The 115,343-nt window shown below is 56.5% G+C and carries 99 protein-coding genes and 1 tRNA gene (2 of these 100 cut by a window edge); 19 read left to right on the plus strand and 81 right to left on the minus strand.

From position 1 onward, the window contains the following. From pyrF to G438_RS11670, 23 genes are all read right to left on the minus strand, one after another. A protein-coding gene (pyrF, locus tag G438_RS0109310) for an orotidine-5'-phosphate decarboxylase (RefSeq protein WP_026461081.1) crosses the window boundary here: on the minus strand, positions 1-496 show its 5' portion. It extends 347 nt beyond the left edge of the window; 496 of the gene's 843 nt are visible here — the first part of the coding sequence; the start codon lies at positions 494-496; the stop codon falls past the left edge of the window. Further along, complete coding sequence (carB, locus tag G438_RS0109315; protein ID WP_026461082.1) at positions 493-3,789, minus strand: carbamoyl-phosphate synthase large subunit; 3,297 nt, start codon at positions 3,787-3,789, stop codon at positions 493-495. Before carB ends, pyrF begins: the two co-directional genes overlap by 4 nt. Next, positions 3,789-4,970 (minus strand): glutamine-hydrolyzing carbamoyl-phosphate synthase small subunit, encoded by a 1,182-nt coding sequence (carA, locus tag G438_RS0109320; protein ID WP_026461083.1) that lies wholly within the window; start codon positions 4,968-4,970, stop codon positions 3,789-3,791. The genes carB and carA overlap by 1 nt, the downstream gene beginning before the upstream one ends. Continuing rightward, positions 4,967-6,289, minus strand: coding sequence for a dihydroorotase (locus tag G438_RS0109325; RefSeq protein WP_026461084.1), 1,323 nt, complete (start codon positions 6,287-6,289; stop codon positions 4,967-4,969). Before G438_RS0109325 ends, carA begins: the two co-directional genes overlap by 4 nt. Then, positions 6,282-7,274, minus strand: a complete 993-nt coding sequence (locus G438_RS0109330; protein ID WP_026461085.1) for an aspartate carbamoyltransferase catalytic subunit — start codon at positions 7,272-7,274, stop codon at positions 6,282-6,284. Before G438_RS0109330 ends, G438_RS0109325 begins: the two co-directional genes overlap by 8 nt. Positions 7,275-7,277: 3 nt before the next feature. After that, positions 7,278-7,844, minus strand: coding sequence for a bifunctional pyr operon transcriptional regulator/uracil phosphoribosyltransferase PyrR (pyrR, locus tag G438_RS0109335; protein ID WP_131245879.1), 567 nt, complete (start codon positions 7,842-7,844; stop codon positions 7,278-7,280). Positions 7,845-7,939: 95 nt separating this feature from the next. Continuing rightward, positions 7,940-10,057, minus strand: a complete 2,118-nt coding sequence (locus G438_RS11660; protein ID WP_240471052.1) for a DEAD/DEAH box helicase — start codon at positions 10,055-10,057, stop codon at positions 7,940-7,942. A 346-nt stretch (positions 10,058-10,403) separates the two neighbouring features. Then, positions 10,404-11,606, minus strand: a complete 1,203-nt coding sequence (locus G438_RS0109345; protein ID WP_034285770.1) for an MFS transporter — start codon at positions 11,604-11,606, stop codon at positions 10,404-10,406. A 171-nt stretch (positions 11,607-11,777) separates the two neighbouring features. Beyond that, the gene (gene hisS, locus G438_RS0109350) at positions 11,778-13,130 is read right to left on the minus strand and encodes a histidine--tRNA ligase (protein ID WP_026461088.1); all 1,353 of its coding nucleotides are present in this window, start codon (positions 13,128-13,130) and stop codon (positions 11,778-11,780) included. A gap of 78 nt (positions 13,131-13,208) precedes the next feature. Next, a complete protein-coding gene (locus tag G438_RS0109355) occupies positions 13,209-13,937 on the minus strand; it encodes an MBL fold metallo-hydrolase (RefSeq protein WP_026461089.1) in 729 nt (242 codons plus the stop codon). A gap of 3 nt (positions 13,938-13,940) precedes the next feature. Further along, positions 13,941-15,278 (minus strand): DUF349 domain-containing protein, encoded by a 1,338-nt coding sequence (locus G438_RS0109360; protein ID WP_034285772.1) that lies wholly within the window; start codon positions 15,276-15,278, stop codon positions 13,941-13,943. Positions 15,279-15,424: 146 nt separating this feature from the next. Beyond that, positions 15,425-17,761, minus strand: coding sequence for a RelA/SpoT family protein (locus tag G438_RS0109365; protein ID WP_026461091.1), 2,337 nt, complete (start codon positions 17,759-17,761; stop codon positions 15,425-15,427). Between the two features lie 54 nt (positions 17,762-17,815). Then, complete coding sequence (locus G438_RS0109370) at positions 17,816-18,355, minus strand: adenine phosphoribosyltransferase (protein ID WP_026461092.1); 540 nt, start codon at positions 18,353-18,355, stop codon at positions 17,816-17,818. After that, positions 18,352-19,452, minus strand: coding sequence for a protein translocase subunit SecF (gene secF / locus G438_RS0109375; protein WP_026461093.1), 1,101 nt, complete (start codon positions 19,450-19,452; stop codon positions 18,352-18,354). Before secF ends, G438_RS0109370 begins: the two co-directional genes overlap by 4 nt. After that, entirely contained in the window at positions 19,449-21,473 is a 2,025-nt protein-coding gene (secD, locus tag G438_RS11665; protein WP_034285773.1) for a protein translocase subunit SecD, read from the minus strand. The genes secF and secD overlap by 4 nt, the downstream gene beginning before the upstream one ends. A gap of 38 nt (positions 21,474-21,511) precedes the next feature. Further along, positions 21,512-21,895: a preprotein translocase subunit YajC gene (locus tag G438_RS0109385; protein ID WP_026461094.1), complete on the minus strand. Its 384-nt coding sequence runs from the start codon at positions 21,893-21,895 to the stop codon at positions 21,512-21,514. A gap of 220 nt (positions 21,896-22,115) precedes the next feature. Further along, positions 22,116-23,126 (minus strand): Holliday junction branch migration DNA helicase RuvB, encoded by a 1,011-nt coding sequence (gene ruvB, locus G438_RS0109390; RefSeq protein WP_051259499.1) that lies wholly within the window; start codon positions 23,124-23,126, stop codon positions 22,116-22,118. 7 nt (positions 23,127-23,133) lie between these two features. Continuing rightward, positions 23,134-23,739 (minus strand): Holliday junction branch migration protein RuvA, encoded by a 606-nt coding sequence (gene ruvA, locus G438_RS0109395; protein ID WP_026461096.1) that lies wholly within the window; start codon positions 23,737-23,739, stop codon positions 23,134-23,136. A 44-nt stretch (positions 23,740-23,783) separates the two neighbouring features. Then, complete coding sequence (ruvC, locus tag G438_RS0109400) at positions 23,784-24,413, minus strand: crossover junction endodeoxyribonuclease RuvC (RefSeq protein ID WP_026461097.1); 630 nt, start codon at positions 24,411-24,413, stop codon at positions 23,784-23,786. Beyond that, positions 24,404-25,018: a pyridoxal 5'-phosphate synthase glutaminase subunit PdxT gene (gene pdxT / locus G438_RS0109405; RefSeq protein WP_026461098.1), complete on the minus strand. Its 615-nt coding sequence runs from the start codon at positions 25,016-25,018 to the stop codon at positions 24,404-24,406. The genes ruvC and pdxT overlap by 10 nt, the downstream gene beginning before the upstream one ends. Continuing rightward, the gene (gene pdxS / locus G438_RS0109410) at positions 25,012-25,917 is read right to left on the minus strand and encodes a pyridoxal 5'-phosphate synthase lyase subunit PdxS (RefSeq protein ID WP_026461099.1); all 906 of its coding nucleotides are present in this window, start codon (positions 25,915-25,917) and stop codon (positions 25,012-25,014) included. Before pdxS ends, pdxT begins: the two co-directional genes overlap by 7 nt. A 2-nt stretch (positions 25,918-25,919) precedes the next feature. Further along, positions 25,920-26,684, minus strand: a complete 765-nt coding sequence (locus G438_RS0109415; protein ID WP_026461100.1) for a YebC/PmpR family DNA-binding transcriptional regulator — start codon at positions 26,682-26,684, stop codon at positions 25,920-25,922. A 50-nt stretch (positions 26,685-26,734) separates the two neighbouring features. Beyond that, positions 26,735-27,292 (minus strand): SixA phosphatase family protein, encoded by a 558-nt coding sequence (locus G438_RS11670; protein WP_051259466.1) that lies wholly within the window; start codon positions 27,290-27,292, stop codon positions 26,735-26,737. A gap of 92 nt (positions 27,293-27,384) precedes the next feature. Here G438_RS11670 and G438_RS0109425 point away from each other — a divergent pair, with 92 nt between their 5' ends. Further along, positions 27,385-27,594, plus strand: a complete 210-nt coding sequence (locus G438_RS0109425) for a hypothetical protein (RefSeq protein ID WP_026461101.1) — start codon at positions 27,385-27,387, stop codon at positions 27,592-27,594. 3 nt (positions 27,595-27,597) lie between these two features. On the opposite strand, the gene G438_RS11675 is transcribed toward G438_RS0109425, so the two are convergent. The 7 genes from G438_RS11675 to glgA form a co-directional block, all read right to left on the minus strand. Next, on the minus strand, positions 27,598-28,311 hold the full coding sequence (locus tag G438_RS11675; protein ID WP_051259467.1) for a histidine phosphatase family protein: 714 nt from the start codon (positions 28,309-28,311) through the stop codon (positions 27,598-27,600). An 18-nt stretch (positions 28,312-28,329) separates the two neighbouring features. Continuing rightward, positions 28,330-31,266: a bifunctional [glutamine synthetase] adenylyltransferase/[glutamine synthetase]-adenylyl-L-tyrosine phosphorylase gene (locus G438_RS0109435; protein WP_240471053.1), complete on the minus strand. Its 2,937-nt coding sequence runs from the start codon at positions 31,264-31,266 to the stop codon at positions 28,330-28,332. Beyond that, positions 31,266-32,603, minus strand: a complete 1,338-nt coding sequence (locus G438_RS0109440) for a glutamine synthetase family protein (protein ID WP_026461103.1) — start codon at positions 32,601-32,603, stop codon at positions 31,266-31,268. Before G438_RS0109440 ends, G438_RS0109435 begins: the two co-directional genes overlap by 1 nt. A 69-nt stretch (positions 32,604-32,672) precedes the next feature. Continuing rightward, complete coding sequence (locus G438_RS0109445; protein ID WP_034285774.1) at positions 32,673-33,572, minus strand: SPFH domain-containing protein; 900 nt, start codon at positions 33,570-33,572, stop codon at positions 32,673-32,675. Between the two features lie 19 nt (positions 33,573-33,591). Then, entirely contained in the window at positions 33,592-34,023 is a 432-nt protein-coding gene (locus G438_RS0109450) for an NfeD family protein (RefSeq protein ID WP_026461105.1), read from the minus strand. Between the two features lie 21 nt (positions 34,024-34,044). After that, a complete protein-coding gene (locus tag G438_RS0109455) occupies positions 34,045-34,842 on the minus strand; it encodes an ABC transporter ATP-binding protein (RefSeq protein WP_026461106.1) in 798 nt (265 codons plus the stop codon). Between the two features lie 28 nt (positions 34,843-34,870). After that, positions 34,871-36,100 (minus strand): glycogen synthase, encoded by a 1,230-nt coding sequence (gene glgA, locus G438_RS0109460; protein ID WP_026461107.1) that lies wholly within the window; start codon positions 36,098-36,100, stop codon positions 34,871-34,873. Between the two features lie 153 nt (positions 36,101-36,253). Here glgA and G438_RS0109465 point away from each other — a divergent pair, with 153 nt between their 5' ends. After that, complete coding sequence (locus G438_RS0109465) at positions 36,254-37,492, plus strand: glucose-1-phosphate adenylyltransferase (RefSeq protein WP_026461108.1); 1,239 nt, start codon at positions 36,254-36,256, stop codon at positions 37,490-37,492. A gap of 164 nt (positions 37,493-37,656) precedes the next feature. Further along, positions 37,657-38,349, plus strand: coding sequence for a phosphoserine phosphatase SerB (gene serB, locus G438_RS0109470; protein WP_026461109.1), 693 nt, complete (start codon positions 37,657-37,659; stop codon positions 38,347-38,349). Here serB and G438_RS12510 read toward each other — a convergent pair. The 8 genes from G438_RS12510 to G438_RS0109505 are packed head-to-tail and all read right to left on the minus strand — an operon-like array spanning position 38,346 to position 44,369. Further along, positions 38,346-38,507 carry a hypothetical protein gene (locus G438_RS12510; protein WP_165569250.1) on the minus strand — a complete coding sequence of 54 codons (162 nt, stop codon included), beginning with the start codon at positions 38,505-38,507 and terminating at the stop codon, positions 38,346-38,348. The two genes, serB and G438_RS12510, sit on opposite strands and share 4 nt — an antisense overlap. Then, positions 38,504-39,244, minus strand: coding sequence for a (d)CMP kinase (cmk, locus tag G438_RS0109475; RefSeq protein ID WP_026461110.1), 741 nt, complete (start codon positions 39,242-39,244; stop codon positions 38,504-38,506). The genes G438_RS12510 and cmk overlap by 4 nt, the downstream gene beginning before the upstream one ends. An 8-nt stretch (positions 39,245-39,252) precedes the next feature. Then, positions 39,253-40,395 carry a prephenate dehydrogenase gene (locus tag G438_RS0109480; RefSeq protein WP_034285775.1) on the minus strand — a complete coding sequence of 381 codons (1,143 nt, stop codon included), beginning with the start codon at positions 40,393-40,395 and terminating at the stop codon, positions 39,253-39,255. Between the two features lie 40 nt (positions 40,396-40,435). Beyond that, positions 40,436-41,185 (minus strand): pseudouridine synthase, encoded by a 750-nt coding sequence (locus G438_RS0109485; RefSeq protein ID WP_026461112.1) that lies wholly within the window; start codon positions 41,183-41,185, stop codon positions 40,436-40,438. Beyond that, positions 41,182-41,757, minus strand: coding sequence for an SMC-Scp complex subunit ScpB (gene scpB / locus G438_RS0109490; protein WP_026461113.1), 576 nt, complete (start codon positions 41,755-41,757; stop codon positions 41,182-41,184). The genes G438_RS0109485 and scpB overlap by 4 nt, the downstream gene beginning before the upstream one ends. Next, a complete protein-coding gene (locus G438_RS0109495) occupies positions 41,754-42,548 on the minus strand; it encodes a segregation and condensation protein A (RefSeq protein WP_026461114.1) in 795 nt (264 codons plus the stop codon). The genes scpB and G438_RS0109495 overlap by 4 nt, the downstream gene beginning before the upstream one ends. Continuing rightward, positions 42,538-43,401, minus strand: coding sequence for a ParA family protein (locus tag G438_RS0109500; protein ID WP_026461115.1), 864 nt, complete (start codon positions 43,399-43,401; stop codon positions 42,538-42,540). The genes G438_RS0109495 and G438_RS0109500 overlap by 11 nt, the downstream gene beginning before the upstream one ends. 50 nt (positions 43,402-43,451) lie before the next feature. After that, positions 43,452-44,369, minus strand: coding sequence for a tyrosine recombinase (locus G438_RS0109505; protein ID WP_026461116.1), 918 nt, complete (start codon positions 44,367-44,369; stop codon positions 43,452-43,454). A 122-nt stretch (positions 44,370-44,491) separates the two neighbouring features. Here G438_RS0109505 and tkt point away from each other — a divergent pair, with 122 nt between their 5' ends. The 5 genes from tkt (at position 44,492) to G438_RS11690 (ending at position 52,137) form a co-directional block, all read left to right on the plus strand. Continuing rightward, the gene (tkt, locus tag G438_RS0109510) at positions 44,492-46,570 is read left to right on the plus strand and encodes a transketolase (RefSeq protein WP_026461117.1); all 2,079 of its coding nucleotides are present in this window, start codon (positions 44,492-44,494) and stop codon (positions 46,568-46,570) included. A 144-nt stretch (positions 46,571-46,714) separates the two neighbouring features. After that, positions 46,715-48,244, plus strand: a complete 1,530-nt coding sequence (gene zwf / locus G438_RS0109515; RefSeq protein WP_026461118.1) for a glucose-6-phosphate dehydrogenase — start codon at positions 46,715-46,717, stop codon at positions 48,242-48,244. Beyond that, a complete protein-coding gene (locus tag G438_RS11680; RefSeq protein ID WP_051259469.1) occupies positions 48,241-49,203 on the plus strand; it encodes a glucose-6-phosphate dehydrogenase assembly protein OpcA in 963 nt (320 codons plus the stop codon). Before zwf ends, G438_RS11680 begins: the two co-directional genes overlap by 4 nt. Next, positions 49,200-50,018, plus strand: coding sequence for a 6-phosphogluconolactonase (pgl, locus tag G438_RS11685; protein WP_051259470.1), 819 nt, complete (start codon positions 49,200-49,202; stop codon positions 50,016-50,018). The genes G438_RS11680 and pgl overlap by 4 nt, the downstream gene beginning before the upstream one ends. Before the next feature lie 187 nt (positions 50,019-50,205). Continuing rightward, positions 50,206-52,137 carry a glycoside hydrolase family 2 protein gene (locus G438_RS11690; protein ID WP_084403235.1) on the plus strand — a complete coding sequence of 644 codons (1,932 nt, stop codon included), beginning with the start codon at positions 50,206-50,208 and terminating at the stop codon, positions 52,135-52,137. A gap of 75 nt (positions 52,138-52,212) precedes the next feature. Here the strand turns inward: G438_RS11690 and secG are convergent, their stop codons facing one another. The 9 genes from secG to uvrC form a co-directional block, all read right to left on the minus strand. Further along, positions 52,213-52,458: a preprotein translocase subunit SecG gene (gene secG, locus G438_RS0109535; protein WP_026461119.1), complete on the minus strand. Its 246-nt coding sequence runs from the start codon at positions 52,456-52,458 to the stop codon at positions 52,213-52,215. A gap of 107 nt (positions 52,459-52,565) precedes the next feature. Then, positions 52,566-53,342 carry a triose-phosphate isomerase gene (gene tpiA / locus G438_RS0109540; RefSeq protein WP_026461120.1) on the minus strand — a complete coding sequence of 259 codons (777 nt, stop codon included), beginning with the start codon at positions 53,340-53,342 and terminating at the stop codon, positions 52,566-52,568. A gap of 3 nt (positions 53,343-53,345) precedes the next feature. After that, positions 53,346-54,536 (minus strand): phosphoglycerate kinase, encoded by a 1,191-nt coding sequence (locus G438_RS0109545; RefSeq protein ID WP_026461121.1) that lies wholly within the window; start codon positions 54,534-54,536, stop codon positions 53,346-53,348. A gap of 140 nt (positions 54,537-54,676) precedes the next feature. Beyond that, on the minus strand, positions 54,677-55,681 hold the full coding sequence (gap, locus tag G438_RS0109550; protein ID WP_026461122.1) for a type I glyceraldehyde-3-phosphate dehydrogenase: 1,005 nt from the start codon (positions 55,679-55,681) through the stop codon (positions 54,677-54,679). A gap of 186 nt (positions 55,682-55,867) precedes the next feature. Then, positions 55,868-56,851 carry a DNA-binding protein WhiA gene (whiA, locus tag G438_RS0109555; RefSeq protein ID WP_026461123.1) on the minus strand — a complete coding sequence of 328 codons (984 nt, stop codon included), beginning with the start codon at positions 56,849-56,851 and terminating at the stop codon, positions 55,868-55,870. Positions 56,852-56,910: 59 nt separating this feature from the next. Next, complete coding sequence (locus G438_RS0109560; RefSeq protein WP_026461124.1) at positions 56,911-57,915, minus strand: gluconeogenesis factor YvcK family protein; 1,005 nt, start codon at positions 57,913-57,915, stop codon at positions 56,911-56,913. Continuing rightward, positions 57,916-58,860 carry an RNase adapter RapZ gene (rapZ, locus tag G438_RS0109565; RefSeq protein ID WP_131245881.1) on the minus strand — a complete coding sequence of 315 codons (945 nt, stop codon included), beginning with the start codon at positions 58,858-58,860 and terminating at the stop codon, positions 57,916-57,918. A gap of 5 nt (positions 58,861-58,865) precedes the next feature. Continuing rightward, a complete protein-coding gene (gene purT, locus G438_RS0109570) occupies positions 58,866-60,086 on the minus strand; it encodes a formate-dependent phosphoribosylglycinamide formyltransferase (protein WP_026461126.1) in 1,221 nt (406 codons plus the stop codon). Positions 60,087-60,094: 8 nt separating this feature from the next. After that, positions 60,095-62,107 carry an excinuclease ABC subunit UvrC gene (uvrC, locus tag G438_RS0109575; protein WP_026461127.1) on the minus strand — a complete coding sequence of 671 codons (2,013 nt, stop codon included), beginning with the start codon at positions 62,105-62,107 and terminating at the stop codon, positions 60,095-60,097. A 188-nt stretch (positions 62,108-62,295) separates the two neighbouring features. Here uvrC and glnA point away from each other — a divergent pair, with 188 nt between their 5' ends. The 4 genes from glnA (at position 62,296) to G438_RS0109595 (ending at position 68,439) form a co-directional block, all read left to right on the plus strand. Next, positions 62,296-63,720 (plus strand): type I glutamate--ammonia ligase, encoded by a 1,425-nt coding sequence (gene glnA / locus G438_RS0109580; protein WP_026461128.1) that lies wholly within the window; start codon positions 62,296-62,298, stop codon positions 63,718-63,720. Positions 63,721-63,929: 209 nt separating this feature from the next. Then, entirely contained in the window at positions 63,930-65,750 is a 1,821-nt protein-coding gene (locus G438_RS0109585) for an AMP-dependent synthetase/ligase (RefSeq protein WP_026461129.1), read from the plus strand. Positions 65,751-65,824: 74 nt separating this feature from the next. Then, on the plus strand, positions 65,825-67,732 hold the full coding sequence (locus tag G438_RS0109590; protein ID WP_026461130.1) for an AMP-dependent synthetase/ligase: 1,908 nt from the start codon (positions 65,825-65,827) through the stop codon (positions 67,730-67,732). Next, positions 67,729-68,439: an SDR family oxidoreductase gene (locus tag G438_RS0109595; RefSeq protein WP_026461131.1), complete on the plus strand. Its 711-nt coding sequence runs from the start codon at positions 67,729-67,731 to the stop codon at positions 68,437-68,439. The genes G438_RS0109590 and G438_RS0109595 overlap by 4 nt, the downstream gene beginning before the upstream one ends. A gap of 75 nt (positions 68,440-68,514) precedes the next feature. Here G438_RS0109595 and uvrA read toward each other — a convergent pair whose 3' ends face one another. After that, positions 68,515-71,367 carry an excinuclease ABC subunit UvrA gene (gene uvrA, locus G438_RS0109600; protein ID WP_026461132.1) on the minus strand — a complete coding sequence of 951 codons (2,853 nt, stop codon included), beginning with the start codon at positions 71,365-71,367 and terminating at the stop codon, positions 68,515-68,517. An 84-nt stretch (positions 71,368-71,451) separates the two neighbouring features. Between uvrA and G438_RS11695 the strand changes: the two genes are divergently transcribed. Further along, positions 71,452-71,775, plus strand: coding sequence for a YciI family protein (locus G438_RS11695; protein ID WP_051259471.1), 324 nt, complete (start codon positions 71,452-71,454; stop codon positions 71,773-71,775). A 106-nt stretch (positions 71,776-71,881) separates the two neighbouring features. Here the strand turns inward: G438_RS11695 and G438_RS0109610 are convergent, their stop codons facing one another. Continuing rightward, positions 71,882-72,691 carry an alpha/beta fold hydrolase gene (locus tag G438_RS0109610; protein ID WP_165569251.1) on the minus strand — a complete coding sequence of 270 codons (810 nt, stop codon included), beginning with the start codon at positions 72,689-72,691 and terminating at the stop codon, positions 71,882-71,884. 68 nt (positions 72,692-72,759) lie between these two features. Between G438_RS0109610 and G438_RS0109615 the strand changes: the two genes are divergently transcribed. Further along, positions 72,760-73,047, plus strand: coding sequence for a YciI family protein (locus G438_RS0109615; RefSeq protein ID WP_026461134.1), 288 nt, complete (start codon positions 72,760-72,762; stop codon positions 73,045-73,047). A 141-nt stretch (positions 73,048-73,188) separates the two neighbouring features. On the opposite strand, the gene G438_RS11700 is transcribed toward G438_RS0109615, so the two are convergent. Beyond that, on the minus strand, positions 73,189-75,531 hold the full coding sequence (locus G438_RS11700) for an HAD-IC family P-type ATPase (protein WP_034285779.1): 2,343 nt from the start codon (positions 75,529-75,531) through the stop codon (positions 73,189-73,191). Between the two features lie 55 nt (positions 75,532-75,586). Continuing rightward, positions 75,587-76,582, minus strand: a complete 996-nt coding sequence (locus G438_RS0109625; protein ID WP_026461135.1) for a TerC family protein — start codon at positions 76,580-76,582, stop codon at positions 75,587-75,589. 308 nt (positions 76,583-76,890) lie between these two features. Here G438_RS0109625 and G438_RS0109630 point away from each other — a divergent pair, with 308 nt between their 5' ends. Further along, a complete protein-coding gene (locus G438_RS0109630; protein WP_026461136.1) occupies positions 76,891-77,808 on the plus strand; it encodes a hypothetical protein in 918 nt (305 codons plus the stop codon). Here G438_RS0109630 and G438_RS11705 read toward each other — a convergent pair. Together G438_RS11705 and uvrB are read right to left on the minus strand one after the other, a co-directional pair. After that, a complete protein-coding gene (locus tag G438_RS11705; protein WP_240471055.1) occupies positions 77,738-78,508 on the minus strand; it encodes a CDP-alcohol phosphatidyltransferase family protein in 771 nt (256 codons plus the stop codon). The two genes, G438_RS0109630 and G438_RS11705, sit on opposite strands and share 71 nt — an antisense overlap. 88 nt (positions 78,509-78,596) lie before the next feature. Continuing rightward, complete coding sequence (gene uvrB, locus G438_RS0109640) at positions 78,597-80,666, minus strand: excinuclease ABC subunit UvrB (RefSeq protein WP_026461137.1); 2,070 nt, start codon at positions 80,664-80,666, stop codon at positions 78,597-78,599. A 375-nt stretch (positions 80,667-81,041) separates the two neighbouring features. Here uvrB and G438_RS11710 point away from each other — a divergent pair, with 375 nt between their 5' ends. Continuing rightward, positions 81,042-82,730: an alpha-glucosidase gene (locus tag G438_RS11710; protein ID WP_034285784.1), complete on the plus strand. Its 1,689-nt coding sequence runs from the start codon at positions 81,042-81,044 to the stop codon at positions 82,728-82,730. Here the strand turns inward: G438_RS11710 and coaE are convergent. The 3 genes from coaE to polA form a co-directional block, all read right to left on the minus strand. Further along, complete coding sequence (coaE, locus tag G438_RS0109650) at positions 82,717-83,376, minus strand: dephospho-CoA kinase (RefSeq protein ID WP_026461138.1); 660 nt, start codon at positions 83,374-83,376, stop codon at positions 82,717-82,719. The two genes, G438_RS11710 and coaE, sit on opposite strands and share 14 nt — an antisense overlap. 307 nt (positions 83,377-83,683) lie before the next feature. After that, positions 83,684-85,120 (minus strand): 30S ribosomal protein S1, encoded by a 1,437-nt coding sequence (gene rpsA / locus G438_RS0109655; RefSeq protein ID WP_026461139.1) that lies wholly within the window; start codon positions 85,118-85,120, stop codon positions 83,684-83,686. A gap of 323 nt (positions 85,121-85,443) precedes the next feature. Next, the gene (polA, locus tag G438_RS0109660; protein ID WP_034285788.1) at positions 85,444-88,158 is read right to left on the minus strand and encodes a DNA polymerase I; all 2,715 of its coding nucleotides are present in this window, start codon (positions 88,156-88,158) and stop codon (positions 85,444-85,446) included. Positions 88,159-88,195: 37 nt separating this feature from the next. Here polA and G438_RS0109665 point away from each other — a divergent pair, with 37 nt between their 5' ends. Further along, positions 88,196-88,633 (plus strand): PaaI family thioesterase, encoded by a 438-nt coding sequence (locus G438_RS0109665; protein ID WP_240471057.1) that lies wholly within the window; start codon positions 88,196-88,198, stop codon positions 88,631-88,633. Positions 88,634-88,881: 248 nt separating this feature from the next. On the opposite strand, the gene G438_RS0109670 is transcribed toward G438_RS0109665, so the two are convergent. Beyond that, positions 88,882-89,475 carry an ANTAR domain-containing response regulator gene (locus G438_RS0109670; protein WP_026461142.1) on the minus strand — a complete coding sequence of 198 codons (594 nt, stop codon included), beginning with the start codon at positions 89,473-89,475 and terminating at the stop codon, positions 88,882-88,884. 66 nt (positions 89,476-89,541) lie between these two features. On the opposite strand from G438_RS0109670, the gene G438_RS0109675 reads away from it, so the two are divergent. Continuing rightward, positions 89,542-89,615, plus strand: a tRNA-Leu gene (locus G438_RS0109675). Between the two features lie 177 nt (positions 89,616-89,792). Here the strand turns inward: G438_RS0109675 and G438_RS0109680 are convergent. The 20 genes from G438_RS0109680 to aspS all read right to left on the minus strand — a co-directional run bounded on the left by G438_RS0109680 (position 89,793) and on the right by aspS (position 112,292). Beyond that, positions 89,793-89,999, minus strand: a complete 207-nt coding sequence (locus tag G438_RS0109680; protein ID WP_026461143.1) for a hypothetical protein — start codon at positions 89,997-89,999, stop codon at positions 89,793-89,795. A 274-nt stretch (positions 90,000-90,273) separates the two neighbouring features. Then, complete coding sequence (gene pyk, locus G438_RS0109685) at positions 90,274-91,719, minus strand: pyruvate kinase (protein ID WP_026461144.1); 1,446 nt, start codon at positions 91,717-91,719, stop codon at positions 90,274-90,276. A gap of 88 nt (positions 91,720-91,807) precedes the next feature. Continuing rightward, positions 91,808-92,878, minus strand: a complete 1,071-nt coding sequence (gene lgt / locus G438_RS11715; RefSeq protein ID WP_084403238.1) for a prolipoprotein diacylglyceryl transferase — start codon at positions 92,876-92,878, stop codon at positions 91,808-91,810. Then, positions 92,875-93,684 carry a tryptophan synthase subunit alpha gene (gene trpA, locus G438_RS0109695; RefSeq protein ID WP_026461145.1) on the minus strand — a complete coding sequence of 270 codons (810 nt, stop codon included), beginning with the start codon at positions 93,682-93,684 and terminating at the stop codon, positions 92,875-92,877. Before trpA ends, lgt begins: the two co-directional genes overlap by 4 nt. After that, positions 93,684-94,955, minus strand: coding sequence for a tryptophan synthase subunit beta (gene trpB / locus G438_RS0109700; RefSeq protein ID WP_026461146.1), 1,272 nt, complete (start codon positions 94,953-94,955; stop codon positions 93,684-93,686). Before trpB ends, trpA begins: the two co-directional genes overlap by 1 nt. Beyond that, positions 94,952-95,803, minus strand: a complete 852-nt coding sequence (gene trpC, locus G438_RS0109705) for an indole-3-glycerol phosphate synthase TrpC (protein WP_026461147.1) — start codon at positions 95,801-95,803, stop codon at positions 94,952-94,954. Before trpC ends, trpB begins: the two co-directional genes overlap by 4 nt. Positions 95,804-95,839: 36 nt before the next feature. Further along, entirely contained in the window at positions 95,840-97,477 is a 1,638-nt protein-coding gene (locus G438_RS11720; RefSeq protein ID WP_051259472.1) for a chorismate-binding protein, read from the minus strand. Beyond that, on the minus strand, positions 97,474-97,833 hold the full coding sequence (gene hisI, locus G438_RS0109715; RefSeq protein ID WP_026461148.1) for a phosphoribosyl-AMP cyclohydrolase: 360 nt from the start codon (positions 97,831-97,833) through the stop codon (positions 97,474-97,476). Before hisI ends, G438_RS11720 begins: the two co-directional genes overlap by 4 nt. A gap of 94 nt (positions 97,834-97,927) precedes the next feature. Beyond that, positions 97,928-98,623: a prepilin peptidase gene (locus G438_RS0109720; protein WP_051259473.1), complete on the minus strand. Its 696-nt coding sequence runs from the start codon at positions 98,621-98,623 to the stop codon at positions 97,928-97,930. Further along, on the minus strand, positions 98,616-99,455 hold the full coding sequence (locus G438_RS0109725) for a shikimate dehydrogenase (protein ID WP_026461150.1): 840 nt from the start codon (positions 99,453-99,455) through the stop codon (positions 98,616-98,618). Before G438_RS0109725 ends, G438_RS0109720 begins: the two co-directional genes overlap by 8 nt. Next, positions 99,455-100,777, minus strand: coding sequence for an endolytic transglycosylase MltG (gene mltG, locus G438_RS0109730; protein WP_240471060.1), 1,323 nt, complete (start codon positions 100,775-100,777; stop codon positions 99,455-99,457). The genes G438_RS0109725 and mltG overlap by 1 nt, the downstream gene beginning before the upstream one ends. Next, complete coding sequence (gene ruvX, locus G438_RS0109735) at positions 100,774-101,259, minus strand: Holliday junction resolvase RuvX (RefSeq protein WP_026461152.1); 486 nt, start codon at positions 101,257-101,259, stop codon at positions 100,774-100,776. Before ruvX ends, mltG begins: the two co-directional genes overlap by 4 nt. After that, positions 101,256-103,958 (minus strand): alanine--tRNA ligase, encoded by a 2,703-nt coding sequence (alaS, locus tag G438_RS0109740; RefSeq protein ID WP_026461153.1) that lies wholly within the window; start codon positions 103,956-103,958, stop codon positions 101,256-101,258. The genes ruvX and alaS overlap by 4 nt, the downstream gene beginning before the upstream one ends. Before the next feature lie 128 nt (positions 103,959-104,086). Then, positions 104,087-104,710 carry a 30S ribosomal protein S4 gene (gene rpsD, locus G438_RS0109745; RefSeq protein WP_026461154.1) on the minus strand — a complete coding sequence of 208 codons (624 nt, stop codon included), beginning with the start codon at positions 104,708-104,710 and terminating at the stop codon, positions 104,087-104,089. Between the two features lie 129 nt (positions 104,711-104,839). Next, complete coding sequence (locus G438_RS0109750; RefSeq protein ID WP_026461155.1) at positions 104,840-106,183, minus strand: replication-associated recombination protein A; 1,344 nt, start codon at positions 106,181-106,183, stop codon at positions 104,840-104,842. Between the two features lie 11 nt (positions 106,184-106,194). Further along, positions 106,195-107,673, minus strand: coding sequence for a L,D-transpeptidase family protein (locus G438_RS0109755; RefSeq protein ID WP_084403239.1), 1,479 nt, complete (start codon positions 107,671-107,673; stop codon positions 106,195-106,197). Between the two features lie 28 nt (positions 107,674-107,701). Further along, positions 107,702-109,186, minus strand: coding sequence for a hypothetical protein (locus G438_RS11725; protein WP_034285795.1), 1,485 nt, complete (start codon positions 109,184-109,186; stop codon positions 107,702-107,704). A 32-nt stretch (positions 109,187-109,218) separates the two neighbouring features. Continuing rightward, positions 109,219-109,611: a PadR family transcriptional regulator gene (locus G438_RS11730; protein WP_084403240.1), complete on the minus strand. Its 393-nt coding sequence runs from the start codon at positions 109,609-109,611 to the stop codon at positions 109,219-109,221. A 94-nt stretch (positions 109,612-109,705) separates the two neighbouring features. Next, positions 109,706-110,323 carry an L-threonylcarbamoyladenylate synthase gene (locus tag G438_RS0109770; protein ID WP_026461157.1) on the minus strand — a complete coding sequence of 206 codons (618 nt, stop codon included), beginning with the start codon at positions 110,321-110,323 and terminating at the stop codon, positions 109,706-109,708. 169 nt (positions 110,324-110,492) lie between these two features. Next, positions 110,493-112,292 (minus strand): aspartate--tRNA ligase, encoded by a 1,800-nt coding sequence (gene aspS / locus G438_RS0109775; RefSeq protein ID WP_026461158.1) that lies wholly within the window; start codon positions 112,290-112,292, stop codon positions 110,493-110,495. Here aspS and G438_RS12405 point away from each other — a divergent pair. Further along, positions 112,282-112,569, plus strand: coding sequence for a hypothetical protein (locus G438_RS12405; protein WP_131245883.1), 288 nt, complete (start codon positions 112,282-112,284; stop codon positions 112,567-112,569). The two genes, aspS and G438_RS12405, sit on opposite strands and share 11 nt — an antisense overlap. Positions 112,570-112,666: 97 nt before the next feature. Here G438_RS12405 and nusB read toward each other — a convergent pair whose 3' ends face one another. The 4 genes in view from nusB to aroB are tightly spaced (at most 9 nt apart) and all read right to left on the minus strand, a layout consistent with a single transcriptional unit that may run on beyond the window. Then, a complete protein-coding gene (nusB, locus tag G438_RS0109785; RefSeq protein WP_026461159.1) occupies positions 112,667-113,422 on the minus strand; it encodes a transcription antitermination factor NusB in 756 nt (251 codons plus the stop codon). Beyond that, positions 113,422-113,985, minus strand: a complete 564-nt coding sequence (efp, locus tag G438_RS0109790; protein ID WP_026461160.1) for an elongation factor P — start codon at positions 113,983-113,985, stop codon at positions 113,422-113,424. The genes nusB and efp overlap by 1 nt, the downstream gene beginning before the upstream one ends. Before the next feature lie 9 nt (positions 113,986-113,994). Then, the gene (locus G438_RS0109795) at positions 113,995-114,543 is read right to left on the minus strand and encodes a shikimate kinase (RefSeq protein WP_026461161.1); all 549 of its coding nucleotides are present in this window, start codon (positions 114,541-114,543) and stop codon (positions 113,995-113,997) included. After that, positions 114,536-115,343, minus strand: partial view of a 3-dehydroquinate synthase gene (gene aroB, locus G438_RS0109800; protein WP_034285800.1) — the 3' portion only. 776 nt of this gene lie beyond the right edge of the window; 808 of the gene's 1,584 nt are visible here — the last part of the coding sequence; its start codon lies beyond the right edge, outside the window; its stop codon occupies positions 114,536-114,538. Before aroB ends, G438_RS0109795 begins: the two co-directional genes overlap by 8 nt.

Below are 115,343 nucleotides of genomic sequence, written 5' to 3' on the forward strand. Positions count from 1 at the left end.
CATGTTGGACACGTGCCCCTTCAGGATTCGACGTAAGAGCAAGGACAAAAATACCTTTACCGTTCGCTGCGGCAGCCTCAAATGCAGGCGCAAGCGATCCCACTCCCAGATACGGTGACAAAGTCACCGCATCCCCCGATAAAGCCGAGTCCGTATCAAGGTAGGCACGCGCGTAGCCTGCCATCGTCGAACCAATATCGCCGCGCTTAGCATCGACAATACACAGCGTGTCAGTCGCGCGACATGCTGCGATAACCTCTTCGAGGGCAGCCACTCCCCCGCTGCCGTATTCTTCAAAGAACGCCGCCTGCGGCTTACAGGCTCCAATCCGACCACCTAAAGCCTCAACGAGGCGCAGGCCAAAGCGCCGCACACCATCAGCACTACGCGGCAAATTCCACGCATCTAATAACGTGGGGTGCGGGTCAATACCGACACATACTGGACCGTGATCCGCCATTGCCTGCGCAAGCCGGTCACCAAAGGGCGTCGTCATCGTATTACCTTTCGGGCCGCATCCCACTCTTGCAGTGAACGCACACGGTAGGGACCTTTGAGGCGCACCTCAATTGCCTGCACCACCGCATTAAACGCCTGCAACGTCGTAATAATCGTTCGGTCATTCGATGTCGCGGCCGTACGAATCTGGTACCCATCATGACGATCAGACGACGTCTGCGGCGTATTGACAATGATGTCAATCACCCCGTCATTAATCAGATCCACAACGGTCCGCTCGCCATTAGGGCCACGGCCATCTGAGGATTTACGCACAACCTGCGCCTCGATCCCATTGCGCCGCAACACCGATGCCGTGCCCTGGGTCGCCATAATCGTGAAACCCAGTTCCTGCATCCGCATCACAGGAAATACGATTGCCCGTTTATCAGCATCCGCAATGGAAATAAAGACGTTACCTTCAGTTGGCAACTCAGAAAATGCTGCAGACTGCGATTTCGCAAATGCCGCCGGGAAGTGCTGGTCGATACCCATTACTTCACCAGTGGACCGCATTTCAGGTCCCAAAATCGTGTCCACCACCGACCCATCAGCGCGCCTAAAACGCCTAAAGGGCAGCACCGCTTCCTTCACTGCGATAGAGCCATCAAGGGGCAGATACCGCGCATCAGTCGCCGGAAGTACCCCCGCCTCGCGAAGCGACGCAATCGAATGACCCACCTGGATCAGTGACGCCGCCTTCGCCAACGGAACACCCGTTGCTTTTGACGCAAACGGCACGGTACGTGAGGCCCGCGGATTCGCCTCAATGACGTACAACGTGTCCGACAGCAAAGCGAACTGAATATTAATGAGGCCACGCACGCCAACACCGTGGGCAATCTCCTGCGTGGATTCAGTGATGCGCTGCATTTCGCGTTCTGACAGCGTCATCGGTGGCAAAACACACGCTGAGTCACCAGAGTGTACCCCGGCTTCTTCAATATGTTCCATCACCGCACCCATAAAGAGGTCGGTACCGTCATAAAGCGCATCAACGTCGATTTCCACGGCGGCGTCAAGGAAGCGGTCAATAAGTAGGGGACCGCGTTCAAAGAGATCAGCTAAATCTGGCCGTTGAAGGTAGCGACGCAAAGCGGCAGGATCGTTGACGACCTCCATACCGCGCCCACCTAAGACGAAGGAGGGACGTACCAGCACCGGATAACCCACTTCTTCAGCGACCGCCAACACTTGGCTGGGTGTATGCGCCACATCATGCGCAGGAGAGGGACAATTCGTGGCGGCAAGTACCTTCCCGAAGGCCTCGCGATCTTCTGCCATGGCAATGGACTGCGGGCTTGTCCCCAGGATTGGCACCCCAGCGGCAGCTAAATCTTCAGCAAGCGACAGAGGTGTTTGACCGCCCAGTTGCACAATCATGCCTTTTACTTCGCCGGCCGCAGACTCAGCCCGATAGACCTCAAGGACGTCCTCTAGCGTCAGTGGTTCAAAATATAGGCGGTCAGAAATGTCGTAGTCAGTAGACACGGTCTCTGGATTACAGTTCACCATCACCGTGTCGTATTCCTCGCGCAGCGCCATCGTGGCGTGAACACAGGAATAGTCGAACTCAATCCCCTGTCCAATACGGTTGGGGCCGGCGCCAAGGATAATAACGGCGGGACGTTGGCGTGGCATGATTTCCGTTTCCTCGTCATACGAGGAGTAGTGGTACGGCGTGTTGGCAGCAAATTGAGCAGCGCAGGTGTCAACCGTTTTATATACGGGACGGACATTGAAAGCTGAACGCACCTCACGCACAGTCGTTTCACTCAACCCGCGCAGATGCCCAATCTGCTGGTCAGAAAAGCCATGTCGTTTCGCGCGGAATAGCAGGTCTCGACCCAACGCTGGTGCGGTCGCTATTTCATGAGCAATTTCGTCCAACAGCACCATTTGGTCAAGGAACCACGGGTCGATGCCTGTGGCAGCGTACAAGTCCTCGATGGTGGCACCGCCGCGGATGGCTTGCTGCACTTGGACGAGGCGCCCTTCTGTGGGTATTGCGGCCGCCTTGACCAGTGCCGCAGTTTCGTCGCCGCTGGGTGCTGGCCCATTCCAGTGGAATTGCACACCACCTTTGTCGATTGAACGCAACGCTTTTTGTAGTGCTTCAGCATAGTTACGGCCAATAGCCATCGCCTCCCCCACGGCTTTCATGGAGGTCGTGAGGGTCGGATCCGCTTCAGGGAATTTCTCGAAGGTAAAACGCGGAACCTTCACGACGACGTAGTCCAACGTCGGTTCGAAGGATGCGGGTGTTGAACCAGTGATGTCATTGGGTATTTCATCAAGGGTGTAGCCAGCGGCTAGCCTCGCCGCAATTTTTGCGATGGGAAAGCCGGTAGCCTTTGATGCCAAGGCCGAGGAACGCGAGACACGCGGATTCATTTCGATGACGATCACGCGTCCCGTTTGTGGGTGGATAGCGAATTGGATATTACAGCCACCCGTATCGACGCCCACTTCTCTAATCACTGCGATACCAATATTGCGCAGGTTTTGCAGCTCACGGTCCGTCAGCGTCAGTGCTGGCGCCACCGTAATGGAATCACCAGTGTGTACCCCAACAGGGTCGACATTCTCAATCGAACACACAACCACCACGTTGTCAGCGGTATCGCGCATCAATTCGAGTTCAAATTCTTTCCACCCCAGGATGGATTCTTCCAGGAGCACCTCAGTAGTGATGGAGGCAGCTAAACCTTGCCCTGCGATACGTTTAAGATCCTCAGGTGTGTAGGCAAAACCAGAACCGAGTCCACCCATGGTGAAGGAAGGGCGTACAACAAGCGGATAGCCCAATTCTTCAGCTGCCGCAAAGCATTCGTCCATTGTGTGGGCGATACGGGAGCGTGCTACTTCGCCGCCACAGCGTTCAACGACGCGTTTGAAGATGTCACGGTCTTCCCCGGCACGGATGGCATCAATTGACGCGCCAATTAACTCAACGTTATATCGCGCGAGGACACCTTGTTCGTGAAGAGCAATTGCGGCATTCAGTGCGGTTTGCCCACCCAAAGTTGGCAGGATTGCGTCGGGCCGTTCCTTGTCAATAATGCTGGTGAGCACCTCGGTGGTAATGGGCTCAACATAGGTGGCATCAGCCATCCCCGGGTCGGTCATAATCGTTGCGGGATTTGAGTTCACCAGGATGACGCGGAGGCCTTCTTCTTTGAGGACCCGGCACGCTTGGGTACCCGAATAGTCAAATTCGCAGGCTTGCCCAATAACGATGGGGCCCGAGCCGATAACGAGGACCGAGTGAAGATCTGAGCGGCGGGGCATTACTTCGCTTCCTTGTGTGCAGTCATCGCGGCAATAAAACGGTCAAAGAGATGTTCACCGTCATGGGGGCCTGCCGCGGCTTCAGGGTGGTATTGGACGGAAAATGCAGGCCGGTCCAGTGTCCGTAGTCCTTCGACGACGCCATCATTGAGGCACACGTGCGTGACCTCCACCATGCCGTAGCGCCCATTGTCGTATGGGGCAACCGAGGGAGCTTCGACGGGCGCATCAACAGCGAAACCGTGGTTTTGTGATGTGATTTCTACGCGGCCTGTCGCCAATTCTTTCACCGGCTGGTTAACACCGCGATGTCCGAAGGGCAGCTTGTAGGTTCCGTATCCCAATGCCCGTCCCAGAAGCTGGTGTCCGAAACAAATGCCGAAAAATGGGATCCGCTCATCCAAGATTGCGCGGAGCAATTCGATTTCGTTGTCGGCCGTTGACGGGTCTCCGGGTCCGTTCGAGAAGAATACGCCGTCTGGTTCAAGCGCAAGGATTTCGGCGAAGGTAATCGTATTGGGCACGATAAGTACGCGCGCGCCACGTTCAGCGAGGTGTTCTGGTGTGCGCGATTTGATGCCCAGATCAACCGCCACGACGGTGGCCAACGGGTCGCGTCCTTCCCAGGCTCCCGCAGGCTCGTAGACGTAGCTTTCCTGCGTCGACACCTCGTGGGCAAGTGCTGCCCCGGACATTGTGGGTTGTTCGACGACAATTCTTACCAGCGCATCTTTCACGTGCTCGGTGAGGTTTTCTGCGCCAGCTGGAAGTGCATCACCAGAGAAAATACCTGCCTTCATGGCGCCGTGAGAGCGAATATGGCGGGTGATGGCACGCGTATCGACCTCCGCTATTCCCACGATGTGCTGGTCGATGAGTTCTTCTTCCAGGCTGCGGGTACTGCGCCAATTAGATGGGCGCCGCGCGGGGTCGCGGACCACGTAGCCCGCGACCCACATGCGTGCCGATTCAGGGTCTTCGTCGTTGACACCGGTATTGCCAATATGTGGCGCGGTCATCACAACGATCTGCCGGTGGTATGACGGGTCCGTCAGGGTCTCCTGATAACCCGTCATACCGGTGGCAAAGACTAGTTCCCCGAGGGTCCGCCCTCTCGCCCCCCAAGCGCGTCCGCGAAATACGGCGCCATCTTCAAGGACAAGAAGTGCACTGACACTCATCGGTTTTCCTTTGCAATAGGTTGGCCGCCATCGACCGTGATCGCACCCTGATAGATGGTGTAGAGCACCTGACTGGGCAGTTCATGCCCAGCGAAGGGGCTATTTGTCGACCGGGTCCACTGGGCATGGGGATCGACGAGGCGGCGCACCGTTGGGTCAACAAGGGTGATATTGGCGGGGGCACCTTTTGCGATGCCTTGGCCTTGTGCGGTGACGCGACCAATGCGTGCAGGTGCTGTTGACATTACCCTTGCCACATCCGCCCACGTCATGCGCCCGCTTTCCACCATGGTGGCAACAACAACTGGCAGTGCGGTTTCCAGGCCTGTCATACCGAAGGCGCCGGCTTGCCACTCGCAGTCTTTGTCTTCCAGTGGGTGTGGAGCGTGGTCAGTACCAACGATATCGATGGTGCCATCGGCCAGGCCTGCGCGTACCGCTTCAACATCTTCCGCGCTACGCAGTGGCGGATTCACCTTGTACAGCGGATCGTAGGTGGCTGCCAGTTCTTCGGTGAGGTATAGGTGATGCGGGGTGACTTCTGCGGTGACTTGAACGCCCATACGTTTGGCCCAGCGGATAATTTCTACTGAACCTGCCGTTGACAGGTGGCACACGTGGAGCCGTGAGCCCACGTGCTTTGCCAACAGTACGTCGCGGGCGATGATGGCTTCTTCGGCAACCGCTGGCCATCCAGCAAGACCCAATTCGCCTGATAAGGGCGATTCGTTCATCTGTGCACCGTCGGTCAGTTGTGGGTCTTGTGCATGCTGTGCGACCACACCGTCAAAAGCTTTGACGTATTCAAGGGCGCGTCGCATGAGCACCGGATCAAATACGCATTTACCGTCATCAGAAAAGACGCGCACACCTGCACGCGATTGTGCCATTGCACCCATGGCAGACAGGCGTTTACCTTCGAGTCCGACGGTGACGGCACCAACCGGTCGCACGTCAACCCATCCTGCTTTGCGCCCTAATTCCCATACCTGTTCCACCACTGACGCGGTGTCAGCCACTGGGGTGGTATTCGCCATAGCGTGGACGGCAGTGTATCCACCTACCGCTGCGGCTCGTGTGCCCGTATATACGGTTTCGGCGTCTTCTTGGCCGGGTTCGCGCAAGTGGGTATGCAGATCAACGAGGCCGGGCAACGCAATAAGGCCGTCGGCATCGATTGTGCGTGGGTCCGTTGCAAGATGACGTGCGTCGTCACCGATGGCGGCAATAACGCCATCACGGAGCAGGATATCGCTGCGCCCTTGACCGAGGATATCGGCAGCGGTCAGCAGTATGTCTTGACGTTGTGTCTCAGTCACGGGTATTTCCTTCCGGGGCAAGCAGCAAATACAGGGCGGCCATACGGACGGAGACACCGTTGGCAACTTGTTCAACGATCACGGAGCGTTCAGAGTCTGCTGCTTGTGCGCAGATTTCCAGGCCGCGGTTCATCGGACCGGGGTGCATGACAATGCAGTGGGATGGGAGCCGGTCGAAACGTTGGCTGTCGAGTCCATAAACTGAGTGATACTCGCCAGGTGACGGGAAGAAACCACCGCCTTGGCCGCTCATACGTTCACGTTGTACGCGCAACATCATGATGGCATCAGGTTCGCTGTCGATGGCGCGGTCAAGGTCATAGTCAACGGCGCAATTCCACCCTTCAATGCCAACAGGCAGCAGTGTCGGCGGTGCGACCAAGGTGACTTCAGCACCGAGCAAGCTGAGAAGGTCAACATTTGAACGAGCAACACGGCTGTGAAGGACGTCGCCGACGATCACAACTTTGGCGCCTTTAAGATCGGTGCCAGGAGCTAGCGGCGCTACCTGCGGGTCAGCAACTTCCCGGTTGAAGTGGCGCCGCAATGTCATCGCATCTAGGAGCGCCTGGGTTGGGTGTTGGTGTGTGCCGTCTCCGGCATTGAGGACCGGCAGGTCCATCCATCCTGCATGGGCGAGGCGGTGGGCAGCGCCGGAGGAGGAATGACGCACGATCACCGCGTCTGCGCCCATTGCTTGTAGCGTCAGTGCAGTGTCTTTAAGGGACTCGCCTTTCGACAGGCTTGAACCTTTGGCAGAAAAATTAATGACGTCAGCGCTCAGACGTTTCGCAGCGGCCTCAAAGGACAAGCGCGTCCGAGTGGAATCTTCGAAGAAGAGGTTGACAACTGTCTTGCCGTGCAGGGTGGGAAGTTTCTTCACGCGTCGCGACTGAGTGGCTGCCATTTGTTCGGCAGTGTCAAGGATCAGAACAGCTTCGCGGTAGGTCAGGTCACGGATCGAAATAAGATGATCAAGACTCATCGTTCAGCCCTTCTTTCCCAAGATAACGGCGTCACGTCCACACGCCTCGTCAAGCAAAATGGTGACAGTTTCTGAGCGTGCTGTGGGCAGGTTCTTTCCCACGTAATCCGGTCGGATGGGCAGTTCGCGGTGTCCTCGGTCAACGAGGACTGCCAGTTGTACGGCGGCGGGGCGCCCGATACTAGACAGGGCGTCAAGGGCTGCTTTAATGGTGCGTCCTGTGTACAGCACGTCGTCAACGAGAACCACCGTGCGCGCCTCGATGCCACTTGCGGGAATGTGGCTTTCCTTTGGGGTACGCAGCGGCTGTGTGGCCAAATCGTCACGGAACATTGTCGTGTCGATAATGGCCAAATCGGCGTGAATACCGGCAAGGTCTTTGAGTCGAGCAACGAGGCGACGAGCCAGATGGGCACCGCCCGTGGGGATACCCGCGATAACCAAGTCACCGCCTCGGTTCTTTTCAATGATCTCGTAGGCGATACGGGTAAGGGAACGGGAAATATCTTCCGCTCCAAGGACTTCTTTGCCGTCTGGAGCGGCATCTGGATATGCAGCGGCCAAGGCCATCTCTCCTTCCTCGCCTCACTGGACGAGCGTTAAAGGACTATTGCATATCTCAGACTAGCTCACACCCACGCGTATCAACTACCGCTGTCCACATGTCAGTGACCGCGTGATCCTCCAAAGCGACGATCACCTCGACCTTTTTTGTCAAACGAACGCGTGCTATATTCGTCACGTTCTGAGCGGCGTCCGCCTCGGCCCTCACCAAAGGCACGGCCAGCACCTGGCCCTTCGTCTTCACGGATACGCAGCGCACGACCAGAGACGCGTGCTTTTGCGATCTTACCCATTGCGGTGGGCGAAATATCGCCGCTAATTTCGACCAGCGAGAAGGTGGGGAAGATTTCGATATTGCCAATATCGGATCCGGCTAAGCCGCCTTCACCAGTGATCGCACCAACGATAGCTCCGGGTTTCACGCGGTCTTTCTTACCCACTTCAACCCGGTAACGGCGTCCTTGGCCAGCGAAATGACGTCCGCCACCGCGTCGACGCGCACCATCTTTTCCACCCTTGAGGGGGCGATCTTTGTCGCGCCCCACCTCAAAACTTGCGCCAAGGAACTCGCCTGATTCGTCAAGCTCTTCCTCGCGGCGAATCTTGCCGTCGCCTCGTCGATCTTTTTCAATGCGCCGCTCGGGTCCTTCATCGCCGACGGCCTGAGCGAGCAACGCAGCCGCAATATCGGATACGTCAAGCTCGGTGGTGTCATGCATTTCATCCAACAGGGTGTAATACAGGTCAAGGCGTCCACGTTCAATACGTTGGTTCAGAGCGTCCAAGGTACGTCGAGCACGGAATTCCGATACCGCTGCCGGAGAAGGTATCGCCACCTCTTCCATAGGTGTTCCGGTAAGTTTCTCAATGCGCCGTAGACGGGAATGTTCACGAGGCGTGAAGAAGGTGAGGGAACGCCCTGCTCGCCCAGCTCGCCCAGTACGCCCAATGCGGTGAACATACGCCTCTGGTTCGCGTGGGACATCGAAGTTAATGACAAGCCCGATACGTTCAACGTCAAGACCACGTGCCGCAACGTCGGTAGCCACAAGAACGTCAAGTGCGCCCTTCTTCAGGCGATCCACCATACGTTCACGTTCTGTCTGCGCAACGTCACCACTGATACCCGCGGCCCTAAATCCGCGTCCGGCAAGTTCAAGCGATATTTCTTCAACGTCGAGGCGTGTACGGACAAAAACGATGGCAGCATCTGAGTCTTGTGTGACATGTTGCGCACGCGTTGCCAGTACGCGAGCAAGCGCGCCAATCTTGTGTTTATAGGGCACGACCGCGTATGTCTGGTAAATGGTGTCAACCGTCGACGATTCTTCAGACACCGCGATGCGGAGAGGATTGGTCAGGTGCGTGGCGGCAACCCGTTCGATTGCGGCGGGCATCGTCGCAGAAAACAGTGCGGTGAGACGGTCGGTGGGTACTGACTCGGCGATCGTTTCGACGTCTTCCGCAAAGCCCATCCGAAGCATTTCGTCAGCCTCGTCAAGGACCAACATCCGCACACCCGATAGGTCAAGGGCACCCTTTTCGATGAGGTCGATAATGCGGCCAGGTGTGCCCACAACGACCTGTGCCCCACGTTTAAGGGCACCAATTTGAGGACCGTAGGCTGAGCCACCATATACGGCAACAACGTCTAAACCTCGGGTCTTTGCAGCGAAATTGTCGATGGCTTGTGCGCTTTGCATGGCAAGTTCACGCGTGGGTGCAAGGACCAGCGCCTGAACTGATTTTTCTTTTGCGTCGACAAGTGAGATCAGAGGCAAACCGAAGGCGGCTGTTTTGCCCGTGCCTGTTTGGGCAATACCGACGACATCGCGCTTTTCAAGTAGTGCAGGGATTGATTCTGCCTGGATGGGAGTGGGCGTGACAAAGCCCATAGCGGTGATGGCATCAAGTACGTCTTGAGGTAGGCCAAGGCTGCCAAAGGTCACGACGTCATCTTCGCCAGCGTCGCTGTCGTCGTCCTCGTCGGTGTCACTGTCGAAGTCTTCATCGGTATCGATGTCTTCGTCGCCGTCTTCTTCCTCGTCGGTGTTGGAGTCGAAGTCTTCGTCGGTGTCGATAGCATCATCGATTTGATCGGCATCGCGATCATCCGCATCGACGGCTTGGTGAGCCAAGGCGTCGTCGATATCAATAGTGTCGCCACCGGCATCGAGTGAGCGTTCACGGTCAGCAAAAGAAAGGTCTGGAGTGGGCATAGGTGTCCTCATAGTCGTCAAATCAGGTTTCGAAGCCAAGATGGCCGGGCCAGTAGCCTTTGGCGCGGCCTCTTCATCATCCACAACAACACCGGATTACTCCGGACACCATTACAGAGGGCAGCGCCTCATCGCCCTACCACTGTAGCGGCACAGAACGTGTTTTCCGCATTATTGCGCGGTGAATTGCCTCACCGAGGTGCCAACAACGATCCACACACGTGCACCATCTCTCACATTGGCACACTGATATGCCACAGCATCTCTGCATTATTCGCAGGCGCAACAAAACTCCCCACGTCGAATTCAGGCAGGGCGAAACGCGTGACGCAACGAACTCCTCCACCTACGCACTGACAGACCTGAGACGCTGCCCAACACTGATACCAACCATCGCACCACCTGCCAGTAAAGCAGGGACAACAGACAAAACAAGGTTCTGGTCACCAAGATAACCCGCAGTGGCACTGCCGGTAGACACACCCGTAACAAGGAAGGTCGCGCCAATCGTCATCGCCGTCGTCACGCGCGCTGCGGGTGCAAGCCGCTCAACGAGGGCATAGGAGGTCACCAAAGTAGTACCGGCACCACAGCCAATCAGCAACACAATGACCAGGCAAAGTACCGTTGACGGCACCGTCATCATCACACCAGCCCCAACTACCACCAGTAGGCCCGCAACCAACGTTTTGGCGCTTGCGCTACGCCCAATAGCTGGGCTCAGCAAACCTGCCAAAGCTGATGTTACTCCCATCGCACCATATATCACGCCCGTCAACTCGGGCGTCCCTTGTGCCAGGTGATATGCGGTAAGCGTCGTTTGAATAGAGCCAAAAACCATACCCACACTGAAAATCTGGGCAAATATGGGTCCCAGTAGGGACCAGACCAGACGCTGCGAAGGTCCAACAACGCGCGACTGTGTATGGCTCCCTCCCGTGCGGTGCGACAGCAGCCACGCCAGAAAAACGCCCTCCCCCAGTGCTGTCACTATCATCAGCGCCATCACAGCATCATGAGGACCGTATAGCGTCACTAAAGTGCCTGCCGCAATGGGACCAACAACAAAGGATATTTCGTCGGCTGCCGTTTCAAAACCCATTGCAAGACGGACAGCCTTCACACGCTCATTCGCATCCTTTTCCTTGCGGACAGCATGAGACCAGATTGCCCGCGCAACTGACCCAATCTGTGGATTTGCACAGCCAACGACGAAGCCTCCGATAAAAAGTGCGTTGATGCTGTGGTGGCCGACAGCCCAGAGGATAATGCCCAGGGCAAGTATTTGGACCGCTAGGGCAGCGGCAACAACAGGTGCCGGACCCCATCGATCAATCGAGCGTCCAACAATTGGCGCCCCTATTGCGGTGCCGATACCGACAATCGCCACGGTCGCACCCGCGACGGTCAAACCAAAATCTGAGGCAGCCACCAGGAGTAGCCCCAGTTGGATCATCGCTGCCGGTAAGCGGCCAAGAAAGGACAATAGCGGGAAGGGATAACCGGCGACGCTTATCAGACGACGAAATGCGGTAGCGGCATATGACATGGGATCGTTCCTGGGGTAGGCCAACAGTGGACTGCCAGCCCGTCCTCACAAGCAGTCGCGGATCCCACTTCCAGTGAAGCCTAACAGATAATTGCCCTTACGCAACCAGCAGGCGCAGTCTCTCCAAGGTTGACGACCTTCTCAGTGAGTGATATCGCACGCAGAAGAGCATTAATCCACCGCAATAATGAGCGGCCGCGCATCTTCAGCGCAGATTTGCCACGTTGTGGCACAAGCTTCGCCTTGTTCCCCGCTGCGAATATCCTTCACTGTATCCGGCTGCCCATCCACACCAGGGAACCACACATATGGGATACCGCGTTTGTCGGCATATTTAATTTGTTTGCCAAATTTTGCCGCACTTGGTGCGACATCGGTGCTGATCCCTCGACCACGCAAAATGGTGGCCACCTCAAGCGATTTCGCACGCTGCGCCTCGTCAACAACAGCCACCAGCACCGCAGTCGGTACCTTTCGGCTGGCACGCACCATCGGAACCGACAGCATCCGCGACACGAGGCGTGACACCCCAATCGACATTCCTACACCCGGGTAAGTGCGTTTCCCATCTTTAGCGAGGGAATCGTAACGGCCACCAGAGCAGATTGAACCAAGCTCCTCATGCCCAACGATCACCGTTTCATACACGCTGCCGGTGTAGTAATCCAGTCCGCGGGCGATCTTCAAATCAGCGACGATCACACCCGGCAGGCTCGCTTGTGCCTGATCCAGCAATGCACACAACTGCGCCACACCTTCATCGAGTAGATCACTGTGCAGGCCAAGGGCAGCAATACCAGAACGAATCTCAGCAGAATCGGCGCCCTGAATCTGCGCCATCGCAAGTAAGGTATCGGCCTGGGTGAGGCTGATACCCGCCTGCGCGAGCTCTTCACGCACACCATCGACGCCCACCTTGTCGAGTTTGTCAATCCCGCGCAAAGCGGCGTCGATATCGCTCACCCCGACCGCTTCGCACACGCCCTGAACGACCTTGCGGTTATTCACCATGACTTTCACTGGTGGCAGGGGCAGGGACGATAAGGCGCGTGCCATCACCAGTGGTGCCTCCACTTCGAAATGGAAGGGCAGTTCTCCCATACCAACGACGTCAATATCGGCCTGAGTGAATTCACGGAAACGTCCCTCTTGAGGTCGTTCGCCGCGCCACACCTTCTGAATTTGATAGCGTTTAAACGGAAAATCTAATTCATTGGCGTTCTCAACGACATAGCGGGCAAATGGGACCGTCAGGTCAAAATGCAACCCCATTTTGCGTTCTTTTGACGGGGTACGCTCACCCTGTTCAGCAGCTTTCACTGCTTGAAGACGGTCAAGGACATAGACCTCTTTGGAGGTTTCACCTTTTGCTTCAAGCTGCTCTAAGGTCTCCACCGCACGGGTTTCAATACTGGTATAGCCATGCAACTCGAAGACCTGACGTAAATGGTCAAGAACAAACTGTTCGACTATGCGACCTTCGGGGAGCCATTCAGGAAAACCAGATAATGAAGTACGTGCCATAGCTCTATCATAAAGGCGGCTGCCCCCTCACCGTGCCAGGCAGCATGTGAGAGGGCAGTCAGTCGTGCGGCGGGGACGCTAGCCGAGGCGGCAGGCCCGCAGCAGGTAAGGATTCGTTTTCAGTTCATCACCCAAGGTCGTGGTAGGGCCATGTCCAGGGAACAGTATGGTGGCTGGATCTAAGGCATTGGCCACGGTACGAAGCGAATGGCGCATCTGGGTTTCATCGCCGCCGATTAAGTCGGTGCGCCCCACCGACCCAGCAAAGATGACATCTCCCGATAATGCCCATGGGACAGGCATGGTGGACGTGATGAGTGGTGCACCGTCGTGGCATACTTCAAGCTCAGTGTGGGCAATGAAGAGTGCCGAACCTTCGGTATGTCCAGGGGCAGGAACCATCTTCATCCACAGACCACCGATGAGCTCTACCGATCCCGCCGGCATATCGCGCAGTGACTGTGGCCGTTCCCACGGGCTCAGTTCAATGCCCGCAGGTAGGCCCGCAATGGAGGCCAAGGGGTCGTCCATACGATAACGATCCGGTCCTGGTATCCACACGGGCGCAGCACCGTTATCTGCCCACCGTGCCACCTCAGCGCTGTCCCACACGTGATCGGGGTGACCATGTGTGAGGAGCACGCCATCAACTGTTGCGCCCTCAGCGTCAAGGATGGCGCGAAGTGCGTCAAGTACACCCGTAGAAGGGTCAACAATGAGGGCACGGCGAGCATCAGATGCGGACGGCGCCACGATAACCATGGCGTTGGCGCCATAGTAAGGCGATGGTATGACGTGGAGTCGCACTGCTCAGCCCATGGAGGAGCGAATCTGCTCCAACCATGCTTTCTTCGTGACGAGGGCATCAGAAAGCTCTTTGGCTTTCTTAGCGTTACCTGCGGCTTCGGCGCGACCAAGGTCTGCTTCAAGGCGCTCGATCTGGTCTTCGAGTTGTCCTAGCATCCCCTCTGCGCGCGCACGCGTCTCAGGGTTGGTACGACGCCACTCTTTTTCTTCCGCAGAACGCACAGCATCTTCAACGGCGCGCAAGCGCTGCTCGACACGTGGGTGTTCCGCCGAGGGAACACGACCAATCGCATCCCATCGTTCCTGTATCCCACGCAATGCGGCTTTCGTGGCCTCAAGGTCACCAATCGGCAGTAGCGCCTCTGCTTCCTCAAGAACAGCCAATTTAGCGACCAGATTTTCCTGATATTCAGCATCCGTGGCCTGGTCTTTGGCTCGGCGAGCCTCGAAGAACACCTGTTGTGCAGCACGGAAGCGTGTCCACAAGGCGTCGTCTTCTTTGCGGGACGCACGAGGCGCTGCCTTCCAACGGTCCATTAACTGACGGTACGCAGTGGTGGTAGCGGACCAGTCAGTGGAGCTTTGCAGGGCCTCTGCCTCGGCAATAATTTGCTCTTTGACGCGTTTGGCTTCTGACTGCGCTTGGTCGAGGGCAGCGAAATATTGGCGTCGGTTACGGTCAAATTGTGTGCGCGCTGCAGCAAAACGCTTCCACAGACCGTCTTCGACCTGCTTGTCGAGGCGTGGGCCGCGACGTTGCAGCGTCTTCCACTCTTCAAGGAGGTCACGCAGTGTTTGGCCTGATTGTTTCCAATGAATCCGCTCAGGATCCTGAGCGGTGATAGCTTCGGCTTTTTCCACTACCGCGGTACGTTCAGCCAAGGCAGCCTCTTTTGCTGCACGGCGTTCCTCGCGGGCCTCTTCTTTGCGCACTTCGGCACGCTCAGCCACCGCCTCGAGGCGGGCACGCAGACCTGGGAGGTCACCTATGGCTGCGGGAAGTTCCACTGCTTCACGCAGCGTAGCAAGCGTTTGATCAATTTCTTTGGGCGCCAATGCGTGCAAGCGATCTTCAAAAAGCTTGACGGTAGCTTCAAGAGACTCGAAACGACGCAGGTACAAACCTAAGGGGTTTTCAGGGACCTCATCCGGGTAGGCACCAATTTGGCGTTCGGAATCGCCGTCCATGACGAAAACATTACCCGCTTCGTCGATACGTCCGTATTCCGATGTTTCAACGACCGCAGGCGGTTGCGCCTGCGGGGTTGATGCGGATGTCACGGCGGGGATGGTGTCTGCTGCAACAGTGTCGCCTGTTGGCTGTGTTGTCGAATCGGTCACGATGTTCCTTCGATCTGTGTTGGGCCAGCTGGCCCGGGCGCGATGCGTATCAGCGATACGCGTTGTGCCTGTTTCTGTGGCACATGTGACATCTTAGGGTCAAAAGCGCAAGTAAAGAAGTCCATGGACACTTTTGATTCAAATTGTCATCGTTTCGAGACGTGCCCACTACGTCTGGTCGCGCCCATTAGCCGTTTCGCTTCAAAGACACCATCGACTCGACGCAAGGCTGATAACACAGCATTCAGGTGCCCCATATCGGCTAATTCAAAGGAAAAACGTGCCGTTGCTACCTGGTCAGAGGACGTAGCCGTTGACGAGGATAAGATATTGACACGGTGGTCTGACATCACCTTCGTCAGGTCTGAAAGCAATCCGGAACGATCCAACGCCTTGGTTTCAATTTGGACAAGATATTGTGCACCTTGCCGCTGCGAATCCCATTGCACATCAATGAAACGTTCAGGCTGCAACTGTCCTAATTCGATAGCGTTGGCACAATTCGCGCAATGAACCGACACGCCTTGCCCTCGGGTAATGAATCCGACAATCTCATCACCTGGCACCGGCGTACAGCATTTCGCTAAACGCACCCATATCTCGTTAGAACTCATCCCTTTGACGGTCACGCCCGCAGTGGGGGACGCCGCCAAACGGGCACGCGCAACGTGTGGAACCACGGCCTCGGAAAGCGTTTCTTCGGTACCATCGCCGCCACCAAGGTTGTCAACAAGCTTATTGACAACATTTTCTGCCGACGTGTGATTCTCCCCCACTGCCGCATACAGTGTGCTGACATCTGAGTATCCCAGCGTATTGGCTACCGACAGCAAAGACTCGTGGTTCATCAGACGCTGCAAGGGTAGGTTCTGTTTGCGCATTGCGCGCGCTAAATGTTCTTTCCCTAATTCCACCGCCTCTTCGCGCCGTTCTTTAGAGAACCACGCTTTAATTTTCGAGCGGGCCCGCGGCGAAGCAACAAAAGCCAGCCAATCCCGTGACGGCCCCGCTTTATCGGATCGTGAGGTCACCACTTCGACTGTTTCCCCGGATTCCAGGCGGGTATCAAGGGCAACTAAACGCCCATTGACCTTCGCGCCTACCGTGTGATGTCCCACCTCGGTATGTACTGCGTAGGCAAAATCCACCGGCGTCGCACCTGCAGGAAGGACGATGACTTCGCCTTTCGGCGTAAATACATAGACCTCGTCGCCTGCAATTTCGTAGCGGAGCGCGTCGAGAAACTCTTCAGGATCACCCGTCTCCCGCTCCATTTCAACCAGCGCACGCATCCAGTTCATCTGTTCGGCGGCGCTCATCCTGTCGCCGTCACCACTGGTGGCGTTGGGGTTTTGCTTGTATTTCCAGTGCGCGGCCACGCCATGTTCGGCACGCTCATGCATTTCGTAGGTGCGTATCTGCACCTCGACAGGCTTACCTCCTGGCCCCACCACTGTGGTGTGAAGCGACTGGTAGAGGTTAAATTTTGGCATCGCAATATAGTCTTTAAAGCGCCCCGGGATTGGATTCCAATGCCCATGAAGGGCCCCCAGGACGGCGTAACAGTCTTTGACGGACTCCACTAGGACACGCACAGCCACCAGATCAAAGATTTCATCAAAGGCTTTGCCGCGCACAATCATCTTCTGGTAGATCGAATAGTGGTTCTTGGGTCGACCACTGACAGTGCCTTTGGTACCTGAACGCCGCAAATCCTCTTCGATTTGGGTGACGACATCATGTAGATAGGTTTCACGTTCCGGTGCACGCTCGTGGACCAAACGGTCAATTTCGGCATAGATTTCAGGGTAGAGCGTTTTAAAGGACAGCTCCTCCAGTTCCCATTTGATCATATTCATGCCGAGGCGATGCGCCAGTGGAGCGTATATTTCCAGTGTTTCCTGGGCTTTTTTCTGCGCCGAGGCAGCCGGTACGAACCGCCAGGTTCGAGCATTATGCAGGCGATCACCAAGTTTGATCAGCAGAACACGAATGTCGCGGCTCATCGCCAGGATCATCTTGCGCAGGGTTTCAGACTGTGCGGCAGTTCCGTAGCGTACTTTGTCGAGTTTGGTCACGCCGTCAACAAGTTGCGCGATCGGCTCACCAAAATCTGCGGCGAGTTTTTCGAGGCTGTAGTCAGTATCTTCGACAGTATCGTGCAGCAAGGCCGCGACCAAGGTCGGCGTCGTCATGCCCATTTCCGCCAGGATGGTGGCCACAGCCACCGGATGGGTGATATACGGTTCCCCAGATTTACGTGTCTGACCACGGTGACACAGCTCAGCAGTAGCGTAGGCGCGTTCAATAAGCGCCACATCGGCTTTCGGATGATTCGCACGCAGCGCCCGAACAAGCGGCTCAATTTCCGGTGGTGTTGTCCTTGATCGTGTACCGAACCACACTAAACCAGAACGCACCCGTGAACCGGCCGCTGGTGGTCGGTTCACGGGTGCGGTGCTACTGGTGCGTTGATCGGTCATTGCCCCATGATAGGGCCAAAGGAGCCGTTATGGTGGCTCGTTATCACGTGGGTCTTAAACGAGGAGAGCAGATTCGACGTTTTCGCCAGCGAGACGCTCGCGGCCACCCAGGCCCTCAAGTTCAAGAAGCACAGCAATACCAGCAACTTCTCCGCCCGCCTGACGAATCAGATGCGCCGATGCAGCTGCGGTACCACCGGTGGCCAGTACGTCGTCAAGGATAAGGACACGGTCACCATTACGCACCGAATCAGGCCGCAGCTCCATGCGCGCCGACCCGTATTCAAGGTCGTAGTTCACGCCAATGACCGGGCCAGGTAATTTACCTGCCTTGCGGATCGTCAGCATCCCAATACCCAGTGCCTTAGCTAGCGGCGCCGCCAAAATAAAGCCACGCGATTCCAGACCGGCAACAGCATCGATTGAGCCACGATAATGATCGGCGAGGCGGTCGATGAGTTCGGCAAAGGCCGGGCCGTTCGCAAGAAGCGGAGTGATGTCCCGAAAGAGGACACCAGGTTCAGGAAAATCCGGTATTTCGCGCAAATTGTCGGTGAGGAGGTCGCCGATTCGGCTACCAAGTTCGAGCGTCATCGTTTGTTTTTCTTCCTCTTAGGCTGTGCTTGGCGTCCAAGATGCTGGCCAGGCATACCTGGTGCAGCGGTGACGACGCCAGAACGTGTTTCTTCAGTGGTGCTGCTCGCTGCTTTGCGTGCCCGACGTGCTCGCTCAGCTGCCACCGCCTCGTCATGTTCGCGGGTGCGACCACGACGCTCCTCAATGGCAACCAACAGCGGGGAGGCGATAAATATTGACGAGTAGGTACCAGCGATCATGCCAACAAAGAGCGCCAACGAAATATCGGTCAGCGTGCCCGCACCGAGCAGCAGGGAACCAATGATGAGGATGGCACCCACTGGCAGCAAAGCGACAACGGAGGTGTTGATGGACCGGACCAGTGTTTGGTTAACTGCGAGGTTGACGAGTTCGGCATAGGTGTATCGCCGTTGGTCGTGAATATCTTTCGTGAGTTCACGCACTTTATCGAAAACCACCACCGTGTCATACAGTGAGTATCCCAAGATCGTGAGGAAACCAATGACGGTTGCTGGTGATACTTCAACGCGGACCACAGCAAAGAAGCCGATGGTGATGATGACGTCGTGCAGCAAGGCAACGAGGGCCGCCACCGACATGCTCCACGAACGGAAGTACGCCGCCATTAAAAGACCCACAAGGCCAAGGAAGATCAACAGCGACTGGATGGCTTTGTTGGTGACATCTTTACCCCACGAGGGGCCAATCGAACTGGATTGTACGTCGGTGGCACTGACACCATATGCCTGTGCCAAGGCATCACGAACAGTGGCGGTCTGTTCCGAGGTCAGTGAATCCGTTTGGACACGGATGCCATCGGCACCAACGTTGGAGACGCGGGCATTGGAGCCAAGTCCACTAGATGTCAACGCATCGTAGGCAAGTTGCTGGCTGGTGTTGCTCACCCCCACAAGGGTGAATTGGGAGCCGCCCGTGAATTCAATTGACCGGTTGACACCCAAAATAAGAGTGAGGATCAATGCAAGAAGCACGACGACACCAGTGGCACTCAGCAGTATCTTACGTTTGGGAACGACGGCATAGGATTTTTCACCGGAGTACAGTGCATTACCCCATTGGGAGAAGGACATCATGCGTTCTGCTCCTTCGTTTCTGTGTCGGCCTGGTCGCTCGCCACTTCTTGTGCGGCACGTCGGCGCTGTGCCAAGGAGCGCGTATCAGAATTGGCGGATGCTGGTGTGCTCTTGCGACGATCACGGAACTGGCCTCGTCCTGCATAGACCACTGCGGATTGGGCGCCCAGATTCTCTGGGTCAAGGCCAGAGAATTTATGTCCGCCACCGAAGAAGCGTGTGCGAATCAGCAGCTCCATCATCGGGTGGGTGAAGAGGAAGATCACGACAAGGTCAACCACCGTGGTGACGCCTAGGGTGAAGGCGAAACCTTGAACGCCACCTACGGCGAGGGCATATAGGACGCCGGCGGCAACCAGGTTGACTGCGTCGGAGATAAGGATGGTCCGTTTTGCGCGATCCCATCCTTCGCCAACGGCAACATCAAGTGGACGCCCGTCGCGAACCTCGTCGCGGATACGTTCAAAGTAGACAATGAAAGAGTCCGCTGTCACACCAACAGCGACGATCAAGCCGGCGATACCGGCAAGGGAGAGACGATAGCCCATCACCCACGACAGTAATGTAATGACAAGGTAGGTGAGGCCACCTGCCACCAGCAGGGAACCTGCCGAAATAATGGACAGGCCACGATACTGCCAGATCATGTAGAGCACAACAAGGAGCAAACCAATAAGGCCCGCCCAGATACCTTTTTCGAGGTGCTCTGAGCCGAGTGTTGCCGAAATCTGCTGTTCTGATTGGACTTCGAAGTTCAACGGCAACGAACCGAAATTCAACTGATTCGCCAATGCAGATGCTGATGCTGCGGTGAAATTGCCACTGATCTGCGCCATACCGTTAGCGATCACTTGATTCATACGTGGCGCAGTAATTACTGAGCCGTCAAGGACTGCCGCGAAATGGTTGCGGTCAGGGTAACCAAAATAGGATGCCCCTTCAGCGTCTGTGCTGTAGTAGCCATACAACCGTGTCGAAGCTTCAGCAAATAGGGTCGTACCTTCGGAGTCGAACTGAAGGTCAACGCCCCATTCGCCTGTCGGTTGGCCAGCGGAATTTGTCAGCATACCTGCCGAGGCGGAGTCCAGTAGTGCACCGGAAACGTCCACCGGGCCAAGGATGTATTTGACCTGCCCGGACACATCGCACGCCGCGTAGGGGGCATCGCTCGCCCTTTCGGTACGAGGAGCACCTGCTGTGCAGTTGAGGGTGAGGTAGTCGTACAGGACCTGCTCGGTGATCCAGGCAAGATCAGAGTTATTCGCTGGTGTTGTTGCTGGTTCGCTGGAAAGCTGACCGTCACCGTTGGTGTCTGCCGCTGCGCGAGCTTGTTCGTCGCTGAGCGCTGGGACCGTTGTCGTTTGCGGCGTCGCAGTATCCGTTGCGGCTTCAGCACTGGTGTCAGTCGTTGCCGTTTCCGTACCGCTGTCGGTTGTTGTCGCATCAGCATCCGTGTTTGTCGTCGCCTCGGTCGTTGCGGTATCTGCGGTAGCGGACGTTTCAGCTGACGATGTGGTGGCACTGTCCGTGGTTGTGCTGCTCTGGGCTGCCGCATCGGAGGTTGTTGCGGTGTCCGTGCCTGTTATTGCCTCTGTCGAGGCATTCACCTGGGTCGTCATCAGGCTTGGCCCAATTTGAAGGACCGGCCGGAAATTCATCTGCGAAGACGATCGGATCAGATCCAAGGTTTCCTGAGACGGTGTACCGGGTATCGCTACCACGATATTGTCTGTACCAAGCGAAGTGATTTCTGCTTCAGCAACACCTGAAGCGTCCACGCGGGAACGGATGATATTAATCGCCTGAGCGATGTCATCTTCGGTTACCGTGCGTGATTCGGCCTCTGTAGACACAGGGGTGAGGATCAACTGAGTTCCACCCTGGAGATCCAAGGCGAGCGAGGGTACGTAGGTTGCACCCTTGCCGGTCACGTTCCCCACGACAAGGCCCCCTACACCCAGTGCGGTGAGGAGGACCAATGTCATGAGCGAACGGAGTGGTCGACGTTTTTGTGTAGCCACGGGTCGTTCTGCTTTCGTACGTCCGCTAGGACGGGTCTTTAGTTTTTGTGTTCGTCAGTATCAGCATCGAGGCCGAGGATTTTTTCTGCGCCATCCTCGTCTTCAACTACCGCAGATGCGATTTCAGGTTCAGCAAATGGAGGGTTTCCAACTTCCCGAATCACCTGGCGATCCCAGTAGGTTTCTGTGCCGTCAGCCGTTTCTAGGACAACAACATCGCCATCCATGTCAACGAAGCGGCCCCAGAACCCGAAGGCGGTTTTCACCCACACGCCTGGTTTGAGCTCCTCTTGTAGCTGACGTTCACGTTCAGCCTGTGCCGCCATCATCTTCTTACGTTGACGGCTGGAGAAGATCATCATCACGACGAGCAAGCCACCCATCATGAGGATAAAACCGTACTGTTGGAGGAACTGATCCACGGAAAGACCCTTTCATTGCGTCATCGTGCGCGAAGGCGCACGCCTTGAAGTCTAACGTTCTTCATTACCGACATGCGGTATTAATGGCATTTCGTGCCCATTATCTCGCTTGAGACACGATACACGGGCAATCGAGAGGGCGGTCAGATGCTGCGCCAATCGGACAGTGTCACCTGCACAGGCCTATATTGGCGTCGCTTGGGATCACATCCACGTGGCCTCAATTAAATAGTGTCGCCTCCGCAGGAGGCGTCAAACCCAAATGGGTCCAAGCCGCACGCGTAGCGGCACGCCCACGGGTGGTGCGCACCAAGAATCCTTCTCGCACTAAATACGGTTCTGCCACCGTTTCGACCGTCTCAGCTTCCTCACCCACAGTGACTGCCAAGGTGGTAAGGCCAACAGGCCCTCCCCCAAACCGCATACAGATCGCCTCCAAAACTGCGCGGTCCAGACGATCTAACCCTTTGGCATCCACCTCAAACAGCGTCAACGCGCCTTTGGCCGCTTCTAGCGTGAGGCTGCCATCACCTCGTACCTGCGCATAGTCAACAACGCGTCGTAGCAGGCGGTTCGCAATACGCGGGGTGCCGCGCGACCGTGACGCAATCTCATGTGCCGCCGCCTCTCCAATATCCGCATGGAGCAGATGGGCGGAACGACGCACTACCGACTCAAGTTCAGCCGTGTCGTAAAACTCCAGGTGCGCAGTGAAACCAAAACGGTCACGTAGCGGTGCAGGCAACAGTCCTGAACGGGTCGTCGCACCCACCACTGTAAAAGGCGGCAGCGTCAAGGGTATAGATGTCGCACCAGGTCCCTTACCAACAATAATGTCAACCCTGAAGTCTTCCATCGCGAGGTACAGCATTTCTTCTGCTGTACGCGCCAGGCGGTGGATTTCGTCTATGAACAGGACGTCACCTTCTTGGAGGCCAGACAAGATAGCCGCCAGATCACCCGCATGTTGTATGGCAGGACCAGACGTCAAACGCAATGACGAACCCATTTCGGCTGCAATAATCATGGCCAACGTGGTTTTACCAAGACCAGGCGGACCAGCGAGAAGGACATGATCAGAAGGCACGCCACGGCCTCGTGCCGCATCCAAAACTAACTGAAGCTGGTCACGCACTTTCGCCTGTCCAACGAATTCAGATAACCGTTTGGGACGCAACGCAGCTTCGGCGGCACGTTCCAACTCACCAGCGTCAGGTGCAACGATACGCATCACTTCTTCAGACGCGTCCACGTTGACCTCCAAGCTTAAGTAAGGCAGCGCGCAGGAGGTCAGCCGACCCAAGGCCTTCGCCTCCGAGCGCATCAAGTGTCTGTGTGACCACCGCTTCGCTCCATCCCAACTGAATAAGGGCTGCCTTGACCTCAACCTCGACGCTACCTGAGGCTGCCTGCGTCGGTGCCGACACGGCATCAAGGTGTGCTGGCACTCCCAGTTTGTCACCAATATCCAATGCCATGCGCTGTGCAGATTTCTTTCCTACCCCTGGAATGCGTTGCAAGGTCGCCAGATCTGAATGGGCAACCGCGCGACGCAGATCGTCGGGGCTCAGTACAGTCAGTGCAGCCAAGGCGATGCGCGGACCAATGCCGCTCACAGTTTGAAGTTTTTCAAAGACAACGCGTTCATCTACCTCGGCAAAACCGTATAGGGTCATCGAATCTTCGCGTACCACCATCGAAGTATGGAGACAGACCTCGTCACCCACATGTGCCTGTTGTGCATAGGAAGGTGCAACAAGGACACGCCAACCAATACCGCCAACGAGGACAATGACTTCGTCCAAAGTCACCGCAGCAAGGGTGCCGTGAAGTTGAGCAATCATGGAATGCCTTTCAACAACAGGAACAGCCGAACATATGTACGATACTACCTTCGACGCAAACGCGGGTCGACTGCGCCTGTTCGCCGTTGCGCAGCCGCGGCTTGCGCCCACACTTGCTGCGCAGGCGTCACCGCACCACGCGTATTGACACGGCCCGATATCGACACTGAAATATGCGAATCATCCCCCGCACCTAGCAAGCCCGTACCGCGCCATGCGTGACATATTGCGATGGCGAGTGCATCAGCCGCGTCGGCGGGTTTTGGTGGGGAGGCCAAACCCAATATACGAGCTACCATATGCTGCACCTGCTGTTTATCTGCAGTGCCATTGCCTGTGACAGCCGATTTCACCTCAGACGGTGTGTGGACTGCCATGGGCAGACCCGCTCGGCCCACACAAGTCATTGCCGCACCCATGACCTGCATCGTTGTCGTGACGGACTGCAAATTGTCCTGAGCAAATACACGCTCAATAGCCACTACATCCGGTTCATACTGTCGAATCAGGCGGTCAATAGCATCGGCCACCGTACGAAGGCGAAAATGAGTAGCAAGGTCTTTGTCGCTGCGCGCTACTTCAACATGGACCAGCGTGGCACGCCGCGTGTGGTCCACATCCACGATACCCAAGCCACAACGTGTCAGACCCGGGTCAATGCCCATTACCCGCATGTGCTATTCCGTCGGACGAGGTCCACGAAATACGCATGCAGGCGGTAGTCGCCCCCCACCTCAGGATGGAAAGAGGTGGCCATCGCACACCCACTGCGAACAGCAACAATTGGCCCGTCGGCGCTATTGCCTGCCCGCGCCAAAATATCGACCTGCGGACCAACAGATTCCACCCACGGGGCACGTATGAACAGGGCGCGAAAAGGTCGCGCCTCATCCTCGTCAATACCCCGGACCTGCAGGTCCTCCTCGTAAGAGTCCACCTGGCGTCCAAAGGCGTTGCGGCGTACCACCATGTCGAGGGCGCCGAAAGAACGCTGGTCCTGGCGACCGTCGAGTATGCTGCTGGCCAGCATGATCATGCCCGCGCAGGTGCCCCAAATGGGCATGCCACCTTCGATACGCCGCGCAATGGGATCAAAAAGGTCAAAGGTGAGGAGAAGTTTCGACATGGTTGTCGACTCGCCCCCAGGAATGACCAAGGCATCCACCTGCGCCAGCTCACTGTGACGGCGCACCGAGATGGCACGGGCGCCGGATTCCTCCAGCGCCCGCATATGCTCAGCAACATCGCCTTGGAGGGCGAGAACGCCGATCGTCACCATCCGCGCTCCGCGAGGCGGTGGCTCACCGGGACGTCATCAACATTGATGCCGACCATTGCCTCACCCAAGCCTCGTGAAACCTCGGCGATGACGGCGGGGTCGTCGTAGAAAGTGGTCGCCTTGACGATGGCTGCGGCGCGCTCAGCAGGGTTGCCGGACTTGAAGATGCCTGAACCAACAAAGACACCCTCTGCGCCCAGCTGCATCATCATCGCGGCATCAGCCGGAGTGGCGATACCACCAGCGGTGAAGAGTACGACCGGAAGACGACCTTCACGGGCGACCTCTACCACCAGCTCGTAGGGAGCCTGCAGTTCCTTGGCGGCAACGTACAGTTCGTCCTCAGGCAGGGATGTCAAGCGGCGGATCTCGTCGCGAATCTTACGCATGTGGGTCGTGGCATTGGAGACGTCACCTGTGCCAGCCTCGCCCTTGGAGCGGATCATGGCCGCACCCTCGTTGATACGTCGCAAGGCTTCACCGAGGTTGGTGGCGCCACAAACGAAAGGAACGGTGAAGGCCCACTTGTCGATGTGGTGCTCGTAGTCTGCCGGGGTGAGGACCTCTGACTCGTCGATGTAGTCCACGCCGAGGGATTGAAGGACCTGTGCTTCGACAAAGTGGCCAATGCGGGCCTTAGCCATGACCGGGATGGACACGGCTTCGATGATGCCGTCGATCAGGTCCGGGTCGGACATGCGGGCCACACCGCCCTGTGCGCGGATGTCGGCGGGCACACGCTCCAGTGCCATGACAGCCACTGCACCGGCATCTTCGGCGATCTTCGCCTGTTCGGGGGTGACAACGTCCATGATGACGCCGCCTTTGAGCATCTGGGCCATGCCGCGTTTGACGCGAGGGGTGCCGATTTCTTTACCCGGAGTGTTAATTTCGGACATAATCAGTCCTCGTCTTCCTCAAAATGTGCGCGGACTTCGTCCGACATGGTCATATTGTGGTACACATTCTGGACGTCGTCAGAGTCTTCAAGAGCGTCGATCAGTTTGTATACCTTGGTGACGCCTTCCACGTCGAGTTCAACCTCAGTGGAGGCAACGAATTGCGTTTCAGCGGAGTTATAGTCTATCCCCGCTTCTTGTAAGGCTGTACGTACAGCGACAAGATCAGCGGGCTCGGTTTCAATAACAAAACCGTCACCGGTATCGACGACTTCTTCAGCACCAGCATCTAGTACTGCTTCCATCAGGCTATCTTCGTTGACGCCATCTGCGGCTGGCACTTCAATAATGCCGCGACGACTAAAGAGGTAGGCAACCGAACCTGGGTCGGCAAGAGAGCCACCCGACCGCGTAAAACCTACGCGCACATCAGCGGCAGCGCGGTTACGGTTATCGGTCAAACACTCAACCAAGAAGGCGACCCCATTGGGACCGTAACCTTCGTACATGATGGTTTCGTAATTTGCACCACCTGCGTCTTCACCAGAGCCACGTTTCACAGCGCGGTCAATATTGTCTGACGGAACCGAATTTTTCTTCGCTTTTTGGATAGCGTCGAATAGGGTCGGATTGCCAGCAGGATCGCCACCGCCGGTACGTGCCGCAACTTCGATATTTTTGATGAGGCGGGCAAAGAGTTTGCCGCGCTTGGCATCAATCGCTGCCTTCTTATGCTTGGTGGTGGCCCACTTAGAGTGTCCCGACATCAGTGCTCCCTCTTGCGGAGGTCAATAGGTGAAGTGATTACCTACCTATTTTAGCGTCCTGCCAGCCATCGCTTCACAGTGTGCGTCCAAGTCTGGGACGAGGTGACGGCTGATCCTGCGGCGGGCTCAGGTATTTCGGCCCGTCCCAAGTAGGTGGCATCACATCCGCGAGGAGCAATATCGCACCAACGACCTTCAGATTGAAGCAGTACACCGGTGGCCACCTTCACGTAACCGTCATAGCCACCAAGTAAATACGCCGTCCCCGACATCGTCGGTTCGTGCCCGACAATGAGGACCGTTTCAATGTCATCGTTGAAGCTACGAGCCAAGTGAAGGATGTCGTCTGGATCTGCCGTATACAGCCCCGAATCGTGCCACTGGTCGTCGATACTGAGATACTTGGTGACCTCTGCAAGTGTCTGGCGTGTGCGACGAGCATCTGAGGCGACGGCGATATCAATAGCGCCAACCGCTTGCTCGATTGTCACCGCAATGGCATGCGCCTGCGCAAGACCAACCGGCGTGAGTGGACGGTCATGGTCTCGCACACCAAGGCCTTGAGCGGCCTGCGCATGACGAAGCAGGATAATATTTCGCACTGTCATAGTCCCAGCATAGTGAGCCTTGTCCCATTTTGTCCGTGGCAGCGCTGTCCACCTGCCGCACCGATACACTGACGGGCGAAGGAGGCACTGCCATGGCACTTGCTCGCGAAAGCAGCGACGGTTTTTGCACTGCCCGGGACTGTAATGAACGCGCAGTGTGGCGTATTGACTGGTCCAATCCGCAATTGGCACAGCCACGCACGAAAACGTGGTTTTCCTGCGCCGCCCATGAGCAGTATTTCCGCGACTACTTTAGTTATCGTTCATTTCCCGCAACATTAACGCGTATCGAACAGCATTAATACTTATCGAGCCGAGTCATTCCACGTCACAAGGTTGCAAGCGCTTATCAGCGGCGATACTGCAACCGGATGTGGATCTTGCGTCTCACGGCAGGCACGAACGAGGTCCGCACCCAGTTCAATCACCGTGGTGCCCGTATTATCCATGAAATGCGACTGGACGTGAGTGGCGACATCGCCCTGGCACAGTGACGCAGTGAGGAAACGAATGAGAGCCCCATGCATCACTACTGCCAATACCGCATCATCATTGACGTGGCCCCTCGCAGCAGTAGGGCTGCGACGGGTCGCCTCGTCGATACCGCTGTGAAGCTCTGCGATGACGCGCGTGAGTACCTCGTAGCCATTTTCCCCACCAGGCATGCGGTATCCCCAGTCACCTTGGATCCACCGCGCAACTGTACCGTGGTACATGCGGCCATGAACAACGCCAGGGCACATCTCGGTGTCCCCTGCTCTGATTTCCCGAATGCCACAAGCAATACGCCATGGGATATCTAAACGTCGAACAAGCGGCTCAGCTGTCATCCGCGTCCTGCGCAGCGGCGACACGAGAAGAAAATCCGGTGCCGCAGCGACCTCGCGGGTCCAGCGCACCGCAAGGTCGTCTGCTTGGCGGCAGCCTTCAGCATCGAGGGGTAAGCCTGGCCAATGGGTATCCAAGGCCCCTGAAACATTTGCGGACGTCCGACCATGCCGAATAAGTACAAGTTTCATCGTCTTCTATGCCTTCACCTACGACGTCCAAAAAAGGTCATCCATCACGTCACGGCAGCGCCGTGAGGCACGTAACCACCGCTGTTCAATGTCTTTTTCTGCGCCTGCCTCCATACCAAGAATGCGGGCTAAGGGCACTAAATCCCGCACCTCGCTGGGCAACACATCAAGTTTCACACCGCTGCTTCGGCCACTTGCAAGAACATTACCCGCACGGATACGAGTAGCCAAATACCACGCATCACGCAGGATCTCGTACTGCGTGATGTCAATCAGCGACAGGGTCATCATGGCTTTAAGTGCCTGAGGCGTCGAAGTGAGGCGCAATGATTCGTACACATGCGCATATCGCATCTGCAGGAGTTGGACCACCCACTCCACGTCGCTCAGGCCACCTGGGCCAAGTTTGACGTGCCGTTTCGGATCAATGCCACGTGGTAAACGCTCAGCCTCCATACGGGCTTTCAAAAGACGTATATCTTTCAGGTCTGCCTCTGAGCACTGACGCTGGTAACGCTGGACATTCACCACGTCAAAGAAGGCATCTAGAATGTCAGATTCTCCGGCCACAGGTCGCGCACGCAGCAGTGCCTGACGTTCCCACGCGCTGGCCCACCGGTCGTAATACTCACGGTAGGAATCAACCGACCGACTCATCACACCAGAACGGCCTTCGGGCCGCAGATCCACGTCAACCGCCACCGGCAGGCCAACACCGGATGCACCTAAGAGCGTGCGTATTGTGCCAAGTATTCGCGTGGCACAGGCAGTGGCTTCCTCGTCCGTGGCACCTTCCGCAACACGATGCACCGCGAGTATATCCGCATCGGATGCGTAAGAACTTTCCTTACCCCCATAGCGCCCCATGGCCACGAGTGCCACATGCGCGCTCAGTCGGCCGTTGGCCACCTTTTCTTCACGTTGAGCAATGGCAAGTGCAGCTTCTAACGCCACGTCGGTGGCCTCGGCAATCGAATACCTCAGCGGATCGATCCCCTCCAGCGCATCAGCGAGTGCGCTGCGCGTCATCTCTCGCGTTCGTACCGCCCGTATGCGGGCGGCAGCGGATTGCGCATCGACGTGGCGACTGACCAACGCATGCATTTCTCCGCGAAGCTTGTCAATATCGCGCGGCGCAAGCAGCTCATCATCGTCAAGCATCTCAACGGCTTCAGGCATATTGTGCAGAGCTTGGGCGATCCATCGCGCATTGGGCAACAGTTGGCATAGGCGCCACGCAGCTACCCCGGAGTCACGGAGCAACGCAAGGTACCAGTGAGAATCGCCAATCGTTTCCGACAGGGAACGGAAATTCAACAAACCCAAATCCGGGTCAGCCCCGTCAGCCAGCCACGAAATAAAAACCGGCAGCAGATGACGCTGTATGGTTGCGCGCCGCGTCGTCCCCTTCGTTAAGGCCGTGATATGAGCCAAGGCTCCTTCGGTGTCGACGTAGCCAATCGCCGCCAAACGGTCCTTCGCTGCACCTCGGTCCAGTACCGCCTCGTCAGGCGACATACGTGCAATGGCAGCAACGATAGGACGGTAGAAAATATCTTCATGCAGACGCCGAACGCGCTGTCGCACACCGTTCAACTCGTCTGTTATTGCCTGAGCGCTGACCATATTGAGGCTACGTGCCATAGCACGCAGATCAGCCTCACTTGTTGGCAGCAGGTGGGTGCGACGCATCCGAGGTAGCTGTGCGCGATGTTCCACTGCACGCAAAAAGCGGTAGTAGTTACCGAGTTCCGCAGCGTCAGAACGCGCGATATAGCCGCCATCACTCAGACGCCCGATGGCACTTATCGTGTCTGGGACACGTAATGACTCGTCGGTGCGGCCGTGTACCAGTTGGAGGAGCTGCACACTGAACTCCACGTCGCGCAAGCCGCCGCGCCCCAATTTGAGTTCACGCTGTTGGTCACGTTGCGCAATATTTTGCTCAACCCGCAGTCGCATTGCTCGCGTATCGTCAACGAAACCGGGCCGCCCCGCAGCGCTCCACACATAAGGTGCCGCAATGCGTTGAAACTCTTGTCCAAGCTCCCTGTCACCTGCACAGGGGCGCGCTTTCAGCAAGGCTTGGAATTCCCAGGTTTGTGCCCATTTATCCCAGTACTGTCGGTAGGAATCCAGAGTGCGCACAAGTGCACCATTACGGCCTTCGGGACGCAGATTGGGATCAACGGTCCACAAAGGTGGCTCTTGACCTGCACCTGAACAGGTTTGGGCGGTCAGGGCTGCCAGCCTCGTCGCGACCTCAAGGACGTGTTGTTCGTCCTTTTCCCCATTGCTCGCCGCGACGTACATCACATCCACATCCGAGATGTAATTCAATTCGCGTGCACCGGTTTTACCCATGGCAATAATTGCCAGACGCACATGCCCTTCAGGGTCAATATCACGCCTAGCCAATGCCAATGCTGCCTCAAGGGCGCTGTCAGCAAGATCTGATAGGCGTCTGGTGATATCGGGCAGTATCGCGCACGGGTCGTCAGCAGTGAGGTCATCAGCAACAATGTCGATTAATACCTTCCTGTAGGCCCGTCGAACATCATCACTGGTATATCCCGGTGCCGCCACGGGCATTGTTGTTGCAGCAGTGATACCAACAGCCGATAACAGCACATCCCGTGCAGGCGCCGGTTCGGTCCACACGTGCGTACAGCGCGCTGGTTTCGCAATGAGGTAATCGCCCCACCAGCGGGAGGCACCCAGGACCTTGACGAGGCGGTGGCGGCGCCGCATCGCCTGTGTGGACAGTGAGGCGACAAGATCAGGGGCAGCCTCGGCAAGTCGGCATAATTGGAGCAGCGCCAGTTCGCTGTCGGCGCTACGTCCGCACAGCTGTGCCCACGCTGCGCTGCCACCCGGGAGGGTGTCGAAGGAGGCCAGGGCTTCCTCCGGTGCAGCAAAGCCCCATGCCCGAAGGTCCTTCTTTGACACCGACATCAGTACATCCGGATGAATTGTGCGATTTCCTGTGCGGTGATTTGTTCACGGTAGGCACGCCATTCGCGTTCCTTGTCCCGTAGGACGTGGGCGAACATCTCTTCACCGAGGGTAGCTGCAACCAGTTCAGAACTGCGCATGACGCGCACCGCGTCGTGAAGGGAGTGTGGTAGTGGTTCAATTCCAAGCACATGTCGTTCACGGTCTGACAGTGCCCACACATTGTCTTCTGCTTCGGGCATCAACTCGAGCCGCCGCTCGATACCATCTAATCCTGCAGCTAACAACAACGACAATGCCAGGTAGGGATTCGCCGCTGGGTCAAGTGCCCGGTACTCAATCCGTGACGCATTGCGTTTATTTGGCTTATACAAGGGGACACGCACCAACACCGTGGAATTATTGTGACCCCAGCACACAAATGATGGGGCTTCTCCCCTACCTGCCCACAAACGCTTGTAGGAGTTGACGTGCTGATTGGTCACAGCCGCGATAGACGAGGCGTGGGCCAGTAATCCGGCAATAAAGTGTCGGCCAGTGGCGGAGAGTTGGTGTTGACCAGCCGGATCGTAGAAGGCATTGTGGTCACCTTCAAAGAGGGAAATATGCGTGTGCATCCCTGAACCTTGGTGGTCAATGAAAGGCTTAGGCATGAATGTGGCGACCATGTCTTCTTCGAGAGCCACCTCTTCAATAATGACCCGAGCGGTCATAATATTATCTGCCGCTGCAAGGGCATCAACCGCACGCAGATCAATTTCGTTTTGGCCGGGCCCATCTTCATGGTGGCTAAATTCCACCGAGATACCGGTGTCTTCTAAGGCACGCACGAGTTTTCGGCGGAAATCATTGTCGGTGCCTCGCGCGACGTGATCAAAGTAGCGTCCGTCATCAATGGGGACCAGGCGGGTCGGATTGACTGGTTTTGACAGAAGATAGAATTCAATCTCTGGGTGCACCATCGCTGTGAAGCCCATATCACGGGCTTTTTCTAGTGTCCGTTCCAATGTGGCGCGTGGGTCCGACAAAGACGGCGATCCATCCGGTGTATGGACATCGCAGAACATTCGGCCAACAGGTTCATGGCCGCCGCGTGAGGGGAGGATTTGGAAGGTGGAGGCATCGGGGCGTAGCAGCATATCCGATTCGTGGACGCGCGTGAGCCCCTCGATGGCGGAACCGTCAAAACCGATCCCTTCACCGAAGGCGTCCTCCAGTTCCCCCGGATCCATAGCAACGGACTTGAGTTGACCGGCAACATCGGTAAACCATAGGCGGATAAAACGTATCCCCTTGTCAGCTACCTCTCGCAGTACTCGCTCTTGTTGACGGTCCATACTCGCTCCATCGCTATTTCAGACAGTGTGAGTGCACCGGCCTTTCGACAAGGCCGGTGCACTACAGGTTTAATTCTTCGGGTTGAAGCCTTTGGCGACTGCATCCAGTGCAGCAGTCAATTCGGTGGGGACAACCCAGACCTTCGATGCTTCACCGCGGGCAATTTGTGGCAGCATCTGCAGGTATTGGTAGGACAGCAACTCCGGCGTGGGGTTACCTGCGTGGATGGCATCAAAGACTGTTTGAATCGCTTGAGCATCACCACTTGCGCGCGTTACGGCTGCTTGGGCTTGGCCTTCAGCTCGCAGAATTGCCGATTGCTTTTCACCTTCAGCCTGAAGGATCTGCGATTGACGCACACCTTCAGCGGTGAGGATTGCTGCGCGCTTATCGCGTTCAGCACGCAATTGCTGCTCCATAGCGTGCTGGATGGACGGCGGTGGGTCAATAGCTTTGAGTTCGACGCGGTTCACACGAATACCCCATCGGCCTGTGGCTTCGTCCAGGACGCCACGCAGCTGCGCATTAATTTGATCGCGCGAGGTCAGTGTCGCCTCCAAGTCAAGGGAGCCGATCACGTTACGCAATGTGGTAATGGTGAGCTGTTCAATTGCCTGTATGTAGTTGGCAATCTCGTAGGTGGCGTGCATGGGGTCGTTCACTTGGTAGTACACGACCGAGTCAATGGAAACCACCACGTTGTCAGCAGTAATCACTGGCTGAGGTGGGAAGCTCGTCACTTGTTCACGCAGGTCGACACGGCTTGCGATGCGGTCAATAAAGGGAATGACGACGTGGAGGCCGGCGAACATGACGGAATGGAATTTACCGAGGCGTTCAATGACGAGTGCGCGTGACTGCGGCACGATCTGAACTGCTCGGACGAGCATGATAATGATGAGAACTGCAAATGCCAGCAACACCACTGCGATGGCTGGCACAGCGAGGATCCCTGCAGAACTGTCCATATTTTCTCCTGAGTGTGAACTATGAATGAAGTGGTGCCACGATGGCTGTGGCCCCACTGATACGTACTACGGTCACTTCAGCGTCAACTGGCACTTCACGATCATCCTCGGTCCGTGCTGACCAAATGTCGCCGGCAAGGCGGATTCGCCCGTCCCGACCATTGACGGTTTCAGTGACGACCGCTTCTGCGCCTACCAGACCTTGCGCGTTGGTGTTGACCTTGGGCGTGCTGCGCGCCAAATGCGCTCGCGCCCATGGCCGGACAAGGATCAGCAGCAAAATGGCAGCCACAGCAAAGAGCACTACCTGGACCCACAGGGGCGCACCAGCGGCGGAGGCGCCGGCACCTGCGAGTGCGGCGATCGCGAGCATCAGGAAGAAAAAGTCAACGGTGAGTAATTCGATAATGCCAAGGATAACCACTGCAAGTAGCCACCATGTCCAATCCACAGGTCCTTCTCCTTTTCGTTTCTATTGTCGAGGCGATACCACGGCCCTGGCCCACCAACGTCCATCGGTGCTACCTGCCGTTAGCGGTAGGTTGTATGCGTGAGACAAGGTGACGCCGTTGAGGGTGTCATTGATGTCGCCCGCCGCAATAATTCGCCCCTGCGACATAATAGCTGCGTGGGTAATCCCCGGCGGGATTTCTTCCACTTGGTGCGTGACAAGCACGATCTGCGGACTATTGGGGCCAGCAATGATCTCACTCAGTGCCCCCACAAGGATTTCGCGCGCCCCCAAGTCCAGTCCGGCACCCGGTTCATCGAGGATGAGGACTTCAGGGTCGGTCATGAGAGCACGGGCAAGGAGCGTCCGCTGCCTTTCACCTTCCGACAGGCTACCGAAACGCCGCTCGGACATATGTGCCACACCGAAGGCATCCAACAGCGCGTGGGTACGCTCATCGTCAAAGCTCTCATACGCCTCGTTCCATCGCTCGGCAGCTCCCCATGCGGCGGTACGCACCACGTCACGCACCATAAGGCTGGGGCGTATCCGTTGGGCAAGGGATTGCGACGCAAAACCGATGGTGGCTGAGAGGTCAGCACCATCAGCGATTGCACAGTCCATACCACAGGCAGTAACTGACCCTCGGCTGGGTAATTCGCGACCAGTAGCCACGCGCACCAACGAGGTTTTTCCTGCGCCATTGGGTCCAAGGATCACCCAGTGTTGACCGACAGAAGTACTCCAGGTGACATTGTCGAGTATCCGATGCCCGCCACGCGCCAGCGTGACGCCCTGTACGTCTAGAACTGTCTGCATACTCCGAAGTTTAGTGTGCTCGGCGCGCTCACGCTGACAAGAGGCTGCGGTACAAGTGTGCGGTTTTGTCACCAATGGCGTCCCACGAGAAATGGTCACGGGCTCGCGTCAAGCCTGCGCGTCCCATCTGCTGCGCTAGCTGTGGGTCTTCCAGCACAGCAATCAAGCGATTGGCCATATCAGCTTCGAATTGCTGCGGATTCAGTGGCGTGCCGGTACCGTCTTGTTTCTGTTCAATGGGGATCAGATAACCGGTTTCACCATCAACAATGACATCGGGGATGCCGCCTGTTGCGGTGCCGACTACTGGTAGTCCTAGCGCCATTGCCTCGAGGTTAACGATGCCAAGCGGCTCATACACTGATGGCGTGATGAACACATGCGCCGCATCGAGGACACAGGCAAGTTCTGGTTGGGGCAGCATACGAGTGATCAGCACAACGCCGTTGCGTACTTCTTTCAGTTGCCCGACCAAGCTTTCAACCTCTGCAGCGATTTCGGGGGTGTCGGGCGCTCCAGCGCACAGCACGATCTGCACATCAGCAGGGAGTTGCCGCGCCGCGCGCAAAAAGTAGGGCAATCCTTTTTGCCGAGTGATTCGACCGACGAATACGACGGTTGGCCTGGTGGGGTCGATGCCGTTGTCTTTGAGGACGCGTTCTTTCAGGGCTTCGCCTTCATCGCCTTGGGGGCGGTGCCACACCGATAGGTCAATACCATTGTGGATGACGTGGACCTTTGTGTCGTCCACCGCCGGGTAGGAGCGCAAAATATCCGCCTTCATACCGTTGGATACCGCCACGATGGCTGCGGCGGCCTCGTAAGCGCCCTTTTCCACCCAGGAGGAGAGTCGGTATCCGCCACCAAGCTGTTCGGCTTTCCATGGACGCAGTGGTTCCAATGAATGGGCGGAGATCACGTGAGGGATGTCGTGGAGGAGGCTGGAGAGTAAACCAGCGTGGTTGGCGTACCACGTGTGGGAATGAACCAGGTCTGCGCCTTCAGTGCCCTGCGCCATCGCTAGATCCACACCCATTGTGCGCAGGGCAGCATTGGCTTCTTCTAGGCCACCGAGCTCGTTATATCCGCATACCCCAGGATCAGCTCCAACAGTGCCTTCAAGGCGAGGCCCATCGAAGCAGTGCACACGTAGATCATCGACGCGTGTCCGCAGTACTTTCGCTAATTCGAGGACGTGGACGCCAGCACCACCGTAAACGTGAGGTGGATATTCGCGGGTAAGCAGATCAATGCGCATCTCAGGCTCCCTTCAGAGTCAAAACTCCCTCAAGCCTACTGTGCCTGGCGCCATATTGGGAGCCTTAACGAAAACTTCGCCCTATCTCCTCAAAATGTGAAACGCGCCTCTGATTTTTACCCACGATCAAACGTTTAGCCGTAGGCTACCGCCATGGGGAAAAATAACGTACTCGCAATTGTCCTAGCCGGTGGCGAAGGTAAGCGTCTCATGCCGCTGACCGACGACCGAGCCAAGCCAGCAGTGCCCTTTGGTGGACACTACCGACTGATCGACTTTGCCCTGTCAAATATGGTCAATTCAGGGTATATGAAGATCGTGGTGCTCACACAGTACAAGTCGCATTCGCTGGACCGCCACGTCACCAAAACCTGGTACCTGTCACCGCTATTAGGTAACTTCGTCGCCCCCGTGCCGGCTCAGCAGCGCCGCGGCCCGCACTGGTATCTGGGAAGCGCCGACGCTATCTATCAATCACTCAATATCGTTGACGACGAGCAGCCTGACTACATTGTCATCATCGGTGCGGATAATATCTACCGGATGGATTTCTCCCAGATGGTGGATCACCACATCGCCTCTGGCCTACCATGCACCGTCGCTGGTATTCGTCAGCCGATTGAATTGGCGCCCGCCTTGGGTGTTATTGACGCCGAAGGTGGCGCGGTGAAGAACTTCTTCGAAAAACCTGCCTCAGCGCAAGGGCTTGCTGACGACCCCACCAAGGTACTTGCCTCAATGGGTAACTACGTGTTCACCACGAAGGACTTGGTTGCGGCCTTGCGTGAAGATGCTGCCGACGAATCGTCCAAACATGATATGGGCGGCAATATTGTTCCATGGTTCGTCGAGCGTGGCGCCTGCGGCGTTTACGACTTTATTGACAATGACGTCCCCGGCTCGACTGATCGTGACCGCAACTACTGGCGCGACGTGGGTACACTGGACGCCTACTACGAAGCCAATATGGACCTCATCAGTGTCCACCCGGTCTTCAATCTGTATAACCGTCATTGGCCGACGATGACCCAGCTTGAAGGCAACCTCCCGCCCGCGAAATTCGTTTACGGCGAAGAGCACTCGCGGATGGGCCATGCCATTGACAGTTTCGTGTCACCAGGCGCCATTATTTCCGGTGGTGAGGTCTACCATTCGATCGTCTCCCCGTGGGCTTATGTTCACTCGTGGGCGCAGGTCACCGACTCGGTCATTATGCATGGCACCCGTATTGGACGCCATGCCATTGTGGCTAAGGCAATCCTCGATAAGGGTGTCATCGTTGAAGAAGGCGCTGTCGTGGGCGTCGACCTTGAACATGACCGCGCTCGCGGCTACACCGTCACCGAATCAGGTATTACGGTGCTACCTAAGGGCACGGTTGTCACCAAGTGACGTCGTCGGTGCGGTACATACAGTTGTGTGACCGCTCAGTAATCCCCGCCGCTCCCCTTGTGGCGGGGATTACTGTGCGCGTCATTGACGGTCCTGTGATTGAGGATGCTCCACGCTGGCATGCTCTTGTGTGGGAAATTACTTCATCTCACGCTGACATCTCTTTGGTGCCCTGGGCGTCCGGCCCAGGTGTCGGTGCTCCACAGCTGCTCCCTCCTTTAGTGTCGTCGGAGCCATTCCTTGTGGTCACGGATGTCGATTCGACCCTGATTGAGCAGGAGGTGATTGAGGAACTTGCGGCATATGCGGGGACGCGCACGCAGGTTGCTGAAATTACCTCACGCGCAATGAATGGTGAGTTGGATTTTGCGCAGTCTCTTCATGCCCGCGTTGCAACACTTAAAGGACTACCGAGCAGCGTATTTGCTGAGGTTGTGCAGCAGATTCGCTTTACAGCTGGGGCAAAGCAATTGGTTGAGGCGGTCCACGCTCGGGGCGGCACCTTCGGTGTCGTATCAGGTGGATTTGGTGAAATTGTTGAGCCGTTGTGCCAGCAGCTTGGTATTGACCATTGGGTGGCCAATCGTCTTGAAGTAAAAGGTGGTGTCCTCACGGGCCGTGTCCTTGGTGATGTGGTGACAGCGCAAACGAAGGTTGAGTGTTTGCGCCGGTGGGCAAGCGCTGATGGCGTTGGTATGTCGCAAACTATCGCCGTTGGTGATGGTGCGAATGACGTACCTATGCTTGCCGAGGCCGCGGTTGGTTTCGCTTTCTGTGCCAAACCAGCGGTGCGCGAGCAGGTGCCACTGCACATTAATATTGCGCGCCTTGATGCCGTTTGTGCCGTCTGGTGTTAGGGCGTACGTGCTGTTGTGGCGTACTTGAGGGCACTGGGCTGCTCAATGGTGACGTGTGTGCCACTAGGTACCAACGGTCCCCCATCGATCAGCATCAACTGGGCGGCCAGTTCGATACGTGTCTGGCAGGAGCGTCTTTCGTTATTTGGCCTACTCACGAGGCGCGGGCTGCCAAATTGGTGTCCACCAGTGCCAGCACAGCCTCGACAACCCCGTCGACATTGAGTCCGGTGGAGTCAATTACTGTGACCCCTGGAGCTGGCTTCATAAATTGTGACACTGTGGAATCCGCAGCATCGCGATCGGCCACTTGGGCGCGTACCAACGCCAGAGATTCGGCCGTATCATCACCGTAGAGTTCTTTTGCGCGCCGTCGCAGCCGCGCATCGGCATCCGCCAGTAGAAGAATACGCACGTCTGCGTCAGGGCATACGACAGTGGTAATATCACGACCTTCTGCGACCATACCAGAACCGGCATTTCGAGCCTGCATCATGCGTCGACGCTGTTCAGCTGCCATCCATTCGCGCACGTCACGGTTTGTCGACACCTGAGGTATACCGAGGGCGATTCGCGGCTTCCGTATCTCTGCGGTGATATCGCGGTCACCCACGTAGACATGCGCCTCGTGCGGTTGGGCATCGAGGCGCAACGGCATCTCATCAGCTAAGGCACGTACAGCGGCATTATCGCTCAGCTCAACGCCCTGTTCGAGGGCGTACCATGTCAGCGCGCGATACATCGCGCCGGTATCGAGGTAGCCAATACCCAATCGTTGGGCAACGGCACGCGAAACAGTCGATTTGCCGGACCCAGCTGGCCCGTCAATGGCGATGGTAATACCCAACGACGCAATGGCCTCGCGACGTCTGAGGTCCTGGCACGCAGTATCCACAGGTGCTCCTAATCCAGTTGGTGGGTGATGATGCGCCAGCCTCGCGCATCCAGTTCTTCCTGGGCCTGACGCAGCTTGGCAGGGTCGACCATCACGCGCGCCACACCCACGTGTTGTCCAGCGGAGTGTTCCAACACAAGATCTTCGATATTAATGCCAATTTCTCCCAGTTCAGTGAAAAGCCGCCCTAAGGAGCCTGGCTGATCGGGGATCAGGACCTCCACTTCACCGTAGCGTCGTGGTGCACCGCCATGCTTGCCGGGGATACGAGCCACTCCCCTGTTACCTGCGTCGATCACACGGTTAATTGCACCAACAGAACCACCGCGCAGGGGACCAAGTTCAGCAGCGGCATCTAAATGGGCGATAAGCGCAGCAAGGTCTGCAGAAATGTCTTTGAGGATGGCCGCCACTGGACCAGCGTTACCTGCCAAGATTGCGGTCCACAGCCTCGGATCGGAGGCGGCAATGCGGGTCGTATCGCGTAATCCTTGTCCTGCAAGCCCGAGGGCTTCGTCAGGTGCATGAGCCAGGCGTGCAGCCAAAAGCGATGACACCAACTGGGGCACGTGGGAAACCAGCGCCACCGAGCGATCATGTGTGGCAGCATCCATTTCGATGGGGAATGCCCCCACGTCGCTTGCCAACGAACGCACGGCACGCACCGCCTCGGGACTGGACGCAGGATGAGCGACCACAACCCACGGGCGGCCATAAAATAGGTCAAGGTCTGCAGCACTTGCACCTGAGCGTTCTCGACCAGCCATAGGGTGGGAACCGACGTAGCGCGTCGCAAGTTGAGCGGCCTCGTCATGACCTAGGACGTCAGCTAATACCGCTTCTTTGACGCTGGCAACGTCGGTGACGATCGCCTGCGGGTAGTTGCGCAGCGCCTCCACCACGCAAATATCAGCGACATCGGGCGGCGTGGCGACGATGACGAGGCGAGGCGAGGCTTGCGTGTCCATCAGCGGTGTACCTGCGCCCATGTCTTGGGCCAGACGTAGCGACGTGGGCGAGGTGTCATGAAGGAGGACGTCAACTCCGGCAGCACGCAAACACAAACCTAATGATGCACCTAAAAGACCTGTCCCGATGATCAGCACCGGACCAGTGGTCGCTACGACGCGGTTGACTGGCGCAATACCCATCGTCTCTCCTGAGGTTGAGCCGTACTCGGCAGACTCATCGTTATAGACCCACCGTGGAGTACAGTGCGACGAGTTGGTTGCCTTTCACCCTGCGGGTCGTGCCGGGTTGAAGGCGATCAAGGTGAATCGGTCCAAAATGGGTGCGGACTAGTTCGCGAACCGGGTAGCCGACAGCGTCCATAAGGCGCCGTACGAGGCGGTTACGTCCTTCGTGAACCACGATTTCAACGGTGGTGATATCACCGAATTGTTCCATAACACGGAAGGAATCGACCTTGATGGGACCGTCTTCAAGTTCAATACCTTCAAGGAGTCGCCGTCTGACGCCCGGTTTTACGTCGCCGTGTACGCGCGCCACGTACGTCTTTGACACTTCGTAAGATGGGTGCGTCAGACGGTTCGCAAGTTCCCCATCATTGGTCAGTAGCAGCAGGCCGGAGGTATCAACGTCTAGGCGGCCAACGTGGTAGAGGCGTTCGGGATAGTCCATGAGGAGGTCACCTAGGCACGGTCGCCCTTCGGGATCTGACATTGTGGATATCACGCCGACGGGCTTATTCAGGGCCAAGACAGTGGTCTTGTTTTCGTCAAGGATCAGGCGTGTACCGTCGACGTGGATCACCTGGGTTGTGGGGTCGACACGCAGCCCTTGTGTGCGCACCACCTTGCCGTCAACTTGGACGCGCCCATCTTCGATCATTTCTTCTGCGGCGCGGCGTGAGGCTACCCCAGCGCGGGACAGCACCTTTTGTAGGCGAATACCGCCCTCAACATAGGGGTCTCGACTCACAATAATTCCTCCAACTCGTCGAGTTCTTCGTGTTCTGGTAGGTACGGTGCCAAGGGTTCTAAGTCATCGAGTGACGTAAAGCCCATACGTTCTAAGAAGGTTGCTGTTGTCCCATAGAGTCGCGCACCGGTGGGACTTTCACCAATTTCTTCGATCAAATCCCGTGCTATAAGCGTACGCACCACGGCGTCAACGTTCACGCCTCGAATATGCGAGATGCGTGACCTTGACACCGGTTGCCGGTAGGCGACAACCGCGAGTGTTTCAAGCGCCGCCTGGGATAGTCTAGCTTGAGCTGAACCAATGACGAAGCGTCCCACGGCATCAGCCCACTGGGGATTACTGTAGATACGCCAACCACCTGCAACTTCACGTAATTCAAAGCCGCGGGGCCGTTGACCGGAATGACCACGATATTCTGCTTCTAAGGTTCTCAGCGCCTCAAGGACTTGAGAGTCATCCGCATCGAGTGCTTCAGCGAGTTCACCCACTGATACGACGCGGTCGGTCACCATCAGTATCGCTTCAAGTGGTGCTAGCAGTGTCTCCCAGCGGTTCGTCTCAACGCTCATTCAACTGTCCCTTCATCTGGTGGCGCCTGGCCGGTCCATATCAATGTCAGTCGGCCAAGGGCCTCGTCCTGCGTGAATTCGATAGCACCGGACCTGTACAGCTCCAAGGTCGCAAGGAAGCGTGAGACGATGACCGCGGTATTTTCTGCATCGGCGACAAGCTGAGCGAAGGTGGCGCTACCTTTTGAGCGGAGTCGTTCAACGAGGATATGGAGTTGCGGTGCGACGGGTACGACCGGGTCGTGGAGGTGCGTGACCTGCACTGTGGGGGGTCGTTGCGAAAGCGCGTCGGCTGCTGCACGTGCAAGGTCGTGGGCGTTGATGGTCCAGACCAGTTCTGGAAGTAGGCTGGTAAAGGGTTCTTCAATGCCGATATTGCGCGGGTAGCGTGTGGCAGTGGCGTCAAGGGCCACACCGATCGATTGCCCAGCCAAACGAAAGGCGCGGTATTGAAGGAGGCGACTAAAAAGAAGGTCGCGGGCCTCCAGGTCTTGCGCAGAGGTGTCGTCGGTGTCTTCAATGCGTGGCAGCAGCGACGCTGCTTTCATATCAAGCAAGGTGGCTGCCACGACAAGGAACTCTGTGGTCGCTGACAAATCGGGGAAATGCTGCATATGAGCGATGAACTCGTCGGTGACCTCCGCTAATGCGACTTGGGTAATATCAAGCCTTTTGCGGGCAATGAGCTGCAAGAGCAGGTCGAATGGGCCTTCGAATACTTCGAGGGCGACGTGAAATTGGTCGATCCGTCCCTGGGTGCCGGTATTTGGGTCTTCAGGTTTAGGCGGCATCTCCACGTGCGATGACTTCCCGAGCGAGGCGACGGTAAGACTGCGCCCCAGCATGGGTAGGGGCATAGGTGGTGATCGGTTCGGTTGCGACTGTAGCGTCCGGGAATTTCACGGTGCGGGCAATGCGTGTAGTGAATACAAGGTCTCCGAAGGCTTCACTCAGGCGGTCGAGAACCTCACGGCTGTGGAGTGTGCGTGTATCAACCATTGTAGGAACAATACCGTCCATTTTCAGGCGCGGATTAATGCGATCACGCACGGTTTCAATGGTTTCCACCAGCAGTGCGACACCACGAAGCGCGAAAAATTCTGCGGCGACAGGAACGATGACGCCGTGCGCTGCGGTCAGCGCGTTGACGGTGAGCAAACCAAGTGATGGTTGACAGTCAATAAGGACAACGTCGTATTCATCTTGGATGGGTCGTAGGACACGTTGAAGCGCAGATTCGCGCGCAACTTCGTTCACCAGTTGAACTTCTGCGGCAGATAAGTCGATATTTGCCGGGAGGACATCCAGGCCAGCAACCTGGGTGTGGCACAAGGCGTTGCGCGGATCCATCTTGGGATTCATCAGAAGGTTGTAGATGGTGACGTCCATATCGAGGGTGTTAATACCTAGACCAACTGAGGCTGCGCCCTGTGGATCAAAGTCGACGATTAATACCCGCCTGCCGTATTCCGCAAGGGCAGCACCAAGGTTAATCGTTGTCGTCGTTTTCCCAACGCCACCCTTTTGGTTACACATGGCAATAATGCGCGCAGGTCCGTGCGATGCCAGCGGGGCAGGTTGCGGGAAGTCTTCGACGGCGAGGTCAAGGTCCCCTGTCAACGTTGGTTGGGAGGTAACAGTCACAGGCTCATTCTAAGGCATCGATGTGTGGCATCGCGGAAGGAACGCCGCTTTTAGTGGCGTGCACGGGGATGGGAACTGCGGTGGACTTCTCGCAGTGTCAGCGCAGTAACACGAGTATAGATCTGCGTGGTTTGTACACTGGAGTGCCCAAGTAGCTCCTGTACGTCCCGTACCGAGGCGCCGCCTTCCAACAGGTGAGTGGCAAAGCTGTGCCGCAGCGTGTGGGGGCTGACGCGCCCAGCAAGTCCCGCAGCCTCGCTAATCCGTGCCACCGCTTCCCAGGCGAGTTGGCGCGACATTGGGGAACCGCGCTTACCAAGGAAAACAGCCGAGGCTCCGCTCCCCCGCGCAGCAAGGACTGGACGTGCGCGCACGAGGTAGGCTTCCAACGCCGCTTGGGCATAGGAACCGATGGGAACGAGCCGTTCTTTGCGGCCTTTCCCGAAGTAGCGCACAACAGGCAATTCAGCGTCAAGGTCAAGATCATCGACCGCTAGTGCGGTCGCTTCCGATACGCGTGCGCCAGTGGCATAAAGCAATTCCAACAGCGCTGCGTCCCGTAGGTCGACCACAGTGTCGTGGGCGTGAGCTGCGGCAAGGAGGGCTGCCACTTCGTCAATAGTTAATGCTTTGGGTAAGTGGTCACCGCGTTTGGGTGGGTGTTGACCAGCTGTGGGGTCTTGTCGCGTATATCCCTCGGCGATAGCGAAACGGTGGAGGCTGCGGATAGCTGATAGGCGGCGCGACATTGACGAGGCGGCGCCTGCGCCGTTGGCTGCACTGGTGGCAAGGAAATCGCTGACGTGGCGCGTTGTTACGGCATTGATGTCCTCAATGTGATGGTGACGTAGATACTCTACCCACCGATACGCGTCGCGCCGATAATTGGAGATGGTGTGTGCCGAGGCGCCTTTTTCGACGCGCATATATACCACCCAGTCGTCGAGCACGTCTTCTACTGTTGCCATGCACATATGGTGACATAGGCGTATGGTCTGACGCGCTGCGGCACACAGGACGCTAGAATCGTATCGTTAGCGTTAACGATACACCCCCTCGACCAAGGGGCCGACTCGGCATGGAGGCCGATGTGACACTTCAGTGGGACGAACTCGACGATCGCGCTGTCAAAACCGCGAAAATACTTGCTGCTGATGCGGTGGAAAAGGTAGGGTCTGGCCACCCTGGCACGGCGATTTCGCTGGCACCGGCGGCTTACCTGTTGTACCAGCGTCATCTCAATATTGATCCGCAGGATCCGCGGTGGCTGGGCCGCGACCGTTTCATTCTGTCGGCTGGCCACGCGTCACTGACCCAGTACTGCCAGATGTATCTTGCTGGCCAAACGCTGGAACTTTCTGACCTTGAAGCCCTGCGCACCCAGCACGCCCTCACCCCAGCCCACCCCGAATACGGCCACACCGCAGGTGTTGAAATTACCACCGGACCTCTGGGAACTGGTATCGCCTCGGCTGTCGGCTTTGCTATGGCTGCCCGTCGGGCACATGGCGTTTTCGATCCCGAAACACCAATGGGCCAGTCGGTATTCGACCACTACGTGTACGTTGTCGCGGGCGATGGATGCCTACAGGAAGGTGTTTCCGCTGAAGCTTCTTCACTTGCTGGTACCCAAAAATTGGGCAACTTGATCCTACTGTGGGATGACAACCACATTTCCATCGAAGACGATACCGACATTGCCTTCACCGAAGATGTCCTCGGTCGTTACGAAGCCTATGGTTGGCACGTGCAACGCGTTGACTGGCTGAGCGCAGATGGTTCCTACACTGAAGACGTCGAAGCCCTCAATGACGCCATCGAAGCCGCCAAGGCCGTCACCGATAAGCCGTCGATTATTGCATTGCGCACCATCATCGGTTGGCCAACGCCCGGTAAGCAAAATACCGGTGGTATCCACGGTGCGAAGCTTGGGTCGGATGCGCTGCGCGGCCTGAAGGAAGCACTTGGCGCCAATCCTGACGCCATGTTCGACGCTGACGAGGAAGCTGTTGCACATGCCCGCGCCAATGTCGCTGCGCGTGCGAAGGCGGCGCGTGCCGACTGGGATGCGCGCTTTGAGACCTGGAAGTCCGCTAACCCCGAGGGTGCACGCCTCCTCGACCGCGTCCTGGCAGGCGAATTACCGCAAGGATGGGAAGAAGCTCTGCCGACCTTCGAGGCTGGCACGTCAGTTGCTACCCGCAGCGCTTCGGGTAAGGTCTTGGCAGCCTTGGCTGATGTTCTTCCTGAACTGTGGGGCGGTTCTGCAGACCTTGCAGGTTCCAATAACACGCTGATGCCGTCACAACCCTCCTTCATCCCCGAGGAGCATTCCACCAAGGCATTCCAAGGTGGACCTTTTGGACGTAATCTGCACTTCGGTGTCCGCGAATTCGCGATGGGTGCGGTAATGAATGGCATTGCTGCTGATGGACTGGCACGCCCATACGGCGGTACCTTCTTCGTCTTCTCAGACTTCATGCGTGGCGCGGTGCGTTTGGCGGCACTCATGGATCTACCTGTGACCTATGTGTGGACGCATGACTCCATTGGCGTAGGTGAAGATGGGCCCACACACCAGCCGGTTGAACACCTTGCCGCGTACCGCGCCATCCCCAACCTCGCTGTGATACGGCCCAGCGACGCGAATGAAACAGTTGCTGCATGGAAGGCTGTGCTCAAGCAGTCACACCCAGCTGCCCTGGTCCTTTCCCGCCAGAACCTGCCCGTGCCAGCACGTGGCGACGACGCCCTGGCATGCGCCTGCAATGTGAAGAAGGGCGCCTACGTGCTTGCAGACACCGAAGGCACACCCGACGTGATCCTCATGGCGTCCGGCTCCGAGGTACAGCTGGCTCTTGAGGCCCGCGACCTGCTTGGGACGCAAGGCGTCGCCGCTCGCGTGGTTTCTGTACCGTGTATGGAGTGGTTCGACCAGCAAAGTGCTGACTACAAGGAAGAAGTGCTGCCTGTGGCTGTGCGTGCCCGTGTGTCGGTCGAGGCCGGCATCGCGATGCCATGGCGTCATCTAGTGGGCGACGCAGGACGCTGCGTGTCCTTGGAGCACTACGGCGAGTCGGCCGCAGGCGAGAAACTCTTTGTCGACTATGGTTTCACCGCCGAACGTGTGGTGGAGGCAGCGAAGGAGTCCATCGCGGCCACCAAGTAATTTCACGTGCGGCGTAAAACACATACCAACGCCGCATAAATGAAACGGGCGAGCATGAACTCGCCTCCCGCGATAGGATCAACCGCGGGGGCCCAAGGTCCTAAACCTTCCTGGCCCCCGCGGTTCCTATGTGAAAGGACGATTGTGCACAGCGCCCTCGTCAATCTCCACGACGCTGACGACCGTCGTTTACCTCGTATTGCGCCAGCATGTTCATTAGTGATCTTTGGTATCACCGGTGACCTTGCACGCAAGAAACTCGTTCCAGCAATCTACGACCTAGCCAATCGCGGACTACTCAACCCTGCCTTCTCCCTGGTCGGTTTCGCACGGCGCGACTGGAATGGGCAAGATTTTGAGGACTTTATTCGCACATCAGTGGAGAAACACAACCGCACTGGTTTCAACGAACGCACCTGGCGTCAGCTCGCAACGGGCCTACGCTTCGTGTCGGGCACTTTCGACGACCCTGCGGCATACCAGCGCCTTGCCGAGACACTTCATGAACTGGATACGACGCGCGGTACCGGTGGTAACCATGCGTTCTACTTGTCTATTCCCCCGTCATGGTTCCCAGCTGTTTCGCAGCACCTTGCCGATACCGGCCTGAACCAGCGTCACGGTACGGCCTTCCGCCGCATCATTATTGAAAAGCCTTTCGGCTCAGACCTAGCCAGCGCGCAGGAACTCTCACGCGTCCTAGGACATGCCTTCGACGAGGAAAATATTTTCCGCATCGACCATTACCTTGGTAAAGAAACGGTCCAGAATCTTTTGGCAATGCGTTTTGCCAATACTATGTTCGAACCACTGTGGAACTCTAACTACGTGGACCATATTCAAATCACGATGTCAGAAGATATCGGCATCGGTACCCGCGCCGGCTACTACGACGGTATCGGTGCAGCACGTGACATCATCCAAAACCACCTGCTCCAACTCCTGGCATTAACGGCCATGGAAGAACCCTTAGACCTCTCCCCCACGTCGATGCGTGTCGAGAAAGAAAAAGTACTGCGAGCCGTACGACTGCCCGATAACCTCGATACCTCCACCGCACGCGGACAGTACGCTGCAGGCTGGCAGGGCGGCGCACACGTACGTTCCTTCCTTGAAGAGGACGGAATCGCCCCCGATTCCACCACCGAAACCTTCGCCGCTGTCCAACTATTCGTCGACACCCGCCGATGGGCCAACGTTCCTTTTTACCTCCGTGCTGGCAAACGCCTCGGCAAACGTGTCACCGAAATAGCCGTGATCTTCAAAGGCGCGCCCCACGTCCCATTTGATAACAGCGACCTCGGGGAAACCGGTCAAAACAGTCTGGTGATTAGAGTGCAACCCGACGAAGGTATGACACTGCGTTTCGGATCAAAAGTGCCCGGAGCAGGTATGCAGGTCAGGGATGTATCAATGGATTTTTCCTACGGACATGCCTTCACCGAAGACTCACCCGAAGCTTATGAACGCCTCATTTTAGATGCCATGGTGGGTAACGCCCCCCTCTTTCCCAACCAAACTGAGGTTGAATTATCCTGGCGGATCCTCGACCCCATTTTGCGTCACTGGGAAGCCTCAGGGATCGCACCTCAGAGCTACCGGCCAGGCTCATGGGGTCCAGCCGCAGCCCACCAGATCCTCGCACGCGATGGCCGTTCATGGAGGATCCCATGATTATTACCCTCAAAGACACAACGACTCAGCAGGTCGCCACCACATTACTTGCCCAACGTGAAGCTGCAGGCTCCGGTGCACTTGGTCGTGTCCTCACCCTCATTGTCGTCGTTGACGACATGATTGACGTCGAACGAGCAATTGAAATTAGTGACGCCGCCTCACGAGAACACCCCTGCCGTGTCATCGTTGTCGTAGACGCACCACAAAACGGCAGCTCAGCAACCCTCAACGCTCAGGTGCGCGTCGGCGATTCTGCTGGCCCCTCCGAGGTCGTCGTGTTGGAACCACGAGGCGAAGCAGCACATGACCTTGATCTGCTCGTGATGCCGTTGCTACTGCCCGACACACCTGTCGTCGCCTTCTGGCCCACAAATACGCCCGAAAATCCTGGTGCCCATCCCTTGGGGCGTCTCGCAATACGACGTATCACTGACAGTCGCGCCACTGCGACACCTGTTGCTACCCTCCACCGCCTCGCGCAGGTCTACACTCCTGGTGATACGGACCTCGCATGGTCAGGTATCACCCTGTGGCGCGCGTTATTAGCAGGGATTGTTTCCGCATTTCCTGCGCCCGTTTCTTCAGTGACCGTGCGCGGTAATGCCACCCACCCGTCGTCGTACCTTATCGCCGTGTGGCTCAACCGCATGTTGAATGTGCCCACCGAACACCAGATTGACGCCGACGCGGAAACGATTACTGACGTGGCATTTGAATTAGCTGATGGGACCACCGCGTCACTGTCACGCAGCGCGCGTGGGAAGGTCGCGCACCTATCACGTACAGGTTTGGCAACGATGGATGTGAACCTTGCACGGCGCAGTGTGCAGGACTGCTTGATGGAGGAACTACGCCGTCTTGATCCCGATGTTTTCTACGGCAAGATCCTCACCGAGAACCTGTCACACTACCAGCCCGTCGCACATCAGGTGACTTTAGTGAAAGAATCGCAGTGACCCTCCACGGTATCGCGCCGCACCATTTCGAAATCGCCCCCACCAGCGCAGACCTAGCCGCCTCTGTCGCCGACGCCTTCGCATCATATATCTGCAGCATCGACGCTGAAACGATTGATGTGGCTATCGCCGGTGGTTTCGTTGCGACAACGGTTCTGCCTGCCCTTGCCGCCCACACCGACGCTATCGACTGGTCAAAGATACGTATTTGGTGGGTGGATGAACGTTTCGTTCCTGCTGGCCACAAAGACCGTAACGATGCCGAGGCAATCGCGCAGTTTCTCTTTCGTCTTCCTCAGCTAAGGCTCATGCCGATGCCTACTGATTCAGGTCAAGGTTTAGAGGCTGCACGCACCGAATTTGAAGCTGTGTGGACACGAGAAATGGCAGGCAAGAACCTTGATCTTGCGCTGCTTGGTATGGGACCTGACGGGCATTTTGCCTCCCTATTCCCGCACGACGAATGGCTTCACCTAGGTAGCGATGCGCCACCAGTTCTCGCGGTCAGTCACTCACCTAAACCGCCACCACTGCGCCTGAGTTTGTCCTTGCCTGTGATCGCAGCCTCGCGTGAAATATGGCTCGCAACAGGTGGCTCCTCCAAGGCGGAAGCGATTGGTGCCGCAATGACAGGCGCATCCCCAGCCCAATGGCCGGTGGCGGCCTTATGTGCGCCCGCGCTACTGCCTCGTTTGTCGCTCTTCCTTGACCAGGAGGCCGCCTCCCACCTCACGTGTGAGACTTCATGCGATGCGCCCACTGCTCCGCCCGATACCGTCGCTGCAGCATCTAAACCCCCGCTACACCGACCGTAGCGCTTTGTTAATGTCACCCTCATTCGTGCAAAACACCAAGGGCGTTATCATCCCTGTGAGGCACGAATATCGTCACAACCTCCATGAGGTGCCGAGGTGTTACCCCCTTTCGTGGGAACATTCGTCGTAGGTGTTCGTCCTCATCCATCGGGCAGCACACCGTTACCTTTTCCCTCACAATAGGGGAATGGAAACGAAAAGTGGCGAGGATGCAGCAACGGCCAACAGCCCATTATGTAGCCCTTGGGGCGAAAACCTGGACGACACCCCCTTACCTGAACATCCAGATCCGATGCATGAACGGAGCCAATGGTGCAGCCTCAACGGCTGGTGGGATTATGCTATCCGTCCCATCGACGAGTCCCACGCAGCAGATGAGCCGTGGGATGGCCAGATCCGCGTCCCATTCGCCGTTGAATGGGCTGCCTCCGGTGTTGAACGCCCATTCACCCCACGCGATGTCCTCCACTACCATCGTCGCGTTGACATCCCGTCTCATTGGCGTGGGATGCGCCTGCGCATCAATTTTGGTGCCGTCGACCATGACTGCACCGTCTACGTGAATGGCCGTAGCCTGGGCAGTCACAGCGGCGGTTATCTTCCCTTTTCAGTGACGATTGACAACACGGATTGTGACAGTTTTGAACTGCGTGTCACCGTTACGGATCCAACGGATAGTGCCAGTATTCAACGTGGCAAACAAGCACTGACGCCCACGACGATTTGGTATACCGCTACCTCAGGTATTTGGCAGAGCGTGTGGATGGAACCGCTGCCATGCGAGGCCGCCGACACAATCGCTGATATTGATCTGCGTGCAGACAGTACACTCTCGGGGTTTTATGTACGTGTACGTACCGAGGCTGATCTTACTCAGGATTCGACCACACCCATTGACCTCGCTTTCTCTTTACCTGACGCAGCGCGTGTGCGCACTCAGATCCCCTCTGGCAGGTGGTGTCATGTACGTCTGCCTGACGCGCAGCCCTGGAGTCCCGAGGCGCCGCATCTTTACGAGGTTCATGTGGCGACACATTCAGATCGTGTGCGCACGTGGGCTGCGCTGCGTAGCGTGGGCCTGGCCGAGCCACGCCGCGGATTCCCTTTCCGTGTGCAGACACGCGGCCAACACGATACTCGAGTCAGTCCGATCGTCATCAACGGCGTGCCCACATTCCTCAATGCTCCCCTTCACCAGGGGTATTGGCCTGAATCAGGTTTAACGGCGCCCAGCGAAGAAGCACTCCTTCACGATTTGACTGCTATTAAAACCATGGGTTTTAACGGTGTGCGCGTCCACATTAAGGTCGAGTCTCGTCGTTTCTACTATCACTGTGATCGTCTGGGGCTACTTGTCGTACAGGACATGGTGTCCGGTGGACGTGCGGTGCTTGGAATTACTGCCTCAGGTGTCGCACAGGCTTTGGACTATACGCTCCCCGACCGTTCGCACCTCTTTTTTGATTGGTCTGGACGAGGCGAGCGTGCCAATCGCGCGGCATTTGCTCACGAGCTTGCCCAGATGATCCGTTATTTGCGGTGCCATCCGAGCATCATCATGTGGGTACCTTTTAACGAAGGGTGGGGACAATTCAACGCGACACGTGCCGAAAAGGCAGTGCGACGCCTCGACCCTACACGCCTAGTAGATGCCGTATCCGGGTGGTTTGATCAAGGCGGAGGTGATTTCCGTAGCCGCCACCGCTACGTATTACGCCTCATCAAACCTCCTGCCTTTGATCCGCGACCGTTCTATCTTTCTGAATTCGGCGGACTTAACCTGGCAGTTGACGGGCACACGTGGCACGATCCCATTCCTTTTGGATACCGTTTTATGTCCGATGCTTCAGCACTTGCTGCCGAACTTGCGGCACTTTACCGCGAACAACTTATTCCATTGGTTGCTCATGGACTTGTGGCAGCGACCTATACCCAGGTCAGTGATGTCGAGCGTGAGAACAACGGGTTGATGACCTATGACCGGAAAGTCATGAAGGTTGATCCTGCTTTTATGGCGCTGTTGAATGGGGAACTTTACGCTGAATTCGCACGGCATATGGAACAGCGTGCTGCACAGTCAACAACAGGTTATCGGGGCGGCCGCTGCGCCCAATCGTAGCCGCGCAGTTGGTATTGGACTGACAAATAAATACCCCGCACAGCTTTGGGGCCGTGCGGGGTATCGAATGCTGGTTTAGAACGCCCATTTCAGCAGCAGCGCATAGCCAATGATACTGACTGCCCACACTAGGAGCGTGGCCAGGGTGATGCGATTGAGGTTACGTTCGGCCACGCCAGATGAACCTGCTGTAGAGGAAATACCGCCGCCGAACATATCCGACAGGCCACCTCCACGACCTTTGTGCATAAGGACGGTGAGCATAAGGAGCAGGCTGGTCAACACAATGAGCACCAGCAGGGTGATCTTGAGGATGGTCACAGTAGATTCCATTCAGGTAACGAACGTTACGTAGCCTCCACAGTATATCTGTGGACGGTCAAGGGGGCCAACCGGCACACCGGTTGGCCCCCTTGACATAAGCATGCTTAGGCGTAGTAGTTCGCCATCGCAGCGAAAGACTCGGCCTTGAGCGATGCACCACCAATGAGGGCACCGTCAATATCGTCTTGGGCCATGAGTTCCTTGATATTGCCAGGGTTGGCTGAACCACCGTAGAGGATACGGGTTGCCTCAGCTGTGTCAGCGCCGAAGTCCTGGGCGAGCGCTGCGCGAATAGCGCCGCACACTTCCTGAGCGTCGTCAGCAGTTGCTGTTTCACCTGTGCCGATCGCCCAAATCGGTTCGTAGGCAATAACGATCTTGGCGACGTCCTCGCCCAACCAGCCTTCCAGTGCCGCACGAATCTGGCCTAGCACGAAGTCAACGTGTGTGCCAGCCTTGCGAATCTCAAGTGCTTCACCGCAGCACAGGATTGGCGTCATACCTGCATCCAGAACTTTGCGTGCCTTGGCGCCAACAAGCTGATCGGATTCACCGTGGTATTCGCGCCGCTCGGAGTGGCCCATCACCACGTAGGTGCAGCCAAGTTTAGTGAGCATCGCGGTGGAGATTTCGCCGGTGTAGGCGCCGTTGTCGTGGATGGACACGTCTTGGGCACCGTATTTAATGCCAAGTTCGTCAGCATCAACGATGGTTTGAACCGTGCGGATATCTGTGAAGGGTGGAATCACCAGAACTTCACACTGAGCGTAGTCATGGTTATTATCGCGCAGGTGCATGGCGAGGCCTTGAACAAGATGATTTGCCTCGAGGTGATCGAGGTTCATCTTCCAGTTGCCTGCCATCAGCGGTGTACGTGCCATGTTTCAGTCCTCCAGAACTGCGATACCGGGCAGGACCTTACCTTCGAGGAGTTCGAGGGAGGCACCACCACCAGTGGAAATATGGGAGAAAGTTGCTTCATCGAAGCCCAGTAGGCGCACCGCAGCAGCTGAGTCACCGCCGCCGATCACGGAGAACATATCGCCAGCGGACAGTGCTTGGGCAACGGCTCGGGTACCTGCAGAGAAGGCTTCGAATTCGAAGACACCCATGGGACCGTTCCATGCCACGGTACGTGCAGACGCAATTTTTTCTGCGAAAAGCTTTTGCGACTCAGGTCCGATATCAAGACCCATCTGGTCGGCAGGAATTGCGTCCGCTGCAACGACAGATGCTGGGCTGTCGGGCGCAAATTCGGGTGCGACGACCACATCAACGGGCAGCACCAGATCGACGCCACGGTCGGCGGCCTCGGCAATATATCCCTTAACGGTTTCGATCTGGTCTTCTTCGAGGAGTGACTTACCAACGGCATAGCCTTTGGCGGCCAGGAAGGTGTAGGCCATCCCACCGCCGATGAACAGCATATCGGCCTTGGTCAGCAGGTTGGCGATGACACCAAGCTTGTCGGAGACCTTGGAGCCGCCGAGGACCACACCGTAGGGGCGCTCGGGGTTTTCAGTGGCACGACGCAGGGACTCGATTTCTTTGAGGACCAGTAGACCTGCAGCAGCGGGGACCAGCTGGGCGATGTCGTAGACGGAAGCCTGCTTGCGGTGCACAACACCGAAGCCGTCGGAAACAAAGGCGTCACCAAGTTGAGCAAATTCTGCCGCCAATGCTTGACGTTCTTCATCGACCTTTGAGGTTTCGCGTGCATCAAAACGGACGTTTTCCAGCAGTGCGATTTCACCCTCGCCAAGGGCTGCAACGACAGCTTTGGCGGATTCACCGGTGACGTCCGCGGCCAGAGTCACGGGGGCGTCAATAAGTTCACCAAGGCGCGCAGCGACGGGAGCCAGCGAGTAGGCGGGGTTGACCTCGCCTTTAGGGCGGCCCAGGTGTGCCATCACAACGACTTTGGCGCCAGCATCGACGAGGCGGTTGAGCGTCGGCAGTGCAGCGCGGATACGACCGTCATCAGTGATGACGCCATCTTTGAGCGGAACATTGAAGTCAGAGCGGACGAGAACGCGCTTTCCACGCAGATCGCCCAGAGTTTCGATGGTTTTCATCTTGGCCTTCCAATGGCTGGTGTATAAGAAACTATGCCCGCTGACACCACAACGACGTGCAGGCAGGGGTGCGCGAAAGGCGCCCGCGCACGCACCAGGGGCGTACGCGGGCGCATTTCAAGCCTCACGCAAGTGAGAGATCAGAGACGCTCGCCGATGTACGCGGTGAGCTCAACGAGGCGGTTGGAGTAGCCCCACTCGTTGTCGTACCAGGACAGTACCTTGACGAGATCGCCGATAACCTTGGTTTCGTTGGCATCGAAGACCGAGGAGTGCGGATCGCCGACAATGTCGGTGGAAACGATTGGATCTTCAGTGTAGGCAAGGATGCCCTTGAGTTCGCCTTCAGCAGCCTTCTTCACAGCGGCCTTGACGGCATCCACAGAAACTTCACGTTCTGCTTGGAAGGTGAGGTCAGTGAGGGAGCCCGTCGGGGTGGGAACGCGGACCGCGAGGCCATCGAATTTGCCCTTGAGTTCGGGCAGAACGAGGGCAACAGCCTGAGCGGCGCCGGTCTTGGTCGGGATCATGTTGAGGGCGGCTGCACGGGCGCGGCGCAGGTCGCCGTGAGGTGCATCCAGGACGCGCTGATCACCGGTGTAGGAGTGGATGGTGGTCATGATGCCACGGACAATGCCAAATTCTTCGTGCAGAACCTTCGCCAGCGGTGCGAGGCAGTTGGTGGTGCAGGAAGCATTGGACACGATATGCATGGTGTCGTTGTTATAGTCGCCTTCGTTCACGCCCATAACGAAGGTGCCGTCAACGTTCTTAGCGGGCGCTGAGATAACAACCTTCTTGGCGCCACCGTCGATGTGTGCCTTAGCCTTTTCGCCGTCGGTGAAGAAACCGGTGGATTCAACGACAACGTCAACGCCGAGTTCGCCCCAGGGCAGATCGGCAGGGTTGCGCTGTGCAAGAACCTTGATGGCCTTGCCGTTGACGATGATGGATTCGTCATCGTAGGAAACCTCACCAGTGAAGCGACCCAGGATGGAGTCGTACTTGAGGAGGTGGGCGAGTGTCTTGGTGTCGGTGAGGTCGTTCACGGCAACGATCTCAATGTCCGCGCCCTGTTCAAGAGCTGCGCGGAAGAAGTTGCGGCCGATGCGGCCAAAGCCGTTGATGCCAACGCGGGTGGTCACTATTGTCCTCCTACTAGTACCCACGAAAGGGGCACATAGGTCATGCAACCGAAGTCCACGGGTGTGGACTCGGCCCGCAGATGTTCTGCGGTGTCCTGCACCTCAAATCTACACCGAAATGTGATCTTCGTGCAGGTGTCGAACGTCCTTGACAAATGGTGGTGCATGTCTCCAACGTTCGAAGTCTTAGTCGTCTTCAAGCATTTCCAAGGTAAGGGCTGCCTCGGTGTCAGGTATGCCGCGCTCGTGCGCCACTTTGTCGGCCATCGCCAGTAGGCGCCGGATGCGACCAGCGACCGCGTCTTTGGTCAGCGGCGGGTCGGTTCTCTTACCAAGTTCTTCTAGGGATGCCTGCTTATATTCCAAGCGAAGACGTCCTGCCTCAAGTAAATGAGGCGGAACAGCATCACCAAGGATTTCAAATGCTCGTTCGACACGCGCACCGGCCGCTACAGCAGCACGAGCGGAGCGCCGAAGATTCGCGTCATCAAAATTCGCTAACCGATTCGCACTGCCCCGTGCTTCCCGTCGTTGACGTCGTTCCTGCCACACGTCGAAGGTATCTTTCGCTCCCATCGCCGCGATCAGGGTGCCAATAGCTTCGGCATCACGAACGGACACACGGTCGCTCCCTCGTACCTCTTTTGACCGAGCGGTGGCGCCGAGTTTACGGGCGCAGCCAATCATTGCCAGCGCAACTTCTGGTCCGGGGCATGTAATTTCCATCGATGAGGAACGTCCCGGCTCCATCAAGGAGCCGCGAGCAAGAAATGCACCGCGCCACACGGCTGCCGCAACCTCATGATTGCCTGCCACCAGCACCGTAGGTAGTCCGCGCACAGGCCGTCCCGCTGTATCAACGAGGCCGGTGCGTCGAGCCAGTTCATCTGCCTGTTTGACGACCCTCACGACATAGCGTTTGCCGCGCCGCAGGGAACTGCCGGAGACAACGACTACCTGTGACTCAGCATCGTAAAGGAGTTTCAGAAGGGCCCGTAGGCGCCGCGCAGCGCTGGAGGAGTCAAGCTCCGCCTCGATCAAGATCCTGCCGCCTACAAGATGTAGGCCGCCCGCAAAACGCAAGGTCGCTGCAACCTCGGCGGCCATCACTTTCTGTTGAGTAACGACTGCGCGCGCCAATTCGCTCTTCATGTCACTTGTCAGCGACATCTGATGCCCCTCCTTTCACAGTCACGAGGGTTTAGTCTACGACGTTACGTTGCCTTCGGTCACGCCAACCATGGTTCAGCACGCCCCACCTCGCCAAGGAAGCCATCGAAGGCATCACGTAATGCGGCGGCGAGACGAAGCGGATCATGGTGTGGTTGTCCATCGCCGGTGCGCACCTGCCGCAGGAGTAGGCGTGCACCCAACTCTTCGGCAGCGCCGATCAGCTCATCGACATCGTCAATGGCCGTAGGGTCTGCAATGACGACATCTAATTTGAAGTCGGGTGCAGCATCGGAGAGTACACGCACGTGATCGGCGGTTGTCATGCGGTCGGTTTCCCCACGCTGACGAGCGAGGTTGAGAACCAGCGCACGATGCGCATCGGTGGTCACTAAAGCACGATGCAGCTCAGGTACCAGCAGATGCGGAAGAACAGATGTGTACCAGGAGCCAGGTCCAAGCACCACCCAGTCGGCTTCACTGATTGCTGTGACCACCGCCTTGGGCACGGGTGGTTGGGCTGGGATTAGGCGGACCTGTTCCACCGAACCAGGCGCCACTGCAACCTGGGATTGACCTTCGACTGTGTACCTGCGGTCGCCGTCAATCATATCTGCCTCAATATGCAAGGGAACCGAGGCCATGGGCAGGACGCGGCCCGAGGCGCCAAGAAGGCGACCGACCAGGTCGAGCGCCTCGATAGGGTCGTCCATCATCTGCCACATGCCAGCGATCAAGAGGTTACCAAGTGCGTGTCCATTGAGGTCGCCGCGGGTACTCAAGCGCGTTTGCATAATGTCGCGCCACGTGAGTCCCCATTCGGTTTCTTCACACAGGCTTGCCAACGCCATTCGAAGGTCACCGGGAGGCAGGACATCCATTTCTTTGCGTAAACGCCCTGAAGACCCCCCGTCGTCAGCTACAGTGACTACGGCGGTGAGTCGACGGGTGACATGCCGTAGTGCACGCAGCGTTGCCGATAGTCCGTGTCCCCCACCGAGGGCAACTACCGATGAGCCGTTGTCGCCGCGTTGCACCCAACCAGCGGCATCAAGGTACACCATTTATTCCCTCCCCAAATCACGGTGAACCACGCGGACTGAGAACCCATTGTCTCGCAAACAAGTGGCAACATATTCTGACACTGCGACAGAACGATGCTTCCCTCCGGTGCATCCAATCGCAATGGTGGCGAAGGCTTTCAGTTCAGTAAGGTAGCCATTCAACATTGGCGACAGTAGATCAGCGTAGCCGCGCGCAAAGGCACGTGCCCCAGGTTGATCCAGCACATAGTCAGCCACCGCCTGGTCACGGCCCGTGAGGTGCCGCAACTCGTCCACCCAGTACGGATTCTTCAAGAAACGCACATCCACAACATGGTCTGCGTCAAGCGGAATACCCCGCTTAAAGCCGAAAGATTCAACAGTGATATGCAAAGGCCGCTCCCCTTCGGCCGCTATCACGTCACGGATATGTCGCGTCAAGTCATGGACATTCATCGACGTAGTGTCAATGACTTCGTCTGCGATACGCCGAAGAGGGGCAAGCATCCGGGCTTCGGCTGCTATCCCATCGATAAGTGTCCCCTGTCCCTGCATGGGGTGGGGGCGGCGGCTCGTTTCGTAGCGCTTAACCAGGGTGGCGGTATCTGCCTCGAAGAACAGCAAACGATGCGGCACACCCATATCAGTGAGCTTTTCCAAAACCTGAACGAGGTCGGTAAAGAATGCACGTGACCTCACGTCGATCACCACTGCGAGACGGTGGACACCGTCGCCAGTAGGTGCCATCATGCCCACCAATGCGGGAAGCATTTGTGGCGGAAGGTTGTCAATGACATACCAGTCAAGGTCTTCGAGTGCACGCGCAGCACCCGTTCGACCAGCCCCGGAGTAGCCGGTGATGACGAGCACCTCGTTGGCAGACTGATCGTGAAGCGGCGTGGCCGCATCACGCAGCGGTATGCCTTCTGGGAATGTCAATGGGGCTTCGTCATCTACATAGGTCATATCGGTCATCCTTGATCGGTTGGCGCAGACACTATCGAAACATTATGTGCACACCGCCACGCAAGTTCACGTGCCTGGTCGCAGGTATCACCGCCAGCGAGAACAACCCCCAGTCTACGCCCGCCTCGACTCACTGGCTTACCGAATATCCGCACCTGTGCGCCCGCTGCCATCGCCTCGGCAATACCGCGATAACGAGCCTGCGGCATCGCCTCGGTGGACTTAATAACCGCTGAAGCGCCGCTACGCACCATACGCGTGTCAACCGGCAACCCCAGGATTGCGTGCGCGTGCAGATCAAATTCGGAGTACTGCTGCGTCACCATAGTGACCATGCCTGTGTCATGCGGCCGCGGAGACAGTTCCGAGAAATAGACCTGGTCACCACGGATGAAGAATTCAACACCAAATAAGCCTAGGCATGGCGACGCACCCGCCTGCGCTAGGGCTGTGGTCACTTCCTTCGCCATTGCCTCACAGGCGGTGAGTGCGGCAGCAGAAATGGCTGCGGGCTGCCATGATTCGACATAGTCGCCGTCACTTTGCCGATGTCCAATCGGGGCGCAGAAAGAGGTACGCACCTGGCATGTTTCAGCGTCCCACCATCGCAGCGTCAGTAGGGTGATCTCGGCGTCGAAGACAATTTCTTCTTCAACGATGACGCGTCCCGTATGTGCTCGGGCTTCTGTAATGGCGTAGTCCCACGCTGCCTGGGCTTGCGAAATATCGGTGATACGTGACTGGCCGTGCCCCGAAGACGACATTGTGGGTTTGATATAAGCGGGCAGGCCTGTCACTTCAAGTGCTTCACGCAGCTCGTCGGCACTGGAGGCGAAACGGAAGGCTGAGGTTTTCACGCCCGGCAGTTGCGCAGCAATAGCGCGAATACGTTGCCGGTCCATCGTTGCCATCACGCTATGAGCATTAGGGACCACGCGGCAGGCACCGCGCTGCTCAAGTTGAAGGAGGACTTCAGTGGCAATGGCTTCGACTTCGGGGACGACAAGATCTACCTCGTAGGTATCAACCACCGCCGCCAAGGCATCGGCGTCAGCCATATCGATAACAACGGCTTCATCGGCCACCTGCATTGCGGGAGCATGAGGGTAACTGTCAACAGCAATAATGTGACACCCTAAGCGTTGCAATGAAATAGTGAGCTCTTTGCCGAGCTCACCGGAACCCAGCAGCAGGATTCGCGCCGGAAGATCCAACGGCAGTGTCATAATGCTCCTCACGTTGACGATGACTCCATTGTGCCTTGTCTGAGTCCGTCGACGATAGTCTGCGCCAGTCGCGGACCGATGCCGACGACCTTCGCAATCTCGTCAACGTCTGCTTCCCGGAGGCGTTTCACTGATCCGAAGGCTTTGAGTAATGCTGCCTGTCGGGCAGCACCAAGGCCCGCAATATCGTCAAGGATGGACCGCGTCTGCGCTTTGCTCCGTTTTTTTCGATGTGCGCTAATGGCGAAACGATGCGATTCATCGCGCAGATGCTGCAAAAGGTAAAGACCCGGCGACGTGCGCGGCAAAATCACAGGGTACGCCTGCCCAGGCAGCCACAGTTCTTCTAACCGTTTAGCCAAGCCCACAACAGGCAGGGTGATTCCCACCTGCTCCAGTGCCGCACAGGCTGAGGCAACTTGGGGTGGCCCGCCGTCAACAAGCACCAGATCAGGTTTATAGGAGAAACGACGTGCTTTGCCACTTGATGGGTCTATAGGGCCGCTTTCCAGAGCAACCCCGTCGTCGTCAATGCCGTCTTCGCCTCTTATTTCTGCAGCGAGCCGACTAAAGCGTCGGATGAGGACTTCCTGCATGGCCGCGGTATCATCAGCGTTTTGGGAGGCGTCGCCTCGGATAATGAAACTCCTATAGGCGTCTTTTCGTGGAATACCGTCTTCAAAGACCACCATGGAGGCCACGCGATGGGTACCTGCGGTATGGGATACGTCGAAGCACTCAATCCGTAACGGCGCATGGTCCAACCCCAACTCCGTGCACAGTACTTCCAATGCCCGGGAGCGTTCCGTCAGATCTCCAGCACGTTTGGTTTTATGTAGTGCCAAGGCTTGGCGAGCATTGGTCATCACGGTTTCCATAAGCGCTGCTTTAGGTCCGCGTTCGGGTACGCGCAGCATCACTTTTGCGCCGCGACGCTGAGTCAGCCACTGTACGACAGTCGCGGAGTCTTCCGGCAGTACGGACACCAGCACTTCACGAGGCAGTGCGCGCGTTGGCGTGTGTTCGACGTCGTCAATGGAGGTACGTGCACTCTTTTCTGGACTGCGGCGCAGTTGCATTACGGGCAGTTCGCCGTACACCTGCTCAAGCAGGCGCGCCATCAGTTGTTCCTCGCTGGCATCGTCAATGCGCGATATTACCCACGAGCGCGTACCGCGTACTCGACCACCACGCACGTGGAACACGTGCACCGCCGCATCAAGGTCATCTACTGCAAGCGCGAAGATATCAGCGTCAGTACCGTCGTCAAGGACCATGGTATTGCGTTCAAGTACCGTCTTTAGCGCAGCGATATCGTCGCGGTAGGCGCCAGCTTGTTCGAATTCCAGGTTGGCCGAAGCATGCCGCATTTTTTCTTCGAGGTCACGGATTACTGGGCCCGTTCGCCCATCCATAAATCGGCACAGGTCAACAGCAAGACTCCGATGATCGTCTTCGCTGATGCGTCCCACGCAGGGGGCCGAACATTTTCCAATATCAGCAAGCAGGCATGGGCGCCCCTGTGCTTTGGCTCGAGAAAACACTCCTGGTGAGCAAGTGCGTACCGGATAGACGCGTAACAGCAGGTCGATGCTTTCTCTGATAGCCCACACCTGCGTATAGGGACCGAAATAGCGTTCGCCTTTTTTCTTTGCTTCGCGAGTAACTTTCACGCGGGGAAAGCGTTCGTTCAATGACACCGACAGGTAAGGGTAGGATTTGTCGTCTTTGTAGATGACATTAAAACGCGGAGCGAATTCTTTGATCCACGTAAATTCCAATGTGAGGGCTTCAACTTCGGAAGCGACAACGGTCCATTGAACCGACGATGCGGTCGTCACCATTTGCTGGGTGCGGGGGTGGAGCGCCGAAAGGTCCTGGAAGTAGTTGACGAGCCGTGCACGCAGGTTTTTTGCTTTCCCGACGTAGATGACGCGCCCTTGGTCGTCACGAAAACGATAGACACCAGGATTGGTGGGAATATCGCTCGTTCGGGGACGATAGGTTGACGGGTCTGCCACTGTCACAGCCTATCAGCCGCTTTCCGAGGCGCAGTGCGAGGTCCCACTTGCGCCGACCGATATTCGGACGCGTCGTAGTGGGTTTCTCCACGAGAGGCGTAAACTTGGTTTGTCAATTAATTACCTTGCTTTGACCAAGGATTGTTGAGAGCATCGCGCTATCGACACCGCCTCTGGAAGGATCACCAATGTTCAGTAGCACTACTGAAGTCACCGATTTTATTGAGCGCGAAAAGATCGAGTTTATCGATGTGCGTTTCTGTGATCTTCCCGGTGTTCAACAGCATTTCACAATACCTGCCGCACAATTTAATTCTTCGGTACTCAACGAAGGCTTAATGTTTGACGGCTCGTCAATTCGGGGCTTTACTGCAATTCACGAGTCGGATATGAAACTCATTCCCGACATTACCTCGTGTTTTGTCGACCCTTTCCGTGCTGCCAAAACGCTCGTCGTTACTTTTTCCATCGTTGACCCCTTCACTGATGAACCATTTTCGCGAGATCCACGTCAGGTGGCAGCTAAAGCAGAAGCCTATCTACGCTCCACCGGTATTGCTGACACGTGTTTTATTGGTGCTGAAGCAGAGTTTTATCTTTTCGATGACATTCGTTACAGCATCACGCCTCACGAAACCTTCTACGCACTCGATTCAAAGGAAGGCTATTGGAACACGGGCCGCGAGGAAGTAGGCGGCAACTTGGGCTACAAGACACGCATTAAAGGCGGGTACTTCCCTGTGACGCCCACCGATCAATTTGCTGACCTTCGCGATGTCATGAGCCGCCGGATGGCTGAGGTCGGTCTAGAGGTTGAACGCGCTCATCATGAATGCGGCTCAGGCGGTCAACAGGAAATCAACTACCGTTTCGCCTCACTGCAAAAAGCCGCCGACGACATGATGAAATTCAAGTACGTCATTAAGAATACGGCCATTGAATTTGGCCATACCGCAACCTTTATGCCCAAGCCGCTTGTTGGTGACAACGGATCGGGGATGCACACACATATGTCGCTGTGGAAAGACGGCGCTCCCCTGTTCTACGACGAACGTGGCTATGGATCGTTGTCAGATACGGCGCGGTGGTTTATTGGTGGCCTCCTTGACCATGCGCCAGCACTCCTCGCATTTACGAACCCGTCAATTAACTCATTCAGGCGTTTGGTTCCAGGCTTTGAAGCACCGATTAACCTCGTATATTCGGCACGAAACCGGTCGGCATGTATTCGCATTCCCGTCACCGGCACGTCACCGAAAGCCAAGCGCGTCGAATATCGGGTACCTGACCCGTCAGCTAATCCTTATCTTGCGTTCTCCGCATGCTTGATGGCCGGTATTGACGGTATTCGCCGCCGCATTGAACCTGCCGCTCCGATCGATAAGGACCTGTACGAGCTGCCACCAACGGAATATCACGACATCGCGAAACTGCCGACCAGCCTCGAAGGAGCACTTGTTGCACTGCGGAACGACTACGAGTTCCTCACCGAAGGTGACGTCTTCACCCAAGACCTCATCGACACCTGGCTGACCTACAAAGAAAACAATGAGGTCGCACCGATGCGGATCCACCCGCATCCCCTTGAGTACCAGATGTACTTCGATCTGTGACACCGTTGGTCCCGTGACGCTGGCGCCACGGGACCACTCTCATCAACGCCACCTTCAGCGAATGGGGACGATGCCAAGGTTTGTGCGGAGCAACCTCATGGTGTGGGATTCACGCTAAAGTTACCCAAGGGCAACGTTGAGCACACAGATGAGCCCAACGTCCCGATAGAATCACTTTCGTACATCGTGACGGCGAGCAGGAGGCTTCTATGAAGCGGCATCGGGACGGTTCGTGGTCTGAAAAGGCCCGTTTCACCCTCAAGGCATCTGACACCATTCCCATGTTGCTTGCCGAACGTGCACGTAAACGACCACACGAAGTTGCCGTTGAAGAACGCAATGCAGTGGGCGCCACCCAGTTGCTATCTGCCTCACATATTCAACGGGAGGTCACGAACCTTGCGAAGGGCCTGATCGCTGAGGGTATCCAGGAGGGCCAAGCCGTTGCCGTCCTATCGGCAACCTCCTACGAATGGATGCTCCTGGACCTTGCGATTCTCAGCATTGGTGCCATCACGGTCCCCATTTATGAGTCCGATTCAGCCGTTCAAATCGGCCATATTTTGAAAGACGCGCAGGTAGTGCGCGTTTTCACTGCAACGGTTCAGCAAGCCGACCTTGTGGCCTCAGTAGCCAGCCCCACTGTGCGTGCCATTGATTCGATTGATACCGGCGCACTACGGACCCTTGAGTCCAACGGACTCACCGTTGATGACGCGACCTTTACGCGTCGTCGCCGCGCACTCCATGTCGACGATATCGCCACTATCATTTACACCTCCGGGACAACAGGTTTACCTAAAGGCGTGACGCTGACGCACCGCAATTTCGTTGGTGCAATACGTTCGGTCCAGCAGGTCCTGCCCGAAATCGTCGATGCCGCTGACACGCGCCTGCTGCTCTTCCTTCCCCTTGCGCACGTCTTTGCTCGCTTCGCCATGCACCTCGTGATTGGCGGGCACGGCACCATTGCTTTCTCCCCTGACGTTAAGCGTCTGCTGCCAGATATTGAAGCATTCCAACCTTCGGTTCTCATGGCCGTGCCACGCGTATTAGAGAAGGTCTATAACGCCGCTGCCGCCAAGGCAGGTGGCGGCATTAAAGGCAAGATCTTCTCGTGGTCAGCCAAACAGGCGCGTGAACATACCGTCAAATCAGAGACCCGCCTGGGCCCCTCGCCCACGCTGCGTTTGCGGCACCGCATTGCCGACAAACTTGTCCTGCATAAAATTCGCGATGTCCTTGGCCCCAATATGAAGTACGTGATTTCTGGTGGTGCACCGCTGGCCACCGACCTTGCCTACTTCTTCCAAGGCACAGGACTGACCGTGATCCAAGGCTACGGATTATCAGAAACAACCGGCCCCATTATTGCTCAACGAACAAAAGCTAATCCTGTTGGCACCGTCGGCCTCGTCTTGCCCGGCAACAGTGTGAAAATTGCCAGCGATGGGGAGATTCTGCTCAAAGGCCTTTGCGTTGGCCCTGGGTATTACAACCTTCCTGAGGCCACTGCCGCCGCATTCAAAGACGGCTGGTTCCATTCAGGGGATCTTGGCAGTATTGACCGTCACGGTCAGGTTCGTATCACGGGCCGTAAGAAAGAACTTATCGTTACTGCTGGCGGGAAGAACGTCTCCCCCGAGGTGTTGGAAGACCAGCTTGCAACACACCCGCTCATTTCAACCATCGTTGTCGTGGGTGAGGCTCGCCCCTACATCGGCGCACTCATCACCTTAGATCAGGACATGCTGCCCGCATGGCTTACTAACCATGGCCTCGACCCGAAGGAGGCAAGTCGAGGTGCTGAGCTCCCTGAGGTGCGTGCCTCTCTTGACCGCGCTATTGCACGGGCGAATAAGGCCGTATCGCGCGCGGAATCTATCCGACGCTATCGCATTGTTGACACGACTTTCACCGTAGAAAACGGTTATCTAACGCCCTCACTGAAGCTGCGCCGATCTAAAGTGTTAACAGATTTCGCTCACGAGGTTGATGCGCTATACGCTCAAAGCGATCAGGACCAGTAGTCCACCTACTACGGCGTCGCCCATCTATGGCCCCGTCCTCTACTCCCCTATCACCGCACTGAAAGATCATCACCATGCCGCTGCGCCGCCTCGACGATAACACGTGGGAAAATACTGCCACCCGTGAGGTTGACCCTGACCTTAACTTGCCTAAACTCCTCGCCAAACGCGCGCAGGATCACCCCGGCCAAGTGGCTATCGAGCGACGTACTGATGTTGGCAGTTGGCGTGAAGTCACCATCGACGAATTCGTGCGGCATGTGGAAGATATTGCTCGCGGATTGATTGGTTTGGGTCTCCAGGCAGGTGAGCATCTGGCAATCCTTGCTCCTACGTCCTACGAGTGGGCCCTCATCGATATGGCGGCACTGTCGTGTGGAGCGGTGACTGTACCTATTTACGAAACAGATAGTGCTGCCCAGATCGCGCATATTCTGCAAGACGCTGATGTCACCATGGTGATTACCGCGACCTCCCAGCAGGCAGATCTGGTGCAGTCTGTGCGTACCGAGTCAGTGCGGATGATTATGGCGTGGGACCGTGGAGCGTCACGAGAAATCGCCAGTGCTGCTAAAACTGTGGCACCTATTGAAGTGGAAGAACGTACCGCGCAGGTGCGTTTACACGATGTTGCCACCATTATTTACACGTCGGGCACCACGGGTAACCCTAAAGGCGTAATGCTCACACACGGCAACTTTATTGAAGCCTTCATGCAGGCCTACGACTTTTTGCCGATGCTCGTCAACGATCCGAAGTCACGTTCCCTGCTTTTTCTTCCTGTTGCCCACGTCTTAGCGCGTTTCGTGATGCACGCCTTGCTGACCGGTCAGGGGCGCGTTGCTTTTTCGCCCGATACCAGTAATCTTCTGTCTGATATCGCCACTTTTAAGCCGACAATGCTCCTTGTGGTGCCGCGCGTGTTGGAGAAGGTCTACAACTCAGCGGCGGCGAAAGCTGGTGGCGGCGTGAAAGGTCGCCTATTTGCTTGGGCAGCAAAGCAAGCACGCTCGACCTCACGCGCCACCGCGTATGGCACACCTCAAGAGGTCGAAGCCAGCGACGCTGTTGGCCGTCCATCGGCTGATACATCAGTCATCCGCGATATTTTCCCTTCACCTGGTGCAGGTTTTGGGCTGAAAGTGAAGAAACGCGTGGCAGATTCCTTAGTTCTTCACAAGGTCAACGCCGCTTTGGGTCCCAACCTTCACACGATTATTTCCGGTGGCGCGCCATTGGCCCTAGATTTGGCGCATTTTTACCGTGGTCTTGGTGTGACCCTCCTGCAAGGATATGGTCTGTCAGAAACCACGGGTCCAATCTCGGTGGAAACACCTGAAGATTTCCCGCCGGATAGTGTGGGTTTCCCATGGCCAGGTAATCGCGTGCGCATCGCACCTGATGGAGAAATCCTTTTGCAAGGTGTGTCGGTCACCAAGGGCTATCACAATCTTCCTGAGGCAACCGCTGAAGCTTTTCAGGACGGGTGGTTCTGCAGTGGTGACCTGGGCGCTATCGACGATTCGGGACATTTGCGCATCACTGGCAGGAAGAAGGAATTGATTATTACGGCGGGGGGAAAGAATGTCTCTCCTGAAGTATTGGAAGATTCGCTTCAGACGCATCCATTAATTTCGCATGTGATCGCGGTGGGCGACGGCAAGCCGTATATTGGGGCCCTTATTTCTTTGGATTCTGAGATGTTGGGTCCGTGGCTGGCCAATAAGGGGCTGCCGCCTTTGGATCCTGCCAAGGCTGCGGATTTGCCGCAAGTGCGTGAGTCTTTGGAAAAGGCGATTGCGCGTGCGAACCGGAAAGTGTCGCGCGCGGAGTCAATTCGGCGCTATCGGATTGTCAATGTGGCCTTCACTGTGGAGAATGGGTATCTCACCCCCTCTCTCAAGCTCAAGCGACGCGCCGTTTTGCGCGATTTTGCCCACGAGGTGGAGGCACTTTATGCCTCAGCAAAGGATGCCCAGTGAGTATTGACTCGCGTCCTATCGCCCTCGTGACGGGCGCTACTCGTGGCCTTGGGCTGGCAATTGCACGTGAACTCGGAGCTGATCATCATGTCGTTGTTGGTGGGCGTGACGAAGCGACGGTGCGTCGCGTTGTGGAGTCTTTGCCCGCGGCCTCTGCCTTCGTTGCAAATTTGACTGATCAGGACTCTCTTGAGCGTGCGTTTGCTAATTTTTCCGCAACTCATGATCGTTTGGATGTGCTGGTCCACAATGCCGGTGTCGCTAAGCGCCTGTCGGTAGCCAGTGCCTCGCGTAGCCACTGGCAGTGGATGATGGAGACGAATGTTGTGGCTGTGGCAGAACTGACGCGTATTGCATTGCCGATGCTGCGTGCCAGCCGCGGCATGGTGCTCACCATTAATTCGGGGGCTGGTGTGCGCGCCTACCCTGGTGATGCGCCGTATTGTGCGTCGAAGTGGGCATTGCGTGCCTTCACGGAGTGTTTGCGTGAAGAGGAACGCGGCCGTATCCGTGTCTGTTCCATTCATCCGGGTCGTATCGACACCGATATGCAGCACCAGCTTCATGTGGATGCTGGTGTCACTTATAATCCTGCGGCACATATGCCCGCCGAGGAGGTGGCGCGTACCGTTCGGCTGGCTGTGTCACTACCTGAGGTGATGAATATCGACGAATTGCGGGTACGTACCACAGAGCCGAAAGGCTAGGCACCAGAAAAAGACGAGGCGTCAAATCGTGCTCAGCTTGCCTTTGCCCGAATGCGCCTCCTGCCGCGCCACAACTTAGTGTCGCGCCGCTTCTTTGGCTAATACTTCTTTCAAGTACTCTCCAGTAAATGACCCCTCCATTTGGGCCACAGCCTCGGGTGTACCTTCAGCGACCACCATGCCGCCACCGGAACCACCTTCAGGACCCATATCAATAATCCAGTCAGCACATTTGATGACGTCAAGATTATGTTCAATAACGATCACCGTATTGCCTTTGTCGACCAGCGATTGCAGCACTAACAAAAGCTTGCGGATATCTTCCGAATGGAGACCTGTAGTGGGTTCGTCAAGGACATACACCGTCCGCCCATTAGAACGACGCTGCAGTTCAGAAGCAAGTTTGACGCGTTGCGCCTCGCCGCCAGACAAAGTGGTGGCCGACTGCCCTAGGCGCACATAACCCAGACCAACCTCCACAAGTGTATTGAGGTGTCGTGCGATACGTGCAACTGGCGCAAAAAACTCGGCGGCCTCCAGGATCGACATATTGAGTATATCGGCGACGTTTTTACCCTTGTAGGTCACCTCTAAGGTTTCGCGGTTATAACGCGCCCCGTGGCAGACCTCACATGGCACATAGACATCGGGAAGAAAATTCATTTCAATACGTAAAGTGCCGTCGCCTTTGCAGGACTCACAGCGCCCACCTTTGACGTTAAAGGAGAAACGGCCTGGTCCGTATCCGCGGACTTTCGCTTCTTGGGTTTCTGCGAATAATTTGCGGATTTGATCCCACACACCCGTGTAGGTTGCAGGATTGGAGCGCGGAGTACGTCCAATGGGTGACTGGTCGACGTGCACCACCTTGTCGAGTTCATCGGTGCCAACGACAGCCTTATGGCGACCAGGTACCATGCGTGCCCCATTGAGACGTGAGGCAAGGGAACGATACAAAATGTGATTCACCAACGTCGACTTACCGGACCCCGAAACGCCGGTAACGGCTGTGAACACCGACAGTGGGAAATTCACGGTGACATTGCGTAGGTTGTGTTCGCTCGCCCCTTTTACCGTCAGACGCCGTTTCGGGTCAATGTCACGACGTTGTGCAGGCAGGGCGATGGCACGCCGACCAGAAAGATAATCACCGGTAACGCTGCGATCATTGTGACGCAGGTCTTCGAGGGTTCCCGAATGGACAACCCACCCACCGTGTTCACCTGCGCCTGGACCGATGTCGACGATCCAGTCGGCTGCCTCCATCGTTTCTTCGTCATGCTCAACGACGATGAGTGTATTGCCGAGGTCCCGCAGACGTTCCAGGGTGCGGATCAGACGGCGATTGTCCCGCTGGTGGAGGCCTATCGATGGTTCGTCAAGAACATAAAGAACTCCAACGAGACCAGAACCGATTTGAGTTGCCAGTCGAATGCGCTGCGCCTCTCCTCCAGAGAGGGTGCCTGCGGCCCGTGACAGCGTCAGATAGGACAATCCTACATCTAGGAGGAAATCGAGGCGCGCATAGATTTCAGCAAGGATCGGCTTAGCGATCACCTTCGCGCGCTCTTCCAGTTCCAGCGCATCAAGGTGGGCACGCGCCTCGGCGATGGACAGATCCGAAAGGGCAGCAATGGATAGGCCCGCGACTGTGACGGCCAGTACTTCGGGACGCAGGCGCGCACCGTGGCACGTGGGGCACGGAACTTCTCGCATGTAGGCGTCGAGTTTATCGGTGACCCACTGCGACTCTGTTTCAGAACGTTTGCGTTCAATGTAGGCCACAGCACCTTCAAAACCTGTGGTGTAGCTTCGTTGGCGACCCCAACGGTTGCGGAATTGCACCTTCACTTCGTAGTCGCGTCCAAAGAGGATGGCCTCACGCACTTTTTTTGGTAGCTTGTGCCAGGGGGTCGTGATCTCGAAACCCATGTCTTCGCCCAGGGATTTCAGCAACTGCAAATGGTATTTATTGTTGTGACTCCAAACGGACACTGCCCCTTCAGATAGGCTGAGTTCTTCGTCAGGCACGATGAGGTCAGGGTCAACCTCGGTTCGAATACCTAAGCCAGTGCAGTCGGGACAAGCGCCATAGGGTGCATTAAAAGAGAATGTGCGTGGTTCAATCTCGTCCAGGGTTAATACATGGTCATTAGGACATGCACGTTTTTCTGAGTATCGCCGACGACGTTCAGGATCGGATTCATCGAGGTCAACACAGTCGATAATGACAAGGCCGTCTGCGAGTCGTAATGCGGTTTCCACCGAGTCAGTGAGGCGTTGCCTCATCCCTGGACGCACGACGAGGCGGTCGACGACGACGTCGATATCGTGTTTCAGTTTCTTTTCTAGTTTCGGCGCATTTTCCAGGCGGATACTCTCACCGTCAATGATCGCGCGCGAAAATCCTGATTGGAATAATTCGTCGATAAGATCCTGATATTCGCCTTTACGTCCGCGTACGACCGGCGCCAGTACCTGAAAACGTGTTCCCTCATCCATGGCACGCACGCGGTCGACGATTTGTTGCGCGGATTGTGCCTGGATCCGCGCGCCGCATTCTGGGCAGTGAGCAATACCGGCGCGTGCATATAGTAGACGCAGGTAGTCGTGGATTTCGGTAATTGTACCCACCGTCGAACGGGGATTTTTCGATGTGGATTTCTGGTCGATTGACACAGCAGGTGACAGACCTTCGATAAAGTCCACATCCGGTTTATCCATCTGACCAAGGAATTGGCGTGCATAGGAGGACAAGGATTCTACGTACCGCCGTTGTCCCTCAGCGAAGATGGTGTCGAAGGCAAGGGAGGATTTTCCAGAACCTGATAGCCCGGTGAATACGATCATTGAGTCTCGAGGCAGATCAAGGTCGACGCCTTTGAGGTTATGTTCGCGGGCACCTCTTACGATGAGTTTGTCATGCACCTAGTGATTGTATCGTCCTCAACACAAGAAAGTCGTACATGTGTTCTATAGCACGACGGAAGATATTTTAGGAATAATAGAGTTATGGCCTTATTTGTCGTCGAATACACCTACGACCACACCTTAGATTCCTTACTGGAAACCTTCCGCCCAGCGCATCGACAATTTCTGCGCGAACTCCACGAGCAGGGGATCCTTGTCGCATCAGGATTCCTCAAAGATGGCACATGCAAAGACGCACTGCTGATCATTCGAAGCGAATCCGTACCAGATGTTCACCGCATCCTTGCCGACGACCCTTTTGGCGTGCAGGGATTTGTCAGCGCGACGCGTATACGCGAGTGGGTGCCAACCTTTGGTGACCTTGCGCAAGGTTTTGACACAGAGTTCCAAGCGCCACTGCCGTAGGAAGGTAAGACGCTGACGAGGCGCGACTGTCCTTGGCAATATTGCGCGCCCCGCGGCCCGACAGAGCTGCGCACTTGGCGACCTCGCAGTACCGTGCGCCTCGTCACTAACGGTACTGCGCGCCGGTTAAAACGTGGTCAAGTAGCGTACCCGCCACCATGTGTGGATGCTCAGTAGCGAACATGTGCCTCGCGCCTTCAACAATAAGTAGCTGAGGCGTTTGCAGGTGGCGTGCAGCGATATTATCCGCCAGTCGCTGTGCCGAGTCCCGATCAAAGCCTGGATCCTCGCTTCCGGCGCCAATGAGTACGGGAACAGAAAGCGCACCAATCCATTCGGTTGCATCGGTATTGGCAAGGATTTCACAGCATTGGATATATCCGTGAGGCTCACATGCAGCGTATATCGCCGCGATCCGTTCAACCCAGTGACGCCCTGTCCCCTGCCTGAAACCCGGGGTAAACCAGCGTTCCATAACCGATGCGACAACTGGTTCCAGGCCAGCGGAACGTACCTCGTCGATGCGCTGGTACCACGCTTGAGCTGTGCCCGCACGTGGCCCCGACGCCATAATGGCAACGGAGGCAATGCGATGGCCAAGATGATGGGGAGCGCTCAGCGCTGCCAAACCACCAAAAGACAGACCACCGATGTGGAAGGTGTCGACCCCCACCTCGTCAAGTGCGCAACCCAGACCGTCAAGAAGTGCTGCCATTGTTAATGGACCCTTAGCAACAGGCGAATCGCCATGGCCGGGCAGATCGTAGAGGACCACATTGAGCCACGGTGCCAGCAGCGGAACGATGTCATCCCACATGTGGTGATTGGACCCTAAGGAATGTCCGAGTACAAGCGTGTCTTTGGCTCCATCAATGCCTTGGGGAATGCTCAGTGCGGGTTTCCACGGTGTCGTCATGTCACCCAGTATGCCCGAATAGCGTGCGAGGTGCAGCACATTATGCGCGAAAGCGCTACGGTGACTACATGCCATATTTCGCTGTTGAATATACATACGATGTCGCCGCTGCCACAGCAATGGACGAGGTCCGCCCACGGCACCGAGAGTACCTGTCCTCACTTGCAGACCAAGGTATCAATATCGCTTCAGGTCCGTGGACTGACGAGGCGCCTGGGGCTCTTCTGGTGATGCATGCAGATAACGCTCAGCAGGTAGAGGAACTCCTCGACCTTGACCCGTTTTTCATCGCAGGTTTTATTACCACGCGCAGCATCCGTGCTTGGAACCCTGTGATTGGACAGCTGAAAAACTAGCATCAACGCACTTGTCGCACGCGTGGCGTGCAGCAGCGCGCAGCTCTGCCACTAGGACACACCACCGCGCAGCGCGACAGGGGCGTATAGACCGCTGCGCATCGCCACCAGGCAAATAACGCGCCACGGTCTTGAGGCGCACTAGTGTGGTCGGGTCCGATGGACCGCTTCAATAATGCAGCATTCCACCGCGACAGCCAGGCCAATAATGCCCCAGGTGACCGTACTTGGCCATTCCATCGCGAAGAAGCTGCGCGTAGCGGGGATGAGGATACCGCCCACTGCACATCCTGCCACTGCGGCAAGTAGCGCTAAGCGCCACGGAACAAGTGGACGGGCAGTAACCGATAGTAACCACAGGCCACCGGCCATCATTGTGAGCGTCGCAGCAGTGGCTGCTTCAACAGTGCCAATGCCAACCCACCAATACACTGCTAGCGCCACAAAGGCCATAACAGCACCTGCCGGAACAGCCAAGCGAAGCGTGCGTTGAATAAAACCTGGCCGGTAGCGCCGCGTATTAGGGCCCAACGCAATGAAAAAAGCGGGAATACCGATAGTAAGTGAGCCAATATAGGTGTAGTGGCGTGGAAGGAAAGGGAATTTCCACGCCAGCACCGCCGTAAGTATTACCAGTAGCGAAGCATAGGTGGTTTTGGCAAAAAACAGGGACGAGACCCTTTCCATATTTGCAATAATGCGCCGTCCCCTCGCCACCACGTCAGGAAGCTGAGAGAATTTGCCATCCAGCAGCACAATCTGAGCCACTGCTTTAGTGGCACGCGCTGCATTGCCCATTGCAATACCAAGATCTGCATCCTTCAATGCCAAAGCATCATTGACACCGTCACCGGTCATCGCCACGCATTTGCCGTCAGCCTGAAGAGCTTGCACCATCGCACGTTTTTGTTCAGGAGTGACACGACCGAATATGTCGTGATCCCTCACAGCAGCAGAAAACTCATCACTGAGCAGATCTTCAGGCAAAGTCCGCGCATCGCATGCCCGTGCTGGTGACCCATCTGGTGCACGCAAGCCGAGGCGGCCCGCCAAGGCTGCAACGGTGCGGGGGTTGTCGCCCGATATCACACGCACGCGAACATCTTGCTCGGCAAACCACGCCAAGGTGTCGGTCGCATCTGGTCGTAAATCTTCTTCAAGAAGAACCAGAGCAGCCGGGCGGCAGTCACGTGGCACAGTCTCGCCATCAAAAGCCGAATCGGTGTGAACGAGGGCGACGACGCGTCGGCCTTGGTCTGCCTCTGCCGATACCTGCGCAAGGACCTCCGCCTCGTCAATAAGTATTTCGGGGGCACCCAGCAGCCATGTGCCTATCTGCGGTGCCGACCACGCAGCCCACTTGCGTGCAGAGGAAAATGGCACAACCTGTGCATCCGACGAGGTCACAATGGATCCATCACCAATACCGTCGCGAATGGCCACAGCAGTGGGGTTCGCAGGGTCGTCATTCATTGTGCGCAGTACCTGCGTCACTGTTTGGGAGGTGAAGGACCCTAATGTGTCAAGGCGGGCAAGGCGGATACCACCGGTAGTGAGGGTGCCAGTTTTATCTAGGCACAGTGAATCGACGCGAGCAAGGATTTCCACAGCAGGTAATTCCTGCATCAAGACGTTTTTGCGCGCCAAGGTTGCCGATCCGATAGCGAAATTCATTGAGGTCAGCAAAACCAGGCCTTGCGGAATCATTCCAACGACCGCTGCAACGGCAAGCACCAATGCTGGCGCCCATGCCTCCACTCCTTCGCCAGTGGCGAGGCGAGCTTGAGACCACACGGTCAGCAGTACGACAGGGATAATGGCGATGGAAATAATGCGCAGTACCTTGTTGACACCCTGTTGTATTTCTGACACGGCGAGGGTAAAGGTTCGGGCCTGCCGTGCAATGCCTTGGGCATACAGTTCTTCGCCAACAGCGCGGGCATAGATCAACGCGGTACCGGCAACGACAGATGTCCCTGCCAACACCTGGTCGCCCACCTGTTTGCGCACAGGTGTGGATTCCCCCGTCAGCATGGATTCGTCGACTTCAAGGCCCGAGGCGTCCAGCACTGGGCCATCGACCGGCACTTGGTCGCCAAGGCTCAGCTCCACGAGGTCGTCCCGGACGATATCTTCAACGAGTATTTCGTGGGTGCCACTGTGTCGTCGTACGCGTGCCCGCGGGGCATCAACAATGGCAAGTGCGTCAAGGGTACGTTTCGAGCGCCACTCGGAGATGATGCCAATGGCGGCGTTGATTATCATCACGCCACCAAAGACTGCATCCTGCCAGCTACCGACGATAATCACGACGGCCATTGCAGCGATGAGTATTCCGTTAAAAAGCGTAAGAACATTGCCGCGGATAATCGAGGCGATGGATCGTGAAGAGGCAAGCTGCACGTGATTGCTGTGCCCTTGGGCGCGCCTATTGGCTACGTCAGTGTCGGTAAGTGGAGTGTATGTCGCAAAAGCGGATGTCATAGTGCCTCTGGTGTGTGGTAGCGATCCGTCACCATCGGCACTGCGACTTGCCGCTTCAGCGTGCAGCTACTGCGTCACGCCGTGATTTGGCCAAGGAAGCAACAACCGTAATGGTGATCGTGACGAGGATAAACGCCAATGAGGGGATTATGCCAATTTCAGGCGCCCAATGCATACCTTGGCCTCCGTTGATGAATGGCACAGCATTTTCGTGCATCGCATGGAGGATCAGTTTCACGCCGATGAAACCAAGGATCGCGGCCAATCCGTAGTGCAGGTAGACGAGGCGTTCAAGAAGGCCGTCAACAAGGAAGTACAGCTGACGCAGACCCAGCAGCGCGAAGGCGTTAGCAGCAAAGACCAAATACGGTTCTTGTGTGAGGCCGAAAATCGCTGGGATGGAATCGAAAGCGAACATAATGTCAGCTGATCCAAGCGCGAAGACAACCAGCAGCATTGGGGTGATATATGTTTTACCGCCGTGTCGGTGAAGGAATTTTTGTCCCATGAAGCCGTCAGTCACAGGGAAGATGCGACGCATCGTGCGCACAAAACGGTTTTCGTGGTATTCATCGTCAGCTGAGCCTGGTTCTTCTACGCCTTCTTTTGCTTGCCCCCAGGCGGTGTATAGGAGCCATGCACCAAAGAAGTAGAACAGCCATGAGAAGCGTTCGACCATGGCGGCACCCACGAGGATAAAGACCAAGCGTAGTATGAGGGCGATAATAATGCCTGATAGAAGGGCTTTTTGTTGATATTCGCGTGGCACTCTAAAGGACGCCATGATGATGATAAAGACAAAGAGGTTGTCCAGTGATAGTGCTTTTTCGGTGAGGAAGCCTGCGAAATATTCGCCTGCGTAACCTGCTCCGTAAATCAACCAAATGATGAGTCCGAACGCAAGACCAAGAACAACGTATCCTGCGGACCACCAGGCGGCTTCTTTGAGGGTGGGTGCGTGCGGCGTTCGCACGTGTCCGACAATGTCGACGGTGATAAGGATGAGTACGACGGCAGCAAGACCGAGCCAGCCAAAAGCATGAACGTCCACAGAAAGGACCTCTCGTGTATACGGGGAGTTAGTGTGAGGTCTGGTCCCACCCAGGATCGCTGGGCGACGGTACCGGGTAGTCGTACACACCTCGTAGGAGACGCGCGACCAGCCGTATTGACGGCACCGCACTTGGTGGGATTACTCCCCTCGTTTGGCCATTCTAGCGAGCAGAGTCGCAACAGTGGGGATCTGTTGGGGTGGGGATTACCACTATTGGCAGCATCGTCACCTTTCCTGATTCTCAGGGGTTTTCTGGGGACAACCCTGAGGATATCCCCGCATAGTTAGCGGGTACACTATGGCATATGACCTCAACGAATGTTCCCGGGCGCAGTATTATCTGCGCCCTCCAAGAAGCATTCTTCGGCTCCCCCACTGCCCCGTTGCAACTCAGTGCGATGCGTGGGCCGTTGATTCCCGAGGCCGTGTGCCGCGCCGCTGGTGTGACACGTTTAGCCGAACTAGGCAAGAGAGAAGTAGCACAAAAGAGTATCAGCACTCTCAGTGACACTACTGCGTTAGTAACTGATCTGCGCTTCGCGATCGAGAGTCGACAGCTTCTGTGGGTGATACCTGCCCACGAGGCCTATGAGCGCGAATGGCTCATCAGCACTTTTCCGGCACTCGCAATGCCACTCGACAACGATCAGACGGTGTGGGGCATCAATGTTTATAAGTTAACTTCACGTCTACTCGCTCAAGATCACGATATGCGCACCCACTTGTCGGGCGTTGATGTCACATCCACACCCATGAAGTTACGGGTTTTACTGCACGATCATCGTGTCCATACGCAACGGTCTTCGATGTTCACGCGAGTACTCCACGATCCGCGCACATGGGTGTACCTCGCCATATTCATATATTCAGCTCTGCGCGCACTGCCGGTAGTGTGGGTTCCCCAGTTTCATGGCAATGTCGCACTGTTGTGGACGATCGATATTGTCACTGCGATCCCCTACACGTGGGGCATACTCGCCATGTTGACGGCAACGAATACAAAGGTGCGCATACTTGGAACAGTGACGACCATCGTCACCTTCATGGCGCCGTATATCTATTTTTGGAGCTTCGGGAAAGACTATCCCCCGCTTGTCATCGGCGTCGTCACGGCAATGATTGTGGGCAGTATCGCAATCGAGGCGTCCCGTGTTATTCAGGATAAGCGACTGCAGCGCCTTTACGCCTCCGCACGATTTCCTGCGTTGATCGCCACGCACTGACCAGCATGAGCCAACCGCCACCAACCCACCACAGGATCTGCACCAGAAGCGACTGATGATCGCGGGTGGCCACAAGGATGATTGTGCCGCCAACCCACACAATCGTAGCAATGATGTTGATAGGCATGAGCAGGCCGACGACACGGAATGGGTGGACGAAGGTAATGGGTGCCAAGGTGAGGACGGCCAATACCAGGGTAACCGTGATATTGACTGCAGGGCCGGTGTGGAGCAGCCACATGATGACCGCAACAACATTCCATGCGGCAGGGAATCCCATGAAATAGTAATCGTCTGTTTTCATCGCTTTGTTGCAGTAGCAGAACATCGACGAGGTGACAATGATGACGAAAATCACCATTTCCATCCACTGAGGCCCCATAGGCACGTGTTTATAGATAAAGACAGCAGGAATAAAAGTCCACGTGAGGTAGTCGACGATCAGGTCAAGGGCAGCACCATCAAAATGTGGCGCCCATTTAGCAACGTCTGCTTTGCGTGCCAAGGTACCGTCAACGCCATCGACAATGAGGGCAACCGCAAGCCACATCCACATGGCGACGAGGTCCCCATTCATCAGAGCCAGCGTGGCCAATCCCGCCCACAGTACCCCAGTCATAGTGAAGGCGTGGACGAGCCATGCAGCAGTTTTGTGGCGGAGAATGCATCGGCGAGGTAATGCTGACGATGTGGCGGACACAGGGATTCCTTTGACAGGCGTAGATTACCAGACAATCTTAACCGGTGCGTCCCCTATTTTCCTCATGTACCGGCAGGTCACAGATAGATTAGTTCGCCGCCTTCATCTGCCGCAGTTCTTTTTTGAGTTCCGCTACCTCGTCACGCAAACGCGCGGCCAGTTCAAAATCAAGTTTTTGTGCTGCCGCCATCATCTGTTCTGACAATTCCTCAATTAATTCGACGAGTTCACCTTGGGCCAGTGCAGCCAATTCTGCGCGACGCGCCGTGCTCTGAGTCGCCACCGGGCCTTCCTTACGGTACCCGCCAGCGAGTAAGGTCTGAGTATCGATGTGTTCGCGTGCCAACATGTCGGTAACATCAGCGATCTTCTTACGCAAGGGTGCTGGGTCAATCCCATGTTCTTCATTAAAGGCTATCTGCATGTCGCGACGCCGCTGCGTTTCAGTGATTGCGGCCCGCATTGAGTCGGTAATGGTATCGGCGTACATATGCACCTCACCTGAAACATTACGCGCAGCACGTCCAATAGTTTGGATCAGTGAACGTGTAGAGCGCAGGAAACCTTCTTTGTCGGCATCAAGGATCGATACAAGGGACACTTCTGGCAGGTCGAGGCCCTCGCGAAGAAGGTTGATGCCGATCAGAACGTCAAAGGCACCTTGGCGTAGTTCTCTCAGTAATTCGACGCGCCGCAAGGTGTCGACATCAGAATGAAGATACTCAACTCGAACACCTCGTTCAGCCATATAGGTTGTCAGTTCCTCCGCCATTTTCTTTGTCAGAGTCGTCACGAGGACACGTTCGTTACGGTCAGCGCGTACACGCACCTGTTCGAGGAGATCATCCACCTGCCCCTTTGTGGGTTTCACAATAACCTTGGGATCAACCAGACCAGTTGGGCGAATAATCTGCTCCACCACACCATCGGATTTCCCGAGCTCATAGGGACCAGGTGTGGCGGAAAGGTAAACCGTTTGTCCGATCCTTTCGATGAATTCGTCCCATTTCAAGGGTCGGTTATCAAGTGCTGACGGCAATCGGAATCCGTGGTCAACCAAGGTACGTTTGCGGGAAGAATCCCCTTCAAACATCGCACCGATTTGCGGCACGGTGACGTGTGATTCGTCAATAACGAGCAGAAAATCTTCAGGGAAATAGTCCAGGAGCGTATGCGGTGGGGTACCTTCGTCGCGACCGTCAATATGTCGTGAGTAATTTTCCACTCCGGCACACGAGCCGATCTCCTTGAGCATCTCCAAATCGAAGGTGGTGCGCATACGCAGTCGCTGTGCTTCAAGGAGTTTGCCGCGAGATTCAAACCATTCGAGGCGCTGCTCCAGTTCCGCTTCAATCGAGGCGATGGCTCGTTTCATCCGCTCTTCACCAGCAACGTAATGCGACGCGGGGAAAAGATAGACATGGTCCGTCTCTGAAATAACATCCCCCGTGAGCGGATGAAGGAGCGCGAGGGCTTCGATCTCGTCACCGAAGAATTCGATACGTACGGCAAGTTCTTCATAGACGGGAATAATTTCGACGGTATCGCCCCGCACCCGGAAGGTGCCTCGACTAAAGGCCAAATCATTGCGCGTATATTGCATCGACACAAAGGCGCGTAGTAACGCATCGCGGTCGATGATCATGCCGCGTTCAATTTCCACCATACGCGCCACGTATTCTTCTGGGGTACCCAGGCCGTAGATACAGGACACCGAGGCGACCACCACCGTATCTCGGCGTGTCAGCAGTGAATTCGTGGCACTGTGCCGTAAGCGTTCTACCTCGTCATTAATGGAGGAGTCTTTTTCGATATAGGTGTCAGTTTGGGGCACATAGGCTTCAGGCTGGTAGTAGTCGTAGTACGACACGAAATATTCGACAGCGTTATGTGGCAGTAATTCCCTGAATTCTGCAGCCATCTGAGCTGCCAGTGTCTTATTGGGTTCCATAATGAGAGCTGGGCGTTGAAGCTCTTCAATAAGCCATGCGGTAGTCGCCGATTTCCCGGTCCCTGTTGCGCCAAGTAGTACGACGTCGGTTTCACCGTCACGAATACGGGCCGCTAATTCACGGATCGCTTTTGGCTGATCTCCTGAAGGCGAATATTGGGAAACGACGTCGAAAGGGTGTTCGGCACGAAGGATACGCTGTGTCACCCTTTAACGGTAGCGTGTTATCGGTTCGTGCGGCGACTCAAAGACTACGGCACAGTCCAAGAAACATCTGCTATAGGTCGATCCCATCTGCCGTCAAATTTTGGACCATCTGATGTGCCTGTACGTGCGTATGAGGACGAGGAAGCATTGACATAATCGCCCCGCCACGCGCTGTTCAAAGGAGGCACGCGGCACTGTTTTTGCCCCGCTACTTCGAGGACAATGCCTGTGATTCACAGCCTCGCCATGCCTATACTGCGGCAGCGCACTAAAATATTTCACCCAAGAAAAGGACGCTGTGGCGGGGCACAATAGTACCCAAGAAGGACAGGCAGATTCCCCTATCACGTGGGGTGCAGCGTAGAAAGGACAAAAATGACGCAGGCGGCCCCATGGTGGAAGACCTCAACGGTGTACCAGATCTATCCACGTTCCTTCCAGGATTCCAACGGCGACGGTGTTGGCGATGTGGCTGGTATCACGCGCCGTATCGGCTACCTCAAGGAATTAGGGATCGATATTGTGTGGCTCTCCCCCGTCTTCGCGTCCCCCATGGTTGACAATGGGTATGACATTAGCGATTACGAGGCCATCGACCCCCTCTTCGGGTCAAACGACGATATGGACGAACTCATTGCAGCAGCCTCCAAGGTCGGCATCCGCATTATTTTGGACCTCGTTGTCAACCACACATCCAATCAGCATCCATGGTTTATTGAATCGCTGGACCCAAGGAGCCCAAAACGGGACTGGTACATTTGGCGCGCACCCCGGGCGGGCGCCTCGGCACGCGATGTCGAACCTGGGCAGTGGCGAGGCGACGAACCTAATAGGTGGGTCAGCGCATTTTCCGGACCTGTGTGGACCTGGCATCCGCAGTCAGGTCAGTACTATCTGCATTTTTTTGCCCCTGAGCAACCGGATCTGAATTGGGAAAATCCGAGGCTGCGTGCCGAAATCTACGCAATGATGCGACGGTGGCTTGAGCGCGGCATCTCCGGCTTCCGGATGGATGTCATTAACTGCATTTCTAAACCTGCCACACTGTGTGATGACACCGACGGCGGCATCGATCGCGCTTTCTTTGGGCCACGCTTCCACGAATGGATGCAGGAGATGCGCCGCGAAGTCTTCGATTACTATCCCGATCGGGTCTTTTTCACCGTCGGGGAAACCCCAGGAGCCACCCTTGCCGATGCGCAGCTGAGCACCGATCCGCGCCGTAAAGAACTCGACATGATCTTCCAATTTGAGCATATGGAGTTCGATGCCACGCACGGCGACAAATTCACACCCTGCGCATTACCATTGGCGCAGATGAAAAAGAGTTTAGCCCGATGGAGCAACGGCTTATACGGATGCGGCTGGAATAGCCTCTACTTGTCAAACCATGATCGCCCTCGAACAGTATCACGCTTCGGTTCTCCTGAGTTATTCCGCTATCAGTCAGCGACTGCGTGGGCAGGTATGCTTCACGCCCACCAGGGCACGCCCTTTGTGTATCAGGGGGAAGAACTTGGTATGGCAAATTACCCCTGGTCCGATATTACACAATTCAATGATGTTGAAACTCGTGGGTTGTGGCGTGATCGGGTCGAATTCGGTGATGCGGATGCACAAACACTATGGGAAGGTATCCTTCACGCAAGCCGGGATAACGCCCGCACCCCCATGCAATGGGATGACACCCCTCACGCAGGTTTCACTACGGGCACACCATGGCTGCCTGTGAATCCTGACTATATTCAGGTCAACGCCAAGGCCCAACAAGATGATGCCTCGTCAATCTTCGCATTCTACCGACGACTCATTGCGCTACGAAAAGAGCTTCCAATCATCATTGATGGCACCGTTGATCTACTGGCTCCCGACCACACCCAACTGTGGCATATTCGGCGCCGGATCAGCGGGCAGGTACTTGAAGCGGTGGCGAATATGTCCGACACCCCGTTGGATTACGCTGTGCCCGAAGGCAATATCGTGATCGCAAACTATCCGCCGTCTTTGCGACGCAGTGATCGTCTCCAGCCGTGGGAACTGCGGTGGGTACTTACCCAGGCATAATCCAGGTGCGAATGACCGCTGATACCAACCCAGCAAGCTCTGTTTCACTGCCTGCATTGTGAATCCAGATATGTGCCACGCGGCGTCGATCTGCTAGGCTTGCCTGCGCGTGGATACGTTGTAGGGCCTGAGCGCGGTCAATGCCGCGCCTTGCAAGGCGCCTGATTCGTTGTTCTATGGGTGCATCAACAATGATGACAAGATCGAATTGGTCAGCCATGTGTTGTTCAACAAGAAGCGGAACATCATAGAGGGCAATACCCCCTACGGGTGCCGTATTCAGTATCGCTTCAGCACGCTGCCCGATCAGCGGGTGAGTAATCGCTTCAAGAGTGGCGCGCGCGTTGGGGTCACTAAAGACAAGCGAGGCGAGGCGCCGCCGGTCTAGTGCACCGTCGTCAGTAAGGATGTTCCGGCCGAAGGCTTCGACTATTGCAGCAAGTCCCACGCTTCCTGCGGCTACCACCTCACGGGCAAGCTCATCGGCATCAGCAATAATGGCTCCTGTTTGCTCAAAAACCTGTGCCACCGTCGTCTTTCCAGCACCAATACCACCGCTAAGTCCGATACGTAACGCTCGATCAGACGGCCAGGTAAATGATCGCAGGCAGCGTGCACTGGCCAAGCCATTATGAAGTGTCGTCATTACCCCACCTTATGTTGCGACCACATCAGGTGACACTGTAGTACAACGCTTGCTTCGAGCGAGCATAGGCACCAACGCAGACGAATCAGCGAGGGAACTCTTGGACCGTCCACCCGTTATGCGAAGCACCTGACAGACTGTACATCACCATTGACGAAGCCTTTTTGGCTCCTGGGCACTCGCCCACCGTTGCCGACGATCACCGTCACTACTAATCAGGTACCTTTAGCCAGTGGCATAACAGCCCCCTATGCGAAGTGCCCGACTGCCAATTGACAGTCGGGCACTTGCGTGAGTACACAAATACTCAGTTAGAGGTCAGCTTTTCACGCAGCGCAGCAAGAGCCTCGTCAGAGGCGAGGGTGCCGCTGGTGTCCACCGGTGTGGAGTAGGATGCCTGCTCTTCAACGGATGTGGCTGCTTCAGAATCTTCTTCCTGTGCACGCACAACCTGAGCTTTATGGGCTTCCCAACGTGCCTGAGCTTCAGCGTATTGCGCTTCCCACGCCTCACGCTGAGCTTCGAAGCCTTCCATCCATTCCTGGGTTTCTGGATCGAAGCCTTCGGGGTACTTGTAGTTGCCGTCTTCGTCGTATTCTGCGGCCATGCCGTACAGCGAAGGATCAAATTCGTCGGCGACCGGGTCCACGCCCTCGTTAGCTTGCTTGAGCGACAGCGAGATACGGCGACGTTCAAGATCAATGTCGATGACCTTGACGAAGACGTCGCTGCCAACCTTCACGACCTGTTCAGGCAGTTCGACGTGACGTTGAGCGAGTTCGGAAATGTGGACAAGACCTTCGATTCCGTCTTCAACGCGCACGAAAGCACCGAAGGGAACGAGTTTGGTGACCTTACCGGGCACAACCTGGCCGATGGCGTGTGTGCGGGCGAAGGTCTGCCATGGGTCTTCCTGGGTTGCTTTCAGTGACAGGGATACGCGTTCGCGATCCATGTCGACGTCAAGAACCTCAACGGTGACTTCCTGGCCAACTTCGACGACCTCTGAGGGGTGGTCGATATGCTTCCATGACAGTTCGGAAACGTGAACGAGGCCGTCCACGCCGCCAAGGTCAACGAATGCACCAAAGTTCACGATGGAGGACACATTACCCTTACGGACCTGGCCCTTACCCAAGGTGTGGAGGAAGTTGGTGCGAACTTCAGACTGTGTTTGTTCGAGCCATGCGCGACGGGACAGGACCACGTTGTTGCGGTTCTTGTCCAGTTCGATGATCTTGGCTTCAAGTTCACGGCCAATGTAGGGCTGGAGGTCGCGGACGCGACGCATCTCCACCAGGGACGCAGGGAGGAAGCCACGCAGGCCGATGTCGATAATGAGACCGCCCTTGACGACCTCGATAACCGTACCGGTGACGACGCCTTCTTCTTCCTTGATCTTTTCGATCTGGCCCCATGCGCGTTCGTATTGTGCGCGCTTCTTGGACAGGAGCAGGCGGCCTTCCTTGTCTTCCTTCTGGAGGACAAGAGCCTCAATCTGGTCACCGACCGCAACAACATCATCTGGGTTGACGTCGTGCTTGATGGAAAGCTCACGAGAGAGGATAACGCCCTCTGTCTTGTAGCCAATGTCGAGGAGGACCTCATCGTGGTCGACCTTGACGACAGTGCCCTCGACGATGTCGCCATCGTTGAAGTACTTGATGGTTTCGTCGATAGCGGCGAGCAGGTCCTCTGTGGACCCGATGTCGTTGACCGCAACCTGCGGCGTATTGGTGGTCATGTAGTCGTGTTCTCCGGAACGGAATGGATAGTAATTGGACATGTCCGGCACACAGTGGCACCTTCCTGTCGACAGGAAGCTGCCTAATGCGCCTCTCCTATCGTACCAGCCACAGTCAAGTGCGAAAAATCGCACGAAGACCCATGGGATTACCGAAACAGAATCGCCGCCACGCCGCAGTCCTTTTGCTGCCACGACCCAACCATCATCGTCAGTGCCGCCCCTAGCGGCACAGGTGCCACAACCCGAGTGCCGTCGCCACTACTCACAACGATCGGCAGTGTTACACCCTCAACGTCATTGGTTCTGCAAGCCAACCGTCGTCAGTGCGCTGCAGCGCGCCACGATGCCCCTACTCCTACCGCTACTTCCAACGGCACTGACATCGACACCGCACTGCCCATCGCCTCACGCACCAACACCTCTAACTCGCGTGCTTCTCCCGGAGCAACTTCAAGTAGCAATTCGTCATGTATCTGCAACAGCAGACGCGACCGCATTTGAGCTTCGCGTATGCGTCGATCCACGTCAATCATGGCAACTTTAATAATGTCAGCGGCACTACCTTGTATCGGCGCATTCAGGGCCGCGCGCTCTGCCATTTCCCTGCGTTGACGGTTTTGTGAGTTAAGGTCAGGCAAATATCGGCGCCGACCAAACATGGTTTGGGTCCATCCATCGCGTCGTGCCTGTTCCACAACCGACGCTAAATAGTCGCGCACCCCTCCGAAGCGTTGGAAATATGCTTCGCGGAGCTGGGTCGCCTCGGGAACTGGAATACGTAGCTGTGCTGACAATCCATAGGAGGACAAACCGTAAGCCAAGCCATAGGAGGTGGCTTTGATACGTGAGCGTTGCTCGGCGCTCACCTGATCCAGCGGCACACCAAATACCATCGAGGCCATCGTCCGGTGCAGATCCTCACCTGTGTTAAAGGCGTCAATGAGCCCCGCATCGTCAGATAGGTGCGCCATGATACGCATCTCGATCTGGCTGTAGTCCACACTCATCAGAGCTTCGTATGCTCTACCAGCAACGAAACCGTCACGGATACGCAACCCGTCGGGGGTACGTGCCGGAATATTTTGCAAATTAGGATCCGACGAAGCCAAACGTCCAGTTGCAGCAACTACCTGCGAGAAAGTGGTGTGGATACGTCCGTCGTCACCTACGCTCGCACGCAGGGTGTCAACCATTTGCCGTAGTTTCGTCCGATCACGGTGAGTCAGCAGATGTTGAAGAAACTCATTGCCTGTTTTTGCAAATAGGTCCTGCAACGCTTCGGCGTTGGTTGTGTAGCCCGTTTTGGTTTTTTTGGTTTTCGGCAAGCCAAGTTCGTCGAAGAGCACCTCTTGTAGCTGTTTCGGGCTGGCAAGGTTCACCGTATGACCAATAACCGCAAATGCCGCTTCCTGCGCCTTTTCAGCATCGTGAGCAAGACCTTGAGCTTGGGCGTTAAATTCCTCAAGATCAGCTGCAATGCCAATGTCTTCCATCCGGGCGAGGACAGATGCCACCGGTTGTTCCATATCGTGAAGGAGCGTCACTGCCGAGGCCTGGGCAAGTTCCTGGTCAAGGCGTGCTTTCAGGGCAGGCAGGGACGCTACGATATGGGCCGCTTCCATCTGCGCCTGCTGCTGCCCTCCTACGTCATCGAGATCAAAGAGGACATCGCTGTCATCACTGCTTTGAGCCGCAAGGTCGATGTTGAGGTAACGGCGCAATAGGTCCGCAGCGTCATAACTACGTTGCTCTGGCCGGTCAAGGTAGGCAGCGAGGGTGACGTCGAAAACATCCGCTCGTAGGTCTATCCCAAGGCTCTTCCAGGCATGCCAGTGCCCTTTCCAATCTGCAGTGGTCACACTTGGTGCACCTTCAAGCAGCGTGACAAGCCGTTCAAGGTCCGTGGCAGTGAGGTCAGCCGGTCGCTCAACGATGAGAATGCCCGCGGCAGAGGCCAGAGCGAGGCGGTCAATGCGGCCCCGCGCAGGCAGGAATGAGCCCTGGACCCACATGGCCAGGTCATCATTGGCGTGAGTGCCGCACCAGGCACCAAGAAGGTCTGACTCTCCCGTCCCGTCGCAGACGATGATACTCAGATCATCAGGTGTAAACTCCTGCGCCTGGGTGGTCGCGTCTGAGTCTACGAGTGACTGTCCGCCCTGGGCGGACACCGCGTAGACGCGCTTGCGCAGATTACCTATTTCGAGGGTGTCGAATAGGTCGTCGAGGCGTTGACGGTCCAGTGTGCCTCGTCGAAGGTCGCTGACTTTAATTCCAACGTCAAGGTCAGTCAGAAGGTGGTTGAGTCGTCGATTACGCTTAATTTCGTCGATATGTTCACGCAACGCAACACCGCGTTTGCCACCGACTTCATCGGCGCGAGCCAACAGATTGTCGAGGCCGTCGAAGGTATTGATCCATTGGGCTGCCGTTTTGGGACCCACGCCGGGCACACCTGGCAAATTATCGGAGGTTTCACCAACAATCGCCGCAATTTCAGGGTAACGGTGGGGTGGCACCCCATATTTTTCTTCGACCGCCGCAGGCGTCATTTCTTTGAGATCCCCTGGACTGGCCCCTGGATACAGGACAGTGACACGGTCGTTCACTGTTTGGAAGGTATCCCGGTCGCCTGAAACAATATAGACGTTCCAGTTACTTTGAGCCCCTTGGGTGGCCAGCGTGGCGAGGATATCGTCTGCTTCGTATCCGTCTTTCGTCAGGGACACAATACCCATGGCGTCAAGAGCTTGGCGGATGAGTTCCACCTGTCCTTTGAATTCTTCCGGTGTTTGCTCACGGGTTCCCTTGTATTCGGGGTATTCCTCGGTGCGAAAACTGCGTCGCCCGACATCGAAGGCAACGGCAAGGTGGGTGGGTTGTCGCGTCTCTAACAATTTCACCAGCATCGAGATAAAACCGTAGACCGCGTTAGTGTGTTGACCGGTTGCGGTTTGAAAACCTTGAGCAGGTAGCGCGTAGAAGGCGCGAAACGCCATCGAATGTCCGTCGATAATGAGCAAAGATTCCTTCACACATGACACCCTAGATGTCATGGAGCATCTTGACACTATGAATTCCACGCCCGATCCATCACGTGAAGGTGGGTTTGTGGGAGCTCACTGGCCTGGTTCGCTGATGGAACGTATGGGAATGGAGGTCCTCGAACACGCACCCTCGCGGACCGTAATCACTATGCCGGTGGATGGGAACCGCCAAAGTGCGGGGATTTTGCACGGTGGTGCAACGGCTGCTCTGATTGAAACAGCTGCCTCATTTGCCGCACAGATCCATGCGCGACAGGTCTTGGGGGCGGATCACGGTTTTGCCGTAGGAATTGAGATATCTGTCTCTCACCTACGTTCCACACATACTGGCAGTGTCACCGCTGTCGCCAAGGCGATCCATCTGGGGTCCAGCCAAACGGTACATGTGGTCGATGTACACGACGAAGTGGGACGTCTGGTGGCAACGGGCCGTGTGACCAATCGTCTGCTCAAGCGGCGCTAAGAGCGGTGTCCACCGTTTTTCTTCCACGCCAAGGACACACCGCAGTAGCAACAAATGAGAATCCTCAGTCACTGTTTCTCCCAGCGCCCAAGGAACAACCTCGGTACAGGCAAGGCCTCTTGAGCTATTGCCCGGCTATTTTCCAATATCCACACACGTCGAGAGGCTGACACAATATGGCGGATTTTCACGAACGTATGTCGTGAAAATCCGCCATTCTTTGTTTCGCCGTAGTCTCCTTTACGGTGCTACTGGGCTTCGACCTGTGCGATCACAGCGTCAGCAACTTCGCGCATCGAGAGCCTGCGGTCCATCGATGTCTTTTGAATCCAGCGGAAGGCTTCGGGTTCGGTCATCCCCATATTCTTTTGCAACAGGCCTTTGGCGCGGTCAACACGCTTACGTGTTTCAAAGCGATCCTGAAGGTCAGCGATTTCTTCCTCAAGGGATTCGATTTCCTGATGCCGCGACAAGGCTATTTCGACGGCAGGAATCAAATCCGCCGGGCTGAATGGCTTCACCACGTATGCCATTGCCCCTGCGTCACGGGCGCGTTCCACAAGTTCTGTTTGGCTGAAGGCCGTCAACATGACGATGGCGCACGACAATTCGGCGAGGATTTTCTCTGCCGCAGTAATGCCGTCCATCTTCGGCATCTTGACATCCATCACGCAGAGATCAGGTTCACACTCTAGCGCCAACTGCACCGCTTCCTCGCCATTTGATGCTTCAGCGACGACTTCAAAACCTGCGGCAGTCAGGGTTTCAACGATATCAAGGCGAATAAGCCCTTCGTCTTCGGCGACGAGTACCCTGCGAGGTTGAGTGTGATCTGTGGTCATTTTCCTACCCTCAGTTTGTCCATGTACGTTGTCTATTCTATTCTTGTTTTGCGCACAGTGTGCGTTGCCCTGGTAGCCCAACTGGCAGAGGCGGTCGGCTCAAACCCGGCTTGTTGTGGGTTCGAATCCCACCCGGGGTACTTTTTCTTTTTGCGTTGTCACTGACCGGGGCAATTTGCCCCGGTTTTTTCTTCACCTCCACCCCTACATTGTAGAGAAACCATTTCACTATGTCCAAGATCACACCTTAGCGGGCTTTGGTGAAAATGAAAAGAGGGTGCCAACAACCTTTAGGTTGTTGGCACCCTTCATTCCCCTTAGGCAACGGTGCGCAATTCCAAACCAAGGAAACGCGCAGAAGCCGCTCGCGTGTGCTCGCTAGCGAGTCCATCGATAGCTTCTTGTACTTGGACCGATCCCTGCCACATGTCGAACCAGGGACGCACCGCCTCGGCAAGCACCTCAACGGGCACGTTATTTGCCTGGCGATCCAACGCACGATCGTGTACGGATACAGTATTCATATTTCTCTTCTCTCTTCTTCCTCATCATCTTCACCGCCGGTATACGCATCGGTAGCGTAGGCAACCGTTATCCAGTGAAGGATTCATGCGCCACTGGCCTGCAGCGGCCAACGGCACAACGAGCGATCCCAAATGATCGAAGCTCCTATTCTTTCACGCCCATACGCATCGCGCAACAGATACGGGATACATGGCGAAGATATATCACTAGCGTCCTATGTTCACCACACAAAAGCGGCGCAGTCATCGCACTGCGCCGCTTTAATCCACCCCTTTACAGGGATGCCGCTCCCCCAATGGAGTAGTCAAGCTCATCCCCCACTGCGTGTACGCGTATGGAATTCGACGACCCAGCAGTACCTGGAGGCATGCCAGCAATGATGACAAGTTCATCGCCGAGTTCAGCCAAACGAGATAGTTGCACCACCTGGTCGAGCTGCCACACCATATCGTCCGTATGCTGCACCTCAGGCACCCGGTAAGTTTGCACGCCCCAGGTCAGTGCCAGTGCACGCCGCGTTGATTCCAGGGGAGTAAACGCAAGCATCGGAATCGGTGTGCGTAGACGTGACATCCGCCGCGCCGAGGAACCCGTCTGCGTGAAGGTCACCACGTAGCGCGCATCTAGGCGTTCCGCCAAGGAGGCCGCGGCCTGACAGATCACACCTGGCCGGTCAATCGCAAACGCTCCCAACGGCGCGATACGCTCACCACCAAGTTCCTCTGTTGATTCAATAATGCGCGCCATGGTGCGGACCGCCTCAATGGGGTATGCGCCCACTGAGGTTTCACCTGACAACATCACAGCATCAGCACCATCCAAAATCGCATTGGCGCAGTCCGAGGCTTCAGCGCGGGTCGGGCGAGGATTCTTAATCATTGAATCCATGACCTGCGTCGCAACAATCACAGGTTTGGCCGCAAGACGCGCCAATTCAATGGCACGCTTTTGCACCAACGGCACTTCCTCAAGCGGCATTTCTACACCAAGGTCACCACGGGCCACCATAATGCCATCAAAGGCATCGACGATTTCACGTAGTGCCTCAACGGCCTGAGGTTTCTCGATCTTCGCGATCACCGGAGCACGACGACCCACCTCATCCATAATGGCGTGGACGTCTTCAATGTCACGTGCATTACGCACAAAGGACAATGCAACGAAGTCAGCACCTACCTTCATTGCCCACCGCAAGTCTTCGCGGTCCTTTTCTGACAGCGCCGGAACTGACACAGCCACACCCGGAAGGTTCAGACCCTTGTTGTCAGAAACCACGCCCCCCACTTCCACGCGGGTGACAACATCGGTGTCGGTCACTTCAATGACGCGCACAGCGATATTGCCGTCATCAATCAACAGACGGTCCCCGGGCGCGCAGTCGCCCGGCAGTCCTTTAAAGGTGGTCCCCACGAGTTCCTTCGTGCCAGGAACATCGCGGGTCGTAATGGTGAAGGTATCCCCAACTTCAAGGAGCTGTGGGCCGTCAGTGAAGCGCTCCAAGCGAATCTTTGGACCTTGAAGGTCAACAAGGATCGCGACGGCGCGTCCTGAGGTTGCCGAGGCGCGGCGGACACGTTCAATAGCGACCTCATGCTCATCGGCGCTGCCGTGAGAGCGGTTAATACGGGCAACATCCATCCCAGCATCGACAAGTGCTTGGATTTGTTCAGGAGATGCTGTTGCAGGCCCAATGGTGCATACGATTTTTGCTCGGCGCATAGTCCTATCCTACAGGGAAAAAGGTCCTGCGAGTCTGTGGCCCGCCGTTAGCTCCAAAACATGGGATCACGTCGGTACCACGAATTGGCTACTCAGACTTGCGTGTCGCCTCATCGGATGTCACCTCGAGCGGCGCGGTGCCACAAGTGTCTGCGACAATTGCCGAGGCCGATCCAGCGTCCGGCTTATCAGCTTCCCCGCTCGTTACCTCAGCCTCCCCGCTTATTACCGAGGCGTTATCCGCCACCGCCTCGTCGCCTCGTTCGTGAGTGAGCGAAGGGTCAGCAACAGAATCCGACCCCACAGCATCCTCGTCCTTACCAATTGCTCCAGGCTCCGCAGCGTCGACAGTTGGCGAATCCGCACGTTTCCCAGCAAGAACGTACAAGGCAATACCCAGAATGAACATGGCCAACGAAGTCCAAATATTCAGGCGCAATCCAAGGAATGAATACGCTTCGTCAATACGAACGTACTCGATCCACATGCGGCCAAGAGGATAGGCCAGCAGGTACATGGCAAAAACTTGGCCAGCATACAGCCGCATCTTTTTCTCGAGGCGCACAATGACGAATGCCGCCGCAAGATTCCACAAGGATTCATAGAGGAAGGTGGGGTGGAACAGCGTACCTTCAGCGTAACCTGCAGGCAGGTGAGCAGCGTCGATTTCAAGACCCCACGGCAACGTGGTGGGCGCACCAAAAAGCTCCTGATTGAACCAATTTCCCCACCGTCCGATCGCTTGAGCCACCAAGAGTGCAGGTGCAATCGCGTCGGCCACAGGTGCGAGGCGGGCACCGGAACGCTTCAACGCAAGCCACACACCGAGGGCACCGCCAATCACCCCACCCCAGATACCGATGCCACCTTCCCAAATATAAAAGACACGCACCCACTCTCCGTTGGGTCCGAAATAGTTATCAGGCGAGGTGATGACATGGTAAATACGGGCTCCGACAATACCGAAAGGAATAGCCCAAAGTGCGACGTCAAATAGCACATCAGGATTACCGCCGCGTTTCGCATATCGCTTTGACGACCACCACACGGCAATCAACATGCCGCACATAATGAGCAGCCCATAGGCGCGGATTGGGACCGGTCCGATCCACCACACACTTTCTGACGGTGACGGAATCGATAACGGTACCACGGTCATGCTCGAGCTCCCTTGACGCCTGCAGCTAAATCCTTCGCAACGGATTCTAATGCACGCAAGCCACAGTCGACATTGTCATCAAAGAGCTGATTCACCAGAGCTGACCCTACGATCACACCATCTGCGTAGGTGCCTATTTCTCGAGCCTGCGCACCATTAGACACACCGAGGCCAACGCAAACACGTCGCGCACCTGCTGCACGTGTGCGTTCTACCAGCGGTTTTACTGCATCGCCAACACGTGAACGCGCCCCTGTCACACCCATTGACGAGGCCGCATACACCCACCCCTTGCAATGCTCACTAATGAGACGCAAACGTCGCTCGGGGGACGAAGGTGCCGTCAAGTAAATACGTTCTAAACCATAGGCATCAGAAGCCGCCTCCCACTGGGCGCCCTCCTCAGGCGGCAAATCCGGCGTAATCAAACCAGCGCCACCAACTGCCGCGAAATCAGCCGCAAAGCGTTCCACCCCGTACCATTCGACCGGGTTCCAGTACGTCATGCTCAGCGTGGAAATCCCATAAGAAGTGAGCTGATCGACAGCGTCAAAGAGGTCCTCCAAATGTGTGCCACGTTCAAGGGCAATCGTTGTGGCCTTTTGAATCGTTGGCCCGTCCATCCCCGGATCGGAATAGGGAAAACCCAACTCGATCGCGTCGAAACCGCAATCCGCCAAGACCTTACCGGCAGCAATAGAGTGAGCAACTGTGGGAAAACCCACGGGAAGATAACCAATTAACGCACTGTCGCCTCGCGAAATAGCGGCGTCAATGGCGGCACCGCTCAGCAGTTGAGTCCCCATCAGTGAGCCTCCTCCAGTTGGGTGATACCAGCGTGTGACGAACTGGGATCAATAACCTGCAAGCGCGCCTGCCCAAGACCAAACCACTTCGACGCCGTATCCACGTCTTTGTCGCCTCTACCTGATAGGCAGACCAAAGCAATGGGTTCGCTCCCCGCCTCCCATGAGCCTTCCTTTTCTTTAGCCCACTGCCGGATACCTGCCAGAGCGTGTGAGGATTCAATTGCGGGGATGATGCCCTCGGTGCGTGACAAAGCCAAGAAAGCATCCATGGCGTCACTGTCCGTAATCGGGATATACCGGGCGCGGCCTGACTGTGCCAGCCACGCATGTTCCGGTCCAACACCCGGATAGTCCAAGCCTGCGGAAATAGAATGTGACGCTTTGGTCTGGCCATCTCGTTCCTGGAGCAGGTAGGTGCGAGCACCGTGAAGGACACCAGTCTGATTCGCGGTAATGGATGCGGCGTGTCGACCGGTATCAAAGCCATCACCCCCAGCTTCGCAGCCGAGGATTTCAACGTCGGCATCGTCAATAAATGCCGTGAAAGTACCGATCGCATTTGATCCGCCACCGATACACGCACAGACAACGTCAGGCAAGCGGCCTGTTCGCTCCAGTAGCTCAACACGCGCCTCGTCGCCGATGACACGTTGAAGGTCACGCACCACGGTAGGAAATGGGTGCGGGCCAGCGGCGGTACCAAAGATGTAGTTCGTCGTGGCAACATTGGTCACCCAGTCGCGGAATGCCTCGTTGATGGCGTCTTTGAGGGTTCGGGACCCCTGAGTGACAGCAATCACCTCAGCGCCAAGCATCTGCATACGGGCAACGTTAAGGGCTTGACGTTGAGTATCCTCGTACCCCATGTAGATCGTGCACTCCAATCCAAGGAGTGCCGCAGCAGTTGCGGTCGCCACGCCATGTTGACCGGCACCTGTTTCAGCGATGACACGCGTCTTGCCCAATTCTTTTGTTAAGAGCGCTTGCCCCAAGACATTGTTGATCTTATGGGAACCCGTATGGTTAAGGTCCTCGCGTTTAAGGAATACACGCACGCCCCCAAGGTCTTCCGCAAAACGCGGCACCTCAGTCAGCAGAGATGGCCTACCCGCGTAGTCGCGAAACAACACATCCAAACGTGAGCGGAAATCTGGGTCTACCCACAGTTGCGACCATGCTTGTTCAATTTCCTCAAGTGGCCCCATCAGGGATTCAGCAACAAATCGACCACCGAAGTGCCCAAAATATGGTCCTTGATGTGTGCTCACAGTATGTCCTCATGTCGTGCCGCGCGCACGCGTGCTTTACGGTCGGTTCGCAGGGCAGGATGCTGACCCGCGGCAACCATGTCGGCAACCGATTCGCGTGGCGTACCCGATTTTACTAACGCCTCACCAACGAGCACAGCATCAGCCCCTACCATCGCATAGTCCAGCACATCGTGCGGACCACGTACCGCCGATTCTGCAACTGCGACGACATCCGTTGGCAGCACATCAATCACCTGCTCAATGACACTGCGATCAACATCAAGTGTGGTCAGGTCTCGCGCATTGACGCCAATGACTTTTGCGCCCGCGTCAAGAGCACGCAGCGCCTCCAAACGGGAGTGGGTTTCCACCAACGCCGTCATACCAAGCGAATGGACACGGTCAAGAAGCGACACCAAAGCAGGTTGTTCAAGCGCTGCCACGATAAGCAGCACCAGATCAGCACCGTGAGCTCGAGCTTCGTGAACCTGATAGGGGGTGACAATAAAATCTTTTCGCAATACGGGGATATCGACAGCTGCGCGCACAGCGTCAAGGTCAGCAAGTGAGCCTTTGAAACGCCGCTGCTCTGTGAGGACGGATATGGCGGTGGCTCCTCCCGCCTCGTACATCTGCGCCAAAGCCGCAGGGTCCGGGATGTCGGCAAGCGAACCTTTTGACGGGGAGGAACGCTTCACCTCGGCAATGAGTGAGACGGCGCCCGGATTGGCACGAAATGCGGCAAGGGCGTCAAGCGCGTCAGGTGCACGCCTGGCACGTTCTTTGATTGCGTCCATCGGGACTGCTGCTTCGCGGACCTTGAGGTCATCAAGGACGCCAGCGATGATGCTATCGAGCACACTCATGGTGAGGCCCCTCTCAGTTGTCACCTGTGAGGAATGCTAACAAGGCTGTTGGCCTTGCCCTGATTCGGTACCGCCATCTGGTCCAAAGCCCACCGCTGGCACCACAGGTTGTAGGCGGGACGCAAGTTCCACTGCGTGTATGGCAGCTGCCGCCTTATTGCGTGTTTCTTCATATTCTGTGGCCGGTACAGATTCAGCGACGAGACCTGCGCCTGCCTGTACGGAAGCAATACCATCCTTAATCTGTGCTGTGCGTATAGCAATTGCCAGATCAGCGTCACCACTGAGGTCAAAGTAGCCCACCACTCCCCCATAGATGCCGCGGGCTGCTGGTTCGAAGTCATCAATCAAACGAATGGCACGTGGCTTAGGTGCGCCTGAAAGGGTGCCCGCAGGGAATGTCGCCACAAGAGCATCTAAAGCATCGGCGTCGTCACGTAGAACACCGGTGACTGTCGAGGAAATATGTTGAATATGGGAAAAGCGTTTGATTTCCATCAGGGTGGCCACTTCCACCGTGGCGGGGTCACACACTTTCGACAGGTCATTACGTGCCAAGTCAACCAGCATGACGTGTTCCGAAAGTTCTTTTGGATCGCGAAGAAGTTCTTCAGCCAGTGCCCTATCTGCGGCGGAGTCAGCTCCCCGCGGACGCGATCCTGCGATCGGATAGGTCCATATTCTGCGGTTTTGCGCCCGCACAAGGGTTTCTGGTGAAGAGCCCACAACTTCAAATACGCCGCCATGTGCGTCGGGAAGGCACAGGTAGTACATATACGGTGACGGGTTGATGGTGCGTAGCACCCGGTAGATATCTAGGGCGTTTGCCGAGGTGCGAATATCGGCCCGTTGCGAGAGGACCACCTGGAAGACTTCACCGTCGCGTATTGCTTCCTTTGCAGCAACAACAGCCGATTCAAAGGCGCTGCGCTGCGTGCGATGCTGGACAGTAGGGCCTTCTACAGCGTCTGCGAACGGTGAAGTGCTTGACAGGCCCAGGACTGCAGGTGGAAATGGTGCCGATAGGTCAGCAGCCATAGTGTCGAGGCGCTCCACCGCATGTGCATATGCGGCGTCAATCCGTTCATTGGTGCCATCCATATTCCATGCGATAGCGATAAGCCAAATAGATCCGTCACTGTGATCAATGGCTGCGACATCAGTTGCTAGGCACAATGCGGCATCTGGGATCTGTGCTTCTTTTGGTGCTGTGGGCAGTAACGTCGGTTCCCATTCGGGAATGATGCCCCACCCCAGTGCCCCCACAAGTGCACCTGTTAGCGGTGGCATACCAGGTATCGGATCAACGTGGAGTGTGCGTAGTGCGCTGTGGAGGACTTCAAGGAGTGTCCCTTGCCGTAGCGCCCCTGCTGGTTCGGTTCCGATCCAGGTGGCGGTGCCCTCGTCAGCAACGATGGCCGAGGCGCTGCGTGCGCCCACGAAGGACCAGCGGCCCCAGCTTCCGTCGTGTTCAGCTGATTCAAGGATAAAGGTGCCTTCGCGTCCGTCTGCAAGTTGACGATACACACCTACCGCGCTGAGTTCATCGGCGAGGATACGACGCACCACCGGTATGACGCGCCGCTTCGCGGCCAATTCTCTAAAACCGTCCAAGGTGGGCCATACCTGGCCCCATTGGAGGTCTTGTGGGCCGCGGGTCGTTGGTTCCGTCATGAGCGGTGGCCTTCCTGCGCCTCGATTATGCCGCCTTCATCAAAGCAACTGTATTCACCGGTGTGGCAAGCAGCGCCCACCTGGTCAACAGCGATAAGCAACGCATCGCCATCACAGTCAATACGCACCGACTTTACCCACTGCCAGTGGCCGGACGTATCGCCTTTACGCCAGTATTCATTGCGTGAGCGTGACCAGAAGGTGACACGACCTTCGGTGAGTGTGCGCGCAAGGGCCTCGTCATCCATCCACCCAAGCATCAGCACAGTACCTGTGTCGTACTGCTGAATAATGGCCGCTACAAGTCCATCTGCATTGCGTTTTAGTCGCTGGGCAATACTGGGGTCTAAGGTCACCGAAGTATTGTCCCATACCTGGGTGTTGCCGTGCCCGAGCGGGTCACATAACAGGGTGAAGGCTCGACATCAGTCGGCTGAAATAGTGGCGGCTTTAAATCCAGTCAGGTAAGACGCCCCAGGCGAGGTGAGATGCGAGGGCACCACCAATAAGCCACGGTCCCATCGGGATGCGACTCTCGGTGCCTGCGTGACCGACCACCACTTTCCACAAAGCGGCAAGCCCAGCGGTGACGAAAGAAACGACAAGACCAAAAAGGGCTGCGTCCAAGCCGAGGATTCCTAGCATTGCGCCAAGTACTGGAGCAAGTTTGACATCGCCTCTGCCCATTCCACCAGGCAGTCGCGACGCTAACCACAGGGGTGCCGTCCAGATAATGGCGCCCGTTAAGGCTTTGAAGAGGATACGGCCTGGTGAGGGATCCATGAGCGCAGCGAGGAGCACCCCCGTTGCTACACCGCACCCCATCACCGCTGTATAGGCGTTGGGCAGGCGGTGGGTTTTGACGTCAACATAGGCTGACAGGGCGCCGACCATCGCGACGGTCACTAAGGCTGGTGCAGCTGGACGTTGTTCTCCGGCGATGACAACGGCAGCACCTAATAGTGTGACGGCCCACCAAATGCCGTTTCGTGCCAGCGGCGTCATGCCGACGGCAACGAGGTATCGGCGCTGGATACGCCAGCCTCGTGCCCATACCCACCAGCTCAAGAGAAGCCAGGTGGTAAAACCTGCGATCAGACGCAATTCTTCGATCGAATGTAGGAAGGTGCGTATCGCTTCAAACATGGGTCCAACCAGGTAGTGCACGCATGAGGGCGGTTGTCATTGGCGCAGTATCAACGTCATATCCGGTCATTAATTTGACCTGGGCTTGGGCTTGATAAGTGAGCATATCGAGGCCGTGGGCGACACGTCCCCCTTTGGTGCGCCACGCCTGAACCAGCTCGGTGTCAAGGGGCGAGTAGACGACGTCGAGCAGTACTTGCGTGTTGCGTGGCTGCACCTGGGCGGCAAGGGCATCGCACACATGCGCTGGCATGGTCGAAACGACAATATCTGCGTGCGCAATGGCAGCCAGCACGTCATCAGTGCGCGACCACAGGACCTGATGAACGTTCAGACCCAGGCGTGTGGCCGCACGCAGGACTGAGTGGGGGCCTGCGAAACGGCGCGCGGCAAGTGTGAGGTCGTTGATCCCCATACCTCCAAGCGCCGCTAGTGCCGAGGCTGCGGTGGCCCCAGCACCGAGGATCACCGCTGAATGATGTCCACTACCAGAGGCAACCTCAATAGCTCGACTAATACCTAGGACGTCGGTGTTAAACCCTGTGAGGATTCCCCCTGATGGGATCACGGTATTGACCGAACCCACCGCCTGAGCCATCGGATCAACAGCATCCAAAAGACTCATTACAGCTTGTTTACACGGCATGGTCACTGAGAGGCCAATACACGCTGGATCGAGTTCCAACAGGAGCGACGGGAGCGTAGCCTCGTCACATTCCACGAGGCGGTACTGCCAGTGGTCGGGTAAGCCAAGGGCATGCCAGGCGGCAGTATGCAGCACCGGGGAAAGACTATGCTCGATCGGTTTGCCGATCACCGCCGCCCAGGACATCAGCACTTGCCAGGGTTTTCGGCACAGTACTGGTCGAAACGCAATTTATTTTGTTCTTGTTCGGCCAGTGTCGTGGCGAATAGTGTTTCACCCGTGTCGAGATTGACGGTGACGAAGTACAGCCATGTGCCGTCAGCAGGTGCCAAGACAGCCTGGATGGTTTCGATCGACGGCTGTGCGATCGGCGTGGGCGGAAGCCCCGCTTTGATGTAGGTGTTGTACGGATTGTCGTTACGTAAGTCCTCTGCTGTGGGGACACCACCCGATTTCCCTACGCCGTAAAGGACGGTGGAGTCCATTTGCAGCAATCCGCGCGTCTCCCCTGCCGTATCAGCCAGACGATTTTCAATGACGCGTGCAACCATTGGCAGGTATTGATCAACGTTGACTTCACGTTCAACGATCGAGGCTTTCGTCAGGACTGTATGCCACTGCGCTTGGTCAACGCCAAGGCTCTGCAGTTGCGTCACCATACCAGTCACCATCTTGGAGATCAGTGACGTTGGCGTATCCGTGGTACTTACTTCGTAGGAGCCCGGCAGGAGCCACCCTTCAGGATTACCTGCAGCTTCCTGTGGTAATCCAATTGCCGAGGCGTCGGCGAAGGCTGCGGTGATTTCCTCTGTGCTGAAGCCGGTCACCGAGGCCATACGTTCGGTAATTTGTTTGACGGTTTCACCAGGATTAACGGTGACTGTATTGTCGGATCGGTTGGCCTCATCAAGAAGTGCTGCTAGAGCTTCAGCGGCACTCATCTGAAGTTTCAAACTATAGGTCCCTGGACGGATCGTGCTTGACGCTTTATTTGCTTCCCATGCGCGCACAAAGGCGCTCACCGATTTGACGACATCTGCTTGCACAAGTTTGTTGCCGATGTCAGTGCCGGTCTCACCTTCTTCGACAACGACTTCCACAGCCCCTGTCCCTGGGCCTGGATAGTCGTCTGCTTCGACCACAATTTCGACCTCATTGAGAATAGTCATGGCGTACCACACGGCGGTACCAATAAGTCCCAGCACGACGAGAAGCACGAGAACAGAGCGGATACGTCGGTTACGGCGGCGAGCTTTAGCACGTCGACGTTCGTGTTCGAGGCGACGTGAGCGCATCCCAGTGGTTTCGGCTGTTACTGCGCGACGCGACGGCAGCGAGGCTGGACATGTTGGTGCTGCGGAGCCAGACACGGGCGTTGCGGGTGTATGAGCAGCGGAAGGTAATGCGGGCTGCGAGGGCGCAACAGCCTCGTTATTGCGCCGCGGACGCCCGTGGATATCGCTGCGCCGCGGAAGGGGACGTCTCGGTGTTGAGTGCTCGTCTGTCACTGATTGTCCTTCCCATCGCTGCCGAATAGCTCTTCACCGGGCGGGCATGCGCCGATGCGTTCCATCTCGAGCGCATGCTCAAGAATGATTTGAGCAGCCACCTGGTCAACTACGTCACGGTGGCTACGTTCACTTCTACCTGCGGCACGCAGGCGGTCGTGTGCTTGGTTAGAGCTTAGCCGTTCATCGACCAATGCCACACGGACTTTCGGGAGCAGTTTTTTGAGACGTTTACCGTATTTGCGTGCCGCTTTTGCCGAAACGCCTTCGCTTCCCTTGAGGTGGCGTGGTAGTCCTACAATGATTTCAATGGCCCCGTATTCCTTGGCAAGAGCAACGATTCGCTCAATCTCGCTGCCATCAGGCGCGCGGTGAACCGTTTCTACAGGCAACGCAAGGAGGCCCCCAGGATCGGTTCGGGCGACCCCTATTCGGACAGTCCCCACATCGATCCCGAGGCGCACTCCTGGGCGTATGCTCACGGTTGGCTCAGCTCTTGGTCCAGCGCCGCGAGAGCAGCATCAACCTGTGTGGCATCTTGACCGCCACCTTGTGCGATGTCGTCGCGGCCACCCCCTCCACCGCCAAGGATCTTCGACGCCAGACGCACCAGCGGACCGGCTTTCACTTGACGTTCACGGGCACCATTATTGGTTGCTGACACGATCGAGGGCTTGTCCCCTACCAGACCAATAAGTGTCACTACCACTGGCGTTTGATCGCCGAGGCGGTCACGCACGTCCAAGGCGAGGCTGCGTAAGGCGTCTGCTGACGGCATATCACCAACAAAGGCACGGACCGCACGCAGGGGACCGAAGGTTTTTGCGGATTCAGCGAGCTCGGATGCGCGGGCAAGGGTTTGTTCCAGACGTAGTTTGTCGAGTTCCTTTTCTGCCTGACGCAATTTCGCGACCAGTGACTCGACGCGTCCGGGTAGGTCTTCCGGGCGTCCGCCAAGCAACAGGTTCAGTTGCGAGACAAGCGCGTGTTCTTTTGCTTGGAATTTATAGGCCCCTTCGCCCACAAGGGCGTCGATACGGCGCACACCTGAACCGATGGAACCTTCTCCAAGGAGGGTGACGCGCCCGATAGTTCCTGTGGTAGGAACGTGGGTGCCGGCACACAGTTCTTTGGACCAGTTGCCGCCGATAGATACGACGCGCACCTCAGAACCGTATTTTTCACCAAATAGTGCAGTAGCACCCGCAGCTTTCGCAGCCTCTAGTGGCATGACCTCGTCGGTGACCACAAGATCCTCAGCGAGTTTGTCGTTGATGAGGTACTCAATATCCGACATTTGGCTGGAGTCAAGCGCGCTGGCGTGACGGAAGTCGAAACGCAGGCGCGACGGCGAGTTTTCTGAACCCGCCTGGTTCGCCTCGTCGGAGACAATTTCGTGAAGAGCCTTGTGCACCATGTGTGTGGCCGTATGCGCCCGTGCGATGGCAAGACGTCGTTCAGTGTCGATTGCGGCCCAGGCCTGTTCACCACGGGTAAGTGTGCCCTCCGTGAGTGTCCCACGGTGGACATAGATGCCCTTTAACGGTGCCTGTACGTCGTGTACCTCAACAACTGCACCACTTTCGAGGCGAATTGTGCCGTGGTCAGCGAGCTGGCCGCCCATCTCTGCCCAAAATGGTGTGCGGTCTAGGACAATTTCAACCTCTGCTGGCGCGTCAACAGCTACCGTGGGAAGACCATCGACAAGGACCGCTTCAACAGTTGCCATCGCGGCCGTTTCTGTGTAGCCAAGGAAGGTGCTGGGCCCTCCCATCGCTTTTTCAATGTCGTTAAAGATACGAACATCGGTGTGTCCAGTTTTCTTTGCGCGCGCATCCGCGCGAGCACGGTCTTTCTGTTCCTGCATCAGCGTGCGGAAACCGTCCTCATCCACCTGAAGGCCTTGTTCTGCAGCCATTTCAAGGGTGAGGTCGATGGGAAAACCATAGGTATCGTGCAGCGAGAATGCACTTTCGCCCGATAGGGTGGTTGCCCCAGCGGCTTTCGCATTCGCAACTGCCGTATCAAGGATTGTCGTGCCTGCGCTTAAGGTACGACGGAATGCGTCTTCCTCGGCGTAGGCCACGTCGGAGATCATGCCCCATTTGTCCTCTAACTCCGGATAAGAGGCTTTCATTGCGTCTTTAGAGGCTGTCAACAGTGTGGGCAAGGCAGGTTCTTCAACACCGAGCAGACGCATGGACCGCACAGCACGGCGGATAAGGCGGCGCAGCACGTAGCCTCGGCCATCATTTCCGGGGCGAACACCGTCACCAATCAGCATCAGTGCAGAACGCACGTGGTCAGCCACGACACGCATACGTACATCGTCATCGTAGGCGGCACCTGCTTCAGGGCCTGCAGCACCCTTACCGTAGACCTTGCCTGACATTTCTTGGGCCGCTGCGATCACGGGGTAGACCTCGTCGATCTCGTACATATTCGGCTTGTCCTGCATGATGAAGGCCAAGCGCTCCAGGCCCGCGCCGGTGTCGATCGCAGTGCGATCCAGCTTGCCGACCAGTTCGAAATCGTGGCCTTCACCCTCACCACGTAGGAATTCGTCAAAAACGAGGTTCCAGATCTCCAAGAAGCGGTCGCCTTGGAGGTCCACCAACGGACCTCCATCAGGGCCAAAAGCGGGGCCACGATCGTAGTGGATTTCGCAGCATGACCCTGCCGGGCCCGGCTGACCGGTGGACCAGGAAATTTCTTTGAAGGGTAGCAGCTGGACGTGTTCCTTTGGTACGCCAATGACCTTGGTGAGGTGATCGAAGGAAACCTTGTCTTCCTCCCAGATTGTCATCCACAGGCGGTCGCCGTCCAAACCGTAGCGGCCCTCGCTTACCGGTCCGGTGAGGAGCTCCCAGGCAAAGTCAATGGCACCTTCTTTGAAGTAATCCCCGAAAGAGAAGTTACCGTTCATCTGGAAGAATGTGCCGTGGCGCGTAGTCTTACCAACATTGTCAATGTCATTGGTGCGGATACATTTTTGCACTGAGGCGGCTCGCGGCCAGGGCGCAACTTCGGTCCCGATAATGTACGGGATAAAGGGGACCATACCTGCAATGGTGAACAGGATCGATGGGTCCGGGGAAATCAGCGGGACTGACGGTGCAATGTGGTGTTCTTTGGAGGCAAAGTAGTCCAGCCAGCGAGTACGAATCTCAGATGTGCGCATGGTTCCTCATCGTAGTGGGAATGGCCGCTTCCAAGCACATTGGGCGGGCATGAGGTGACGATCAGCACGCAATAAAGTGGCGAACCCCGGGTGGCAGTGAGTTGCCTCCCGGGGTTCGTTACACAGTATTAGCGCGAGTAGTGTTCGACGACCATCTGGACGTCGCAGGTCACAGGGACCTCAGCGCGCTTGGGGCGACGCACGAGGGTGGCCTTGAGGCGTTCAAGTTCCACATCGAGGTAGGCAGGTACTGCGGGCAGCACGTCACGGTGAATACCCTGTGCCGCGATTTCGAAAGGAACAGTCGTTTGCGACTTGGGCTTGACCTGAATGGTTTGGCCAGGCTTGATGCGGTACGACGGGCGGTCAACGATCTTGCCGTCAACGAGGATATGACGGTGAACCACCACTTGACGTGCCTGCTGGATCGTGCGGGCGAAGCCGGAGCGCAGCACCAGTGCATCCAAACGCATTTCGAGAAGTTCGACAAGGTTTTCACCTGTCAGGCCTGCTGTGCGGCGTGCTTCTTCGAAGGCGCGACGCATCTGTGCTTCACGGATGCCGTATTGAGCACGCAGACGCTGCTTTTCCTTCAGACGCACTGCGTAGTCAGATTCTTGACGGCGACGGCTACGGCCGTGTTCACCTGGGCCGTAGGGACGCTTTTCGAAGTAGCGGACGGCCTTAGGGGTCAGAGCAAGACCCAGGGCGCGTGATTCGCGCACCTGCTTGCGAGAGCGGTTTCCTGCCATTGTGGTGGCACCTTCCTGTTTCTTGTGTCATGCACCTACGGTTGTGCCGGTGCACGGGGTCAACTCCCGGACGGTGTCCTTCGGCTATGACCCCAGGGGTGGCTGTGCGAACACAGCAACTTCGCTAGTCTAGCGCATATTGAGTAGACCTTTGAGTACCTGCAGACGCTTCGTGATCATTGCCTCAGTTCCGTTGGCCGTGGGGTGGTAGTACTGCGTGTCGCGAAGGTCATCAGGCAGGTATTGTTGTGCGGCAACGTGGTGAGGGTAGTCGTGAGCGTAAAGGTAGTTATCACCGTGCCTTAATTGGCGTGCCCCAGGATAGTGCGAGTCCCGCAAGTGGATTGGCACCGGACCACCTTTTCCTGCTCGCAGATCAGCCAGAGCGGCGTCTATTGCCAGGTAGGCGGCATTTGATTTCGGTGCGGTGGCCACGGCGATCACCGCTTGAGCCAGGATAATACGTGCCTCAGGCATACCGATCAGCGCCACTGCTTGGGCTGCCGCCACTGTGGTTGCAAGTACATCAGGGGCTGCCATTCCCACATCTTCGCTGGCACAGATCATTACGCGCCTGGCAATAAAACGCGGGTCTTCTCCGGCTTCGATCATGCGTGCCAGGTAGTGGATTGCCGCATCGACGTCACTGCCGCGCATCGACTTAATGAAGGCGCTGGCCACGTCGTAATGCTGGTCTTTGTCCCATCTGACCAGAGCATGGTTGGCTGCCGTTTCAACGTGCGGCAGGTCAACGGTTTCCGTGCCGCTTTCCGAGGCTGCTCCAACAGCCGCTTCCAAGAGCGTCAGTGATTTGCGTGCGTCGGCACCTGCGAGGCGCACGATCGCCTCGCGCGCAGCATCGGTCATTACCCATTTGCCAGCGAAACCGCGTTCGTCGCTGAGGGCACGCTCAAGGAGCGTTTCGATGTCGGCACTTTCCAAGGGATGTAGTGTCAGCAGCAGCGAGCGTGACAGTAGTGGTGATATTACAGAGAAGGACGGGTTTTCTGTGGTGGCGGCGATCAGTGTCACCCACCGGTTCTCTACTGCTGGCAGGAGGGCGTCTTGTTGAGATTTTGAGAATCGGTGGACTTCGTCAACGAAGAGGATAGTGTCTTCGCCGCTGGCCACTGTGCGGCGTTTTGCTGCTGCCACGACGTCGCGAATATCTTTCACACCAGCAGATACCGCTGACAGTTCAGTGAAGTGGCGTCCCGAGGCCCGGGCAACCATGTAGGCTAACGTCGTTTTCCCTGTGCCAGGTGGGCCCCACAAGATGACAGACGATAAGCCAGGCCCGTCAGCGCCTGCGGGATCTAATAGGCGGCGCAATGGGGCTCCATGACCCAATAGGTGACTTTGGCCGACAACTTCATCAAGCGCGGTGGGTCGCATACGCACGGCGAGCGGCGCTGCCGGGTTAAAGGCGGGGACGCCCGCCTCGTCAATACCTTGGGTTTCGAAGAGGTCCACCGCTTGCCACCCTAGTAGTGACTGACCACCGTGGTACCAATATCAGCCCAGTTGTAGAGCCATTGCGCGGCCGCTACTGGCATATTGACGCAACCATGAGATCCACCGTAGCCGGACCATCCGAAGGAAGTACGCCATGGGGCTCCGTGCAGGGCATAGTCACCTTTGAAGTACAGGATCCATGGGACACCTGGCGTTTCGTATTCTGTACCATCAAAGTTGAGGCCACGCATCGTTTGGCTAGGAACTTTGAGCCACACCTGATACGTACCTGTAATGGTGGGGGTACGCGGGTCCCCAGGCACCATAGGAGTCGGGCCCTGAACGATCGTTTGCCCGACATAGGCTGTGGTGGTGTTATTTGACAGGTTAATGTCAATCCATTTTTCGCCGGGCACAGCAGGATAGATGGCCGAGGCGGGTCCTTCTGCAATAAGAACCTGTTCACTTTGTGCTTCGGTGACGGTGTACTCGAAGGTACCTTCGAAGGTAGTTTTCGCATTGAGGGAGGCGATGAGGGCATCAGCAACCGCGTCAAGGTTGTTGACCGCATAGCCATCAACCTTTTGTTTTGACACTCGAACAATATCGCCGCGTGAGTTCACCAGGACTCTGCCCTGCACCGGGTCGACATTGGATTCAGTAGCTGCTTGGGTCAACCATTCTTTTATGCGTTCACCATCATAAGTAGGGCTTTCCGTGTCAACAGTGGGCACGGTGATCCACGCAGCGCGTTCAACTCGACTGGGTGCATATACTTCGTCGCGCGCCTGTATCGTCACCTCCGCTGACACTAGTTCATTGGCTTGATCAGCAATGTGCTGTGCCTCTGTAGTTGTCAGTGCCGCTTCGGTCGCATCTAAGGGCAAGGTCACCGTGGTGGGGACCAGTGTTGCGGCAAGGTCTGTGACGGCGCCGTTGAGTGTCTGCGTATTAACAGCTGTACCGCTGGAAGATTCGGTGATGGTGAAGGTGCCTTCAGCATCTGGCGTCACTGTTGCTTCGACGGGAAGTACACCGAATTGTGACGTCAATTCGTCGGCAACGGCCTCAACGGAGGCCTCGTCGATGGAAGAAACGACCGCGATGGGCTTTTTCAGCCAATTAAAACGGGTGTACCACGCGGCATTTGGTGCAAATACGGCCTCAAGGGTCGCTTCGGTGTCGACTGTTATCCCCAGATCTTCCAAGGATTTTTCAACAGTGTTGCCGTCAACGTCGATAGTTAACGCAGCGGTTTGAAGATGTTGATCGAGGAGGGTTGCCACCTGATTGCGATTTTGGCCGCTGAGGTTTTCACCCAGCAGAACTGTCCCTGGCAAGGCGCGGTCGGCGTAGTACACGGTGTGTGCGATTGCAGCACCCGTGCCTATGAGTAGGGCTGATACGGCTATGCCGACGCCCCATTTCACTCGGCGAATGGTCGTGGGATTCATCAAGATCAATGCTAGACGGTCTTGGTCAAGGTGTGGAGACATTGTCCGTGACATGGGTCAACCTGTGATGGAATCGCCATCATTAGTGGCGGCCCACTTTTCTTTTGCGTGATCTTGCGGTGACATATTTGCGGCATTTCCATAGCAACAGTGCTGCAAGCACTGGTCCAGTATGCAAGTACCACGAAAACGAAAGAAAGTAGAAGTAGGCGGGCCACACGAAGGCCCCCAGGGTAACGAGGATCAGTCTGGGGACGACTGGCACAGTAGGTCGGCTCACACCAAACCACACGAGTGCACACAGTGAGAGCACAAGGGCAGTGGTGAAGATGCCCTCTGCTGCTGCGCTCATTATTGGCCTTGCAATGCTGTGACCGTGCACTAGGAATAGTTGTAGCCCCATCGCGACCATCGCAAGCGCGGCAGGACCCCAAATATTGAGGCGCAGAGCGCTTTGAGGTGCAAGATAACGTGCCCACGCAATAACGAGAGCGAAGCCACTGACTTGGGCAATCGTGTCAACGATAAGCGTGATGTGATCCCAGTACAGGGGCGTGAGGTTTTCGCCTGCGAAGCCGCGCAGAAGCGCCAATGCCAGTGCCACAAGGCAGGGAATCAATGTCAGCACTGCCAATACGATCGTCACCCTGTGGTGTGCGGCGGCTGGTCCACCGGCTGTGTCGGCACCTATGTGTCTGAGCTGCCCGTAGGCGCGCGCACGTGAATCGATGGCCGCTTGTACTTCAGTTGCCGCCCGATACTTCGTATACGTAGCGCCACCGGTAACGGATGGGTCATCTGTCTGAAGCTGCACGTTCTGATACGGTGCGGCGTTACGTGTTCGGTAGATTTCCATGACAACGCCCACAAGTACGATGACGTCAAGCATCAGCGGGTTGGGGATGTCTTGTGCAAAGGCGACTAACGCAGCACAGGCTGCGGCAACGATTCCGGTGATGATCACGCGCACAGCCAGTGGGAAGGGTAAGCGCACGATATGGGGCCACAGCACAATCGACACTGCTGCCAGCACGATAATCACCGCGAGGTAGGCAAGTAGCCGATAGGTCATATCTGCATTCGCCCCACCCCCATACGGTGAGCCTGGACCAAGATACGACCACGTGATACGTGCCCCCACATGAAGCAGGTGCGCTATTGCCGCCAGGATCAGTGCAGCTAGCAGCCTGCCCGGCTCACCTACGCCTCGTCTATATGCCAGACATGCGAGCACGACAAGAAGCAGCATAGGGTGGATACAGTTTGCCCAGGCGAAGTGAAGTGGAAGCTGAATACCTGTTTCGACAAGGATGCCTCGGGTGTATATCCATTCATATGCCACTGACAGCACGCAGGTCACCGCAAGGAGGAAAACAAGCGTTTTCGCGCTCATGCGTTCGGCCAGACCGTGTGCCATGACAAGGTACCGTAGCTGGGAGTCAGGTCGGACCTGCCCGCGCGCCTGTGCCTCGTCCAGCATTAATGTCAGCAACGCATCGCCGTGTTCCTGGCGCCATTGCCTGGGGTACCAGCGAAGCAGCGCATGGTAGGCAGATTCGGTGCTCATTGAAAAACTCCTCATGCCAGCAGCAACACGGGTCAATTGATAGGCTGCACCCACCGTTGGGGAAGCACGGTGTAGCGCCCTGCCCGCAGTAGCCGCGGCGCAGGTGCGGGTGTCATGCGGCGTTGCGTCAGCAGGCGAGCTCGCGCCGCATGGGCTCGCGCTTCAAGGAGGTCGATCTCAGCCGCAAGGTCTTCATGGCCTGTGGGTGTGAGGCGGTAGTAGCGCCTGGCTCGCCCGTTGACGATTTCTTCGCGTTCCACTTCGATCCGTTGCTCGCTGGCCAGACGTTCCAGCGCGGCGTATAAGGTGTTGGCGCGGAGGGTGACTGTGCCGCCGGAAAGGTGTTCAACCTGGCTCAGGATGTCATATCCGTGACGAGGCTGATCGGCCAATGCGGTGAGGATCCAGAATGAATTCTGCGTCATTGGAGTATCCATACAACTAGAATACTCCAATGAATGGACTATATCAATGGTGTAATTGGACAGCGTTGCAGCTTCATCTGTCCCAGCAGATCACCTAGTCAAAAAGTTCAGTGGAACCAGCGCCATGACGCGCCACCTCAGGAGCACCCGAGGTGAAATCGATAACTGTTGTCGGATCGGTACTACCAACATCGCCAACAATGACCAGGTCCACCAGATGCCCTATCCGCTCATCCACGACATAGCCATCAGAAAGCGGTTCGTCATCACCGGGCATGATAAGCGTTGAGCACACAACAGGTGCACCGTATTCAGTGACGATTGCCTGGGTGATGACATGGTCCGGTAGACGCACACCAACGGTATGTTTTTTCTTATTCAATGTCATCCGCGGCACCTCTTTGGTGCCTTTCAGGATAAATGTGTACGGGCCGGGAGTCAGAGCCTTAATCGTACGAAAATCTGAGTTCCCGACAATGACCAAGTCACCGAATTGCGCGAAAGAGTGGCACAACAACGAAAAATTATGTGTGTCATCTAGACGCCTAATACCGCGAATGACGTCCATTCCACTCTTATTGCCTAAGCTACACGCAATCGCATAACCCGAATCCGTTGGCAGCGCAATCGTCCCGCCTTGCGAAAGAATATCAACCGCCTTTTTCACGAAACGAGGCTGGGGGTTCACTGGGTGCATCTCAACGTACGACATACCTCTAGTGTGCCCTGCGCCACCAGATATTGCGAGACTTTGAGGTAAATGTCCGAGGTTTTTGGCCGCCCCCTATCGTTGGACCATCACCCTATTTTTCCGCTTGCACTCATCATAAAAATGCCACCCGGAACCATCAATATGGTTCCGGGTGGCACACTTTAGCAAGCTAGGCCTCGACAGGCGCTTCCTCACCGCGTTTCTTCGGTGTGGCGTCCACACCCGCTTCCTTACGTTGCTTCGGATCAATCGGTGCTGGCGCCTCGGTCAGCGGATCGTACCCTCCGCCGGACTTCGGGAAGGCGATAACATCACGGATCGAATCAGCCTTGGTCAGCAGGGCAACGATGCGGTCCCACCCAAAGGCAATACCGCCATGCGGAGGGGCGCCATACTTGAACGCATCCAGAAGGAAACCAAATTTTTCTTGGGCTTCTTCCGGGCCAATACCCATGACATTGAAGACACGTTCCTGGATGTCGCGGCGGTGGATACGCACCGATCCCCCACCAATTTCGTTACCGTTACACACGATGTCATAGGCATAGGCCAAAGCGTTACCTGGATCCTGGTCAAAGCGATCAAGCCACTCGGGCTTAGGTGAGGTAAAGGCATGGTGTACCGCGGTCCATGCTGATGAGCCAAGGGCCACATCACCTTCTGCCTCAGCATCGCCAGTGGGTTTAAACAGTGGCGCATCAACAACCCATGTGAAGGCCCAAGCTTCAGGATCAATAAGGTTGCACCGTTTGCCAATTTCAAGCCGCGTGGCACCAAGAAGCTCGCGCGCCGGTGTGGGTGCCCCTGCCGCAAAGAAAATGCAGTCACCTGGCGCGGCACCAGTTGCCTGGGCAAGGCCGTCGCGTTCCACCTGGCTAATATTCTTCGACACGGGACCACCCAAGGTACCGTCCTCAGCAATGGTGACGTACGCCAAGCCTTTCGCGCCACGAGCTTTCGCCCATTCCTGCCATTTATCAAAGGTGCGTCGAGGCTGCGATGCGCCACCGGGCATCACGACGGCACCGACATATGGGGCTTGGAATACACGGAAAGGTGTATGCGTGAAATAGTCAGTGAGTTCGACCAGTTCAAGACCAAAACGCAGGTCAGGCTTATCGGAACCGAAACGTTCCATCGCTTCTTTGAAGGTGATGCGTGGCAGCGGCGTCGGCAAATCGTAGCCAATCAGTGCCCACACGTTCTTCATCACGTCTTCAGCAACAGCAATGACGTCATCTTGGTCGACGAAGCTCATCTCAATATCGAGTTGGGTGAACTCAGGCTGACGGTCAGCACGGAAATCTTCGTCGCGGTAGCACCGTGCAATCTGGAAGTAGCGTTCCATACCGGCCACCATAAGCAGCTGCTTGAATAGCTGCGGAGACTGCGGCAATGCGTACCACGAACCAGGAGAAAGTCGCGCGGGCACAATGAAGTCGCGCGCACCTTCGGGGGTGGAACGGGTGAGTGTCGGTGTTTCAATTTCTACGAAATCATGGCCATACAGGGTATCGCGTGCTGCGCGAGACACTTTCGAGCGCAGCCGAATGGCATGTTGTTCAAATTCGCGACGTAAGTCAAGGTAGCGGTACCGCAGACGAGTTTCTTCGCCGACATTGCCAGAATCCTCAGCATTTGACGACACCTGGAAAGGAAGAGGTGCACAGGTGTTGAGGATTTCAATGTCATCGCCCATCACTTCGATAGCGCCTGTGGAGATTTTGGTGTTCTCGTTGCCCTCAGGGCGAGCAGCCACCTCGCCAGTCACTTTAAGGACGAATTCGCTGCGCAGGTCATGGGCGACACGTTCGTCGCGGACAACAACTTGCACGATACCTGAGGCGTCACGCAGATCAACGAAGGCAACACCTCCGTGGTCGCGTCGGCGGTCAACCCAACCGGTGAGTGTGACGGTATGGCCCACAGTGTCCAGGCCAAGGCTGCCAATCATATGTGTGCGGAGCACAGTTTTTCCTTTCGTCGGTACCATCCGCGAGACGGGCGGCGGCAGCGCCAATCCTACTACTCCAGGCCAAGCAACTACAGTTGACCCGTCATATACTGGCGCACAGTTTCACGAAGAATACGTCGGCTACATGGAAGCCAACGCCAATAGCCAAGGACAGGTCCAAGGTGATCCTACCCAAGCATTGTCTTATACGGTCGATGTCGAAAAAGGCGCCGATGCCCTGTTTACGTGTATGACGCAGCCTGAAACTGTTCTCAACCTTGAGTCACAGTAACCTTCGTCTATGTCTCTCTAGCGTGGTGCCCTGGTCCGCGTTGATATGCGGACCAGGGCACCACGGCGTCTCTTGGCAGCAAGCGGTCGACTACACCTCAGTATTCGTCTAGAAGTTCGTCAAGTTCAGCAAGATCTGCAGCTGAAATATCCGCAAGGGTTGGGTAGCGTCTATCGGCATTGCTTAGGTCGCGGGACGGCTCTGCCTCATCCTCCAAGTCCTGTATATTCGGATCGTTTTCACTCGCCGATGAAGGCTCCAAGGCGCCGTCCACAGATTCTAATGAATCAGCTTTGGCACCGTCTTCAAAGATGACTTCGACAGCGCTCGCACCACCACCATGCAGGTCATACTCCCACTCAGCAGCAGGTTCAGCCTGGTCAATACCAACATGGTCACGCCGCCATGCTGGGGCTTCAATTTCCTTACGGATATTGTCTAAAACTGCGTTGACGAAACCAGCTGACGCTTCCGTTGACAAGGATTTGACAATCGAAATTGCCTCATCAATGGCAATAACCGCAGGCACGTCATCACCTTTGGCCAGCATCTCCCACGTCGCCACACGCAGAACCGCCAGGTCGACTGCTGCCACACGATCTAAACCTGGAACTTTCGCATAGGAGCGAATCAGGCCGTCAATAGTGGACAGGCGATCGGCCACACCAGCAATGATCTCAATCGAATAATCTGGCAGCGGTGTTTGGGCAGCGGTCAGGACCTTGCGTTCACGTAACAGGTCACGTAACACATCCGGGTTACGGCCCATACCGCGCTGGTCCGCCTCAAAGACCACGTCAACAGCGCGCTTACGTGCCCTGGTGCGGGAAGTGAATTTGTGTTGACGTGACATCAGTCGTTGACGCGACCCGAATAGGAGCCATCACGGGTATCGACCTTGACGCGCACACCTTCTTCGAGGAACAGGGGGACCTGAATTTCGTAGCCTGTTTCAAGTGTCGCAGGTTTGGTACCAGCGTTGGAGCGATCACCCTGCAAACCTGGTTCGGTGTGCGCAACCGTGAGGACCACCGTCGCCGGAAGTTCGATAAACAAGACATTGCCGTCATGCATCGACACAATGACGTCCTGGTTTTCCACCATGAAATTACGCGCATCGCCCACCACGTCAGCAGGGATCGTAATCTGCTCATATGTGGACGTGTCCATAAACACGTAGTCGGCGCCATCTTGGTACAGGTAGGTGTAGTCACGGCGGTCCACGGTAGCCGTTTCAATTTTGATACCCGCGTTGAATGTCTTGTCCACAGTCTTTCCGGACATCACATTCTTAATCTTGGTGCGCACGAATGCCGGGCCTTTACCGGGCTTCACATGCTGGAATTCGACGACCTGCCAGAGCTGGCCGTCAATGACCATCACCATGCCGTTCTTGAGATCGTTAGTGGTTGCCACGAGAGTGCCTCACTTATTTGGGGGAAACGAAACCTTCGCTATTTTACACGCCCGAGCAACCATATCGACCAGCTCAATGGGGTCAAAATCGTGCGTTTCAATACTGTGCGTCACGAAAGCAGCGCATGCCTGACGGTGGGCAGCGATCATCTGGGTAAGCATGGCACGAGGCGCCCCCAAACTCACGGGACGCGCCACGTTCAAACCTTGGCGCGCCGCCACATCCGCCGTACTCGCAACCAGCTCCACCACCTGCGCCCCCCGCATGGTGGCATCAGTGAGCGCTGCAACGATATGTGGATCATGGACCTGGGACGCTCCAAGAACAATGACCCCCTTCCCCAATGCCAACGCATCGGCTGCAACCTGCTGACGGTACGCAGCAAAACGCTGATCAGCGGTGATCAGTAACTCCCCGATAGTAGTGCCAAGTGCCTGAGATACCGCCTCATCGACATCAATTAACGGCAAGTGAAATGTCTGGGCAAGACGGTGACCCACAGTAGTTTTTCCGCTCCCAGAAACCCCCACCAGTATGATGCACGGTCCTTCAGTCATTAATACCTACCCTGCGAGCAGCCTCCGTCAGGTCTTCTGGCGTTAAGGTCCGTACCACAGGATGCGTGATGCCTTCGAGAAGAACAAACCGAAGCCGACCCACGCGAACCTTCTTATCGGTCGACATCACGTGGAGCAGGTCAGCCATTGAGGCACCACTGTAGGACGTAGGCAATCCGATTGCGGCAAATAGTTGACGGTGCAGGTCCACCGCGGCACTATCGAGCAGCCCTAAGGTGTGAGCAATTTCGGCAGCAAATACGCACCCAACTGCCACCGCGTCCCCGTGGCGCCACCGGTAGTTTTCACACCGTTCAATCGCATGGGCCAGCGTATGCCCATAGTTGAGAATTTCCCTCAACCCCGACTCTTGTAAGTCGGCTGATACGACCGTTGCTTTGACTTGGACGGCCCGCGTAATGAGTTCACGTAAAACCTCACCGTCATGCCGTAGTGCCTGCGGCCCGTGCTGTTCCACCAGACGCAGAATCTCCCGATCCCGAATAAAACCGGCTTTAACGATTTCCGCTGCTCCGGCCCGCAGGTCGGCATCTGGCAGTGTCGATAGGTATGACGGGTCCACTAGGACACGTGTGGGCGTATGAAAAGAACCCACAAGGTTTTTACCTGCCGCCGTGTTAATCCCGGTTTTTCCTCCCACAGCTGCATCCACCATGGCCAATAGTGTGGTCGGTATCTGCACGACATCGATGCCACGTAGCCACGTTGCAGCAACGAAACCTGCCATATCGGTCGTCGCCCCTCCACCCAAGGCAACAATGGCATCGTGGCGCCCGAGT

This window comes from Schaalia suimastitidis DSM 15538 (assembly GCF_000429105.1).
Classification (GTDB): Bacteria; Actinomycetota; Actinomycetes; order Actinomycetales; family Actinomycetaceae; genus Pauljensenia; species Pauljensenia suimastitidis.

Coding starts and splice junctions, on each gene's coding strand:
- nusB (WP_026461159.1), bottom strand. CDS start 113,422: ATGTCACGTCAACACAAATTCACTTCCCGCACCAGGGCACGTAAGCGC.
- G438_RS0109630 (WP_026461136.1), top strand. CDS start 76,891: ATGACCTCAACGAATGTTCCCGGGCGCAGTATTATCTGCGCCCTCCAA.
- pyrR (WP_131245879.1), bottom strand. CDS start 7,844: ATGGCCTTGGCCGCTGCATATCCAGATGCCGCTCCAGACGGCAAAGAA.
- whiA (WP_026461123.1), bottom strand. CDS start 56,851: ATGTCGCTGACAAGTGACATGAAGAGCGAATTGGCGCGCGCAGTCGTT.
- alaS (WP_026461153.1), bottom strand. CDS start 103,958: ATGCGCACATCTGAGATTCGTACTCGCTGGCTGGACTACTTTGCCTCC.
- G438_RS0109770 (WP_026461157.1), bottom strand. CDS start 110,323: ATGTCGTACGTTGAGATGCACCCAGTGAACCCCCAGCCTCGTTTCGTG.
- carA (WP_026461083.1), bottom strand. CDS start 4,970: ATGAGTGTCAGTGCACTTCTTGTCCTTGAAGATGGCGCCGTATTTCGC.
- G438_RS11695 (WP_051259471.1), top strand. CDS start 71,452: ATGGCCTTATTTGTCGTCGAATACACCTACGACCACACCTTAGATTCC.
- G438_RS0109560 (WP_026461124.1), bottom strand. CDS start 57,915: ATGGTGTACCTTGATGCCGCTGGTTGGGTGCAACGCGGCGACAACGGC.
- hisS (WP_026461088.1), bottom strand. CDS start 13,130: ATGGCACGTACTTCATTATCTGGTTTTCCTGAATGGCTCCCCGAAGGT.
- G438_RS0109480 (WP_034285775.1), bottom strand. CDS start 40,395: ATGGGTATTGCGCCAGTCAACCGCGTCGTAGCGACCACTGGTCCGGTG.
- G438_RS0109505 (WP_026461116.1), bottom strand. CDS start 44,369: ATGGCAACAGTAGAAGACGTGCTCGACGACTGGGTGGTATATATGCGC.
- tpiA (WP_026461120.1), bottom strand. CDS start 53,342: ATGGCACGTACACCGCTGATGGCAGGCAACTGGAAGATGAACCTCGAT.
- G438_RS0109455 (WP_026461106.1), bottom strand. CDS start 34,842: ATGCAGACAGTTCTAGACGTACAGGGCGTCACGCTGGCGCGTGGCGGG.
- G438_RS0109345 (WP_034285770.1), bottom strand. CDS start 11,606: ATGTCATATGCCGCTACCGCATTTCGTCGTCTGATAAGCGTCGCCGGT.
- purT (WP_026461126.1), bottom strand. CDS start 60,086: ATGACACTGCCGTTGGATCTTCCGGCGCGAATCCTGCTGCTGGGTTCC.
- G438_RS0109610 (WP_165569251.1), bottom strand. CDS start 72,691: ATGACGACACCGTGGAAACCCGCACTGAGCATTCCCCAAGGCATTGAT.
- coaE (WP_026461138.1), bottom strand. CDS start 83,376: ATGACGACACTTCATAATGGCTTGGCCAGTGCACGCTGCCTGCGATCA.
- G438_RS11675 (WP_051259467.1), bottom strand. CDS start 28,311: ATGAAACTTGTACTTATTCGGCATGGTCGGACGTCCGCAAATGTTTCA.
- glnA (WP_026461128.1), top strand. CDS start 62,296: ATGTTCAGTAGCACTACTGAAGTCACCGATTTTATTGAGCGCGAAAAG.
- G438_RS0109415 (WP_026461100.1), bottom strand. CDS start 26,684: ATGTCGGGACACTCTAAGTGGGCCACCACCAAGCATAAGAAGGCAGCG.
- lgt (WP_084403238.1), bottom strand. CDS start 92,878: ATGACCGTGGTACCGTTATCGATTCCGTCACCGTCAGAAAGTGTGTGG.
- G438_RS0109365 (WP_026461091.1), bottom strand. CDS start 17,761: ATGACCGATCAACGCACCAGTAGCACCGCACCCGTGAACCGACCACCA.
- G438_RS0109425 (WP_026461101.1), top strand. CDS start 27,385: ATGGCACTTGCTCGCGAAAGCAGCGACGGTTTTTGCACTGCCCGGGAC.
- G438_RS11660 (WP_240471052.1), bottom strand. CDS start 10,057: ATGCCCACTCCAGACCTTTCTTTTGCTGACCGTGAACGCTCACTCGAT.
- trpC (WP_026461147.1), bottom strand. CDS start 95,803: ATGAGTGTGCTCGATAGCATCATCGCTGGCGTCCTTGATGACCTCAAG.
- G438_RS0109330 (WP_026461085.1), bottom strand. CDS start 7,274: ATGAGTCTTGATCATCTTATTTCGATCCGTGACCTGACCTACCGCGAA.
- G438_RS0109585 (WP_026461129.1), top strand. CDS start 63,930: ATGAAGCGGCATCGGGACGGTTCGTGGTCTGAAAAGGCCCGTTTCACC.
- G438_RS0109370 (WP_026461092.1), bottom strand. CDS start 18,355: ATGACGCTCGAACTTGGTAGCCGAATCGGCGACCTCCTCACCGACAAT.
- glgA (WP_026461107.1), bottom strand. CDS start 36,100: ATGCGCATTGATCTGCTTACCCGCGAATATCCACCTCACGTTTACGGT.
- pdxS (WP_026461099.1), bottom strand. CDS start 25,917: ATGTCCGAAATTAACACTCCGGGTAAAGAAATCGGCACCCCTCGCGTC.
- G438_RS11720 (WP_051259472.1), bottom strand. CDS start 97,477: ATGACGGAACCAACGACCCGCGGCCCACAAGACCTCCAATGGGGCCAG.
- G438_RS0109725 (WP_026461150.1), bottom strand. CDS start 99,455: ATGTCCTGGGCGGCGGTGATCGGCAAACCGATCGAGCATAGTCTTTCC.
- secF (WP_026461093.1), bottom strand. CDS start 19,452: ATGATGTCCTTCTCCCAATGGGGTAATGCACTGTACTCCGGTGAAAAA.
- G438_RS0109795 (WP_026461161.1), bottom strand. CDS start 114,543: ATGACTGAAGGACCGTGCATCATACTGGTGGGGGTTTCTGGGAGCGGA.
- G438_RS0109465 (WP_026461108.1), top strand. CDS start 36,254: ATGGGGAAAAATAACGTACTCGCAATTGTCCTAGCCGGTGGCGAAGGT.
- pdxT (WP_026461098.1), bottom strand. CDS start 25,018: ATGGTGACGATCGGCGTTCTCGCCCTCCAAGGCGATGTTGCTGAGCAT.
- G438_RS0109665 (WP_240471057.1), top strand. CDS start 88,196: ATGAATTCCACGCCCGATCCATCACGTGAAGGTGGGTTTGTGGGAGCT.
- G438_RS11700 (WP_034285779.1), bottom strand. CDS start 75,531: ATGACATCCGCTTTTGCGACATACACTCCACTTACCGACACTGACGTA.
- G438_RS0109670 (WP_026461142.1), bottom strand. CDS start 89,475: ATGACCACAGATCACACTCAACCTCGCAGGGTACTCGTCGCCGAAGAC.
- G438_RS0109440 (WP_026461103.1), bottom strand. CDS start 32,603: ATGGACCGTCAACAAGAGCGAGTACTGCGAGAGGTAGCTGACAAGGGG.
- ruvC (WP_026461097.1), bottom strand. CDS start 24,413: ATGCGGGTAATGGGCATTGACCCGGGTCTGACACGTTGTGGCTTGGGT.
- G438_RS0109590 (WP_026461130.1), top strand. CDS start 65,825: ATGCCGCTGCGCCGCCTCGACGATAACACGTGGGAAAATACTGCCACC.
- G438_RS0109720 (WP_051259473.1), bottom strand. CDS start 98,623: ATGTTTGAAGCGATACGCACCTTCCTACATTCGATCGAAGAATTGCGT.
- G438_RS11670 (WP_051259466.1), bottom strand. CDS start 27,292: ATGACAGTGCGAAATATTATCCTGCTTCGTCATGCGCAGGCCGCTCAA.
- G438_RS11725 (WP_034285795.1), bottom strand. CDS start 109,186: ATGAGCACCGAATCTGCCTACCATGCGCTGCTTCGCTGGTACCCCAGG.
- rpsA (WP_026461139.1), bottom strand. CDS start 85,120: ATGACCACCAATACGCCGCAGGTTGCGGTCAACGACATCGGGTCCACA.
- G438_RS0109755 (WP_084403239.1), bottom strand. CDS start 107,673: ATGTCACGGACAATGTCTCCACACCTTGACCAAGACCGTCTAGCATTG.
- G438_RS11680 (WP_051259469.1), top strand. CDS start 48,241: ATGATTATTACCCTCAAAGACACAACGACTCAGCAGGTCGCCACCACA.
- G438_RS11690 (WP_084403235.1), top strand. CDS start 50,206: ATGGAAACGAAAAGTGGCGAGGATGCAGCAACGGCCAACAGCCCATTA.
- ruvB (WP_051259499.1), bottom strand. CDS start 23,126: ATGCGTATCGTTGCACCTGACGCTGGTGAGTTGGAACGTGCCGCCGAA.
- rpsD (WP_026461154.1), bottom strand. CDS start 104,710: ATGGCAGGAAACCGCTCTCGCAAGCAGGTGCGCGAATCACGCGCCCTG.
- carB (WP_026461082.1), bottom strand. CDS start 3,789: ATGCCCCGCCGCTCAGATCTTCACTCGGTCCTCGTTATCGGCTCGGGC.
- scpB (WP_026461113.1), bottom strand. CDS start 41,757: ATGAGCGTTGAGACGAACCGCTGGGAGACACTGCTAGCACCACTTGAA.
- G438_RS0109680 (WP_026461143.1), bottom strand. CDS start 89,999: ATGAATACTGTATCCGTACACGATCGTGCGTTGGATCGCCAGGCAAAT.
- pyk (WP_026461144.1), bottom strand. CDS start 91,719: ATGCGCCGAGCAAAAATCGTATGCACCATTGGGCCTGCAACAGCATCT.
- G438_RS0109615 (WP_026461134.1), top strand. CDS start 72,760: ATGCCATATTTCGCTGTTGAATATACATACGATGTCGCCGCTGCCACA.
- rapZ (WP_131245881.1), bottom strand. CDS start 58,860: ATGACCTATGTAGATGACGAAGCCCCATTGACATTCCCAGAAGGCATA.
- G438_RS0109435 (WP_240471053.1), bottom strand. CDS start 31,266: ATGTCGGTGTCAAAGAAGGACCTTCGGGCATGGGGCTTTGCTGCACCG.
- G438_RS0109495 (WP_026461114.1), bottom strand. CDS start 42,548: ATGCCGCCTAAACCTGAAGACCCAAATACCGGCACCCAGGGACGGATC.
- G438_RS11730 (WP_084403240.1), bottom strand. CDS start 109,611: ATGACGCAGAATTCATTCTGGATCCTCACCGCATTGGCCGATCAGCCT.
- ruvA (WP_026461096.1), bottom strand. CDS start 23,739: ATGATTGCTCAACTTCACGGCACCCTTGCTGCGGTGACTTTGGACGAA.
- trpA (WP_026461145.1), bottom strand. CDS start 93,684: ATGGGGACTCAACTGCTGAGCGGTGCCGCCATTGACGCCGCTATTTCG.
- G438_RS0109445 (WP_034285774.1), bottom strand. CDS start 33,572: ATGGACAGTTCTGCAGGGATCCTCGCTGTGCCAGCCATCGCAGTGGTG.
- G438_RS0109545 (WP_026461121.1), bottom strand. CDS start 54,536: ATGAAAACCATCGAAACTCTGGGCGATCTGCGTGGAAAGCGCGTTCTC.
- G438_RS11710 (WP_034285784.1), top strand. CDS start 81,042: ATGACGCAGGCGGCCCCATGGTGGAAGACCTCAACGGTGTACCAGATC.